This window comes from Blastococcus sp. KM273128 (assembly GCF_021698975.1).
Taxonomy (GTDB): domain Bacteria; phylum Actinomycetota; class Actinomycetes; order Mycobacteriales; family Geodermatophilaceae; genus Blastococcus.
In genome coordinates this window covers 1-111,403 of record NZ_SSXA01000001.1, presented here as the reverse complement: position 1 = coordinate 111,403, position 111,403 = coordinate 1, and the positions used below count along the sequence as shown (strand labels likewise).

Here is a 111,403-nt window from a genome sequence, read left to right as displayed (position 1 = left end):
CTCCAGGTGCGCGAGCTGGGCCACCTCCACCTTGGCGGCGAGCTGCCGGCCGATCGAGGCGCCGAGGGTCTCGTCGGGCAGCAGCGGCCCGCCCGGCAGCGCCCAGGCGCCGGCGAACGGCTCCTTGGCGCGCCGCCAGAGCATCACGTGCAGGCGCGCGCCCCGGACCTGCAGCACCACGGCGAGCGCCTGGTGCGGGAAGGCCGGCCGCTCGGGCGAGGACCACACGGACGTCACGGATCCCATGCTAGATTTGCCGGCAGAGGTTTTCGCCTGACAGTCCGAAACCCCACTCCTCCGGAGGTCCCCGGTGACCGCAACGCTCCCCGCCCCCACCGCTGCCCAGTGGACCCCGGAGCAGTGGCAGGACTGGCGCGACGAGGTCCGCCGGCTGGCCGCCGAGCGCGACGCCGTCGTCCTGGCGCACAACTACCAGGCCGCGCAGATCCAGGACGTCGCCGACCACGTCGGCGACTCCCTCGCCCTCTCCCGCATCGCCGCGGCCAGCACCGCGAGCACGATCGTCTTCGCCGGCGTCCACTTCATGGCCGAGACGGCGAAGATCCTCAGCCCCGGGAAGACCGTGCTGGTGCCCGACGCTGCCGCCGGCTGCTCGCTCGCCGACACGATCACCGCGGACCAGCTGCGCGCGTGGAAGGCCGAGCACCCCGGCGCCGCCGTCGTCTCCTACGTCAACACCACCGCCGAGGTGAAGGCCGAGACCGACATCTGCTGCACCTCGTCCAACGCCGTCGAGGTCGTCGAGTCCATCCCGGCCGACCGCGAGGTGCTCTTCCTCCCCGACCAGTTCCTCGGCGCGCACGTCCAGCGGGTCACCGGGCGGCAGAACATGCGCATCTGGATGGGCGAGTGCCACGTGCACGCCGGCATCTCCCCCACCGACCTGCGGCAGAGCATCGAGGACGCGCCCGACGCCGAGGTCCTGGTCCACCCCGAGTGCGGCTGCGCCACCAGCGCGCTGTGGATGGTCGGCCAGGGCGACCTGCCCTCGGACCGCGTCCACGTGCTCTCCACCGGCGCGATGCTCGACCAGGCCAAGCGGACGACGGCGAAGCGCGTGCTCGTCGCCACCGAGATCGGCATGCTGCACCAGCTGCGCCAGGCCAACCCCGCCGCGGCGTTCGAGGCGGTGAACCCGCGCGCCGAGTGCCCCTACATGAAGATGTCCACGCCGGAGAAGCTGCTGCGGGCGCTGCGCGAGGGCCGCGACGAGGTCACCGTCGACCCGGAGGTCGCCGCCCGCGCCCGCTCGGCCGTCGAGGCGATGATCGCGCTCGGCACCCCGTCGCTGGTCGGCGAGTGACCGTGGGGCCGCGCCGCACCGCGCCGGTGGCCCCCGCCGTCGTCCCCGCGCTGCCGCTGCCCGAGGCCGGCTGGCAGCGTGCCACCGACGTGGTCGTCGTCGGCAGCGGCGCGGCCGGGCTGATGACCGCGCTCACGCTCGCCGACGCGGGGCGCCGGGTCGTCGTCGTCACGAAGGGCGCGCTCGGCGCCGGCAGCACCCGCTGGGCGCAGGGCGGCCTGGCGGCCGTGCTGGGTGCCGACGACGACGCCGCGCTGCACCTGCAGGACACCCTCACCGCGGGCGCCGGGCTCTGCGACCCGGCCGCGGTGGCGACGCTGGTCGACGAGGCGCCGGCCGCAATCGCGCTGCTGCAGCACCTCGGCGCGCGCCTCGACCTGGCCGGCGACGGCCGGCCCGCGCTCACCCGCGAGGGCGGGCACAGCCGCGACCGGATCGTGCACGCCGGCGGGGACGCCAGCGGCGCCGAGGTCACCCGCACGCTGGTCGGGGCGCTCGCCGCGGCGGGCGTCGAGGTGCTGGAGCACACCGTCGCGCTGGACGCGCTGCACGCCGCCGACGGGAGCGTGGCCGGCCTGCGCGTCGCCCGGGTCGCCGACGGCGGGGCGCTCGTCGACCCCGGGGACCTGCTGGCGCACGCCGTCGTCCTGGCCACCGGCGGCTACGGGCAGGCGTACGCCGCCGCGACCAGTCCCGCCGGCACGACGGGTGACGGGCTGGCGCTGGCGCTGCGCGCCGGGGCCGAGGTCGCCGACGTCGAGATGGTGCAGTTCCACCCCACCGTGCTGTGGCAGGGGCCCGGCGCCGCGGGGCAGCAGGTGCTGATCTCCGAGGCGGTGCGCGGCGAGGGGGCGGTGCTGGTCGACCGCGCCGGGCGGCGGGTCATGGCCGGGGCGCACCCGCTGGCCGACCTCGCCCCCCGCGACGTCGTCTCGGCGACCGTCGCCGCGCACCTGGCGGCGACCGGCGAGGACTGCGTGTTCCTGGACGCGACCGGGCTCGGGGCGGAGTTCCTGGAGCGGCGCTTCCCCGGCATCGTCCGCGCCTGCCGCGACGCCGGGTTCGACCTGACGGCGGAGCCGGTGCCGGTCGCGCCGGGCGCGCACTACACCTGCGGCGGGGTGCTCGCCGACCTCGACGGGCGCACCGGCGTCCCCGGGCTGCTCGCCGTCGGCGAGGTCGCCTGCACCGGCGTGCACGGGGCGAACCGGCTGGCGTCCAACTCGATCACCGAGGGGCTGGTCGCCGCCCGGCGCTGCGCCGCGCTGCTGGACGCCACGCTCCCCGACGGGCCGCCCGCCGAGCCGGTGGCACCTCGGGCCGTCGCCACCGGGGCGGTCGACCCCGCGGCGCGCGCGGCGATCGGCGTCGCCACCAGTCGGCACGCGGGCGTGCTGCGCACCGCCGCCGGCCTCACCGAGCTCACCGGGCTGCTCGCCGCGACGCCCCGGACCGGCGTCCTCGACCTCGCCGCGTTCGAGGCGACGGCGGTGCACACCGTCGCCACCCTGCTGGCCGCCGCCGCGCTCGCGCGCCTGGAGAGCCGGGGCTGCCACCGGCGGGCCGACGCGCCGGGCAGCCGGCCGGAGTGGCAGGTGCGGCTGGCCCACCGCATCGACGGCACCGGCCACCTGCACACCCGCACCGTGCCGCTGACCGCGGCCGACCAGGACCAGGGAGCGGCATGACCGAGTGGTACCCGCTGCGGCCGGAGCTGGCCGACGTCCTCCGCGACGGCGGCCTCGACCCCGCGCTCGTCGAGCAGGTGATCCGCCGGGCCCTCGACGAGGACCTCGCGCTGGGGCCCGACGTCACCACCGCCGCCACCGTCCCGGCCGGCGCCCGCGCCACCGGCGACGTGGTGCCGCGCGCGCCGGGCGTGCTGGCCGGCGTCCCGGTGGCCGCGGCGGTCTTCGGCCTGGTGGGCGGGGAGGACGTCGAGGTCACGCTGCACGCGGCCGACGGCATGGCCGCCCGCACGAAGGCGCCGGTGCTCACCGTCGAGGGGCCCACCCGGGCGCTGCTGACGGCGGAGCGCACCGCGCTCAACCTGGTCGGCCACCTCTCGGGCATCGCCACGGCGACCCGCCGGTGGGTGGACGCCGTCGCGGGCACCGGCGCGGCGATCCGAGACACCCGCAAGACCATCCCCGGCCTGCGGGGGCTGGAGAAGTACGCCGTCCGCTGCGGCGGCGGGGTCAACCACCGGATGGCGCTCGGCGACGCGGCGCTGGTGAAGGACAACCACGTGGCCGCGGCAGGCGGCATCGCCGCCGCGGTGGAGGCGGTGCGGACGGCGGCGCCCGACGTCCCGCTGGAGGTCGAGTGCGACACCCTCGACCAGGTGCGCGAGGCGATCGCGGCGGGCGTGGAACTGGTGCTGCTCGACAACTTCTCCCTCGCGGACACCCGCACCGCCGTGACGCTGGTGCGGGGCACGGGAGTCCGACTGGAGGCCAGCGGCGGGTTGTCGCTCGAGCGGGCGGCCGAGGTCGCGGCGACCGGCGTCGACTACCTCGCCGTGGGGGCGCTCACGCACAGCGCCCCGGTGCTCGACCTCGGCTTTGACCTGCGCTGATCCGCCCGCTCCGGGGTGGTCCTCCTGCTCCGCGAGTCCTGCAGCACCCCGCGAGCACGAGCATCACCCCGGGAGCTGGTCGGGCTCCGGGTGACTGTCGAGGAACGTGGGGCCCGCGCGCCGAGTGCCGGCCGCTGGGTCAGGCGGTGCGGCGGTCCGGGTGCACCCAGCCGATCGCGGGTGCCACGTGCTCGACGACCGTCCGCAGCAGCCGCGCGTTGTACTCGACGCCCAGCATGTTGGGCACCGTGAGCAGCAGGCTGTCGGCCTCCCGGACGGCGGCGTCCTTGGCCAGCGCCTCGGCGAGCGCGTCGGGCTCACCGGTGTAGCTCTTCCCGAACCGGGCCCGCACCCCCTCGAGGATGCCGACCTGGTCCTCGCCCTCCCGGCCGCCGCCGAAGTACTGCCGGTCCTGGTCGGTGGTGATCGGCAGCACGCTGCGGCTCACCGACACCCGCGGCTCGCGCTCCCAGCCGGCGTCGGCCCAGGCGGCGCGGTACCGGGCGATCTGCTCGGCCTGCAGCTCGTCGAACGGAACCCCGGTGTCCTCGACCAGCAGGGTGGAGCTCATCAGGTTCAGCCCCTGCCGCGCGGTCCACTCCGCCGTCGCCCGGGTGCCCGAGCCCCACCAGATGCGGTCGGCGAGCCCCGGCGACTGCGGCTGGACCGCCAGCTTGCCGCTCGCGCCCCCGGTCATCCGCGGGTCGGCGTCGACCACCGGCTGCCCTGAGATCGCGGCCATGAACAGAGCGGTCTTCTGCCGCGCCAGGTCGGCGTCGGTGCTGCCCTCACCGGGCACGTAGCCGAAGGCCTCCGAGCCGCGCAGCGCCGTCTCCGGTGACCCCCGGCTCACCCCCAGCTGCAGCCGACCGTCGGCGAGCAGGTCGGTGGCCGCGGCCTCCTCGGCCATGTACAGCGGGTTCTCGTAGCGCATGTCGATGACGCCGGTGCCCAGCTCGATCCGCCGGGTGCGGGCCGCCATCGCCGCCAGCAGCGGGAACGGCGAGGCGAGCTGCCGGGCGAAGTGGTGCACCCGCACGTAGGCCCCGTCGAGGCCCATCTCCTCGGCGGCCTCCGCCAGCTCCACGCTCTGCACGAGGGCGTCCCGGCCGGTGCGCACCAGCGAGCCGGGGATGGGCTGCCAGTGGCCGAAGGACAGGAAGCCGATCCGCTTCTCCACGTCTGGTCCTTTCGTCGATGTCTGCTGCTGGAGCGCGTCGACGGCGGCTGGGATTCCCGCGGCGAATGGCAGGTCGCCCGCGCGGGCGCGACCGGTGGGGCGGGTGTGACGACCTGCGACGCAGTGTGACTGGTCGATCACGACTCTCCGTCAACGGGTTCCGTCACTTCTCGCCTGCGATGCGTGACGCTGTCCCGGTGAGCCTCCCCGCACCCGAGATGCCCCGCTCCCCGGGCACGCCCGGCGGTGGCGCCGGGCAGCGCTTGCGGGCGATCGACACGCTGCTCGCCGACCGGGGCCAGCTGTTCCAGGCCCTGTTCCTCGGCGCACCGATCGCCAAGGCCCTCGTCGACCTCGACGGTCACGTGCTGGTCGCCAACCCGCGGATGTGCGCCCTCACCGGCCGCACCGCGGAGAGCCTCTCCGGCCGGCACGTCGACCTGCTGGCCCACCCCGACGACCCGCCGGTGGGCGACCTCGGGCTGACGCCGGCGCCCGGGGAGCCCGACCTCGACCCGAACCTGCTGCTCGACGGCGAGCGCCGGCTGCGCCGCTCCGACGGCACCGAGCTGTGGGTGGTGCAGTCCCACGAGGTGGTGCGGCAGAACAACGGGACGCCGCAGTTCGTCGTCCTCTCCCTGGTCGACGTCACCGACCGCCGCCGGGCGGAGGAGGACGCCGTCCGCCGCGCGTTCATGGACCCGCTCACCGGCCTGCCCAACCGTCGCGCCCTCACCGACCGGCTCCGGCACGCGGTCGCGCTCTCCCGCCGCCGCGGCCTGCAGGTCGGCCTGGTGCACCTGAACATCGACCGCTTCCAGGCGGTCAACGACGCGCTCGGTCACGAGGCCGGCGACCTGCTGCTCAGCCAGTTCGCCGACCGGCTCCGGTGGAGCACCCGCGTCGAGGACACCGCGGTGCGCCTGGGCGCCGACGAGTTCCTGGTGGTCGCCGAGGACGTCGAGGACCTCGACGGGCTGCGCGCCCTGGCCGACCGCCTGCTCAGCGTGCTCGACGAGCCGTTCGTGGTGAACGACCGCGAGATCACCCTCTCGGCGAGCGTGGGCCTCACCCTCGGTGCCGACATGACCCCCGACGACCTGCTGCGCCAGGCGCAGAGCGCGCTGACCAAGGCCAAGGCCGACGGCCAGCGCGCCCGCATCGAGGTGCACGAGGGGGCGCTGTCGCGCAGCGACGTCGACGCCCTCCAGCTGGAGACCGAGCTGCGCCACGCTCTGGACAACGACGAGCTGCGGCTCTTCTACCAGCCGATCGTGCACCTGGCCGACGAGACGCTGCTCGGCTACGAGGCGCTGCTGCGGTGGCAGCACCCCACCCGCGGGCTGCTTCCGCCCGGCGCCTTCCTCGACGTCGCGGAGAACAACCGGCTCACCTCCAAGCTCGGCGCCTGGGTGCTGCGGCGCGCCTGCCTGGACGCCGCCACCTGGGCCGACGACCTGCGGGTGCACGTCAACATCTCCGCCCGGCACCTGGCCGAGGACGGGTTCAGCGAGCTGGTCGCCGCGGCCCTGGAGGAGTCCGGGCTGCCGCCGCAGCGGCTGGAGCTGGAGATCACCGAGTCGACGGCGCTGTTCGCCGCCGAGGCCACCCTGCACTCGGTCGCCGTCGTCACCGACCAGGGCGTCACCCTGGCGCTGGACGACTTCGGCACCGGCTACTCGGCGATCACCGCGCTGCACCGGCTGCCGATCCACACGGTGAAGATCGACCGGTCCTTCGTCGCCGACGTCGTCACCCAGCCCTCCACCGCGGCGCTGGTGCACGGCCTGCTGCAGCTCGGCCGCGGCATGGGCCTGCAGGTCATCGCCGAGGGCATCGAGGACCTCGACCAGGCCGCCTGGCTCCTCGACCACGGCTGCGCCATGGCGCAGGGCTACGCCTTCGGCCGCCCCGCGCCCCTGCCCAACCCGGCGGAGGTGCTCATCGGCGAGGTCACCCAGACCCCGGCCGAGGACGTCGCCGGCGAGCTGCTGCCCGAGCCGCCGGCCGCCGCGCCCACGCTCCCCCGGCAGCGGCCGCCGTCGTCCCCCGCTGCGCACGGCCTGGTCGACACCGGCCGGTTCGTCAACGGCTCGCTGTTCGACGAGCTCGCCGACCCCGACGACGACTAAGAGGACCCGGTCCCTCTCACCACTCGCAGGCTCGTGGCGAGCCTCCGGACCGGGCCGTTCCAGCACCTCACCTGCGGGGCAGGGCCAGGGGGACCGGGCGCTTGGCGGCGCGGCCGTCGCCGGAGGAGCGGCCGCGCAGCCGCCGGCCGATCCACGGCGCCACGAAGCCGCGCACCCAGGCGGCCTCCTCGGCCAGCGCCGCCCGCAGCTCGCGGGGCGGCTGCGGCGGTAGCGGGGTGCGCCAGTCCTCGCCGTCCGCACCGGGCAGCCCCAGCGCCGCGGCAGCGGCCAGCGCCATCCGCCGGTGCCCCTCGTCGGTGAGGTGGATGCGGTCGGTGTCCCACAGCCGGAAGTCCTGGATCCACGCCGCCCCCCACTGGTCCAGGACGGCGGCGCCGTGCCGCGCGGCGATCGACCACAGGTTCGCGTCGAAGACGGCGATCCGGCCGCGCAGCCGGCGCAGGATGGGGGTGTTCCGGGTGTCCGCGGTGGTGGCCAGCAGGACGTCGGCGCCCGCCGCGCGGAACCGGACGACGGCGGACTCCAGCTGCGCGGCCAGCGCGTCGGGGTCGGCGCCCGGGCGCATCAGGTCGTTGCCGCCGGCGACCAGGCTGACCAGGTCGGGCTCCGCCGCCAGGGCCACCGGCAACTGCTCGTCGAGCACCTGCGCCAGCAACCGGCCGCGGATCGCCAGGTTCGCGTACTCCAGGTCCGCGCCGGGTGCGGCGGCCGCGAGGTGCTCGGCCAGCCGGTCGGCCCAGCCGCGGTACTCGCCCGGGCGTTCGGGGTCGGGGTCGCTGAGCCCCTCGGTGAACGAGTCGCCGAGGGCGATGTAGCGGCGCCAGGGGGAACGCGACGAGCGGTCGAACTGCACGCGCCCACTCCAGCACGGCCACCCGCCCCGCCGTCGCGGGGGTCAGCCCCGGTAGGTCTCCAGCAGCCGCAGCCAGATCTCGCTGATCGTCGGGTAGGCCGGGACGGCGTGCCACAGCCGCGCGATCGGCACCTCGCCGACGACCGCGATCGTCGCCGCGTGCAGCAGCTCGGCGACCGCGGGCCCGACGAAGGTCACGCCCAGCAGCACCTCGCGCTCGGTGTCCACGACCGCGACCGCCGTCCCGGTGTACCCGTCGGCGAAGACGGCGGCGCCGGACACGCTCCCGAGCGGGTACTCCACGACGCGGTGCGGCAGCCCGGCGTCGGCGGCCTCGGCGGCGGTCCGCCCGACGCTGGCGACCTGCGGTGAGGTGAACACCACCGACGGCGTCGCGACGTCGTCGGCGGTGGCGACGAACGGCGACCACGCCGAGGTGTCGACCTCCTCCCCGCGGGCCCGCGCGACGATCGCCGCACCGGCCTGACGGGCCTCGTACTTGCCCATGTGGGTGAGCTGGCGGCGCCCGTTGACGTCGCCCACCCCGTACAGCCACGAGGAGCCCTCGACCCGCATCGTCGCGTCGACCGGGAGGTACTCCCCCGGCTCCAGGCCCACGGTCTCCGCGCCGATCTCGCCGGTGCGCGCCGAGCGGCCGGTCGCGACCAGCACCTCGTCGCCGCGCACCTCGCCGTCCGCCGTCGTCAGCACAACCTCGGTGCCGTCGCGGCGCGCCGCGGTCACCTCCGTGCCCAACCGCACGTCCACCCCCGCGTCCCGCAGGGCGGCGGCGACGGCGTCCCCGGCCTGCGGCTCGAGCCCGGGCAGCAGCCGGTCCCCGCGCTGCAGCAGCGCGACCTGCGAGCCCAGCGCCTGCCACGCCGTCGCCATCTCGCAGCCGACGTAGCCGCCGCCGAGCACCAGCAGGCGGGCCGGCGCCTCCTTGGCGCTGGTGGCCTCGCGCGGCCCCCACGGGTCGACGTCGGCCAGCCCCTCCACCGGCGGGAGGGCCGCCTGCGACCCGGTGCAGACGGCGACGGCGTGCCGCGCGGTCAGCCGGGTCGTCGTCCCGTCGTCCGCGGTCACGACGACGGTGCGCTCCCCGTCGAGCCGGCCGGCGCCGCGGAGCAGGTCGATGCCGGCGCCGTGCACCCACTCGACCTGCCCGGAGTCGTCCCAGTGCGAGGTGAAGGAGTCGCGGCGGGCGAGGGTGGCCGCCACGTCCTGCTCCCCGGTGACCGCCTGCGCCGCCCCGTCGACGGCGCGCGCCTCGGCGAGCACCTCGGTGCCGCGCAGCAGCGTCTTGCTCGGCATGCACGCCCAGTAGGAGCACTCGCCGCCCACCAGCTCGGGCTCCACCAGCACCGCCGACAGCCCCCCGCGGACGACGACGTCGGCGACGTTCTCGCCGGTCGAGCCCGCTCCCAGGACCACGACGTCGTACGTGCGCTCGGCTTCGGTCACCGGTCCATCCTGGGGGTGTGGTCGACTGGCCGCCATGCCGGTCGACCCCGCCGCCTTCGCCACGGCCCTGGCCCAGCACGCCGCCGGCGTCTGCCTGCTCACCGTCCGGGACGACATCGACGACGTCGGGACGACGGTCAGCTCGGTCATGAGCGTCTCGGCCGCACCCCCGCTGGTCGCCGTGGGGCTCGCCGCCGACGGCTACCCGGCCGAGGTGCTGGAGGAGGTCGGTTCCTGCGCGCTGACCGTCCTGGCCGCCGAGCACGCGATCGTCGCCTCGCGGTTCGCCTCCGCGGGGCGCCCCAGCGCCCGCCACCTGCTCGAGCAGGTGCCGTGGACGCGGGCGGCCGGCAGCGGCGCGATCGTGCTCTCCGGCGGGCTGGCCGCGCTGGACTGCCGGCTGGAGCGGCTGGTCGAGGCCGGCGACCACGTGCTCGCGCTGCTGGCGGTCGACGACGTGCCGGTGCTGGACCCCGCCGCCCGGCCGCTGCTGCGGCTGCGCGGCCGGTTCGTCGACGAGGCCGGGGGGGCCGCCGGCCGCGGCTGACCGACGTCGCCACGGCCCGCGTGTCACATCCGCGGGCCCGGCGGTGCTACACCGGCATGGACCTCGTACGGCACGGACGACCGGCACCGGCGGCCGTCATGGCATTCCCGGGAGCGGTGCACCGGGTCGGAGGGACGGGCGGCGTGCCGGCAGCAGCGACCCGCGGTGCGGTGCGGCCAGACCTCGAGCAGGTGTTCCGCCGGGAGTACCCGCGGGTCGTCGGGGTGGCCGCGCGGGTGCTGGGCTCCCGCGACGAGGCGGAGGACGTCGCCCAGGAGGTCTTCCTCTCCTTCGGCCGCTCGTCGGTGCCCGCCGCCGAGGCCGGCGGCTGGCTCTCCGTCGCGGCGGCGCACACCGCGCTCAACCTGATCCGCTCGGGCCGCCGCCGCACCTCCCGGGAGGAGACGGTCGCCGCCACGGCCGACGCCGTCACCCCCGACGTGGCCGACACCGTGCTCACCCTCGAGGACCGCAGCCGCGTCCGCGCCGCGCTGGCCCGGCTGCCCCGCAAGCAGGCGACCGCGCTGGTGCTGCGCCACAGCGGGCTGAGCTACGCCGAGGTCGCCACCGCGCTCGACCTGTCCCCCGGCAGCGTCGGCACCACCGTCCGACGCGCCGAATCCGCACTTCGCGAGGAGCTGAACCGCCATGCGTCACACGGATGAGGGCGTCCTGCGCCGGCTGGTCGACGAGCCGGCCGGGGTTCCCGACGCCGACCGCACCCACGTCGCGGGTTGCCCGACCTGCCTGCGGGTGCTCGACGACGCCCGGGCCGACGCGCAGCGCGTGGGCGCCGCGCTCGGCGGGCCGGGCGCCGTCGACACCGATGCCGCCTGGGCCCGGTTCTCCGCCGCCGGCTCCCCGGCCGTGGCCGCCGGCCGCCCGGCGCGCGCCGCGGCACGCAGCCGCTGGGGCGCAGCCGTCCGGCGCCCCGCGGTGGCCGCGCTCGGCGCGGTCGTGCTGGTGACCGGCGCCGGGGTGGCCGCCGCAAACGACTGGCTGCCGATCTTCCAGACCGAGCGGGTCGACCCGGTCGAGATCACCAGCACCGACCTGGTGCAGGTGCCCGACCTCTCGGCCTACGGCGACGTGGAGATCACCCAGCAGCCCGACCCGGAGCAGGTGCCCGACGCCGCCACCGCCGCGGAGCGCACCGGGCTGGAGGTCCCCGAGGTCGCCGAGCTGCCCGAGGGCGTGACCGGCGAGCCGGCCTACCAGGTCGCCGGTGTCGTGGGCGCCACCTTCACGTTCTCCGCGGACAAGGCCGCGCAGGCAGCGGCGGCCGAGGGGGAGGTCCTGCCGCCCCCTCCGCCCGGGATCGACGGGAGCACCCTGCGGTTCGAGGCCGGGCCCGGCGTGGCCGCGGTCTGGTCCCAGCCCACCGGCGTGCCGACGCTCGTCGTCGCCCGGGTGGGGGCACCGCAGGTCTTCTCCTCGGGCGTGCCCTTCGAGGCGGTCCGCGACCACCTGCTCTCGCTGCCCGGGCTGCCCGACGGCCTCGCCGACCAGCTGCGCGACCTCTCCACCGACGCCGCGACCCTGCCGCTGCCGGTGCCCGCGGAGCTGGTCACCAGCTCCACGGCCGACGTCGACGGGTCGGAGGCGACCGTCCTGACCTCCCGCAACGGGCTGTTCGCCGGCGTGGTCTGGGTCGAGGACGGCGTGATGACCGGGGTGGCCGGATCGCTGAGCGCGGACGAGCTTCTGTCGGTCGCCCGTGGCCTCGGCTGACGCCGCTACGGTCCGGGGCATGGCAACCGGCACGACGGCGGCGGGCACGGCGGGCGGTGTGCTCGGTGACCTGCCGCCGTCCCCGGCGGTCTGGTGCTCCGGGCTGCGCAAGCGGTACGGACGCCGGACCGCCGTCGACGACGTCTCCTTCAGCGTCGGCCGCGGCGAGGTCGTCGGCCTGCTCGGGCCCAACGGCGCCGGGAAGACCAGTGTCATCAAGATGCTGCTCGGGCTGGTGCGCCCGGACGCCGGTGAGGTGCTGCTGCTCGGCCGGCCGTCGTCGGACCCCCGCTCGCGCAGCGCCGTCGGCTACCTGCCCGAGCTGTTCCGCTACCAGCCGTGGCTGACCGCGAGCGAGGTGCTCGACCTGCACGTCAGGCTGTCGCGGGCGGACGTGCCCGCCGAGGAGCGCCGGGAGTGTCTGGCGCTGGTGGGCCTGGCCGAGCGGACCGGTGACCGGGTCGGCGGCTTCTCCAAGGGCATGCAGCAGCGGCTCGGGCTCGCCGTCGCGCTCGTCGCCCGCCCGGAGCTGGTCGTCCTCGACGAGCCGACCAGCGCGCTGGACCCGCTGGGCCGGGTGGACGTCCGCGACATCGTGCTGTCGCTGCGGGCGCGCGGCGTCGCCGTGCTGCTGAACTCGCACCTGATCGGCGAGGTCGAGCGGGTGTGCGACCGGGTCGTCATCCTCGACCGGGGCCGGGTGGCGGCCTCGGGCACGCTCACCGAGCTGCTCGGCCAGCACGAGGTGCGGCTGCGGCTCGGCGAGGTCGGCCCGCAGGTCGAGGAGCGGCTGCGCGCGACCGGCACGCTCACCCGCAGCGGCGACTGGTTCACCGTCGCGCTGGCCGCCGAGGACGACGGCGTCACCGTGCCGGACCTGGTGCGCGACCTGGTCGGCCTGGGGGTGCACGTGCACGCCGTCGAGCCGGTGCGGATCAGCCTGGAGGAGCGGCTGCTCGCCGTCCTCCGCCACGAGGAGGCGGCGCCGTGATCGTGCTGACGATCGCGGGGCTGACCCTGCGGGAGGCCGCCCGGCGCAAGGTCGTGTGGGCCCTGCTGGCGCTGACCGTGGTGCTGCTGGCGCTCAGCGGGTGGGGCTTCTCCCGGCTCATCGGCCTGGACACCGAGCTCGGCACGCTGACCAGCGGCGAGGCGCGCCTGGTGGCCTCGCTGCTGATCAACCTGATCATGTTCGGGTTCAGCCTGATCGCGGCGATCGGCACCGCCTTCCTCGCCGGGCCCACGCTCGCGGGCGAGGTCGAGTCGGGGCAGGCGCTGGCGGTGCTCGCCCGGCCGGTGCGCCGCTCGTCGGTGCTGCTGGGCAAGTGGCTGGGCCTGCTCACCTTCGGCTGCGGGTACGTGGCGCTGGCCGGTCTGGCGCAGCTGCTCGTCGTCCGCGGGGTGGTCGGGTACTGGCCGCCGTCCCCGGCCGCGGGTCTCGCGCTGCTGGCCGCCGAGACGATCGTGCTGCTCACCCTGGCCCTGCTGCTGTCCAGCGCCATCTCGCCGATGGCGTCGGGGATCGTCGCCGTCGGCCTGTTCGGCGCCACCTGGGTGGCCGGCGTGGTCGGGGGCATCGGCGGGGCGCTGGGCAACGAGGGCGTCGAGCGGGTGGGCAGCGTGTCGCGGGTGCTGCTACCCACCGACGGGTTGTGGCGCGGCGCCATGAACGCGTTCCAGGACCCGGTCGCGCTGGTCCAGATGGGCCCCGAGGGCGGCTTCCCCTTCCTCGCCGACGCGCCGCTCAGCCCCGCGTACCTGGCGTGGGCGGTGCTGTGGGTCGCCGTCGTCCTCGGACTGACCGCGCTCTCCTTCCAGCGCCGCGACATCTGATCCCGGGCGAAGGGCCGGCCGGCACCGCGCCGGTCGCGCTCTGCCCACGGGGTGGGGGCAGAGCACGATGTCCCGCCACCCCGACCGCACCGGGGAGCCGACCTGCGTGAACTGTGCGGGAACCGGGCCCTCCGGCGTCGTCGAGGGGCTGATCGGTGCACACCGACGGGCGGGCCGACGGGGCGGGCAGCCCGGCCGTCGGCCCCGAGGGCTAGCGTCGGCGGCGCTATGACTGCACTCCCCGCACCGTCCGAGTCCGCCCTCCGCCGCGCCCTGGTGCGCGCCGAGCGCGGGGTGGCCCTCGACGCCGTCGAGGCCGAGACCCTGCTGCACGCGCGCGGGCTGGCCGAGGGCGACCCGCTGGACCGGCTGCTCACCGCCGCCGCGCGGGTCCGCGACGCGGGGCTGGCCAGCGCCGGGCGGCCGGGCGTCGTCACCTACAGCCGCAAGGTGTTCATCCCGCTCACCCACCTGTGCCGCGACCGCTGCCACTACTGCACCTTCGTCACGACGCCGGGGCAGCTGCGCAAGGAGGGCAAGGCGCCCTACCTCTCCCCCGACGAGGTGCTCGACATCGCGCGGGCGGGGGCGGCCATGGGCTGCAAGGAGGCGCTGTTCACCCTCGGCGACCGGCCCGAGGACCGCTGGCCGGTCGCCGCCGAGTGGCTGGAGGCGCACGGCTTCGACTCCACCCTGGGCTACCTGCGCGCCATGGCGATCCGCGTGCTGGAGGAGACGGGGCTGCTCCCCCACCTCAACCCGGGCGTGCTGTCGTGGGAGGAGATCCAGCGGCTCAAGCCGGTGTCGGCGTCGATGGGGATGATGCTGGAGACGACGGCGACCCGGCTGTGGTCCGAGCCCGGCGGCCCGCACTTCGGCAGCCCGGACAAGGAGCCCGCCGTCCGGCTGCGGGTGCTGGAGGACGCCGGGCGCTCCGCCGTCCCGTTCACCACCGGCGTGCTGCTGGGCATCGGCGAGGACTACGCCGAGCGGGTCGATGCCGTCCTGCAGATCCGGGCCGCCGCGCAGCGGCACGGGCACGTGCAGGAGGTCATCGTCCAGAACTTCCGGGCCAAGCCGCGCACGGCCATGCAGGCGCACGACGACCTGGAGCTGCAGGAGTACGTCGCCGCCGTCGCCGTCACCCGGCTGCTGCTGGGGCCGAAGGCGCGGGTGCAGGCGCCGCCGAACCTGTCGGACTCCACCGAGCTCGGGCTGCTGCTGCGCGCCGGGGTGGACGACTGGGGCGGGGTCTCGCCGCTCACGCCCGACCACGTGAACCCCGAGCGGCCGTGGCCGAACATCGACAAGCTCGCCGCGCTCACCGCCGAGGCCGGGTTCGAGCTGCGCGAGCGGCTGGCCGCCCAGCCGCCGTACGTCCGGCAGCCCGAGCCGTGGCTCGACCCGCGGGTGCGGCCGCACGTGGAGGCGCTGGCCGGTCCGGACGGCCTGGCCGTCGAAGGCCGCATCCCGGCCGGCCTGCCGTGGCAGGAGCCCGACGAGGCGTGGACCTCCTCGGGCCGGGTCGACCTGCACGTCGAGGTGGACACCGTCGGGCGGACGTCGGACCGGCGCAGCGACTTCGACGCCGTCTACGGCGACTGGTCCGAGCTGCGCTCGCGCACCGCGGGCGCCCGGGACGGGCGCTCCACCGCGCTCACCGTGGGCGACCCCGAGGTGCACGCCGCGCTGTCCCGCGCGGAGACCGATCCGGCCGGGCTGACGGACGCCGAGTACCTGGCGCTGCTCGGCGCCGACGGGAACGACCTCGAGGCGCTCTGCGCCCTGGCCGACGCGGTCCGCCGGGACGTCAACGGCGACGACGTCACCTACGTGGTCAACCGGAACATCAACTTCACCAACGTCTGCTACACCGGTTGCCGGTTCTGCGCGTTCGCCCAGCGGCGCACCGACGCCGACGCCTACACGCTCTCGATGAGCCAGGTCGGCGACCGGGTCGACGAGGCGTGGGCCGCCGGGGCGACGGAGATCTGCATGCAGGGCGGCATCCACCCCGACCTGCCCGGCACCGCCTACCTCGACCTCGCCCGCGAGGTGAAGCAGCGGCAGCCGGGCATCCACCTGCACGCCTTCTCGCCCATGGAGATCGTGAACGGTGCCGCGCGCACCGGCCTGCCGTTCCGCGAGTTCCTGACCGGGCTCAAGGAGGCGGGCCTGGACTCGATCCCGGGCACGGCGGCGGAGATCCTCGACGACGACGTCCGCTGGGTGCTGACCAAGGGCAAGCTGCCGACGGCGACCTGGCTGGAGATCATCGGCACCGCGCACGAGGTCGGCATCCCGACGACGTCGACGATGATGTACGGCCACGTCGACACCCCGGCGCACTGGGTCGCCCACCTGCGCACCCTGGCCGCGCTGCAGGACCGCACCGGCGGGTTCAGCGAGTTCGTCCTGCTGCCCTTCGTGCACCACAACTCCCCGATCTACCTGGCCGGCGTCGCCCGGCCGGGGCCGACGGTGCGGGAGAACCGGGCGGTGCACGCGGTGGCCCGGCTGCTGCTGCACGGCCGGATCGGCAACATCCAGACCTCGTGGGTGAAGCTCGGCGACACCGGCACCCAGGCGGTGCTGCGCGGCGGCGCCAACGACCTCGGCGGCACGCTCATGGAGGAGACGATCAGCCGCATGGCCGGCAGCGAGAACGGCTCGCTGAAGACCATCGCCGAGCTCGAGGCGATGGCCGCCGCGATCGGCCGCCCCGCCCGCCAGCGGACCACCGAGTACGGCACGCCGTCGGCCGAGCGGATGGCCACCGCCCGCTCCGCGGAGGGGCGCCGCCGGCTCACGCTGTCGATCGCTGGAAACTGACCTAGTCCTGACAGCGGCGAGCCCGCGGCTCAATCATCGGTGGAGCGGGGAAACTAGGAAGCCGATCGCTACCCCGGGAGTCGCATGGCGAGGACTACAACACGGCCCATCGAGTCCAAAGTCCGTCACGCCATTGCGCCGTGACTTGAGTCCGCGCCAGGAACCAGTCGTCCGGCGGGACCGTCAATCGCGGACTCAGATATTGGATGTCCAATCCGGCCGCGGCTTCGAGACGGTCAACAAGGTCTGCGAACGTCTTCCAATGCGCACTCACCAGGCAGCCGACCAAGGCAGAGCCAGCGAGAGTCGCCACTCGTACAGAACGAACCCTGTACTTGCTGGGGTTTCTACTCAACCAGACTCCCCCTTCGTACTCGTCTCCACTACTGAAGAGCGCTCGACCGGGACCCTCGGCATGCACCACGGCAGACAGGTAGCTGTACAGGCCCATGCCATCGTCGATCGAGACCTTGAACATGGGCACCGCAGCGACGGCCTCCCCGACGGATTTCTTCACACCGGGGTCCTGACTCTTCGTCAACCCCCTGCCGTCGTCCTCCTTCAACACCCTGTCCAAGAAGCGAGCCAGCTGACCAACATCCTCTTGGTGTGTGTTTGAGGGTTTGCGCTGTTCGATCGCCTCTACGAGCGGCTTCATCACGCGAATAGCGAGTTCGGTGCGAGAGGTCTCTTCGAGAGCAGCCCGGATAGTGCTCGCGGCAAGAAAAGGATCGAAGCCCGTCGCCGCAGGGGAGGTCCACGCACTTGTGGCGGCTTGCAGGAAGCGCAGACTCTTCCAGGAGCCCAGGAGCCCGAGAACCAACGCTTGATCTCGGACCAGCGCGATGGCGTTGGAGTCGTCGCCGTTCGACGGGACGTAAACGACGCTCTCGGGCAGTTGCTGCAGAAGAGCACGCGCTTGGGCCAGTCCGAGGTTGACTCGGTAGGCCACCTCACGGAAAGGCTCCACCCGCGCGTCGAGTTTTTCCTCTCGGCACACGTCTTTGTACTCACGCTCATCGATATGCAAGGGAGCTCCTTGGTCATGGTGACCAGCCAAGTTTCGGACATCTGCCCATCATCTTGAGCCGGAGCGACCTGCGAGCCACGTCGCACAGCGTTGCGCGTTGAGGCCGCGACGTGCGCGGCCTGCGCGGGGGTCGGCTTGCGCCACGGTCTGCGTCCGCTTGCCGGCCGCTCTGATTCGCAGATGGCAGACGACTGCATCTTTGCGAACCCTTGTCGGCGCCCACGACTGGCTCAGCTTCGGGAAGATGCTGTCGACTCGCTTGCCCATCGCCTTTCGGCCGAGCGGATCGCCACCGCCCGCGCGGCAGGAGGCCGCGCCTAGCTCACCCTGCCGGTCACCCCGCGCTGAGCACGGCTGCCGAGCGGGACGGATGGATGACTGCCTCGACCGTCCCGCAGGCGGCGTCAAGCTGCCTTGACTGTCAACGTGATTTGACGAAACGTGAGTCCATGACGATCGTCACGGAACTCGAACGCCGCTGCACGCTGCCCGCTGCAGTCGCCCGGCTCGAGGAGCTGCGAATGCGGGATGCGGTGGCCGACCCCGACCAGCAAGGCCCAAACGCGCTGCCGACCTTGCGCCGAGAGGAGTCGCTGGAGCTCCTCACGCTCCAGGAACTGGTCGCACGCAAAAGCCGACTACGGGCGACAGTTGACGGTGCGCACGGCTCGGCCGGCCGGCGCCGCCTGGGCCGAGATTGGCGAGGCACTGGGCACCACCCGTCAGGCAGCGTGGGAGGCCCACCAGCGCTAGATCGACGGCCAAGCGGCCCAGTCGGGCACCGCGGGTGAGATCGTCTTCGACCCGGCCGACACCGAAGCCGCCCGGGCGCTGGCCGGCGAGCCCGACGGCGACTGACCGTCACGGCGGACAGGCGAGCCTGCTTGTCAGACGGGGGCCAGATCGACGCGGCAGTCGGCGATGTGATCACCCGGTAGCCGTACTCACCCCGCGCTGAGGTCGGCGAGCTCCACGACGGCCTCGACCACCTCGTCGCCCGCGAGCAGCACGAGGTCGTTGTGGTCGGCGCCGGGCACCTCCACCACCCGGTGCAGCGCTGCGGCGGCGTCGGCCACCGCCCGGCTCTGCGCCGGCGGGACGATCGAGTCCGCCTCGCCGTAGACGACCGTCGTCGGCACCTCGACCTCCCGGACCTGCTCGGCCACCGGGTAGCGGTCGCGCAGCAGCGCCCGCACCGGCAGGAACGGGTAGTGCTCGCTGCCCACCGCCGCGAGGTCGGTGAACGGCGAGCGGAGCACCAGCCCGGCCGGCGGGTGCTCCACCGCCAGCCCGGTCACGACCGCCGCGCCGAGGCTCTCCCCGAAGTAGACGAGCCGGTCGGCCGGCACCCCGCCGTCCCTGAGCAGGTACTCACGCGCCGCCCGCACGTCGAGCGCCAGCCCGGCCTCGTCCGGGGTGCCCGGGTTGCCGCCGTAGCCCCGGTAGTCGAAGAGCAGGACGGCGAGCCCCTCGTCGGCGAGAGCCCGGGCCAGCGGCGCCCGCATGCCGCGGTGACCGCCGTTGCCGCTGGCGACCAGCACGCCGGGGGCGTCCGCGGTCGGGCCGGGGACGAACCAGGCGCCCAGCCGCAGGCCGTCGTCGGTCTCGAGGACGACGTCCCGCGCACCCGGCACGGACTGCGCGGCCGGCGGGACGGGGCCGTCGTCGGGCAGGTAGACGAGATGGCGCTGGAACGCCCAGAGCAGGCCCACCAGCAGAGTGCACAGCAGGACGACGACGGCCGCACCCACCACCACCCTGCGCAGCACCTGGCGATGGTCCCGCCTGCCACGGCGCCGATCCAGCGCTAGCGTCCGGACATGGCTGAGGACCCGACCCCCGGCGGCACCGACCACTGGCACGCGCCGCTGCGCCACGTCCGCGCGGCCGACCTCTCGACCGACACCGGCCAGAGCAGCGGCATGACCCGCAAGGAGGCGGTGTCCGGGAAGAGCGTCGGCGCGGAGAAGGTCTGGATGGGCCAGGCGCACGTCGCGCCCGGCACCGCCTCGGCCAACCACCACCACGGCGACTCCGAGACCGGCATCTACGTCGTCTCCGGCCGGCCGGTGTTCGTCTTCGCCCGGGACGGCGAGGAGGTGCGGCTGACCCCCGAGCCCGGCGACTACGTCTTCGTGCCACCGTGGACACCGCACCGGGAGGAGAACCCGGGTGACGAGGAGGCGGTCGTCGTGCTGGCGCGCAGCAGCCAGGAGGCGGTCGTCGTCAACCTCCCGCCGGGGTCGCTCACCCAGCTCTGACCCGCACGGGCCGCCGGCGGCTAGCCTCGGGTCATGGGGTACTTCGGCACGCTCGTCTACAGCGAGGGACGCTGGCGCACGGGGCGGCCGACGGCGGTGCCGTTCCTGATGGTCGACGTGCACGACAGCGACATCGCGACCGTCGACTACCGCACGGCCGACGCCTCCGGTGGCCGCTTCTTCCTCGGGTACGAACCCCGCGTCTACTTCGACGAGCCCGATGCCTCCGCCCCTGTCGACGTCGACGCCGAGGCGGAGGGCTACGCCCGGTGGGTGCGCGACGCGGTGGGCACCGAGCTCGAGCCGGCCGAGGTGCGCCGGCTGATGGCCTCGCCCGGTGGCGTCCCGCCGACCGACGAAGTGGTCGAGCAGACCGTCGAGCGGCTGCTGACGGTATCCGGCCTGCCCCTCCCGGAGTGGCCGACGGACGACGACGCCCCACCTGGCTGACGCACTACTCCGGCGGGACTAGTAGTGGTATCTGACCTGGAGGACCACGAGGTCGTCGCCGCGGACGGTGTAGACGAGCCGGTGCTCCTGGTCGATGCGGCGTGACCAGCAGCCCGAGAGGTCACCGCGCAGGCGTTCGGGTTTCCCGGTGCCCGTGGCCGGGTCCCGAGCGGCCTCGGTGATCAGGCGGTTGATCCGCGCGAGCGTCTTCCGGTCGCCCACCCAGCTGGTGCAGTCCTCCCAGCCGTGGGTGGTGAAGACGATCCTCACTCGAGCAGCTCGTGAGGCTCCGCCTTCCCTTCGGCTACCTCCGCCAGGCTCTCCCGCAAGCGCTCTGCGTTCCTCGGCGACTGCAGGAGGTGGACCGTCTCCTTCAACGAGCGGTACTCGTCGGCCGAGACGAGGAATGCGGTACCGCGCTTCGACACGATCTCGACCGCGACCTGGTCGGCGTTGACCTCCTCGATCAGCGGGAACAGCCGTTGGCGGGCCTCGCTGGCGGTGACGGACATGAGACCCCCATCGGCATGCGGTACGAGAAACCGTACCGCTCCCACCTCGTCGGGTCGGTGGTGTGCGTCCGGGCAGCCGGGGTAACGGGCGGTGCGTGCGAGCGATCACCTACACCCGTCCTGGCGGCCCCGACGTCCTGGAGCTGGTCGACCGGCCGGTCCCCGAGCCCGGCCCCGGCGAGGTTCGGGTCCGCGTCGCCTTCTCCGGCGTCAACCCCACCGACTGGAAGTCCCGCAGCACCGCGCAGCCCGGCCCGGACGGGCAGGTGCCGAACCAGGACGGCTCCGGCACCGTCGACGCCGTCGGCCAGGGCGTGGAGCCTGCGATGCTCGGCCAGCGGGTGTGGATCTGGGAGGCCGCCTGGCAGCGCCCCTGGGGCACCGCCGCGGAGTTCACCGTCGTCCCCGCGCGGCACGTCGTCCTGCTGGGCGAGAACACGCCGTTCGAGCTGGGCGCGGCCCTCGGCATCCCGTTCCTCACCGCGCACCGCTGCCTGACGGTCGCCGAGTCCCTCCCCGACCGGCTCGGCGCCGGCGCGCTCACCGGCCGCACCGTCCTGGTGCAGGGCGGGGCCGGTGCGGTGGGCAACGCCGCCATCCAGCTCGCCCGCTGGGCCGACGCGACGGTCATCGCCACGGTGAGCAGCCCGCGCAAGGCGCAGCTGGCGGCCGCGGCCGGCGCCGACCACGTCGTCGACTACAGGCAGCAGGACGTCGTCGCCGAGGTGCGCAAGATCGCGCCGAAGGGCGTGGACGCGATCGTGGAGGTGTCCGCGGCCGTCAACGCCGCCGTCGACGCGCAGGTCATCGGCATGCACGGGGCGGTCGCCATGTACGCCGACGACGGCGGCGCCGAGGTGACCGTGCCGGTCCGCGCGCAGATGGGGCCCAACGCCCGCTGGCAGTTCGTGCTGGTCTACACCGAGCCCGAGCGTGCCAAGGTGCTCGGCATCGAGGACGTGGCCACCGCGGTCGCCGACGGTGCGGTCCGGGTTGGTGAGGACGCCGGCCTGCCGCTGCACGTGCACCCGCTCAACGAGACCGCCGCCGCCCACCAGGCGGTGCAGGACGGCGCCGTCGGCAAGGTGCTGATCGACGTCACGGCGTAGCGGGCGCCGGCGCCGCACCGGGATAGCGTGAGCCCGGTGACCGCTTCCCCCGCGCGCCCGCCGTCCCCGCTGGACCTGCTCGCCGACGGCTTCGTCGACAGCTACGCGGCGGCGCAGCCGGTGGTCGCCACCTACATCGGGGTACGGGGGCACGACGACCGGTGGCCCGACCTGAGCACCGACGGGCACGCCGCCCACGCGGAGCTGCTGCGCCGCACCCGGGCGCAGGCCGAGGCGCTGGAGCCGCTCGACCGGCGGGACGAGATCGCCCGCAGCGCCATGCTGGAGCGGCTGGGCGCGGAACTGGACCGCTACGACGCCGGCTACGCGCAGGCGGACCTGAACACGGTGGACAGCCCGCTGCAGGGCTTCCGCGAGGTGTTCGACCTGATGCCCACGGAGACCGACGAGGACTGGTCCGCCGTCGCCGTGCGGCTCGCCGCCATGCCCGCGGCCCTGCTCGGCTACGCCCGCGGCCTGGGCGACGCCGCCGATCGCGGCCGGGCCCCCGCCGCCCGGCAGGTGCGGCTGGCCGCGGAGCGGGCGCGGCAGTGGGCGGGCACCCCCGAGCGGCCGGGCTTCTTCACCCGGCTGGCGCGCGAGGCGCCGGTGGAGCCGCGGAGCGCGCTGGGCCGCGACCTGGCCGACGGCGCCGAGCGGGCGTCGGGCGCGCTGCTCGGGTTCGCCGGGCACCTTGAGCGGGTGCTGCTGCCGCTGGCGCCCGAGGCCGACGGCGTGGGCCGCGACCGCTACCTGGTCGAGTCGCGCTACCACACCGGTGCGCGGCTGGACCTCGACGAGACCTACGACTGGGGCTGGGCCGAGCTCGCCCGCATCGTCAGCGAGAAGGAGCGGGTCGCCGAGGAGATTGCACCCGGCGCGGGGGTGGCCGGCGCGATGGCGGCCCTCGACGCCGACCCCGCGCGGATCATCCGGGGCCGGGACGCGCTGCAGGCCTGGCTGCAGGAGACCGCCGACCGCGCGGTGGCCGCGCTCAACGGCGTGCACTTCGACATCCCCGAGCCGGTGCGCCGCATCGAGGGGCGCCTCACCCCGACCTCGGGCGAGGGCGTCTACTACACCGCCCCCAGCGAGGACTTCAGCCGTCCTGGCCGGATGTGGTGGTCGCTCCCCGAGGGCGTCGACGAGATGACCACCTGGCGGGAGACCACGACCGTCTTCCACGAGGGCGTGCCGGGCCACCACCTGCAGATCGGGCAGGCCGTGCACGACGCGGAGCGGCTCAACCGGTGGCAGCGGCTGCTGTGCTCGTGCTCGGGCAACGCCGAGGGCTGGGCGCTCTACGCCGAGCGGCTGATGGGCGAGCTCGGCTTCCTGGAGGACCCGGGCGACCGGCTGGGCATGCTCGACGCCCAGGAGCTGCGGGCCGCGCGCGTGGTGCTCGACATCGGGGTGCACCTGGACCTGCCGATCCCCGCGGGCGCCGCGACCGGCACGCGCTGGGACTACGACGTCGCGCTGGCCTTCCTGCGCCGGCACGTGAGCATGGCGGACGCGATGCGCGTGGACGAGCTGCACCGCTACCTCGGCTGGCCCGGGCAGGCGCCGGTCTACAAGGTCGGCGAGCGGGTCCTGCTCACCTGCCGCGAGGAGGCCCGGCGGCGGGCCGGCGACGCCTTCGACCTGGCGCAGTGGCACCGCGACGTCCTCGCCCTCGGCCAGCTCGGCCTGGACCCGCTGGCCGCGGAGCTCGCCCGCCGCTGACGCCGGGCCGCGCCGCACCCGTCAGCCGACGCCGAGGTCGCGGGCGATGAGCATCCGCTGCACCTCGCTGGTGCCCTCGCCGATCTCGAGGATCTTCGCGTCGCGGTAGAAGCGGCCCACCGGGAACTCGTTCATGAACCCGTAGCCGCCGTGCACCTGGGTGGCGTAGCGGGCGTTGTCCATGGCGACCTCGGAGCTGTACAGCTTCGCGATCGAGGCCTCGCGCTTGAACGGCTCGCCGCGCAGCATCTTCTCCGCCGCCCGGTAGTAGGCCAGCCGCGCGGTTGAGGCCCGCACCTCCATGTCGGCGATCATGAACTGCACCGCCTGGTTGCGGCCGATCGGCTGGCCGAACGCCTCCCGCTGCGCCGCGTACTTCACCGACTCGTCCACGCACCCCTGGGCCAGCCCCACCGACAGCGCGGAGATCGCGATCCGCCCCTCGTCGAGGATCGACAGGAACTGCGCGTAGCCGCGGCCGCGGGCCCCGACCAGGTTCTCCTCGGGCACGCGGCAGTCGTCGAAGGAGAGCTCGCGGGTGTCCGAGGCGTTCCAGCCGACCTTCGAGTACCGCTGGCCGACGGTGAAGCCCGGCGTCCCCGACGGCACGATGATCGCCGAGATCTCCTTGCCGCCGTCCGGCCGGGTACCGGTCACCGCGGTCACCGTCACCAGCGCCGTGAGGTCGGTGCCCGAGTTGGTGATGAATGCCTTGGAGCCGTTGATCACCCAGTGGCCGTCCTCCAGGCGCGCGGTGGTGCGGGTGGCGCCGGCGTCGGACCCGCCACCGGGCTCGGTCAGGCCGAACGCCCCGAGCGCCTCGCCGGTGCACAGCCGGGGCAGCCACTCCCGCTTCTGCTCCTCGGTGCCGAACCGGTAGATCGGCATGGCGCCGAGCGAGACGCCCGCCTCGACGGTGATCGCCATCGAGCTGTCGACCCGCGCCAGCTCCTCCAGCGCCACGCACAGGTCGAAGTAGGTGCCACCGGCGCCGCCGTACTCCTCCGGGAAGGGCAGGCCGAACAGCCCGATCTCCCCCATCTGCCGCACGATCTCCGTCGGGAACTCGTCGCGCTCGTAGAACTCGCCGATCTGCGGGGCGATCACCTCGTGGGCGAACTCCTGCACGGTCTTCCGCAGCGCCTCGGTCTCGTCGCTGAGCCGGTAGTCCAACATCAGTTCTCCTGCTGATCGGGAGCGTCGGCCGCCGGGGTCACCAGCGCCACCCGCTCGTCCAGCGCGACCGTCTGGCCCGCCGTCACACCGAGCTCGGTCACCGTCCCCGCGATCGGGGCGGTGAGCACGTGCTCCATCTTCATCGCCTCGACGACGAGCAGCGGGGTGCCCGCCTCGACCTCGTCGCCGACGGAGGCGCGCACGACCGTCACCGTGCCCGGCATGGGCGAGGTGACGGCGCCGTCGCCCCCGGCCTGCCCGGCCGAGCTCGCCAGCCGCTCGTGCTCCCGCAGCGCGGTCACGTGCCCGTCGGCGGCCAGCCACACCGTCCCCCCGGAGTGGACGACGGCGTAGGAGCTGGTCCGGTCGCCCACCGTCACCACCAGGCGGTCGCCGTCCACGACCGCCCGGGCGGGCACCGCGCCGTCGGCCACCTGCACCTCGGCCGCGGCCGCCCGGCCCCGGAGCCGCACCTCCACCGGCTCGCCGCCGGCGGCCTGCAGGCGGCGCACCGTCCACGCCGGTTCACCGAGCCGCCAGCCGTCGGGCACGTCCCAGCGGTCGACGACGGCGCCGGTCGGCTCGGACTCCACCAGCAGCGCCAGCGCCGCCGCCGCGTACACGGTGAACGGCACGGGCTCGGCGGTGGTGAGCGCCTCGCCGCGGCGCTCGATCAGCCCGGTGTCCAGCTTCCCCGTGACGACGTCGGGATCGGTGAGCAGCGCGCGCAGGAAGGCGGCGTTCGTCGTCACCCCGAGGACGGCGGTGCGCCCGAGCGCCCCCACCAGACGTGCCCGCGCGGTCTCCCGGTCCGGCGCCCAGGCGACGACCTTGGCCAGCATCGGGTCGTAGTCGGTGCCGACCACCGAGCCGACGGCCAGCGACGAGTCCACCCGGATGCCGGGGCCCTCGGCCTCGACGAGCCCGAGCACGGTGCCGGCCTGGGGCAGGAAGCCGCGGGCCGGGTCCTCGGCGTAGAGCCGGGCCTCGATGGCGTGCCCGTCGAGCGAGACGTCGCTCTGGTCGATCGGCAGCGGCTCCCCCGCGGCCACCCGCAGCTGGAGCTCCACGAGGTCCAGGCCGGTGACCATCTCGGTGACCGGGTGCTCGACCTGCAGCCGGGTGTTCATCTCCAGGAAGAAGAAGTCGCCCGGCCGGTCGGCGTCGACGATGAACTCCACCGTGCCCGCGCCGGTGTAGCCGACCGCCTTCGCCGCCTCCACCGCGGCGCGCCCCATGGACGCCCGCATGGAGGTGTCCAGCAGCGGCGAGGGAGCCTCCTCGATCACCTTCTGGTGCCGGCGCTGCAGGCTGCACTCTCGCTCGCCGAGGTGGATGACGGTGCCGTGCGCGTCGCCGAGCACCTGCACCTCGATGTGCCGGGAGTTGCCGACGTACCGCTCGACCAGCAGGGTGTCGTCGCCGAAGGAGCCGCTCGCCTCGCGCCGCGCCCCGGCGATCGCGTCCGGCAGCTCGTCCTTCGACCGCACCACCCGCATGCCCTTGCCGCCGCCGCCTGCGCTGGGCTTGAGCAGCACCGGGAACCCCACGGCGACGGCGGCGTCGGTGACCTCGGCGTCGCTCATGCCGGGCTCGGTGCGCCCCGGCACGACCGGCACCCCGGCGGCCATGACCGTCTGCTTGGCGCGGATCTTGTCGGCCATCGCCTCGATCGCGGCGACCGGCGGGCCGATGAAGACGATCCCCGCCGCCTCGCAGGCCCGGGCGAACTCCACGTTCTCCGAGAGGAACCCGTAGCCGGGGTGCACCGCCTGGGCGCCGGTGCGGGCCGCGGCGTCGAGCACCCGCTCGATGGAGAGGTAGCTCTGCGCGGCCGGGGCCGGCCCGATGGGGACGGCGACGTCGGCCAGGCGGGTGTGCAGCGCCCCGGCGTCGGCCTCGCTGTGCACCGCGACCGAGCGGATGCCCAGGGCGCGCAGCGTGCGGATGACCCGGACGGCGATCTCGCCGCGGTTGGCGACCAGGACGGTGTCGAACACCCCGCTCACCCCTCCCCGACCACGCGGCGGTTCGTACACAGAACGCCGCTGCGGTCACATGCGGAAGACGCCATAGCCGACCTCCTCGAGCGGTGCGTTGGCGCAGGCGGACAGGGCGAGCCCGAGCACGGTCCGGGTCTGCGCGGGGTCGATGACGCCGTCGTCCCACAGCCGGGCGGTGGCGTAGTACGGGTGGCCCTGCGACTCGTACTGCTCGCGGATCGGCGCCTTGAACGCCTCCTCCTCCTCGGCCGGCCACTCCTCGCCGCGGGCCTCGAACCCGTCACGGCGCACGGTGGCCAGCACGGAGGCGGCCTGCTCCCCGCCCATCACCGAGATGCGGGCGTTGGGCCAGGTGAAGAGGAACCGGGGCGAGTACGCCCGGCCGCACATCGAGTAGTTGCCCGCGCCGAACGAGCCGCCGATGACCACGGTGAGCTTCGGTACCCGCGCGCAGGCGACGGCGGTGACCATCTTGGCGCCGTGCTTGGCGATGCCGCCGGCCTCGTAGTCGCGGCCCACCATGAAGCCGGTGATGTTCTGCAGGAACAGCAGCGGGATCTTGCGGCGGTCGCAGAGCTCGATGAAGTGCGCGCCCTTGAGCGCGGACTCGGCGAACAGCACGCCGTTGTTGGCCACGATGCCGACCGGGTGCCCGTGCAACCGGGCGAAGCCGGTGACCAGCGTCTGCCCGTAGAGGGGCTTGAACTCCGCGAAGCGGGAGCCGTCGACCAGCCGGGCGACGACCTCGCGGACGTCGTAGGGCGTGCGCGGGTCCGGCGGCACGACCTCGTAGACCGACGCCGGGTCGTGCACCGGCTCCTCGACCGGCTCGACGTCCCACGGCCGCGGCTCGCGCGGGCCCAGCGTCGACACGATCTGGCGGACGATCTGCAGGGCGTGCGCGTCGTCGTCGGCGAGGTGGTCGGTGACCCCGCTGACCCGGCTGTGCAGGTCTCCCCCGCCCAGGTCCTCGGCGGTGACGACCTCGCCGGTCGCCGCCTTCACCAGCGGCGGCCCGCCGAGGAAGATCGTGCCCTGCTCGCGGACGATCACCGCCTCGTCGCTCATCGCGGGCACGTAGGCGCCACCGGCGGTGCAGGAGCCCAGGACGGCGGCGATCTGCGCGATCCCGGCCTTGGAGAGGTTGGCCTGGTTGAAGAAGATCCGGCCGAAGTGCTCGCGGTCGGGGAAGACCTCGTCCTGCATCGGCAGGAACGCCCCGCCGGAGTCGACCAGGTAGATGCAGGGCAGCCGGTTCTGCAGCGCCACCTCCTGGGCGCGCAGGTGCTTCTTGACCGTCATCGGGTAGTAGGTGCCGCCCTTGACGGTGGCGTCGTTGGCGACGACGACGCACTCGCGGCCGGAGACCCGGCCGATGCCGGTGATGATCCCGGCCGCCGGCGCATCCCCGTCGTACATGCCGTGGGCCGCCAGCGGCGAGAGCTCGAGGAACGGGCTGCCGGGGTCCAGCAGCGCATCGACCCGCTCGCGCGGCAGCAGCTTGCCGCGCGCGGTGTGCCGCTCACGGGCCCGCTCGCCACCGCCGAGCGCGACGCGCCGCAGCTGGCCGGCCAGGTCGGCGACGAGGTCGGCGTGCGCCGCGGCGTTGCGGGCAGCGCCGGCAGGGTCGGCCGGGGAGGCGTGGGAGAGCACCGGTGCGTCCACGTCGCAGAGGTTAACCACGGTTCACGGTCGGGGTCCACCCCTCCCGATCGAGGGGTTAACGCGAGTTCACCGCCGGGCTAGCATCCGTCGCATGACGACGGTCGGCACGGGGCTCGATCCGGGCTCCCCCGCCCAGGACAGCGCGCTCCACGCGGACGCCGCCCGCCCGTCGCGCCGGGAGCAGATCCTGCAGGCCGCCGCCCGGTTGTTCGCCGAGCGCGGCTCGCGAGCGGTCGGTGTCGACGACGTCGGGGCGGCGGTCGGGGTGACCGGGCCGGCGATCTACCGGCACTTCGCCAGCAAGGACGCGATGCTCGCCGAGATGCTGCTGCGGATCAGCGCCCGGCTCGCCGACGGGGGGCGGGAGCGGGTCGCGGCCGCCGGCAGCGACCCGGCCGACCAGCTGCGCGCGCTCATCGGCTTCCAGGTCGAGTTCGCCCTGGACAACCCGGCGCTGATCGTCGTGCACGACCGGGACCTCACCTCGCTGCCCGACGCCGAGGCGGCCCAGGTGCGGCGGCTGCAGCGCCGCTACGTCGAGGTGTGGGTGGCCGTGCTCGCGCGGGTGCACCCCGACGCGGAGGCGGCGGCCTGCCGCGCCCGCGCGCACGCCGTCTTCGGGCTGATCAACTCCACCCCGCACAGCGCCGGCCGGCTCGACCGGCCCGCGATGGCCGAACTGCTCGCCGCCATGGCCTGGGCGGCGGCCACCACCTGAAGAAGGACCCGGTCCCTCACCTGACGGGCGGCACCGGGAGCACGAGGCCGTCGGAGGCCGCCTCGTCCAGCGCCTGGGTGCTGCCGGCCCCGGCCCCGGACCACGCGCTCTCGACGACGGTGACGGTGGAGCCGGAGACCGCGCTCGCGTACTGCGCCGACCGCAGCCCCGGAGGCGCACCGTCGTAGCGCACCCCCTCGCGGAGCAGGTCGCTGACGTTCCCGCTGCCGTTGCGGTCGGTCAGCGCGCGCAGCTCGCGGGCGGTGGCGTCGTCGGCCATGGTGACCCGGGAGACCGAGACCACCACCGGCACGCCCTCCACCTGGGCCGAGTAGAGCCCCCGGGAGAGCCCGACGCAGTCGTTCGCGGCGAAGAAGCCGGCCACCTCCCCGTAGGAGTGCCCGACACAGGTGTCGTCGACCTGCACCGCCTCCACGGTGAAGGCGGTGCCGTCCACCTCGCGCACCTCGCCGGTCGTGGGGCCGGCCACGGAGGTCTCGGCCGGCTCGTCGCCCCCGGCGTCGTTCCCGGCCGGCTCGTCGCCGGACAGCAGCCAGACGCCGAGGACGCAGGCGACCAGCACCGCCACCGCAGCAGCAGCCAGCACGGCGATGCGGCGGCGGTCGGCCGGGCCCCGGTCGGCCGACCGACCCGAGGCGGTGGCGCCCCACGCCGGGGAGAGCGGCGGCCGGGCGGGCGGCTCGGCAGGCACTCCCCCGGCCGGCGGCTGATCGGCCGGCGGCCGGGGAGCCGGCGACGCGGCCGGGAGCACCGCCGTGCGCGGCCCGGCCGGCGGCTCGGCGTCGGGGCGCGCCGGCGTCGTCTCCTCGGCACGCGGCGGGGCCGGGGCCCCGTCGACCTCGACGGTGTCGCGCTGCCCGGTCGGTGCGGCGGCCGCGACGGCGGCGGCGTGCGCGGAGGCCACCGAGGCGGCGACCGCCCGGGCGACGGCCGTGGCGCTGAGCACCTCCCCCTCGCGTCCGTCGCCGCCCGCTCCGGGCTCGGGAGCGTCCGGCGTGGCGACCACCGGCGAGGCGGCCATCGCCGCCGGCGTCAGCAACTGGGGGCGGCGCAGCACGTAGGGCGAGTACGGGAAGGCCTCGCCGCCCAGCTCCTCGAGGGTGGGGCCGCGACCCGGCAGCTCCAGGGCCGCCAGGGCCGCCCGCACGTCGGCGGTGGTCCAGAGCCGGGGGTTGGCGACGCCGGCGTGCCGCGAAGCACGGGCGAAGGCCAGCAGCAGGGAGCGGGGGTCGAGCGTGGCCACCAGGTCGCCCTCGCCCAGGTCGCCGTCGGCCGGCACCAGCCCGGTGATCTCACCGACCAGCACCGTGAGCCGGGCGATCCGCCCGGGCTCCAAGCCGGCCCGGCGCAGCTTCAGGGCGGTGTCCATGCCGGCGGCCATCAGCCCGTCCAGCGGCGAGGAGCCGCCGCCGGCGAGGTGCAGCACCTGCTCGGGACCGGACCCGCCGGCGATCGTCCACGGCCCCTCGGGCCGGGCCGTCACCGCCCCGGACTGCCGGAGCACCTCGACGACGCGGATGACGGCGAGGCCCTCGGGCACCAGCAGCACGGCGTCGGACTGGCGGCGGCCGAGCGGCTGGTCGACCAGCGGGAGCGACGCCACGACCGCGGCGCGGACCGCGGGGCCGGTGTCCCACCGCGCGAGCTCGCCGAAGAACGCCCGCTCACCCGCCGTCTCCAGCGGCTCCGGGGTCAGGACCAGCACGTCGTCCTCCGGGCGGTCGGGTTCTGCGGTCGGGCCGGACCGGGGGGCCCGCAGCCGGCGACGACGCTACGTCATCGCCGACGACGGCTCCGTGGTGCGCGGAGCCGCGGTCTCAGGCCGCGATGGCCGTGCGGGCCGGCTCCTCCGCGGTGCGCCAGCGCACCAGCCAGGCGCTGCCGGCCAGCGCGTCGACCGCCGCCCACAGCGCCGCGAACGCCACCGCCACGGGCAGCACCGACCACCAGTTCCACGGCGGCAGCAGCCCCAGCTGCTGGAGCGGGAAGGCGGCGGCGTACACCGCCGCGGTCACCACCGGGCCGGCCAGCCAGCCGGGCACCCGCCGGTCCACGGCGACGTCGACCAGCACCGCGCCGACGACGAGCACCACCGGCAGCACCGACGGCGGGAAGTCCATCGCGACCAGCCCGAGCCACATGACGCCGCGGTAGCCGAGGTAGCCGACGGTGACCAGCGTCGCCGTCCAGCGCGCGCCGACCACCCGGCGGGCGAGGAGCAGCGCCAGCAGGCCGGCGCAGACGAGCCACGCCGGGTGCACCCACGAGGGCACCGGGAGCATGAACATCGCCGGGGACTGCCCCTGCGATGCCGCGAAGTCCAGCAGCGAGGGCTCGGCCGTCGTCCGCCCGGCGTCGTACGCCTCCAGCGAGAGCACGCCGTACTCCTGGTGCTGGTTCGGGAAGAGCACGTTCTCGACGAAGAACAGCCACAGCCCCAGGGAGACCAGGTCTCGGGTGCGCCCCGGCGCGGCGTACAGCCACCAGCCGCGGAGCGCGCCGGCCAGCATGATCGCCGTCCCCAGGTAGAGCAGCGCGTGGCTGGGGCTCCAGCTGGTGATGTCCAGGCCGTTGACCCGGTGGTTGACCAGGTCGACCGGGATGGCGACGAGGAACGTCGCGGTGCCGGCCTGCATCCAGCGCAGCGCGCGCCGGTCCACGCCGTAGCCGGTGTAGCTGTGGAACAGCACCAGGGCGACGACGACCGCGGTGCCCACGGTGTTGAGCAGGTGCGGGGGCGCGAGGTCGTCGCGCAGCCACTTGAAGTGCCAGGAGACGTCCCAGGAGGAGCCCAGCATCTTCAGCAGGAACGCCGCCAGCCACGCGGTGTAGATCCAGCGCAGCTCGGTCTGCCCGGTGGACCGCCCGGGCCGGCCCGGGGTCACGTAGGCCGCCCACAGCCACCGCACCAGGGCGATCGGGTGGGCCAGGCCGGCGCGGAGCGTGCCCGGCGCCGGGGGCACGGGGGTGGCGGCGGGTGCGGGTGCAGAGGACACGGGAGGGCTTCCTGACGGCGGGCGTTCGGGCGACCCTAACGGGCACGCGCACCGAAACCGAGCCGTCCGGGCCGTGCCCGTGACAGCGGCTGGGATGCGCGTCGACACGAGGGGTGATCGGGGCGGTCGTGGCGAGCGGTGCGTACTGTCGGGCGGCGTGGCGGAGAGCGCAGGGCACCTGGTCTGGATCGACTGCGAGATGACCGGGCTGGACCTCACCAAGGACAAGCTGATCGAGGTCGCGGTGCTGATCACCGACTCGGAGCTCAACGTCCTGGACACGGGCCTGGACCTCGTCATCTCCGCCGACGACGCCGACCTCGACGGCATGACCGACTTCGTGGCGGAGATGCACGCGAAGTCGGGGCTGACCGACGCCGTCCGCGCCGCCACGCTCACCGTCGCCGAGGCCGAGCAGCAGATCCTGGCCTACGTGAAGCGGTTCGTCCCCGAGCGGCGCTCCGCCCCGCTGTGCGGCAACTCGATCGGCACCGACCGCGGCTTCCTCGCCCGCGACATGCCCGAGCTCGACGACCACCTGCACTACCGGATGGTCGACGTCTCCTCGGTGAAGGAGCTGGCCCGCCGCTGGTTCCCTCGGGTGTACTTCGCCCAGCCGCCCAAGGGGCTGGCGCACCGGGCGCTGGCCGACATCATTGAGTCGGTGCGGGAGCTGGCCTACTACCGGCGCACGCTGTTCGTCCCGGCGCCGGGCCCCAGCGGCGACCAGGCCAAGCAGGCCGCCGAGCAGGTGGTCGGCTCGTTCGCCGGGCTGCTCGCGGCCGGGGACGCCGGCACCGCCTGAGCCCTGCGACTCCCCCGGCGGGTCCGCCGGCGGCCTCCGGTATCGTGGTCGCGTTCCCCCGGGCCGGTGCGCCCGGGCGGAGTCGCGGTGGGTGTAGCTCAGCTGGTAGAGCACCAGGTTGTGATCCTGGGTGTCGCGGGTTCGAGCCCCGTCACTCACCCCACGGGAGAGGCTCTGGTCGGTTCGCCGACCAGGGCCTCTCGTCGGTTCTGCCGGGCTGCCTCAGCCGGCGGCACGCTGCTCGACGTCGCCGTCCGGGCGGTCGTAGCGGGTGTAGGTCGCGGCCATCGACCCGGAGGGGTCGAGCCGGGCGAGCAGCGCGTCGCCGATGGCGGTGAGCTGGTCGATCTGCTCGTCGGTGAGCGCGTCGACGACGTGGTGGCGGACGGTGGCCACGTGGCCAGGGGCCGCGTCCTGCAGCTTCGTCCAGCCGGCTTCCGCGAGCCGGGCGTTGGTCGCCCGGCGGTCCTCGGGGCACGGAGAGCGCTCGACGAGACCGCGGGCCTCCATGCGGCTGACGACGTGTGAGAGGCGGGGCAGCGTGGCGTTGGTCTGCCGGGCCAGCTCGGTCATCCGCAGCGTTCGAGCGGGCGCCTCGGAGAGCATCGCCAGCACGTAGTACTCAAACTCGGTGATGTCGGCATCCCGCCGCAGCTGCGCATCGAGCACGCCCGGCAGCAGCTCCAAGACGCCACGCAGCCGGATCCAGGCGCGCAGCTGACGGCGGTCGAGCCAGGGGGTGCCCACGGTCACATCCTCGTCAGGAATTGTTGTTGCATCAAGTATGCTGATCCCCGTGAAGGTTGTCGCTTCAACGAACGTGGAGGACCGTCATGGCGCACGTCAGCATTCTCGGCACCGGCAACATGGGGCAGGCCATCGCCGGCCTGGTCGCCGGGGGCGGCAGCACCGTCGAGCTGCTCGGTGAGAACGACACCGCCACCCCCGTCACCGGTGACGTGGTGATCCTCGCCGTTCCCTACGGCGCGGTCGCGGACGTCGTCGCACAGCGCGGCGACCAGCTCGCCGGCAAGGTCGTCGTCGACATCACCAACCCGCTGGACTTCGAGACCTTCGACTCCCTCGTCGTCCCGGCCGACGGCTCGGCCGCCGCCGAGATCGCCGCGGCGCTGCCGCAGTCGCGCGTGCTGAAGGCGTTCAACACCACCTTCGCCGCCACCCTGGCGTCGGGCACCGTCGGCGGGCAGCAGCCCACCACCGTGCTGATCGCCGGCGACGACGACGACGCCAAGTCCCAGCTGGCCGGCATCATCACCGCCAGTGGGCTCCGCGCGGTCGACGCCGGTCCGCTGCGCCGCGCCCGGGAGCTCGAGGCGCTCGGCTTCCTGCAGCTCACCCTGGCCGCCGGCGAGCAGGTCGCCTGGACGGGCGGCTTCGCCGTCGTCTCCTGACACCCACCTCTCATCCATCCGCGCAGCTCGCCCCGTCGCCCAGGAGGCACCATGACGACGTCCCCCGTCCGCCTCAACCACGCCGTGCTCTTCGTCGCCGACCTCGACCGGTCGACCCGCTTCTACGGCGAGGTGTTCGGCATGCAGGTGGTCACCCGCGAGGAGCGGTTCGACGCCGCGTTCCTCCGGCTGCCCCGCTCGGGCAACCACCACGACCTCGGTCTGTTCGGCAGCGGTCCGGCTGGTGCCCCGCGCCGCCGGGGGGTCGGCCTCTACCACCTGGCCTGGCAGCTGGACACCATCGACGAGCTCGCCGAGTTCCGGCAGCGGCTGGTCGACGCCGGCGCCTACACCGGGGAGTCCAGCCACGGCGCGACCAAGAGCGTCTACGGCGCCGACCCCGACGGCAACGAGTTCGAGATCATGTGGATGCTGCCCCGCGCGGACTGGGGCGAGTACGAGCACTCCGCACCGGTCGACCGGCTGGACCTGGACGCCGAGGTCGCCCGCTGGTCGGGGGTCCGCACCGCCGGCCGGATCGTGACCGAGCACGACGAGGCCGGGGCATGACCGCGTCCACCGAGCCCACGGCGCTCTGGCGTGGCGCCGACTCCCCGGACGCGCCGCTGGTCGTGCTGCTGCACGGTCGCGGGTCCGACGAGCGCGACATCATCGGCCTCGCCGACCTCCTGCCGGCCGGGCCTGCCTATGCGGCGGTGCGGGCACCGATCGGCGAGGGCGGCGGCTACGCCTGGTTCGCCAACCGCGGCATCGGGCGGCCCGTCCCGGAGTCCCTCACCGCCACCGTCGCCTGGTTCCGCGCCTGGCTGGACAAGGTCGCCCCGCCCGAACGCCCCGTCGTGCTCGCCGGGTTCAGCGGCGGTGCGACCTTCGCCGGCGGCGTCGTCCTGGACGATCCCGCCCGGTTCGCCGGGCTGGCGACGCTGTACGCCACCCTGCCCTGGGATGCGGGCGTGCCGACGACGCCCGGCCGCCTCGCCGGTGTGCCCGTGCTCGTCACGCAGGGGGACGCCGACACGGTCATCCCCGTCGAGCTGCAGGCCCGCAGCTGGCAGTACCTGCACACCGCCTCCGGCGCGGAGCTGACCGCCCGGCGCTCCCCCGGGGGCCACGGCCTGACGCGCGACGACGCCGCAGCCCTCGCCACCTGGATCACCGACCGGATCAGCTGACCGCCCCTCCGGCCACCGACCACCACCACCGACAGGATCCGTCATGACCCTCCCCGCTCCCGCCCGCGACCTCTCCCTCCTCCTCGGCCGCATCGCCGTCGGCCTCGTGTTCGTCGCCCACGGCTGGCAGAAGCTGGGCACGTCCGGCATCGACGGCACCGCCGCCTTCTTCGACTCCGTCGGCGTGCCCGCCGCCTCGGCCGCCGCGTGGTTCGCCGCCCTCGTGGAACTCCTCGGTGGCGCTGCCCTGGTCGTCGGGCTGGCCGTCCCCGTCGCGGGGCTGCTGCTGCTGGTCGACATGGTCGGCGCGTTCGTGTTCGTCCACGCCGGTGCCGGGCTCTTCGTCGAGCAGGGCGGCTACGAGCTCGTCCTCGCTCTCGGGGCAGCTTCACTGGTGCTCGCCGCTGTCGGCGCGGGGCGATTCAGCGCCGACCACCTGCTCACCGGCCGCTCCCGCGCCGCCCAGCCCGCTGCGGCCTGACCCGGCGCCGCGCCCGCGGCACCGCCGGTTGGACCACACGCCCGACGTCCGGCACCCCAGCGGTGCCCCGGCCCCCATCTCCACCGAGGAGTCCGCATGACCACCCCCACCGCGGCCGCCGACGCCCGCATCCCGGCCGCCCATCCGTTCGCCGCGCACCTGCGCCGTGCCGCCGTCGCCGAGGCCGCCGCCGCGCACCGGCCGTGGACGCCGGCGGACGGGCCGATGCCCAGCCTCTACCTGTCCCACGGCGGCGGCCCGCTGCCGTTCGAGGACGACCAGTGGCTCCGACCGCTGCACGAGTGGGCCCGCGACCTGCCCAGGCCCCGGGCGATCCTCGTCGTGTCCGCGCACTGGGAATCGGCGCCGCTGTCGATCAGCGCCAGCCGGCCGGACGAGCTGGTCTACGACTTCGGCGGCTTCGACCCGCTGTACTACACGTTCCGCTACGACACCCCTGACGCCGGTGACCTCCCCCGCCAGGTCGCCACACTGCTGCCCGACACCCAGGAGGTGCACCAGCACGCCCGCCGTGGCCTGGACCACGGTGCGTGGGTGCCGCTGAAGATCATGTACCCGGCAGCCGACATACCGGTGCTGCAGCTGAGCCTGCCCACCGACGACCCCGACCGGCTGCTGGCACTCGGCGCGCGGCTGCGCCCGTTGCGCGAGCAGGGCGTCCTGGTCGTGGGCTCCGGGCACATGACGCACGGCCTGCCGTTCCTCACCCGGGAGATGTTCACCGAGAACGCGGTGCCCGGCTGGTCCGCCGACTTCGATGCCTGGGCCGCCGACGCGCTGGCCCGCGGCGCCGTCGACGAGCTGGCGCGGTTCCGCACCGCCGCCCCCGGCATGCCCTACGCCCACCCCACGGTGGAGCACTTCACCCCGCTCTTCGTCACTCTCGGCGCCGCCACCGACCCCACGGCACCCGTGGTCACGACGCTGGACGGCTACTCCGTCGGCTTCTCCCGGCGGTCCTTCCAGGCGGCCTGAGCACGACGACCCGAGGAACCGATGACCCCGCAGCCGCACCCGCTGGTGATCGGGTCGTCCACCTCCGGCGAGACCACCGCCGATCCCGCCACCGGCCGTCCGCCCAGGGGCGGTCGAGGCGGCCGGGCAGCCTCGGTCTCGACCGCCCGGCCTGGGCCGGTGGACGTGAGCTCCCGTGCGCCGGCCGTGCGTCTCAGGTGCCCTGCCGCAGGTCAGGTGCAACATGCGGCCGGCCGGACGGCTGCGGCTGTTCCAGCGGCGGTCGTCCCGGCGGAGCGTCCGGGCGCGGGAGCGCCCCGCGCGGCCCGCTCAGCGTTCCCTGAGCCGCTCGGTGAGACGAGCCAGGTCCTTGGTCATCGCGCTCGTCATGGCTCTCGCCATCAACGGCGCCGCGACCTTGCCGAACCCGCTCGGCGCGCCGCGGTTGCGGAGCCCCATCCGGGTCCCGCCCGGGGCCGGCTCCCACGTGTAGGTGGTCTCCATCGGGAAGGGCCCGTCCGCGGTGCGCATCACGAGCCGCGCGCCGGGCTGGAGCTCGACCACCTCGTAGGTGTAGCGCAGGCGCCGTCCCAGGAAGCGCGCCTCGAACTCGACCCGGGAACCGACGGCGACCGGCGGCGGCGTGCGCCACCGCACCGAGACGATGTTGGCGTACCACTCCGGCGCGTTGCCCGGATCCCCGGCGTAGGACGCCACCACCTCCAGCGGGTACGGGATGAGCGCCTCGACGGCCACGTCGACGTCCATGGGACCAGCATCCGCCCTGGCGCAGGCCCGCTGGACCGGTTCCGCCGCGCGCTCAGCTGCTGCGCCGCCGCGCAGTGAGCGCCAGCGCGAGGGCGGCGGCACCCGCGACCAGGCCGAGGCCGCCGACGACGAGCGCGGCGACGGCCAGCCCGGAGGCGTCGGCCGCCCCGTCGGCGGCCGTGGCGTCCGAGGCAGTCGCCGTGGTGGCGCCGTCGGCCTCCGGGGCGCCGTCCGTGCCGCTCCCGTGCGCGGCATCGCTCTGCCCGGTCAGCGAGAGCACGGGTGCGGGGCTCTGCGGCTCGTCCTGCCCCTCGACGGTCGGCTCGATCCAGGCCTGCTCCGTGCCGTCGTCGTAGGTCTGGATCGCCGGCAGGACCAGCTCCTCCACCTCGGGGATGGGGCCGGCGCTGATCGAGAAGGTCTGGTACTGGCCGGGGGCGATACCGGCACCAGGGTCGGCGGTCCAGGTGATCTCGCTGACCGCCTCGGTGACCTCGCTGCCGTGCACCTCGACCGGCGGGTCGACCGGCCCGGTGGTGGTGGTCGCGGTCCAGCCGGGCACCGGCTTCACGCTGACCGAGGCGAGCGGGGTCTCGGCGGGGATCTGGACCCGCAGCGAGACGGTCGAGGCGGTGTCGCTCTCGTTCGGCACCCGGAAGGTCAGCTCGCCGAAGCCCCCCGGAGCGGCGTCGCTGGAGGAGACCCGGACGTGCGCCGAAGCCGCTCCGGCGCCGGCGGCGAGGAGCACCACGGCGGCCAGGGAGGACGCGGCGAGCGCGCGGAGGGGGCGGATGGGCACGGCAGGCTCCTTCGTCGACCGCCGGCGCGGCACGCTGCCGGACCCGTGCGGTGGTCCGGTAGTCGCCCGCGCGACGCCTGCGGTTCCCGGCGCCGGCGGGAAGTGGCGGCGGTCACCGCGCCCACAGAACGCCCGGGCCCTCCCCCGCGGAGCGGCCGGGAACGCCGGGATGCGCTGGTGAACGAGCTGGACAGGCCGCTGACCAGGGCTCCAGGCAAGCCTTCTCGTGCTGGTGGGGTCGCGGCGGTGGAGCCAGCCCGGCCGTCCCTCTCCTCGGTGAGGGGAGGCTGATCTCCGCCCCGCGCGGCGTCGAGGGCGGCGGGCGTCACACGACGCGGGCGGCCCACCGGGGCGGGGCGCCCCCCGGCTCCGGGTGCAGCAGCGCCGCCAGCGTCTCGACGCCGTCGACCAGCCGCGGCCCCGGGCGCACCACGACCGCGTCGCCGTCGACGGCCCACACCGGCCGACCCGGCAGCGCGGCGGCGACGGCGGCCGCCTGCTCCACCGCGCCGGCGAGGCCGAAGCCGCACGGCGCGACCACGACCACGTCGGGGTCGGCCGCGGCGAAGGTCCTCCAGTCCACCGGCACCGACCGCTGCCCGGGCCGGCACGCCACCGGCTCACCGCCCGCGGCGGTCACCAGGTCGGGCACCCAGTGACCGGCGGGGAAGGGCGGGTCGACCCACTCCACCACGGCCACCCGGGGCCGCGGCCGCCCGGCCACGCGGGCGGCCACCGCCGCGAGCCGGGCGCGGAGCCCGGTCACCACCTCCTCCGCGCGCCCCGCGGCGCCGGTGCGGTCGCCGACGACGGTGATCGTCGCGAGCACCTCCTCCAGCGTGTGCGGGTCGAGCGTCACGACCTCGGCCCGGCACCCCAGGTGGGCCAGGGCGTCGCCGACGTGCCCCGCCGGGAGCGCGCAGACGCGGCACAGGTCCTGGGTCAGGACGACATCGGGCGCGAGGTCGGCGAGCGCACCGGCGTGCAAGGTGTAGAGGTCCTCCCCCGCCGCCACGCGACGGCGGACGGCCGCGTCGATCTCGCCCGGGCTCAGGCCGGCGGTGTCCAGCCCGCCGACGACGACCACCTTGTCCGTCCGCGCCGACGGCGGTTCGTCGCACTCGAAGGTGACCCCGACCAGCGACTCCGCCAGGCCGAGGGCGTAGACGATCTCCGTCGCCGACGGCAGCAGCGAGACGATCCGCACCCGGACACGGTACGGGGAGCGAGCGTCCCGACCGGGCGTGACCGACGACTCGCCGGTCAACCCTCACGTCAGGGACGAGTTGGCGGCAGAATGCTCCTGACACCGCGACGCTGCCGCCGGCGCACCGGCACCGACCGGCGCCAGGCCGGCCGGCGCGCGACAGCCGCGGTGCACCGACGCACCCGCTCCCCCGGCACCGACCCGGTGCTGCCCGCCCGCGCCCGCGACGGCGCACCCGAACGAGACGGATCCATGTCCTCAGCTGCTGCCCCTCTTGCGCCCCGCTCCCGCCGGCCCGCGTGGCTCTCCCCCGGGACCGCCCGCACCGAGGTCCTCGCCGGCCTCGTCGTCGCGCTGGCGCTCATCCCGGAGGCGATCAGCTTCTCCATCCTCGCCGGGGTCGACCCGCGGGTGGGGCTGTTCTCCTCCTTCGTGATGGCCGTGGTCATCGCCTTCACCGGTGGCCGCCCCGCGATGATCACCGCCGCCACCGGCGCGATCGCCCTCGTCGTCGCCCCGCTGGCCCTCGAGCACGGCGTCGAGTACCTGTTCGCCGCCGTCGTGCTGGGCGGGGTCTTCCAGGTGCTGCTCGCCGCGGCCGGCGTCGCCCGGCTGATGCGGTTCATCCCGCGCAGCGTCATGGTCGGCTTCGTCAACGCCCTGGCGATCCTGATCTTCGCCGCCCAGCTGCCGCACCTGGTCGACGTGCCGTGGCTGGTCTACCCGCTGGTCGCCGCGGGGCTGGCGATGATCTTCCTGCTGCCGCGGCTGACCACCGCCGTCCCCTCGCCGCTGGTCTCCATCGTGGTGCTCACCGGCCTGACCGTCGCCGCCGGCTGGGCGCTCCCCGACGTGGGCGACCAGGGCGAGCTTCCCGACAGCCTGCCGTTCCTCGGCATCCCGGCCGTCCCCTTCACCTGGGAGACGCTGACGATCATCGCGCCGTTCGCCCTCGGCGTGGCCCTCGTCGGGCTGATGGAGTCGCTGATGACGGCCAAGCTCGTCGACGACCTCACCGACACCCCCTCCGACAAGACCCGCGAGAGCTGGGGCCAGGGCGTCGCCAACGTCGCCTCCGGCCTCTTCGGCGGCATGGGCGGCTGCGCCATGATCGGCCAGACGATGATCAACGTGAAGTCCGGCGCCCGCACCCGGCTGTCGACCTTCCTCTCCGGCGTCTTCCTGCTGATCCTGGTCGTCGCCCTCGGTGACGTCGTCGCGATCATCCCGATGGCCGCACTGGTCGCGGTGATGGTCTTCGTGTCCATCGCCACCTTCGACTGGCACAGCCTGCGCACGATCCACCGCATGCCGCGCAGCGAGACCACCGTGATGCTGGTGACCGTCGCCGGCACGCTGATCACGCACAACCTCGCCATCGGCGTCGGCGTCGGCGTGCTCACCGCCTGCGTGCTCTTCGCCCGCCGGGTGGCGCACCTGGTCGAGGTCACCAGCGTCACCGATCCCGACGGCGGCACGCGGGTCTACTCGGTGCACGGCGCCCTGTTCTTCGCCTCCAGCAACGACCTCGTGTCCCAGTTCGACTACAACGGCGACCCGGACAACGTGGTCATCGACCTGTCGAACGCCCACGTCTGGGACGCCTCGACCGTGGCCGCGCTCGACGCGGTGGCGCACAAGTACGGGACTCGCGGCAAGAAGGTGGAGATCGTCGGCCTCAACGGGCACTCGGCGCTGCGCTACCAGCGGCACACCGACCAGCTCACCGGGGCACACTGATGCAGGTGACGCGCACCGGGCTGCTGCAGATCGGCCAGGTCGCCGAGCGCACCGGGCTCAGCCTGCGCACCATCCGCTGGTACGAGGAGGAGGGTCTCGTCGTCCCCACCTCGCGCACCGACGGCGGCTTCCGGCTCTACAGCGACGACGACGTCGCCCGCCTCGAGGTGATCAAGCGGATGAAACCGCTGGGCTTCGCGCTCGAGGAGATGCGCGAGCTGCTGGGCCTGCTCGCCGACCTCGACGCCGGCACCGGCGACCGGGCGCAGCTGCTCGACCGGCTACGCATGTTCCACGAGGCGGCCACCGCCCGGGTCACCGCGCTGCGCGAGCAGCTCGCCGTCGCCGAGGGATTCGCCGACGGCCTCGCCGGCCAGCTGGATGCCCGGGGCTGAGCAGGCCCGCCGTGGCGGCCGGCCCCTGGCCGGCCGCCACGGTGGTCACACCCTGGTGTTGCGCTTGGTCCACCCCCAGGCGGCGGTGGCCAGGAAGAGCACCACACCGATGATGAGGAGCCAGAACAGCCCCTCGACGACCGCTCCCACGACGGCGAGCACCAGCCACACGACCAGCAGCAGTCCGATCAACCCGAGCACGGGGCCTCCTCCCGCTCGGCGTGCGGGCCGCCCCGCACGCACATCCGACGTTTTCGTGGAGGGGTTCGCCTACCCGGTCGGTCGCGGCACCATGCGGGGCGACGACGCGCCGGGCCCGCCGAGGGGCGAGGATGGGCGGCGTGCGGGTGGCGGAGGGAGGTGGCGGCATGACCGGACCGGCGCCGTCCCCCCTCGGGGACCCGGCCGTGGCGCGGCGCCGCGCCCCCGGCGCCGCCGCTGGTGCGCACCCCGCCACGCCGCCGCCGACGGCCGGCCGCACCGGCTTCCTCCAGCGCGAGGCCACGATCGCGGGCCGGGCCCTCGTGATCGGCCTGGCCGCGCTCGGGCTCATCTGGCTGGTGCTCCAGGTGCAGTTTGTCGCCGCCGCGGTGATGCTCGGCATCGCCCAGGTCGCGATGCTGTGGCCGATCGCCAGCTGGCTGCGGCGGCACGGCGTCCCGGCAGTGCTCGCGGCGATCCTGTGCGTGATCGGCTACCTCGCCTTCTTCGTGAGCGTGCTGACCTTCCTGGTCCTGCAGCTGATCGAGGCATGGCCCGGGCTGGTCGCCGCCAGCGTCGACGCCGTCAACTCCACGACCGCGTGGGTGCAGGCGCGGACCGAGGATCTGAACAACGCGGGGCTCGAACAGGTGCTCCAGCAGCTGGAGTCCTCCGTGGGATCGGCGGCTTCCGGGCTCGGTGGCGCGGCCGCGCAGGGGCTGAACGCCGTCGGGAACATCACCACGGTTCTCCTCATCGCGCTGTTCTTCACCCTCTTCGCGCTCACCAGCGGCGACCGGCTGTGGCGGCAGTTCGTCCGTGCGTTGCCCGTGGAGCACCGGTCCCCCACCGACGCCGCCTTCCGCGCCGGTCTGCGCACGGCCGGGGCGTGGTTCTACGCCTCGACGGCGACAGGGCTGGTCGACGGCCTGCTCATCGGGTTCGGGCTGTGGCTGCTCGACGTCCCGCTCGCCCTCCCCATCGGCGCGCTCACCTTCCTGCTCGGCTACGTGCCGCTGGTGGGGGCGACGATCGCGGGCGCGGTGGCGGTGGCGGTGGCCGGCGTGACCAACGGCTGGAGCACGGCGCTGTGGGCGCTGGGCATCGTCCTCCTCGTGCAGCAGATCGAGGGCAACGTGCTCGCGCCGCTGCTGCTGTCGCGGGCGATCAGCTTCCACCCGCTCGTCGTGCTGCTGCTCACCACGGGCGCCGCCTCGGCCTTCGGCCTGCTGGGCCTCTTCGTCGCGGTGCCGGTCGCCGGTGTGCTCGCCGCCGCCGTGCAGGGCTGGCGGCGGCAGGTCGGCCGGCAGGCGGCGGAGCCACCGGACGACGACGGCACGTCGGTCGACGAGCCGGCCGACCCCCCGACCGACCGTGTCGACGGCGCCGGGCGCGCGCACGCCCATCCCGGGGCGCCGGCCTCCTGACCGGGACGGGTCGCGCGCTCGACCTGCCGGCCGGCGCGATCACCGCTAGGTTCCCCGATCATCGTCTCCGCCGGAGGTGGGCCCGTGCCCGATTCCATCCTGGTAGGCCTGGACGGCAGCGAGTCGAGCGGGCGCGCCGCGGACGCGGCGGCCGATGCCGCCCGCCGTCACCACCTGCGGCTCGTCGTCGCCTGCGTCGTCCCCTGGTCGCCCTACTCGTTCACCACCGCCGAGGAGAACGAACGCCGCCCGGTGGAGAAGGAGCAGGAGGCCACCGCAGCCCGCGAACGCGTCCTGGACCCGGTCGTCACCCGGCTCTCCCAGGCCGGCGACCTCGCGATCGAGGGGGTCGTCCGGCACGGGCACCCCGCCGAGACGCTGGTGCGGCTGGCCCGCGAGCACGACGCCGCCTGGATCACCGTCGGCCGCACCGGGCAGAGCCGGGTGCGCACCCTCCTCTTCGGCTCGACACCGAGCAGCCTCATCCAGCTGTCCCCGATCCCCGTCCTGGTGGTGCCGTGATGACCTCGCCGTCCGACTCCCTGCTGGCGGCCACCTTCGACGAGCGGGTCGACGGCTTCTTCGCGCCGATCTCCGACGTCATCACCACCGTCGTGTTCTTCGCCGTGCCGCTGGACTTCATCGACGAGGGCGTGGAGCTGCCGATCATCGTGGTCTGGCTGGTGATCGCCGGCCTCTTCTTCACGATCTACCTGCGCGGCTTCCAGTTCCGCGCCTTCCGGCACGCGATCCAGCTCATCCGCGGCCGGTACGACGACCCGCGGGACGCCGGCGAGGTGACCCACTTCCAGGCCTTGGCGACGGCGGTCTCGGGCACCGTCGGCCTGGGCAACATCGCGGGTGTCGGGGTGGCCATCACCCTCGGCGGGCCGGGCGCCACCTTCTGGATGATCGTCGCCGGCCTCCTCGGCATGTGCACCAAGGGCGTCGAGTGCACGCTCGGGGTGAAGTACCGCAACGTCTACCCCGACGGCCGGGTCTCGGGCGGTCCGATGTACTACCTGACGAAGGGACTGAAGGAGAAGAGCCCGCGGCTGGGGACCTTCGGCAAGGTGCTCGCCGTCCTGTTCTGCATCTTCACCCTCGGCGGCGCGGTCGGCGGCGGCAACATGTTCCAGGCCAACCAGGCGTTCAGCCAGGCGCAGTCGGTCACCGGCGGCGCCGACGGTCCCCTGGGCGGCGGTGCCGCGGGGGCGGTGTTCGGCCTGGTGCTCGCCGTGCTCGTCGGCGCGGTGATCATCGGCGGGATCCGCAGCATCGCCCGGGTCACCGACAAGCTGGTGCCGTTCATGGCGGTCTTCTACGTGGTCGCCTGCCTCACCGTGCTGTTCTCGAACGCCGGGCAGATCCCCGAGGCGTTCGCCAGCATCGTCACCGAGGCATTCAGCCCGGAGGCCGGCTACGGCGGCCTCGTCGGTGTCCTGATCCAGGGCTTCCGCCGGGCCGCGTTCAGCAACGAGGCCGGCCTCGGCTCGGCGGCGATCGCGCACTCGGCCGTGAAGACGGAGCACCCGGCCACCGAGGGCCACGTCGCCGTCCTCGAGCCGTTCATCGACACCGTCGTCATCTGCACGATGACCGCGCTGGCCATCGTCATCACCGGCACCTACCTCGACGATGCGAGCGACGCGGGCGTGCAGACGACGTCGGCGGCGTTCGAGACGGTCGTCTCCTGGTTCCCGGTGGTGCTGGCGATCGCCGTCGTCCTGTTCGCCTACTCGACGATGCTGGCCTGGAGCTACTACGGCCTGAAGGCCGCGACCTACCTGTTCGGCGAGTCGATGCTGGTCGACCGGACGTGGAAGCTGGTCTTCTGCCTCTTCGTCGTCATCGGGGCGTCGTCGACGCTGGACGCGGTGATCGGCTTCTCCGACAGCATGATCTTCCTGATGTCGCTGCCGAACATCATCGGGCTCTACATCCTGGCCCGGGTGGTGAAGCGGGAGATCAACGGCTACCGCGACCGGGTCGAGAACGGGGAGATCCTGCCGGTGGCCGACCGGAGCTGAGCGGGACGGGTCGAGCCGCTCCACCGACCGTTGCGCCGCGCTGCGGTGCGGCCTGTCGGTCGGTGGGGCGGCTCGACGTCGCTCGCCGTCGGGCTCACATGCTGCTGACGATCCGCCGCAGGTCCTCGGCGACCCGCGTCGCCTCCCGGGAGGCGCCGGCGACGGCGTCCTGCGCCTGCGCGGTCGCGGCGTTCTGCTCCTCGACGGCGGCGGCGATCGTGGTCTGCGCCTCCACGACCCCCTGGATCACCTGCTGGACGGAACCGAGCGCGGCGCCGGCGGCCTCCACGTCACCGCGGACGGACTCGACGACGCCCCGGATCCGCTCGGTGGCCTGCGCGGTCTCCGCCGCCAGGTCCTTGACCTCACCGGCGACGACGGCGAAGCCCTTGCCGGCCTCCCCCGCGCGCGCCGACTCGATGGTGGCGTTGAGCGCCAGCAGGTTGGTCTGGTCGGCGATGGCGGAGATGCTGCCGGCGATCTGGTCGATCTGGGCCATCGTCGTGGCCAGGCGCGCCACGGTCTCGGCGCTCTCCCGCGAGCCGTCGCTGGCCTGGGTGGCCGTGGTGGTCGCGTGGCTGGCCGCTGCCGCGATGTCGGCGATGGCCGAGCGCAGCGCCGCCATCACATCGGTCGCGGTGCCCACGTTCTCGTCCAGCCGCTGCCCCGCGCTGACCAGGTCGGCGAGCTGCTGCTCCAGGGTCGCTGCGCGTCGCTCCCGCTCGGCCAGCGCCGTGGCGGCCTCCTCGGCGGCGCGGGCCCGTTCGGCGGCGAGCTCGGTCTGCGCCTGGGCCTGCGCCGCGGCCTGGCCCTCGGCCCGGCGCGCCTCGGCCCGGCGGGCACGGTCGGCGTCCTCGGTGAACTTCCAGCCGTAGGCGAGGAAGGTCGCCTCGGCGAGCAGGAACACCGCGTGCAGGAGGGCGAAGAGCAGCGGGTGCTCCAGGGCCTGCGGCGTCGAGTACACCATCTCGGGCATGACCAGGCTCATCGTCCCGTGGTGGACGGCGACGAACGCCACGGCGAGCAGGAACGGCGCCCACGACTGGTACAGCGCGACCAGCGCGAGGAGGGCGTAGAACCAGATGTGCGCGTCGGTGAGCCCGCCGGTCACGTGGACGAGCGTGCCGGCGGAGAGCATCAGGCCGACCCCCACCGCGCCGGCCCGGCCCACCTGGCTGCGCAGCGCCTGGCCGAGGACGCACATCGCCACGATGGCGCCGAGCTCCACCCACAGCCACGGACCATGGGCGTGGTGCTGCCAGTAGCCGATCGCCAGCAGCACGGGCGGGTGGACGGCGAGGATGCCGGCGATGATCCGGTGGCGGGAGCGGAAGCTCGCCTCGTCCAGGCGCGCGCCGCGCGGGACGGAGGCCAGGAAGCCGGTGCGCGGTGGCGACGTCGGCACTGCGGGGGTGGAAGTCACGCCCCCCTCATCGGCATGTGGACGACAATGTTGAGCACAACGTGTAGCCGCTCCAGTCTCGTTCCACCAGCAGGGGTGGCCCGGTGCGGCCGGTCGCCGATCGGCCGGCCCCTCACTCCCGCTCCCGTCGGTGCCGCACCGGCGGGAACGGCGCGTGCACGTCGAAGTGGACCCCGACCATGCGGATGGTGAAGCACAGCGCAGCGGCGCCGATCGAGGCGGCCGGTCCGCGGGTGCCGAGCAGGTCTGCCACCACCACCGCCGTCGCCCCGATGAGCGCCGGCACGGCGTAGAGCCCGCTCGTGAGCACCGAGGGCACCTGCCGGATGAGCACGTCCCGCAGCGTGCCGCCACCGACGCCGGTGATCGTGCCGACGATGACCGCCTGCGCGGGGCCGAACCCCAGGTCGAGCGCCTTGAGGGCGCCGGTGACGGCGAAGAGGCTCAGGCCCGCGGCGTCGAGGACGTTGATCGCCCCGTTCAGCCGCTCCAGGTGGGGGCCGGCGAAGAAGGCGATGAGCCCACCGGCGGCGGCCACGGCCAGGTAGCGCCAGTCGACGAAGGTCGCCGGGGGCAGGGCGTCCAGGAAGACGTCCCGGATGGTGCCGCCCCCGAGCGCGGTGATCATGCCGAGGGTGACCACGCCGACGATGTCCAGCCGGGTGGTGCGCAGCGCGGTCAGCGCACCGTTCAGCGCGAAGGCGAAGGTCCCGACGAGGTCCAGCACCAGCAGGGCCGTCGTGGCCATCGATCCGCACCCTCCTGCCGCACCCGGAGCGCTCAGCTTCCCAGGCGGCTCCCGCGGGCGGTGAAGGCCTCCACGATCGACTGCCAGTGCTCGACGTGCGGGCCGGTGCGCGGGGCGTCGGGCTGCAGCGCGTACGTGAGCGCCTGGCCCCGCATCGAGGTGAGCAGCACCTGGTACACCGCCTCGGCCTGCGGGTGCCGCGCCACCTGCTCGCCGAACACCTCCATCGCCAGGGTGCGCAGCTGCGCGCCGAGGCGGCGCTCGTGCGGCAGCAGCGCGGCCCGCAGCTCCGGATCGGTCCGGGCCGCGCCCCACAGCTCCATGGCCGCGACGAACAGCTCACCGTGGAAGCGTGCCCAGATCAGCTCGACGCCGAGCCGGACGCGGGTGGCCGGCTCCGCCGGGAGGTCGGCCGCCGCCTGGCGCACGCTGGCGCTGAACTCCTCGTAGAGGTGGTCGACGGCGGCCAACACCAGGTCCGCCTTCGTCGTGAACTGGTGGGTCAGCGCGCCGCGGGACACGCCCGCCCGGCGCTGCACCTCCTGGGTCGTGGTGCGCGCGTAGCCGAGCTCGACCAGCGACCCCACGGTGGCGCGCACCAGCGCCTCGCGGGTGCTGGCGCGCCGCTCGGCCTGCGTCCGGCGCGCCGTCGGGGCGCTCAGGCCGTCACGGCAGCGCGCAGGCTGCCGGCCGGCACGGCCCGCTCCAGCAGGATCGCCGGCGGGCGGAACCGCTCGCCGTAGCGGTCGGCCAGCTCGTCGGCCCGGGCGACGAAGCCCGCCACCCCGCCGGCGTACTGGTCGACGTACTGCAGGACGCCGCCGTAGAGGGGCGGGAAACCGATGCCCATGATCGAGCCGATGTTCGCGTCCTCGACGGTGCGCAGCACCTGCTCCTCCAGGCAGCGCGCCGTCTCGACGGCCATCGCGAACAGCAGCCGCTCCTGCGCGTCCCGGAAGGGCACGGCGTCGGACGACGGGAACAGCTCGGTCAGCCCCGGCCACACCCGCTTCTCCGGCTCCCAGTCGAAGAAGCCCTTCCCGGCGGACTTGCCGGTGCGCCCCTGCTCGACCAGCGCCCGCAGCACGGCCACGCCCGGGTGGTCGTCCGTGGCGCCGGCCTTGGCCGCCTCGTCCCGGATCTTCAGCGGGAGAGTGAGCGTAACCTCGTCCAGCAGCGTGAGCGGCCCGGCCGGGAAGCCGGCCTGCAGCGCGGCCCGCTCCACGCTCATCGGCGCCAGCCCCTCGGCCAGCAGCGCGGCGCCCTCCATCACCAGCGTGCCGAACACCCGGCTGGTGAAGAAGCCGCGGCTGTCCTGGACGACGATCGGCGTCTTGCCGATCTGCCGGACGACGTCGTAGGCGCGGGCCAGCGCCTCGTCGGAGGTCCGCTCCCCCACGATCAGCTCGACCAGCGGCATCTTGTCCACCGGCGAGAAGAAGTGCATGCCCACGACGTCGGCCGGCCGCTGCACCCCCTCGGCGAGGCCGGTGATCGGCAGCGTGGAGGTGTTGGACGCCAGCAGCGCGCCGCCGACCGCGTGCGACTCCGCCTCCGACAGCACCCGGTGCTTGAGCGCGGTGTCCTCGAACACGGCCTCGACGACGACGTCGCAGCCGGCCAGGTCCGCGGCCTCGCCCGTGGGCGTGATGCGCGCGAGGAAGGCCTGCGCCGCCTCCTCCGACATCCGGCCGCGGGAGACCTGCTTGTCCACCAGCTTCGTGACGTGCGCCCTGCCCTTCTCGGCCGCTTCCACGCTGACGTCCTTGAGCACCACGTCGACGCCGGCCTTCGCGAACGCGTGCGCGATGCCGGCGCCCATCATCCCGGCGCCGAGGACGCCGACCTTGCGGGCCGCGTGCCGCTCCTCGACCGCCGGCCGCGACCCGCCGCCGTTGATCCGGTTCAGGTCGAACCACAGCGCCTGGATCATGTTGGTCGAGACCTGCCCGACGACCAGGTCGACGAAGTAGCGGCCCTCGACGGTGAACGCGGTGTCGACGTCCACCTGCAGGCTCTCCACCGCGGCGGAGAGGATCGCGTACGGCGCCGGGTAGGGCGCGCCCTTGAGCTGCTTGGTCAGGTTCGCCGGGAACGCCGGCAGGCTCGACGCCAGCGACGGCGACGACGGGGTGCCGCCGGGCACCTTGTAGCCCTTGGTGTCCCACGGCTGGGCGGCTTCGGGGTTCGCCAGCACCCACTGCTTCGCCTTGCCGACCAGCTCGTCAGCGCTCGCCAGCTCGTGCACCAGCCCGAGCTTCATCGCCTTCTCGGGGCGGACCTGCTGACCCTGCAGCAGCAGCTCGAGCAGCGCCGTCGTCAGTCCGAGCAGCCGCACGGAGCGGACGATCCCGCCACCGCCGGGCAGCAGGCCGAGGGTCACCTCGGGGAAGCCCAGCTTGACCTTCGGGTCGTCGAGGACGACGCGGTGGTGGGTCGCCAGCGCGATCTCCAGGCCGCCGCCCAGGGCCGCGCCGTTGATGGCGGCGGCGACCGGCAGGCCCAGGGTCTCCAGCCGGCGCAGCTGGCTCTTCACCAGCGTCACCTGGGCGAGGACCTGGTCGCGCGTCTCCGGCGTGGCCCGGATCAGGCTGCCCAGGTTGCCGCCGGCGAAGAAGGTGTTCTTCGCGCTGGTCAGGACGACGCCGCGGATCGTCTCCCGCTCGCGCTCGAGCCGGTCGACCGTCTCGCCCATCGACCGCACGTACGCGTCGTTCATGGTGTTCGCCGACGACGCCGGGTCGTCGAGGGTGAGGACGACGACGCCGTCGGCGTCCTGCTCCCAGCGGATGGTGCTGTCAGACACGTCGGACTCCTCAGACTCGCTCGACGACGGTGGCGATGCCCATCCCGCCGCCGACGCACAGGGTGGCCAGGCCGCGGCGCAGGTCGCGCCGCTCGAGCTCGTCGACGAGCGAGCCCAGGATCATCGCGCCGGTCGCGCCCAGCGGGTGGCCCATCGAGATGGCCCCGCCGTTGACGTTGACCTGCTCGTGGTCGAAGCCGGTGTCGGCCATGAAGCGCAGGACGACGGCGGCGAACGCCTCGTTCATCTCGACCAGGTCGATGTCGTCGACGGTGAGCCCGGCCTTCGCCAGGGCCTTGCGGGTGGCCGGCGCCGGGCCGGTCAGCATGATCACCGGGTCGGAGCCGGAGACGGCGGTGCTGACGATCCGCGCCCGCGGGGTGAGCCCGTTGCGGCTGCCCGCCTCCTCGGTGCCGACGACGACCAGCGCGGCGCCGTCGACGATGCCGCTGGAGTTGCCCGCGGTGTGCACGTGGTCGATGCGCTCGACCCAGTGGTACTGCTGCAGCGCCACCGCGTCGAAGCCGCCCATGTCGCCGATGCCGGCGAACGCCGAGGGCAACCCGGCCAGCGACTCGACGGTCGTGCCGGGCCGGACCAGTTCGTCGGTGTCGAGGACGACGGTGCCGTTCCTGTCGGTCACCGGGACGACGGAGCGCTCGAAGTACCCGTTGGACCAGGCCTTGGCGGCGCGGGCGTGCGACTCGGCGGCGTAGGCGTCGACGTCCTCCCGGCTCCAGCCGGCCAGGGTGGCGATCAGGTCGGCGCCGATGCCCTGCGGGACGAAGCCGGTGCGGGCGGCGGTCTCGGGGTCCATCGGCCAGGCACCGCCGTCGGAGCCCATCGGCACCCGCGACATCGACTCCACTCCGCCGGCGAGCACGAGGTCCTCGAAGCCGGAGCGCACCTTCTGCGCGGCCAGGTTGACCGCCTCCAGGCCGCTGGCGCAGAACCGGTTGATCTGCACGCCGGCCACCGTCTCGGGCAGGCCCGCGGCCAGCGCCGCCGTCCGGGCGATCACCGCGCCCTGCTCACCGACCGGCGAGACGACGCCGAGCACGATGTCGTCGACCAGCCCCGGGTCCAGGCCGGGGTTGCGCCGGCGGACCTCGTCGATCAGGCCGGTGGTCAGGCTGATCGGCTTGACCGAGTGCAGCCCCCCGGTCTTCTTGCCCTTGCCGCGCGGGGTGCGCACGGCGTCGTAGATGAACGCCTCGGTGCTCATGCGGGTCCTCTCGTGGTGAGGGGTGAGGGGCGGAATGTGCACATTTCGCCGGGAGGGTCAGACGCCGAGGGAGCGGCCGACGATCTCCTTCATGATCTCGGTCGTCCCGCCGTAGATCGTCTGGATGCGCGAGTCGAGGAATGCCTTCGCGACCGGGTACTCGAGCATGTAGCCGTAGCCACCGTGCAACTGCAGGCACCGGTCGACGACGCGCTTCTGCAGCTCCGTCGTCCACCACTTGGCCATCGCCGCGTCCTCGGCGGTGAACCGGCCGGCGTTGTGCTCGAGGATCGCCTTCTCCAGGTAGGTCTCGGCGATCGACACCTCGGTGTGCATCTCGGCGAGCTCGAACCGGGTGTTCTGGAACGTCCCGATCGGCTTGCCGAACGCGGTGCGCTCCTTGCAGTACCCGACGGTCAGGTCGAGCACGATGCGGGCCGAGGCGACGGCGCCCGCCGCGATGGAGAGCCGCTCCTGCGGCAGGTTCTCCATGAGGTGGAAGAAGCCGTGTCCCTCGGTGCCCAGCAGGTTGGCCGCGGGGACGCGCACGTCCTCGAAGAAGAGCTCGGCGGTGTCCTGCGCCTTGAGCCCGATCTTGTCCAGGTTGCGGCCGCGCTCGAAGCCCGGCATGCCCCGCTCGACGACCAGCAGCGAGAACCCGCGGGCGCCGGCCTCGGGGTCGGTGCGGGCGACGACGATGACCAGGTCGGCGTTGATGCCGTTGGTGATGAACGTCTTCGACCCGTTGAGCACCCACTCGTCACCGTCGCGGCGGGCCGTCGTCCGCAGGCCCTGCAGGTCCGAGCCCGCGCCCGGCTCCGTCATGGCGATCGCGGTGATGATCTCGCCGCTGACCAGCCCGGGCAGCCAGCGCTGCTTCTGCTCGGCGGTGGTGAGGGCGATCAGGTACGGGGCGACGACGTCGTTCTGCAGCGTGAAGCCCAGGCCGCTCGCCCCGACCCGGCTGACCTCGGCCGACAGGATCGCGTTGTACCGGAAGTCCTTGACCCCGCCGCCGCCGTACTCCTCGGGCACGTCCATGCCCAGCAGGCCGTGCTCGCCGGCCTTGAGCCAGACCGAGCGGTCGACGACGCCGGCGGCCTCCCACTCGTCGTGGTGCGGCGTGACCTCCTTGGCCAGGAAGTCCCGCAGCATCGCGCGGAACGACTCGTGCTCGGCCTCGTAGAGCGCTGACTGCACACCGACCTCCGGGAAAGCGCTGGTCCCCCGGCAGCCACCGCGCCGGGAACCCGAACATACAGACCGCTCGTTCTGTATCTTCGCGAGCCACGTCACACCGTCGTGTCGTCACCCGAGGAGCCCACCCGTGCAGGAGTACTCCAGCCCCACCGCCTTCGAGATCCCGTCGACCGCCGCGCTGCCCGATGCGGTCACCACCCACGCGCGCGAGCACCCCGACCGGGTCGCGCTGAGCCGCAACGTCGACGGCAGCTGGGTGCCGGTCACCAGCCGCGAGTTCGCCGAGCAGGTCGCCGCACTGGCCCGCGGCATGGTCGCGGCCGGGGTGGGGCCGGGCGACCGGGTCGGCATCCTCGGCCGCACCAGCTACGAGTGGACGCTGGCCGACTACGCCGTCTGGACCGCCGGCGCGGTCGGCGTCCCCATCTACGAGACCTCGTCCGCCGAGCAGGCCCAGTGGATCCTCTCGGACTCCGGCGCGGTCGCCGTCGTCGTCGAGACCGCTGCCCACCGGGCGCTGGTGGAGTCGGTGCGCGCCGACCTGCCCGACCTGCGCGAGGTCTGGACCATCGCCGCCGGCGACCTCGACGCCGTGGCGGGTCGGGCCGGCGAGGTACCGGAGGAGGTCCTGGCCGAACGGCGCGCGACGCTCTCCACCGACAGCCTCGCCACGATCATCTACACGTCGGGCACGACCGGGCGCCCCAAGGGCTGCGAGCTCACCCACGGCAACCTGCTCTACGTCGCCGAGCTCGCCCCCCGGGTGATCCCGGCGATGGTGGCCGACGGCGCCAGCTCGCTGCTGTTCCTGCCGCTGGCGCACGTCTTCGCGAGGATCATCGAGGTCGGCTGCATCCAGAACGGCGCCCGGCTCGGCCACACCGCCGACCTGACCTCGCTGCTGGCCGACCTGGGCACCTTCCGGCCGACCTTCCTCGTTGCCGTCCCGCGGGTCTTCGAGAAGGTCTACAACGGCGCCCGGCAGAAGGCGCACGCCGGCGGCAAGGGCGCGATCTTCGACCGTGCCGAGCGGGTCGCCGTCGCCTGGTCCAAGGGGCAGGACACCGGCGGCCCGTCGCTCGGGGTGACGCTGCAGCACGCGCTGTTCGACCGGCTGGTCTACGGGAAGCTGCGGGCGGCGATGGGCGGCCAGGTCGAGTACGCGCTCTCCGGGGGCGCCCCGCTGGGCGAGCGGCTCGGCCACTTCTTCCGCGGCATCGGCGTCACCATCCTCGAGGGCTACGGGCTCACCGAGACCGCCGGGCCGAGCACCGTCAGCGGCCCGGACGCCATGAAGGTGGGCACCGTGGGCCGCCCCGCCCCCGGCTCGGCGGTGCGGATCGACGACTCCGGCGAGATCCTCGTGCGCGGGCCGCAGGTGTTCCGCGGCTACTGGCACAACCCCGGGGCGACGGCGGAGTGCATGCACGACGGCTGGTTCCGCACCGGCGACATCGGGGTGCTCGATCCCGAGGGCTACGTGACCATCACCGGCCGGATCAAGGAGCTGATCGTCACCTCCGCCGGGAAGAACGTCTCGCCGGCGGTCCTGGAGGACAGGATCCGGGCCCACCCGCTGGTCAGCCAGTGCATCGTCGTCGGCGACAACCGGCCGTTCATCGGCGCGCTGATCACCCTGGACGCCGAGGCGCTGCCGGGGTGGCTGGAGGCGAAGGGCCGCCCCGTCGGCACGCCGCTGGCCGAGCTGGTGGACGACCCGGAGGTGCTCGCCGAGATCCAGGCGGCCGTCGACGCGGCGAACAGGCAGGTGTCGAAGGCGGAGTCGATCAGGTCCTTCGCCGTGCTGCCGGTCGAGTGGACGGTCGAGGGCGGTCAGCTCACCCCGTCGCTGAAGCTCAAGCGCTCGGTGGTCATGAAGGAGTTCGCGACGGAGGTCGAGAGGATCTACGCCACCTCCTGAGCAGGCTGCCGCGCGTGCCCCCGGTCCCCCCGGACCGGGGGCACGGGCGCGCCCGGGGGCGCTGCGGCCGGCGATACCGGAACGGGTGGGACCGTTGTGACGGGTGCGGCCGACACGTGCCCGGTGGTGGTGGCGCAACCGGCGGCGGGCTCGGACCCTGGGGCGCATGACCAGCGTCTACGCGTACGGCACGGCACACGCGGTCGTCATGGTCGGCTCCTTCGGGGCCGAGGGCCTCACGCCCCGGCAGATCGGCCCGGCCCACGCGACGATCGGCCGGGTGAACGGGCAGAGCCGCAAGGCGCTCTGCGGGGCGTTCGTCGCGGTCGACGAGCAGCTGCCCTGGCCGCCGGAGGGTTACGACGAGACCCAGCTCTGCCCGAACTGCGCCACCCTCGCCGCCCTCTGACCTCCGCGAGCTGCTACCCACCGGCGACCGAGGGGAGCACCTGCACCACGGCCCCGTCGCGGACCGCCGTCGCCAGGCCGCCCTGCCAGCGCACGTCCTCGCCGTCGACGTAGACGTTGACGAACCGCCGCACCGCGCCCGCCTCGTCCCGGATCCGCCGGCCGAGCACCGGGTGCTGCGCCGCCACCGCGTCGAGCACCGCGGCCAGCGTGGCGCCCTCCGGGTCGACCTGCAGGTGCCGCGTCCCGCCCGCGAGGTCGGCCAGCGACCCCGGCAGCACCACCTCCACGTGCACGCCGTCGCCGGTCACGGCAGCCGGGCCGCCCGCACCACGAGCACGTCGGGCAGGTGCTCGGCCACCAGGGTGAAGGTCTCCCCCTCGTCGGCGCTCGCGTAGACGCAGCCGTCGCGGGTGCCGAGGTACAGGCCGGTGCGCTCGTGGTCGTCGGTGCAGAAGGCGTCGCGCAGGACCGCGGTCCACGCGCCGTCGGGGAGCCCGGCGCCGACCTCGGTCCAGCTGCCGCCGGCGTCGCGGGTGCGGTGCACGCGGAGCCGGCCGTCCGGGGGCACGCGCTGGACGTCGGCGACCAGCGGGACCACCCAGGCGGTGCCCGGCGCGGTCGGCGAGGCGGCGATCGGGAAGCCGAAGTCGGCGGGCAACCCGTCGGCGATCGAGACCCACGACCCGCCGCCGTCGTCGGTGCGGAAGACGCCGAAGTGGTTCTGCGCGTACATGCGCGCGGGATCCCCGGCGTCGACCGCGACCTTGTGCACGCACTGCCCGTACTCCGGCGGCTCGGGCAGGAAGACGGCGCTGATGCCCTTGTTGCGCGGCGCCCACCCGGTGGCGCCGTCGTCGCTGGCGTAGACCCCGCCGGTGCTCATCGCGACGGTGACCCGGTCGGTGGCCGGGTCGGGCAGGACGGTGTGCACCGCACCGCCGCCGGCCCCGGGCTCCCAGGTGGGCCGGTGCGGATGGTCCCACAGCCCGCGCACCAGCGTGAAGCTGCAGCCGCCGTCGGTGCTGCGCCACAGCGACTGCGGCTCGCAGCCGGCCCACACCAGGTCGGGCCGGTCGGCGGTGTCCGGGCGCAGCTGCCACACGCGGCCGAGCGCGGCGCCGGTGTCCTCCGGGAAGCGGATGGCGCCGTGGTCGGTCTCCTGCCAGCTGCCGCCCAGGTCGTCCGACCAGGTGACCGACGGCCCCCAGTGCCCGTACTGCACCCCGGCCAGCACCCGGGGCACCGCGCGGCGGGTGTCGACGGAGACCGCCGCCACCTCCTGGGCCAGCAGGTGCGGCCCGTCCAGCGTCCAGGTGCGGCGGTCGTCGTCGCTGCGGGCCAGCCACAGCCCCTTGCGCGTCCCGATGGCCAGCAGATCGGTCATGGCACCCCTCCGTTCGGCGGTCCTCGGGGGTAGGACCGCCGCGGAGGCGGGATCTGAGCGGTCGCGCCTCAGATGCGCGTGGCGCCACCCTCGGGGTGCGGCTGGCGGCCGTCGGAGGCGACGTCGGGGGCGAGGCGCTGGGCCTCCGCGCGCAGCTGCTCGGCGGCGGTGCGGTCCTCGTCTGCGCGGGCGGCGCGCTGACGGGCCTCCTGCTCGGCGAGCGCGGCGCGCTCCTGCACCTCGGCGAGCTCGCGACGGGCGCGGGCCGCCTGCTCCTCGGCGAGCGCCTGCTCCTTCTCGGCGCGGGCGCCGCGGATCTCGGCCTCGCGCAGGTGGTCGCGGGCCTCCTCCCGCTGCTGGGCCCGCTTGCGGGCCCCCGAGGTCCGCGAGCGCCTGGTGAGCGCGAACGCCACCAACGCCAGCAGCACCAGCGCGACCACGACCAGCACGACGATCAACCACGGCTCCACGGCGATCCCCTCCTCGGATGCGCGGACGTGGTGCCCCCGGGGGGTGCCGCGGAAACGCCGGACCTACGCCAGGGCGCTGCCGGCGACCCACTCCTCCCACGGGACCGCCCAGTCGTAGATCGCGCCGTCGGCGGCCGACAGCGTCGGGCCGATCGAGTTCTCGATCTCCACGACGTCGCCCGGCTGCGAGAACTGGAAGAACCAGGCCGCGCGCTCGGTCGAGAGGTTGATGCAGCCGTGCGAGACGTTCTCGTTCCCCTGCTGGGCGACCGACCACGGTGCGGCGTGCACGAACTCGCCGTTGTCGTTGAGCCGGACCGCGTACTCGACCGGCGTCCGGTAGCCGTTCGGGCTGTCGACCGGGGTGCCGTAGGTGCTGGAGTCCATGACCCGGTCGCGGTTGAGCTCGGTGACCACGTGCGGGCCGTTGCGGCTCGGGAACTCGGGGCCACCGGCGCTCATCGGGAAGGTCTGCACCAGCTCGTCGCCGTCGTAGACGCGCATGGTGTGCGTCGCGGCGTCGGCGACCGACACGTGCCGCTCGCCGACGGAGAAGGAGATCGAGCGGTCCTTCTCGCCCCACACGCCGTCGCCGAAGTCGACGCCGTAGAGGTTCGCGTCCACGGTGACGTCGGTGTGCGCGGGCCAGTACGTCGACGGGCGGAAGTGCACCTCGGTGTCGCTGAACCAGCTCCACACGCCGTCGGTGGGGGTCGAGCTGGTGACGACGAGCTTGCTCTCGACGGCGGCCTTGTCGACCACCGGCTCGGAGAAGTAGACGCGGACGGGCATCCCGACGCCCACGGTCTGGCCGTCGAGCGGGCCGATGCCGGGGGTCACCACCGAGACCGGGTCCACCGTCGTGAACGACGACGTCGCCGTGGCCGGCTCCGCCGCATCGCCGGAGGCGGTCGCGGTGAGGGTGTAGCCGGTGCCGTAGGCCAGCGGGGTCTCCGGCGTCCAGAGCACCGTGCCGTCGCCGTCCGCGTCGTCCTCCACGGCGCCCGGCACGGGTGCCCCGGCCGCGTCGGTGACGGTGACCTCGTCCAGCTCGCCGCCGGTGACCGAGACCTCCAGCGGGACCACGGGCGAGACGTCCACCGCTCCGTCGGCGACCGCCAGCTCGACCGTCGCCGGCTCGGCCGCGGCGGTGGGCTCGTATGCTCCCCCGGCCTCCGACCCGCTGCAGCCGGCCAGCAGGGCCAGCGCCCCGGCGGCGAGCACCATGCCTGTGCGACGCACCTCGTCCTGCTCCTCTCCCCCTGCTCCCGCCCGGAACCGGACGGGGGCACTCCGCCCAGTGTCCACGCCGGGACGACAGCGGGGGTGGGATCCGCGGCACGGCACGCGGGCGGAGGCCCCTGGGACGTGGTGAAGAGCACCCGGCCCCGGCTCGGGCTGCGGGCCGGACGCTGGTATCGTCCTCTTTCGTGCCCGGCCGCCGGGCGCACCGCGCCATTAGCTCAATTGGCAGAGCAGCTGACTCTTAATCAGCGGGTTCGGGGTTCGAGTCCCTGATGGCGCACCACGCAGGTTCCTGATCAGCGGCGACGTCCACGGACGTCGCCGCTTCGTCGTTCCCGGGCCGTGCGACCCGCTCCGCGGCACCGCCCCACTGCAGGCCTCTGCCTCTGCTGTCGTGGTGCACCCAGAGGCAGAGTTCCGCGCAGGGGCACCGGCGCACACCCGGCCGCTGCCCCGGCGCACCCCCACGGGGAGGTCCGAGCCCGGCGCCCCGGGGGCGCCACGACCCCGAGTGGCCGGGCGCGGCACCGTAGGGTGCGCCGGTGACCTGGAAGCGCGCCGTGTTCGCGCTGTTCGCCGTCGCGGCGGGCACCAACGTCCCGACCCCGCTGCTGCTGGTCTACCAGGAGCGGCTCGACCTCTCCGCCGAGGTGCTGACGGCGCTGTTCGGCTGCTACGCGGCCGGGCTGGTGCCGGCGCTCCTGCTCGCCGGCCCGCTGTCGGACCGGCTGGGCCGCCGGCGGGTCGCGATCCCGGGCATCGTGCTCTCCGGCCTGGCCTCGCTCGCCTTCGCCGCGGCCGGCGGCTCGCTGCTCCTGCTCTTCGCCGCCCGCTTCGCGCAGGGCGTCGTCAGCGGCATCGTCTTCAGCGTCGGCAGCGCGTGGGTCGGCGAGCTGTCGAAGGCCTCCGGCGAGGGGGCCGGTGGGCGGCGCGCCGCCGTCGCCATGACCGCCGGGTTCTCCCTCGGGCCGCTGACCAGCGGGCTGCTCGGCCAGTACGCGCCGGCACCGACCGTGCTCCCCTACCTGGTGCACACCGTGCTCGTCGCGGGAGGCCTGGCCGTCGCGGTGCGGCTGCCCGAGACGGTCGACCTCCTCCCCGTCCGGCGCGACGGCGGCACGAGCACGCCGCCGGCCGCGCCCCTGGTCCGCCGCGGCGACGGGCGGCTGGTGCTCAGCGTGCTGGCCCCGGTGGCGGTCTGCGTCTACGCCTTCCCGTCGACGGTCATCAACGCCGTCCCGCTGCTGGTCGAGCTGCCCTCGGCCGGGGTCGCGGTCACCGGCGTGCTGGCCGGGGTGACGCTCGGCGCGGGCACCGTCGTCGCCGGGCTGCAGCGCCGCCTGGGCCCGTGGACCGCGGTCGTCGGCACCGGGGTCGGGACGCTGGGCTTCGGGTGCGCCGCCGCCTTCGCCGCCACCGGGGCGCTCCCCTGGCTCGTCCTCGCCGCCCCGCTGCTCGGCGCCGGAGGTGGCCTGTGCCTGGCCGCGGGCCTGACGCTGACGGCGCGGCTCGCCGCCCCGGGACGCCTCGGCGCGCTCACCTCGCTGTTCCTGTCCTTCGCCTACCTCGGCTTCGCCGCGCCGTTCGCGATCGCCGTGGCCGCCCGGGCGACGACGGCGACCCTGCCCCTGACCGCGGCCGCCGCGCTCGCCGCCCTGCTGGCGCTCCGGCTGGCGCCGGTGGCCCGCGCCGGGCGGCTGTAGGCGCACGCGACGGCGCCCCCTCCCCCGGGCGGGGAAGGGGGCGCCGGTACCGCGGGTCAGCCGGCGATGTCCGCCGCGAACTCGCCCTCGAACGCCTCCTCCAGGACGGTGGCCCCACCGGGCACGTCGGCCGGCTGCAGGATGAAGCTCTCCAGGCTCGGCGACTGGCCGACCTCGAAGCCGCGGATCGGGACGACGAGACCGCCGGTGTCGACCTCCTCCAGCTCGTTGAACGCGTTGAGCACGCCCTCGCGGGTCAGGTCACCGTTCTCGCACGCCTGGTCGAGCACCTGCTTCATCAGCTCGCTCATGCCGAAGCCGACGACGACGCCGAGGCTCGGGACGGCATCGGGGTAGGCCTCCTGGTACTGCTGGAGCAGCTCCGGGTGGGCGTCGAACGACGACACCGGGGAGGCCACGTACAGGTGGGTCTTCAGCCACTCGGCGGCCGGGCCCTCCAGCAGGCCCGGCGCGAAGACCGGGTTGCTGCCCAGGATGGGCACGTCCAGCCCCTGCGCGGCGGCGACCGTCGCGACCGAGGCCGTCTGCCCGGGGGCCACGGTCAGCGCGATGAGGTCGACCCCGGCGGAGTTGAACTGGGTGATCTGGGCGCTCATGTCCTGGTCGGTCGCCTTGATCTGCGCCTCGATCAACTCGAGGCCCCTGGCCTCGGCGACGGCCCGGGAGCCCTCCACGCCGTTGGCGCCGTACTCGCCCTCGAAGTAGATGTGGCCGACGGTGTCGCCCTCCTGGAGGAGCCCTTCCCGGAACAGGTAGTCGTAGCCGTTGGCGATCTCGACGTCGTAGGTGGCGCCCACGACACCCGTGCCCGGGATCTCGGTCAGCGTCTTGGACCAGGCCGAGGGGAAGTTGACGATCTGGTCGGACTCGTACTCCGGCGCCAGGGCGGTGTTGATGGGTGACCCGATCGTCTGCTGCATGGCCAGGACGTTGTCCTGCATGCCGCTGTACAGGGAGACGCCCTGCTGGGGGACGTAGCCGGTGTCCTGGACGTCGAGGGTGACGTCGTAGGTGTCGCAGACCTGGTTGTTCTCCCAGAACAGCGAGTTGGCGTTGGTGATGTCGTTGCCGAGCGCGGCGAAGACGCCGGTCAGGTCGGTCAGGACACCGAGGTTGATCGTCTCGCCCTCGATGCCGACGTCGGTCGCGACGTCCCCGCCGGCCGCTGCACCACCGCCGCCCGAGGACTCCGGGGCCTTGGTGCTGCAGCCGCTGGCGGCCAGGACGAAGGTGGCGGCCAGCATCGTGGCGCCGGCCGAACGCTTGCTGAGTCTCACGTGGTGCTCCCTTGTGCTGGTGGGTCGGACGGAGTGGGTTCGGTGGAACGACTGGGTGTGTCGGGTGGGCGCTGGGTCAGCCGCCCTCCCGGACGGCGGCCGAAGCGCCCGGAGATGCGGCGGGCGATGCCGGCGAGCCCGGCGGGCTCGAAGAGGATCACCAGGACGATGGCCGCGCCGAAGAGGAACCGGGCCGCCTCACCGGCCGCCAGGCCCTCACCACGGCCCACGAACGGGATCAGGTCGGCGTACCGCTGGAAGACCAGCGGCAGCGCGCTGACGAAGATCGCCCCGAGGACGGCTCCGTTCACCGAACCCAGCCCGCCGAGGACGATCATGGCGAGGTACAGGATGGAGAGCTCCAGGCCGAACGACTCGGGTGCGATGCTGCCGATCGAGAGCGCGTACATCACCCCGGCCAACCCGGCGTACATCGAGCTGACCAGGAAGATCCGCGCCTTGTAGCCCTGGACGTTGACGCCCATCACGGACGCCGCGACCTCGCTGTCCCGCTGGGTCTGCAGCGCACGACCCGGGCGGCCCTTCAGCAGGTTGCGGGCGAACAGGTAGGCCGCCAGCGCCAGGGCCAGGCCCAGGTACCAGAGCCGCTCCGCCTCCCGGAACGGGACACCCAGCACGAACAGGTCGGGGTTGCTGTTGGCGAAGGTGAAGCCGAACAGCGAGAAGTCCGGAGCCGCCCGCCCGTTGAAGCCGCCGGTGACCTCGGTCCAGCTGTTGAGCACGTGGATGCCGATGAAGACCAGCGCCAGCGACGCCACACCGAGGTAGATCCCGCGCAGCCGCGCCGCCAGGGGGCTGAACAGCAGCCCGGCCAGGCCGGCCAGGAGGACGCCCACGACCATGCCGACGATCGGCGGCAGGCCCAGACCCCCCAGCTCCGCGACGCCGAGCCCGCCCGGCTCACCCGAGACGTAGACGTAGCTGACCGCACCGACGGCGAGGAAGAAGGCGTGCGCCAGCGACAGCTGCCCGCTGTTGCCCACGAGCAGGTTCAGCCCGATCGCGCCGACGATCGCGCCGAAGGCGGCGAACCCCGTGCGCAGCCAGAACTCCTCGACGTACAGCGGCAGCGCGAGCAGCACGACGAGGAACGCGACGAGCAGGACGGGCTTGAGCAGGGCGCGCCGGTCGCGCGCCGGCCGGGAGGGCGTCACCCCCGAGCGGGACGCCCCCGGCGTCGCGACCGCGGTGGACTCAGACACGGGTCAGCTCCTTCGTCCCGAACAGGCCGGAGGGCCGGAACATGAGGACCGCGATCATCACGATGAACGGGACGACGGCGCTGAAGCCGCGGCCGAGGAACAGCAGCTGGTCCTGGTAGCCGGCCGCCATCGCCTCGGCGATGCCGATCAGCAGGCCACCCACCAGCGCACCGCCGGTCGAGTCCAGGCCCCCGAGGATCGCGGCCGGGAAGGCCCGCAGCGCCACGGCGTACGCGGTCGGGCTGACGCCCGGGGTGGGTGAGCCGACGAGGAAGAGCGCCGCCACGGCGGCGAGGACGCCGGCAACCACCCAGGCCAGCGCGGAGACCCGCCCCTGCCGGATGCCCATCAGCGCCGCCGTCTCGCCGTCCTCCGCCGAGGCCCGCATCGCGATGCCCCAGTTGGAGTACTTGAAGGCCACGAAGAAGAGGGCGATGAGGAGCGCGGCGACGATGAAGGCGATGAGCCGGTTCTGGCTGAGCCCGACGCTCCCGATCCGGAAGGACTCCCCGCCCCACGGGTGCGGCACGTTCAGGATGTCCGAGCCGATCCGCCGGATCAGTTCGGTCAGGATGATGATGTCGACGCCGATGGTGACGATCGCCAGGCTGATCACCGCGGCACCGCGGAGCCGGTTGATGATCAGGCGCTCGATGACGAACGCGGCCAGCGCGGTGATGAGGATGCCCACCACGACGGCCGGCAGGAACCCGATCGCGTCCGACAGCCGGGCGATGGAGTAGGCGCCCAGCAGCAGCAGCGAGCCGTGCGTGAAGCTCACCACCTCGCTGGACTTGAAGATGATCACGAAGCCCAGGGCGATCAGCGCGTACAGCGCCCCCAGGGAGATCCCGTTGAGGAGCAGGGAGAGGAACTGGGTCACGACGTCGCCCCAGGAGTGTCGGAGGAGTGGTGGTGGGCGGCGGCCTCGGAGGGGCTCTCCTCGTCGCCGGAACCCAGGTAGGCGCGGATGACCTCGGGGTCGTTCTGCACCTCCGCCGGGGTGCCGTCGGCGATCCGGCGGCCGAAGTCCAGGACGGTGACCCGGTCGGCCAGGGACATGACCATCCCCATGTCGTGCTCGACCAGCACGACGGAGATGCCCAGCGCCGACCGGATCTCGAGGATGGCGTCGGCCATCCGGTCGGTCTCCTCGGCGTTCATCCCGGCCACCGGCTCGTCGAGGAGGAGCAGGCGCGGCTCCGTGCAGAGCGCCCGCGCCACCTCCACCCGCTTCTGGTCGCCGTAGGAGAGGACACCGACGGGCGTGTGCAGCTTGCCGCCGAGGTCCATGAAGTCGGCGATCTCGGCGACGCGGGCGCCGTGGATCTTCCCTTCCCTGGTGGCCCGCGGAAGCCGCAGGCCGGCGGCGAGGAACCCGGCCTTCGTGAGGTGGTGGCGGCCGAGCATGAGGTTCTCGGCCACCGACTGGGTGCCGGAGAGGGCGATGTTCTGGAACGCGCGGGCCACGCCGATGCCGGCGATCTGGTACGGCCGCATCCGGTCCAGCCGGTGCTCACCGAAGCGGACCTGGCCCTCGGCGGCCTTGTAGACCCCGGAGAGGACGTTGAACATCGTCGACTTGCCCGCGCCGTTGGGCCCGATGATCGCGTGGATGCTGCCGGGCGCGACGGTGAAGGACACCTCCGACAGGGCCTTGATCGCCCCGAACCGGACGCTCACGCCGTCGACCTCGACGGGCGGGATGTCCGACCGGGTGCCCGATCCGGTCTCGGGTGGCCCGGCGGCGTGCGCACCGGCGGCGTGGGGGGCGCTCATGCCGTCCACCGGGAGAGCTTCTTGCCCGAGGGAACGCGCACCCGCCGCTCGTCGCCGCCGTCGTGCCCGAGGTACAGCCGCTGCACCTCGTCGGTCTCGGACAACTGCCGTGCGTTCCCGGACAGGGAGACCTCGCCGACGTCGAGCACGTACGCGAGGTCGGCGACCCCGAGCGCCATCGTCGCGTTCTGCTCCACCAGCAGCACCGAGGTGCCCTGCCGGTTGATCTCGGCGATGACCTCGCCGATCTGGCCGATGATGCGCGGCGCCAGGCCCAGGGAGGGCTCGTCGAGCAGGAGCAGCTTGGGGCTGGCCATCAGCGCCCGGCCGATGGCCAGCATCTGCTGCTCGCCGCCGGAGAGCAGCGCCCCCCGCTGGGAGCTCCGCTCCTTCAGCACCGGGAACAGGTCGTAGACCCGCTGCTGCGCCTGGGCCTTGGCCGACTTGTCCCGGTTGCCCATGCCGCCGGCCCGCAGGTTCTCCTCCACCGTCAGCCGACCGAAGATGCGCCGGCCCTCGGGTACCTGCACCAGGCCGAGCCGGACGGCCTGGGCGGGGTCCTTGGTCACCAGATCGGTGCCGTCGAAGCGGACGGTCCCCTGCTCCACCCGGCCCCGGTGCAGCCGCAGCGTGCCGGAGACGGTGCGCAGCAGCGTCGTCTTCCCGGCGCCGTTGCTGCCGAGGACGGCGACCACCTTGCCGTCGGGCACCTCCATGGAGACCCCGCGGACGGCCTGCACGGCGCCGCCGTAGGTGACGTGCAGCGACTCGATGCTCAGCACGGGGAGCACCTCCTTCCCGCGCCGCCGGACGGCGCCGGGGCGGGGCTCGCGCCCGCCTCGCGGCCGGTGAGTGATCTGGCACACATGGGCGGTGACTCTAGGGGGCAAAATCGTGATCGAGGTCACCCAAACGGTCACGGATCGATCACCTTGCTGCCGGAGGCGTCCGCGCCGCCGTCCCAGGAGGCACCTCCCCGGGCCCGCACGCCCACGTGCTGCCTTGACGCGACCTATGGCCAGCTAGGACCGGTGCGGGTCAGCACCCCCGCGGTCCGCGACCGGGCGGCGCCCCTCCTCGTCGACGTCCACCCGGATGGCGTCGAGCGCGGCAGCGGCCCGGCGGCGGGACTGGCAGGGGGTCTGCCCCACCGTCAGGACGTGGCCGAGGTGCGCCCGGCGGCAGGAGGCGGGCTCCGCCGCTTCGCCGACGTCGGCGAACACCTCCGCGACGAGCAGCCCGGGGATCTCCCCGACCTCGCGCAGCCCCGACACCGCACGGACCCGGCCGGTGGCGTGGGAACCGAGCAGCAGCTGGGTGCTGGCCGCGACCGCCGGCCGCCGCGCGGGGGCGGGCCGGTCCAGCAGGCGGGCGACGAGGAGGCCGGCGGTGTCCACCCCGCTGACCTGGTCCACGCAGGCGTGCGCCCCGGCGTCGGACGGCCGCGGCGCCAGTGCGACCAGCCGGGGACCGGGGGGCCCCAGCACGAACTCCAGGTGGAACGGTCCCAGGTCGTACCCGCAGGCGGCAGCACGGCCCCGACGAAGGCCGCGGCGTCGGGGGACGGCGGCCGGGCGGTGGCGGTGAGCAGCAGCCCGGCGGCGTGCGGCGGCGGCGTGGTGAGCAGCTCGCTCCAGGCGTGCACCGTCACGGCACCGCCGTCCACGTGCCCGTCGGCGGCGTACCGGGGCCCCGGCACGTGCTCGCCGACCACCAGGTGCGAGGCCGACGGCGTCCCCGGGCCGCAGCAGGCGCGGGCGGCGAGCACCCGCAGCTCGCCGTCGTCGAGCACCGGGCCGACCCGGGTGCCGGCGCCGTCCACCTCGACGGTGCACGGGTAGCCCACGGGTGAGACCGGCGCCGGCGCGTCGGCGCGGACGACCCCCCAGCGGCCGTCGGCGACGCCCGCCGCCGCCAGCGCCTCGCGCAGGGCCACCGCGTCGCCGGTCACGACCGGGGATGCGGGGTCGGGGCCGCGCAGCCCGAGCGCCCGGGCGGCGACGGCGGCCGGTCCGGCGGTGCCCGGCGCGCAGCCGGCGACGGCGGCCACCCGCCCCGGCAGGGAGCGCACCGCCGCGGCGATCGCGGCGGCGTCGCCGGTGTCGCAGCCCAGCCAGCGGTCCACCAGCCAGCCGACGTCCTCGCCGTGGGCGCGCCGATCCCGCGTGAGCACCGCGGTGCGCAGGCCCCGGGCGCGCGCCCGTTCGAGCACCGCCGCCCCCACGGCCTCCAGCCGCTCACCGGCGGCGAACTCCGGTCGTGCGGCGGTGAGGCGTCCCTGCACCTCGACGGAGACGAACCACGGCTCGGCGGCGCCGGAACCGTCGCCGGGCATGCGTGCGAGCACGATGCCTCCCCCCGTCGGCCGGTCGTCGCCCGGCGCACCGTACCGGCCCGTCGGCCGCGGCGGAACGGGTTCCGCCGCGCGGCACCGGGAAGCAGCGGCGCCGGCGGCCGGTTGTCGCTGCCGTGACCACAGCCGGGCCCCGACGAGACGTCGACGTCGTCGTCATCGGCGCCGGGCAGGCCGGCCTCTCCACGGCGTGGGCGCTGGCCCGCCAGGGGTTCGAGCGGGGCAGCGGCTTCGTCGTGCTCGACGGCGAGGAGGCCCCCGGCGGGGCCTGGCGGCACCGCTGGCCCTCCCTCACGCTGGGCACCACCCACCGGGTGCACGACCTGCCGGGCCTGCCGTTCCGGCCCGAGGACGCCGCGGCGCCCGCGGTGGAGTCCGTCCCCGCCTACTTCGCCGGGTACGAGCGGCGCTTCGACCTGCCCGTGCTGCGGCCGGTGCGGGTGACCGCCGTCGAGCGGACCGACGACGACCGCTTCGCCGTCGTCACCGACCGGGGCAGCTGGACCGCCCGCGCCGTCGTGAACGCCACCGGCACCTGGACCCGGCCGTTCGTCCCGCGCTACCCCGGGCAGGAGCTCTTCCGCGGGCGGCAGCTGCACACCGTGGACTACCGCACCGCGGAGGAGTTCCGCGGGCAGCACGTCGTCGTGGTCGGCGGCGGCGCCTCGGCGACCCAGCTGCTGGGCGAGATCTCCCGGGTGACCTCGACGACGTGGGTCACCCGCCGGCCGCCGGTCTGGCGCGAGGGCCCGTTCGACGAGGACGCCGGCCGCGCCGTCGTCGCCGAGGTGGAACGGGCCGTCCGGGAGGGCCGCCGGCCGGGCAGCGTCGTGGGGCTCACCGGTCTGCTCACGTCGGCGCCCTACGTGCGCGACGGCCTGGACCGCGGGGTCCTCGAGCGGCTGCCGGTGTTCGACCGGATCACCCCCGACGGCGTGGCCTGGGACGACGGCAGAAGCATCCGCGCCGACGTCATCCTCTGGGCCACCGGGTTCCGCGCGGCGGTCGGCCACCTCGCACCGCTGCGGCTGCGCGCACCCGGCGGCGGCTTCCGCGTCGAGGGCACGCAGGTCGTCGGGGAGCCGCGACTCCACCTGGTCGGGTACGGCCCGTCGGCGAGCACCATCGGCGCCAACCGGGCCGGTCAGGCCGCCGCGCGCGCCCTGCGGCGGGAGCTGCACCCCGGGATGCCCCTGCCCCGCACGGCCTGAGCTGCCGGGGAGCTTTCAGGGTCCGATCAGGGCGCTCCCCGATGTCCCCGGCGCGGCGCGGCCGACAGGCTGCTGGCCATGACGTCCCGACCGTTCCCCGGAGGCCCGCGATGATCGAGGCACAGGGCCTGACCAAGAAGTACGGCGACCGCACCGCCGTCGACGGCATCTCCTTCACCGTGCACCCGGGCCGGGTCACCGGCTTCCTCGGGCCCAACGGCGCCGGCAAGTCCACGACGATGCGCATGCTGCTCGGCCTGGACCGGCCCACCGCCGGCACCGTCACCGTGCGCGGGCGCAGCTACGCCGACTTCCCCGCGCCGCTGCGGCAGGTCGGCGCGCTCCTGGAGGCACGGGCCCTGCACCCCGGGCGCTCGGCCCGCGACCACCTGCGCTGGATGGCGGCGAGCAACGGCCTGCCGGTGCGCCGGGTGGACGAGGTGCTCGACCTGGTCGGGCTGACCGACGTCGCCGGGCAGCGGGTGGGCCGGTTCTCCCTGGGCATGGGCCAGCGTCTCGGCATCGCCGTCGCGATGCTGGGCGACCCGCCGGTCGTCGTCCTCGACGAGCCGGTCAACGGCCTGGACCCCGAGGGCATCCGCTGGGTGCGCACGCTGACCCGGCAGCTGGCCGCCGAGGGCCGCACCGTCTTCCTGTCCAGCCACCTGATGAGCGAGATGGCGCTCACCGCCGACCACCTGGTGGTCATCGGGCGGGGCCGGGTGCTGGCCGACTGCTCGATGCCCGACTTCATCGCCGAGCACGCCGCCTCCTACGTGCGGGTGCGCAGCCCGCAGCGGGCCGAGGTGGCCGAGCTGCTGCGCCGTGACGGCCTGGAGGTCACCGCCGTCGACGACGAGCTCCGGGTGCAGGGCCGCGACGCCGCCGCCATCGGCGAGCTCGTCGGCCGGCAGGGGCACCTGCTGCACGAGCTCACCCTCGTCAGCTCCTCCCTCGAGGACGCGTTCATGACCCTCACCGCCGCGAGCGTCGAGTACACCGCCCGCGACCGGACCCCCGCAGGAGCCACCCGATGACCGGAACCCTCAGCACCCCGGCGCCCGACACCGTCGACCTGGACCCGGACCGGCACGTGCCCGGCGTCCGCGACCCCGGCTTCGCGCAGACCCTCCGCGCGGAGTGGATCAAGTTCTGGACGGTGCGCTCGACGCCGTGGTCGATCGGCGCGCTGGTCACCCTCGGCGCCGGCCTGACCGTCCTGGTCTGCGCGGTCAGCGCCGCGGACCTGGCGACGGGCACGACCGGGGAGGCCGCCGGCTCGTTCATCACCTGGGGCATGACGGTCGCGCAGATCACCGCCATCGTGCTCGGCGCGCTGGTGGTCACCAGCGAGTACGGCACCGGGATGATCCGGGCGACGCTGACCGCGACCCCGCACCGCGGCCGGGTGCTGGCGGCCAAGGCCCTGGTGCTCACCGGCACGCTGTTCCTCGCCGGCACGGTCACCGCCGTCCTGGGGTACCTCGGCGGCAACTGGTTCCTCGAGCGGGAGGGCATCGGCCTGGCGCTCGGTGACGACGGCGTGCTGCGGTCGCTGCTCGGCAGCGGGCTCTACATGGCCGGCATCGGCCTGTTCGCCGCCGCCGTCGGGCTGCTCGTGCGGCACACCGCCGCGGCGCTGTCGATCGTGCTGGCGCTGCTGCTGGTGGTCGGCAACATGGTGATGCTGCTGCCGGGGGCCTGGGGCGAGTGGGCCACCAAGCTGATGCCGGGGAACGCGGGCTCCGTCGTCGCCACGCCGGTGTCGTTCAACCCGAACCTGCTCGAGCCGTGGACCGGCTTCGCGGTCTTCTGCGCCGAGGTGGCCGCCGTCGTCCTCGCCGGGTACCTGGTGCTGCGCCGCCGCGACGCCTGAACCCCACTGTGCCCCGGCCCCCGCGGCCGGGGCACAGTGGTGCGGTGACCACGCCCGACCCGGCCGCCGAGGGCCGCCGCCGCGCCGACGAGCTCCTGACCGCCCTGACCGCGGGCGACGACGCCGCCGCCGAGGCGCTGCTCGCCGGCCTCGACGAGATCCGCGACCTGGTGTTCGTGGGCGCGGGGCTCACCGTGATCGCCCGCGCCGAGGGCCGCGCCCTGCCGACGGCGCAGCGCGCGCAGGCCAGCACCCGCCAGCTCAAGCTCGGGGAGGTGCGCGACGCCAACCGCGACGACCCCGAGGGGCTGCGCACCTGGCTGCGGCGCTCGGCCGAGGAGGTGCTCTTCATCCGCTCGCTGCACGCCCGGCAGGGCTGAGCTCAGGCGCGGGGGGCGCGGGCGGCCGCCTGCGCCAGCGGGAGCACCGCCGCGAGCACGACGGCCGACGCGAGGACCGTCCAGGGCAGGCCGGCGGCACCGTAGGCGAGGCCGAGCAGCAGCGCCCCGGCGGCCGTGCCCGCGTCGAAGGAGGCGTTCCACAGCGCGCTCGCCGCCGTCGTGCCCCGCTCGCCGGCCCGGGCGAAGGCGCGCAGCAGCGTCAGGTTCTGCACCCCGCCGAAGCCGGCGCCGAACAGCGCCGCCCCGAGCAGCACCCAGCCGCTCCCCCACCACAGCCCCGCAGCGGTGACCGCGAGCCCCACCGCGGCGACCAGCACCGACAGCGGCAGCAGCAGCGCGGTGCCCAGGCGGTCGGCCAGCACGCCGGCCCGCCAGCGGCTCAGCGCGCCCGTCAGCCCCCACAGCAGCAGCGCCGCGGTGGCCAGCCGCCCGTCGGGGCGGTCGATGGGCAGGAAGGTCACGAAGCCGCCGCCGGCGGTGGTCACCACGAGCAGCACCGCGGACGGCGCCAGCGCGGCGCGCACCGCGGCCCGGGCGTTGCCGGCCGGGGCGGGCTCCTCGCGACCGCCGGCCGCCCGCAGCAGCGCGGGGAGGAACACCAGGCCCAGCACGGGTGTGGCCGCCAGCCAGGCCAGCACGCCGACGTGCCCGCCCAGCACGAGGGCCACGCCCGCGGGGACGGCGGCCATGTTGGGCAGCGCGATGGCCAACCCGTACAGGCCGATCGACTCGCCGCGCTGCTCCGGGGGCGCCACCCGCGCGGCGAGGGTCGCGCCGAGGACGGTGATGACGGCGAACCCGGCGCCACGCACCGCCGACAGCGCGGAGATCCAGCCGACGCCGTCGTCGAGCACGTAGAAGGGGGAGGGCACCCCCAGCGCGAGCAGCCCCGCCACGAACACCGGGCCGGCGCCGTAGCGGTTCGCGAGCGCGGGCACGACGGACTGGACCGCGATCGTCGTGAGGAGGAAGACCGCGGTGACCACCCCGGCCGTGCTCTCCGCGGCACCGCCGGCCACCGCGTACGCCGGCAGCGAGGCCAGCGTCAGGAAGTAGCTGGCGAACCCCAGGGCCGTGACGCCGACCAGCGACTGCACCCCGCGCGAGCGCCACAGGGCGGCCTGCACCTCCACCGTTCCCCCGCTCCGTCGTCCGTCCGCTCCCCGCAGCATGACCCGGCGGGCGGCGGCGTCCGCACCCGGGTAGGCAGGGCGCGTGGGTGTGCTGACCGTGGGCCACGGCTCCGACGACCGCGACGCCCTGGGCGCCCGGCTCGCCGGGGCCGGGGTGGACGTGCTGGTGGACGTGCGGCGGTTCCCAGGCAGCCGCGCCAACCCCGATGTGCGGCGGGAGGCGCTCGAGGAGTGGCTGCCCGAGGTGGGCATCGGCTACCGCTGGGAGGAGCGGCTCGGCGGCCGCCGACGGCTGCCGGACGCGGAGCCGGTGGCCGACGGCTGGTGGACCGTCGCGCAGTTCGCCGCCTACGCCGCGCACACCCGGACGGCGGAGTTCGCCGAGGCCCTCGACGAGGTGCTCGCCGCGGCATCGGGCGCGACGGTCGCGGTGATGTGCAGCGAGTACGTGTGGTGGCGCTGCCACCGGCGGCTGATCGCCGACGTCGCCGTCCTGGGCCGGGGCGTGGCGGTGGGGCACCTCATGCCCGACGGCCGGGTGACCCCGCACCGCCCCGCCGACGGCGCGACCCTCGGCGACGACGGCGAGGTCCGCTGGCCCGCCACCGCAGCGCCCTGACCGCGTCCTCCCTCACCGCGGCGCGTCCTCCCCCACCGCCCACCGCGAGGGAGGACACGCCACGATCAGGTCACCTGGTCATCGCGGGCCCAACCGGGAGCCGGCTCAGCCCATGTGCGGGTAGCGGTGGTCGGTCGGGGGCGCGAACGTCTCCTTGATCGACCGCGTCGAGGTCCACCGCATCAGGTTCTGCTTCGCGCCGGCCTTGTCGTTCGTGCCCGACGCCCGCCCGCCCCCGAACGGCTGCTGCCCGACGACGGCGCCGGTCGGCTTGTCGTTGACGTAGAAGTTGCCCGCCGCGTGCCGCAGGAACCGCTGGGCGTGCGCGATCGCGGCCCGGTCCTGCGCGATCACCGCACCGGTCAGCGCGTAGGGCGCCACCGACTCCATCTGCGTCAGCACCGCGTCGTAGTCGGCGTCGTCGTAGACGTGCACCGCGAGCACCGGCCCGAAGTACTCGGTGGTGAAGACCTCGTGCCCGGGGTCGGTGCCCTCGATGATCGTCGGCCGCACGAAGAAGCCCTCGCTGTCGTCGGCCTGCCCGCCGGCCACGATCGACAGCGCCGGGTCGTCGTCCACCCGGTCGAGGACGCCGGAGAGCTTCGAGAACGACTTCCGGTCGATGACCGCGCCCATGAAGTTCGAGAAGTCGGTGACGTCGCCCATCGGCAGCGACTCGGTCACCCCCACCAGGTCGTCGCGCAGCCGTCCCCACACCGACCGCGGCACGTACGCGCGCGACGCCGCCGAGCACTTCTGCCCCTGGTACTCGAACGCCCCGCGGACCAGCGCCGTCCGCAGCACGTCGACGTCGGCCGAGGGGTGCGCGACGACGAAGTCCTTGCCGCCGGTCTCCCCGACGATCCGCGGGTAGCCGCGGTAGGAGGCGATGTTCTCCCCCACGGTGCGCCAGAGGTGCTGGAACACCGGGGTGGACCCGGTGAAGTGGATGCCGGCCAGGTCCCGGTCGGCGAGGGCGACCTCGGAGACGGCGACGCCGTCGCCGGGGAGCATGTTGATGACGCCCGGCGGCAGGCCCGCCTCCTCCAGCAGCCGCATGAGGAAGTGCGCGGCGAACTGCTGGGTGGGCGCGGGCTTCCAGACGACGGTGTTGCCCATCAGCGCCGGCGCCGTCGGCAGGTTGCCGGCGATCGCGGTGAAGTTGAACGGCGTGATGGCGTAGACGAAGCCCTCGAGCGGGCGGTGGTCGGTGCGGTTCCAGGCGCCGGGTGAGGACTCCGGCTGCTCGGCGAGGATCTGCCGCGCGAAGTGCACGTTGAAGCGCCAGAAGTCGATCAGCTCGCAGGCGCTGTCGATCTCGGCCTGCTGCGCGGTCTTGCTCTGGCCGAGCATCGTGGCGGCGTTGAGCGTCTGCCGCCACGGCCCGGCCAGCAGGTCGGCGGCCTTGAGGAAGACCGCGGCGCGGTCGTCGAAGGAGAGCTCCTGCCACGCGGGCGCGGCCTCCTTCGCGCAGCGGACGGCGTCCTGCGCGTCGGCGTGCGTGCTGTGCGCGGCAGCGCCCAGGACGGCGGAGTGCCGGTGCGGCTGCACGACGTCGAACCGCTCGCCGGCGGCCATCCGCTGCCGCTCGCCGATCGTGGCGGTGAGCTCCACCGGCTCGGCGGCCAGTTCGGCGAGCCGCCGCTGCAGCTCGTCGCGCTCGGGGGTGCCCGGCGCGTAGGTGTGCACCGGCTCGTTGCGCGGGGACGGGACTCGGGTGACGGCGTCCATGACAGGACCTCTCGGGTTCAGGAGCGGGTGGCCAGGGAGCGGAGAAAGAAGGCGACGTTGGCCGGGCGCTCGGCCAGCCGGCGCATGAAGTAGCCGTACCAGTCGGCGCCGTAGGGCACGTAGGCGCGCACGCGGGTGCCGGCGGCGGCCAGCCGGCGCTGCTCGTCCGGGCGGATGCCATAGAGCATCTGCACCTCCCAGGAGTCGGCGGCCCGGGAGTGCTGGGCCGCGAGCTCGTGCGCCAGGGCGACCAGGCCCGGGTCGTGCGAGCCGACCATCGGGTACCCGGGCCCGCTCATGAGGATCTCCAGGCAGCGGCGGTAGGCGGCGTCGACGTCCCGCTTCCGCTGGTGGGCGACCTGCTCCGGCTCGTCGTAGGCGCCCTTGACCAGCCGCACCCGCGAGCCGCTCACCGCGAGCGCCTTGGCGTCGTCCTCGGTGCGGTGCAGCATCGACTGCAGGACGGCGCCGGTCGCGGGGTGGTCCTTGCGCAGCTCGGCGACGGCGGCGAGCGTGGAGTCGACCGTGCGGTGGTCCTCCATGTCGAGGGTGACCGTGGTCCCCGCCGCGGAGGCGGCCTCCACGACCGGGCGGACCAGCTCGAGCGCGACGTCGTGCCCGCCGTCGGGCAGCGCCTGGCCGAACGCCGACAGCTTCACCGACACCTCGGCGGCCGGCCCGAGCCCCAGCGGGGCCAGCGCCTCGAGCGCGGTGAGGTACGCGTCGCGCGTGCGGCGGGCCCGGGTCCGGTCGGTCACGTCCTCGCCGAGGTGGTCGAGGGTGACCGCGATGCCGTCGGCGGCGAGCGCGCGCACCGCGGCGATCGCGTCGCCCAGCGACTCCCCCGCGACGAACCGGTCGACCACCCGGCGGGTGGCGGGCGTACCGGTGACGGCTCTTCGCAGGGCGGGCCGGCGGGAGGCGGCCAGCAAGGTCTTCTGCAGCACCACGGGTCCTCCTCGGGCCGACGCCACGTGCTCCTCGAACGCTAGGCACCCGCCACCCCTCCGGGCCAGGGACAGATGTCGGGATCCTGCCCATCTGCTCTCATACAGCTGTACGAGACCCGGGAGGGGACGGCGGTGCGCGACGAGCTGCAGGAGCTGGTGGACGAGGTGTCGCGGGTGCTCGGCGCCCCGGCGACGCTGGAGGACGCCGGCTTCACGCTGCTGGCCTTCTGCGCGCACGACGACAGCGGGGCCGACCCGATGGACGCCGTCCGCACCCGGTCGATCCTCACCCGCAGCTCGACCCCCGAGACCCGGCGCTGGTTCGAGGACTTCGGCATCGCCGCGGCGACCCGGCCGATGCGGATCCCGGCCGACCCCGCGGCCGGGGTGCTCACCCGGCTGGTGCTGCCCATCCGCCACGAGGACCGCACCCACGGCTACCTGTGGCTGCTCGACGACGGGCGCACCGACCCCGACGACGACGCCGACCCGGCGCTGCGCCGCGCGCTGGACCTGGCCGCCGACGCCGGCCGCGCCCTGGCCGGACGGCCGGCCGACGACCTCGGCCCGGTGCTCGCCGACGCGCTCACCGGCCGCCCCGCGGCCCGCGCCCAGGCAGCCCTGCGACTCCGCGACCGGCTACCCGCCGGCGCCGCGCAGGTGCTCGTGGCGCTGCGCCCCGCCGGCGGCCCGCCGGCGCCGGCCCGGCCGCTGCCGGCGGCCGGTGCGGTGGCCACCGTCGTCGACGACGGGGTCGCCGTGCTCGTCCCGCTGCCGGCGCCCGCGGACCTGCGCCCCGCCGGCGCGCTCGCCGCCGCCTCCCTGGCCACCCTGCCCGCCGGCAGCACCGCCGGGGTCTCGTCGGCCAGGCTGGGCACCGACGACCTGGCCGGCCAGTGGGGGGAGGCGCGGGCCGCGGCCCGGGTCGCCGCGGTGGTCGACCGGTTCTTCCCCGTCGCCCGCTGGGGGGAGCTCGGCGGGTGGCGGGCGGCCACCGCCCTGCCCGGCCCCGACCCGGTGCTGGCCCCGCTGCTCGCCGACCCGGTGCTCACGACGACGGCGGAGACCTTCCTCGACTGCGCCGGCAGTGCCGGGCGGACGGCGGCGGCGCTGCACGTCCACCGGCAGACGCTGTACTACCGGCTGGGCCGCATCGCCGCGCTGACCGGCCTGGACCTCGCCGACGGCGACGCCCGCCTGCTCCTGCACACCGGCCTGCGCGCCGCCCGGCTGGCCGCGGCACCCCGGTTCGACCGCCCGTGACCGGCGACCGTCGCCTACCCTCTCCCTCGATGGCTGCGGGAGACATGGCTGCGCAGACGGACCCCCGCAGCGACGGTGACGTCCTGCGCGCCCTGCGCACCGGGACGGCCGAGGAGCACCGGCTCCTCGAGGAGACCCTCGACCTGCTCGACCCGGACCTCGACCGGGATCGGCTGGTGCACGTGCTGGGGCTGATGCACGGCTTCTGGACGGCGGCCGAGCGCGGGCTGGACGAGTGGGCCGCGTGCCACCCCGCCGACGCCGCGGCCGCCGACTGGGCGCGCCGCCGCCGGGCCGGGCTGTTCGCCGCGGACCTCGCGGCGCTGGGCGCCCCCGTCCCCGTGGCGGCACCCGGGCTGCCCGCCGTGGCCGGGACCGACGAGGCGCTGGGCCGGCTCTACGTGCTCGAGGGCTCCACCCTCGGCGGCACGTTCATCGACCGCCACCTGGCCACGCTGCCCCTGCTGGCCGGCGTCCGGCTGCGCGCGTTCTCGCCCTACGACGCCGACACCGGCGCGATGTGGGCCGCCTACCGGCGGGTCGTCCGCGCGCACGTGGCCGCGGGCGGGGACGCCGCCCGGGTGGTCGCCGCGGCGCGCGGCACCTTCCACGAGCTCTCCGAGTGGTGCCGGCCCGCCGCGCGGGCCCAGGCGGTCGGGGCGTGACCGGGGTCCAGCACGAGATCGAGTTCCTGGCGCCGGGCGAGCCGGTCGACCTCACCAACTGCGAGCGCGAGCCGATCCACGTCCCGGGCAGCATCCAGCCGCGTGGCGTGCTGATCGCCGTCCGCGACCCCGACTGGGTCGTCCAGCAGGTGTCGGAGAACCTCGCCGACCTCACCGGCGTGGACTGGCGGCAGGCGGTGGGCCGCCCGCTGGCCGAGGTCATCGGGGTGGCGCCGGCCGATGCGGTCGTCCGCTCGGCGAGCGCCTTCGGCGACCTCCGCGAGCGCAACCCGGTCGAGATCACCCTCGACGTCGCCGGCGAACCGGTGCCCGTCGACGCCCTCCTGCACCGCACCGTGATCGACCCCGGGCCGGCGCACGAGGTGGACGGCGAGCCCGTCGCCGCCCCCGAGGAGTCGGCGCCGGTCACCACCCTGGTCGTCGAGCTGGAGCCGGCGCGCGGGCCGCGGCCGTTCTCCTTCCCGAACACCTACCAGGCGGTGCGCAGCACGGTCGCCGCGCTGGACCGGGCCGGCAGCCTCCAGGAGCTCTACGACATCACCGCCCGGGCCGTGCGCACGCTGACCGGCTTCGACCGGGTGATGGTCTACCGCTACGACGCCGACTACAACGGCGAGGTGGTGGCCGAGGCGAAGGCCGCGCACCTGAACCCCTTCCTCGGCCTGCACTACCCGGCCTCGGACATCCCCGCCCAGGCGCGGGCGCTGTACGAGAAGAACTGGATCCGGCTGATCTCCGACGTCGGCTACGCGCCCGTGCCCATCCAGCCGGTGCACCACCCGGCCAGCGGCCGCCCGCTCGACCTGACCTACTCCGCCCTGCGCAGCGTCTCCCCCATCCACGTGGAGTACCTGCACAACATGGGCGTGCGGTCCTCGATGTCGATCTCCCTGCTGCGCGGCGACAAGCTGTGGGGGCTCATCGCCTGCCACCACTACGACGGCCCGCACGCACCCCCGTACGCCACCCGCGCCGCGGCCGAGTTCCTCGGCTCCACGCTGTCGGTGCGGCTGATCGACCGGGCGCAGGAGGAGGAGTTCGCGCGGGCGCTCCGCGCGCGGTCCACGCTGGCCTGGCTGACCGCCGCCGCGCTGGACGAGGACCGCCCGATCACCGAGACGCTGCTCGGCTCGCACAGCCTGCTGGACCTGCTCGACGCCGACGGCGTCTCGATGTGCCTCCAGGGCTCCCGCGGCTCCGCCGGCGCCGCGCTCCCGCCGGAACTGGCCGACGCGATCGCGGCCTGGGCCGCATCCCGCGGCGAGGACGTGGTCGCCACCGACGCGCTGGCCACGGTCGCGCCCGGGCTCGGCGCGGTCGACCCGGCGTGCGGCGTGCTGGTGCTGCCGCTGCCGGAGGGCCAGTACGTGCTCTGGTACCGCGGCGAGGCCGTGCGGCACATCGACTGGGGCGGCGACCCGCACAACAAGGCGATCGCCGAGCGGGAGGGCGACGACGTCCGGCTCAGCCCGCGCAAGTCCTTCGAGCGCTGGCGGGAGACCGTCCGCGGCCGGTCCGAACCGTGGACGGTGCAGGAGACCGGTGGAGCGACCGAGCTGAGGACGCACCTGCTGGAGGCGCTGTACGCCCGGTCCCGCAGCATCGTCCGCGCCGCCGAGACCCTGCAGCGCAGCCTGCTGACCGACCCGCCGGAGCCCGACCACCTGGAGGTGGCGGTGCGCTACGTGCCGGCGGCGCGCGAGGCGCAGGTGGGCGGCGACTGGTACGACGTCTTCGAGCAGCCCGACGGTTCCACGGTGCTGGTCATCGGTGACGTCGTCGGCCACGACACCCAGGCGGCGGCCACCATGTCCCAGCTGCGCGGCCTGCTGCGCGGCATCGCCTGGGACAGCACGGCCGGCCCGGCCGAGGTGCTCTCCCGGCTCGACGCCGCGATCGAGGGGCTGGGGCTCGGCGCCATGGCGACGGTGCTCGTCGGCCGCCTCGACCGCCCGGCGGGCCCGGCCGGCGAGGGCACCCGGCTGCGCTGGGCCTCCGCCGGGCACCTGCCGCCGCTGCTCGTCGCGCCCGACGGCTCCCAGCGGCTGCTGGTGCCCGACCGCCCCGGCCTGCTGCTCGGCGTGGACCCGTCGCTGCCCCGTACCGAGCACGAGGTGGCCGTCCTCGACGGCTCGACGCTGCTGCTCTACACCGACGGGCTGGTGGAGCGCCGCGACCAGGTGTTCGACGACGGCGTCGACCTGCTCGGCCGCGCGCTCGCCGAGCTGCGCCACCTGCCGGTGGCCGGGATGTCCGACGCGCTCATCGACCGGTTGCTGCCCGAGGGCGGCGAGGACGACGTCGCTCTCCTCGCCGTCCGGCTCCAGCCGCCGGGCGGCTGAACCCGCCCGTCAGCCGGCGCCCGGGGCGCTGAACCGGGGGGTCAGCCCGTCGTCGGGTGGGCCGCCCCGGCCCGGCAGCGGGCGCTCGTCCTCGGCCGCACGGACCACCGCGATCGTCTCCAGCGGGTCCGGCGCCTCCCGGCGGGCGCCCCGCTCCAGCGCGGCGAGCAGCCGCTCCTCGTCGGGCGCGAGGTCACCGGGGCCGAGCCGCCCGCCCGGGCTGCCCGCGTCGGAGCCCGACGCCATCGCGGTGTCGGGCGTCGGGTCGTCCGGGGCGCTCATGCGGCAGTTCCTCATGGTCGGTCAGCGGGGGAAGTTCGGCTCGAGCCGGGGGACGATCTGCATCTCGGGGACGAACGCCGCCGGGTGCAGGAGCAGCAGCGTGCGGATCGCCTCGGCGACCGCGGACGGCGGCATCATCAGGTGCCCGGGGATGCCCCACTGCTCCATCATCGGGGTGTCCATCGCGGCGGGGATGACGCTCTGCACCCGGCACGGGAACGGCCGCTCGCTGCCGTCCTCCAGCCGCTCGGCCTTCTCCCGCAGCTCCCGCTGGATGCAGCGGGTCGCGTTGAGGAAGCCGGCCTTGGAGCCGTTGTAGGCGATCGCCCCGCTGCCCGAGGTGATCGCCGACAGCGAGACCACGTGCACGACGTCGGCGGTGCGCCCCTCGGGCAGGTGCTGCACCCGCTTCATGAACTCGCTGGTGAGGAAGACCGGCCCCTCGCAGTTGACCGCCTGCACCCGCTGGTAGTCGGCGAGGTCGATGTCGGTGATGTAGCCGGGCCGGTCGATGCCGGCCACGTTGACCAGCACGTCGAACGCGTCCCCGTGCCGCTCGAACAGGTCGGCGACGACGGCGCGCCGGCTTTCGTCCCGGGTCACGTCCAGGGCGGCGACCTCGGCGGAGCCGCCGGCGCCGGTCACCCGGGACAGCGTCTCCTGGCTGCCCGCCGCGTCGATGTCGGCGATCACCACGTGGGCACCGCCCTCGGCCAGGGCGAGCGCGGTGGCCCGGCCCAGTCCGCTGGCCCCGCCGGTCACGAGCGCGACCCGGCCCTTCAGCGACGCCTCCACAGCTGCTCCTCCGTCGTCGGTGCGTACCCCCGTCGCGGACAGCCTCGCCGAAAGCCGCCGGGGCCGCAGGTCGGGGCGTCAGCGGCGGGTGGACCAGACATCGGCGAGGGTGACCGTGGTCAGCCCGCGCTCGGCGATGAGCTCGAGCAGCTGCCCGTACACGGCGGTCACGGTGGGGTGGTTGGCGTGGCCGACGACGATGGTCCGCGCGCTGAACCAGCGCCGGGCCGCGGCCAGGAGCTCCTCGCCGGTGAGCACCCGGTTGTCCTCGAAGGTGCCGTTCCACAGGGCGATCGTCGGGTGCCCCAGGTCGGCGGCGATGCGGTCGGTGCGCTCGTCGCGGGCGCCGAAGGGCGGCCGGAAGAAGGGCGTCTGCACCCCGAACGTCGAGCGCAGGAAGTCGCGGTTGCGCCGGATCTCCTCGGCCACCTCGGCGTCGCCCAGCGTGGTGAGGTCGGGGTGGGACCAGGTGTGGTTGCCCAGGGCCACCTGCCCGGAGTCGACCAGCGGGCGCAGCAGCGCAGCGTTCTGCTCCCAGGCGCGGTACCGGCCGTTGGGAAGAAGGTCAGGCGGGTGCCGCTGTCGGCGGCGAACCGCGCGAACGCCGCGACCACCTCGCTGCTGGTGCCGTCGTCGATGGTGAGCGCCAGCAGATCCCCCTCCCCCGGCAGCGCGTCGACCACGCCGGCGGGCGGCTCCTGCGGCTCCACCCCGGGGACGCCGCGGTGCACCGGCTTCCAGCGCGCGGCGGGGTCGCCGGCCGGCCCGGGCGCCGTCGCGGGGCCGCCGGGCGCCACGGCGGGCTCGCCGAGCGCGGCCGCGCCGCGTGCCACCGCCGTGCCCGCCACCCCGGCGGCGAGGGCGAGCAGGAACCGTCGACGGTCCATGCGCCGCAGGCTAGCGGTGCAGCCCCGCCTCCTCGATCAGCCGCGCCTGCTCCCGGCACCACGGCGACCACGCGTCGCCCTCGGTCTCCTGCCGGCGGCGGAACGCGGCCCAGTCCAGCAGCTCCCACTCGCCCACCTCGGTGGGCTCCGGCGCGGGCGAGCCGGTGAAGCGCCCGATGTAGACGGGGCACACCTCGTTCTCGACGACCCCGCGGAACTCCGCCCGGTAGCGGTAGCCCGGGAGCGCCGGCCGGACGTCGGTCACACCGAGCCCCAGCTCGAAGCGGGCGCGGCGGGCGATCGCGTCGCCGTCGTCCTCGCCGGGGCCGGGGTGGCCGCAGACGGTGTTGGTCCACATGCCGGGGAAGGTCGCCTTGCCCTCGGCCCGGCGGGTGACCAGCAGCCGGCCGTCGTCGGCGAAGAGGTAGGCCGAGAACGCGCGGTGCAGCGGCGTCTCGCCGTGGTGCACCTCCGGCTTGGGCATCGTGCCGATCGCACGGCCGTCGTCGTCGACCAGCACGATGAGCTCCATGGGCGACATTGTCACCCTCCGGGCGACACCGCGGCCAATGGCCGTCCCCGTCCTGCGAATGGCTCCAACTCGGATGGGCACAGTGCCGAGGTGGACAGCTTCCGGCGAGACGGCCTGACCTTCGACGTACGGGACGCCGGGCCGGCCGACGGCGAGCCCGTCGTCCTGCTGCACGGCTTCCCCCAGGACTCCACCGCCTGGGACCGGGTCGCGCCCGCCCTGCACCAGCGCGGGCTGCGCACCCTGGCGCCGGACCAGCGGGGCTACTCCCCCTCGGCCCGCCCGCGCGGCCGCGCGCACTACCGGCTGCGGGAGACGGCGGACGACGTCCTCGCCCTGCTGGACGCGGCCGGGCTGGGGTCGGCGCACGTGGTCGGGCACGACTGGGGCGGCATCGTGGCCTGGGCGCTGGGCGCGTGGCACCCGGAGCGCGTCCGCACGCTCACGGCGCTCTCCGTGCCGCACCCGGCCGCGATGGCGCGGGCGGCGGCGACCAGCGACCAGGCGCTGCGCTCGGCCTACGTGGGGCTGTTCCAGCTGCCCGTGCTGCCCGAGCGGCTGCTGCTCGCCGGGAACGGGGCCGTGCTGCGCCGGGTGCTGCGCCGCGGCGGGCTGCCCGACGACGCCGTCGAACGCTACGTCCGGCGGATGCGCGAGCCGGGCGCGCTGACCGCGGCGCTGGCCTGGTACCGCGCCCTGCCGTGGAGCGGGCGCGACCCGGTGGGCACGGTGCGGGTGCCCACCCTGCACGTGTGGAGCACCGGCGACGCCTTCCTCGGCCGCGCCGCCACCGAGGGCACCGCCCGCTTCGTCGACGCGCCCTACCGGTTGGAGGTCCTCGACGACGTGACCCACTGGATCCCCGAGCTCGCCGCGGCGCGGACCGCCGAGCTGGTCACGGCCCACGTCCGCGGCTGAGCCCGGGCATTGCGAGACTGCACGCCATGAGTGGGACGACGTCGCCGCTGACCCGCGCCGAGCGGCTCGACCGGCTGCCCTTCACCCGTGCGCACGGCCGCCTGCTCGGCGGCTCCGGGCTGGGCTGGGCGCTCGACGCCATGGACGTCGGGCTGGTCTCGTTCGTCATCGCCGCGCTGATCGCGCAGGAGCAGTGGGGCGTCACCGCGACCGAGGGGTCGTGGATCGCCTCGATCGGGTTCGTCGGCATGGCGCTGGGCGCCACCCTCGGCGGGCTGCTCGCCGACCGCATCGGCCGCCGCCAGGTCTTCGCACTGACGCTGCTCGTCTTCGGGCTGGCCACCGGCGCCGCGGCGCTGTCCTGGTCGCTGGGCGCGCTGCTGGTCTTCCGGTTCGTCATCGGCCTGGGCCTGGGTGCCGAGCTGCCGGTCGCCTCCACCCTGGTCAGCGAGTACGCGCCGGCCCGCCTGCGCGGCCGGGTGGTCGTCGCGCTCGAGGCCTTCTGGGCGGTCGGCTGGACGCTGGCCGCGCTGATCGGCTACCTCGTCGTCCCCGGGAGCGACGACGGCTGGCGGTGGGCCCTCGCGCTGGGCGCGGTGCCGGCGGTGTACGCCGTGGTCGTCCGGTGGGGGCTGCCCGAGTCCGTGCGCTTCCTCGAGCTGCGCGGCCGCACCGACGAGGCCGAGGCGGCCGTCCGGCGCTTCGAGAGCGCCGCCGGCATCGCGGCGGTGCCGTCCCCTCCGCCCTCCCCCGCACCGGCGAGCCGCCCCGGAGACCTGTGGACCGCCGCCCTGCGCGGGCGGACGGCGGCGCTCTGGGCGGTCTGGTTCTGCATCAACTTCTCCTACTACGGCGCCTTCATCTGGCTGCCCGCGCTGCTGTTCGACTCCGGCCTCGAACTGGTCCGGTCCTTCGAGTACACGCTGTGGATCACCCTCGCCCAGCTCCCCGGCTACGCGGTCGCCGCCTGGCTGGTCGAGGCGTGGGGACGGCGACCCACGCTGGCGCTGTTCCTGCTGGGGTCAGCGGTCGGCGCGGGGCTGTTCGCGACCGCGGGCACGCCGACGACCGTGCTGCTCACCGGCATGGTGCTGTCGTTCTGCAACCTCGGCGCGTGGGGCGCGCTCTACGCGCTCACCCCGGAGGTGTACCCGACCGCGCTGCGGGCCACCGGTGCCGGCGCCGCGGCCGGTTTCGGCCGGCTCGCCTCCATCGCCGCCCCGCTCTGCGTGCCGTTCCTCGTGGACGGCGGGGGCACCGGGCTGGTCTTCGCGACCTTCGCCGTCTTCTTCGTCGTGGCCGCGATCGCGGCCCTGGCGCTGCCCGAGCTGCGGGGCCGGTCGCTCGACGCGGACGCCTCGCGCGCGCAGACCCCGTCGGCGCTGCGCGGCTGAGCCCGGCCCTGCCGGTTGGCCGGGGGCCGGGCGGGTAGCGGCAGGGGCATGCCTGAGCTCTCCCCCGGACAGCTGCGCGGCCGCACGATCGCCGTCACCGGCGCCAGCGGCAACGTCGGCACCGCCCTGCTGCGCCGGCTGACCGCGCCGTCGGCCGGCGTCGCCGAGGTCCGCGGGCTGGCCCGCCGGCGCCCGCCGTCGACCGCGCCCTACGACGGCGTCCGCTGGCACCTGGCCGACCTCGGCGAGGCCGCGAGCGAGCGGGAGGTCGCCGAGTTCGTGGAGGGCGCCGACGCCGTCGTCCACCTCGCCTGGGCGCTGCAGCCGGGCCGGCAGCCCGACCGGTTGCGCCAGGTGAACGTCGAGGGCACCCGCCGGGTGGCCCGCGCCGCGGCTGCCGCCGGCGTCGACCAGTTCGTGCACATGAGCTCCATCGGCGCCTACGCCGGGGGCGCGCGTGGCGTCCGGGTGACCGAGGACTGGCCGACCACCGGCATCCCCAGCGCGCAGTACAGCCGCGACAAGTCGCAGGCCGAGAGCGTGGTGCGCGACGTCTTCGGCCGGCACCGCGCCACGACCCTCACCGTCGTCCGCCCCACCCTGGTGCTGCAGCCGCAGGCCGCCAGCGAGATCGGCCGCTACTTCCTGGGCCCGCTGCTCTTCGGGGCCGCCCGCGCGCTGCCCGGCGCGGTGGCCCGGCTGCTGCCGCTGCCCCTGCCGGCGCTCGCCGTCGCCTTCGTGCACGCCGACGACGTCGCCGACGCCCTCGAGCGGATGCTCGACCGCCGCGCCCCCGGCCCGTTCAACCTGGCGGCCGAGCCGCTGCTGGACGCCGACGCGCTGGCGAAGGCCCTCGGCTCCCGCCGGGTGCCCACCCCCGCGATCGCCCTGCGCGCCGGGCTGCAGGCCGCCTTCACCGCGCACCTCGTGCCCACCGAGCCCGGGTGGCTGGACATCGGCACGCAGGTGCCCGCGCTGGACACCGCCCGCGCCCGCAAGCTGCTCGACTGGGCCCCGTTCCACGCCGGCGACGACGTGCTCCGGCAGTTCGTCGCCGCCCTGGGCAGCGGCGCGGGCGGGCCCGGTGCGCTGCTGCGCCCGGCGGGCGGGCCGGGGATCGACCAAGCCGGCGACGCGGCCAACGCGCTGGGCCCGCGGGCGAACTGACCTCAGCCGGGGAGGCTGCCCAGCAGCGTGCGGGTCATCGCGTTGCGGGTGTCGAGCAGCTCGTCCAGGGCCGCGGTGAGGTCGTCCGCGGAGACGGCCAGCGCCCCGCCGTCCGGGGTCCGTGCCGCGGCGACCAGCGCCGCCCGGCGGAGCAGCTCCTTGAGGAACGAGGCCGTCACGCCCTCGGTGCGGGCCAGCACGTCGTCCAGGCCGCTGGTGTCCACGTCCAGGTCGCCGCGGTAGAGCTCGAACAGCGCCCGGCGGGCCGCGGCGTCGGGCAGGTCCAGCGCCACCGCCTGGTCCACCCGGCCCGGCCGGGCGGCCAGCGCCGGCTCCAGCAGGTCCGCGCGGTTGGTGGTCAGCACGAAGACGACGTCGGCGTCCTCGGCCAGCCCGTCCATCTCGTTGAGCAGCTGGAACAGCAGCGGGTGCTGGCCGGGGTGCACGCCCCTGTCCTCGGCGATGAGGTCGACGTCCTCCACCACGAGCATGGCCGGCTGCAGCGCCCGCGCCACCGAGCACGCCTCGGCGATGAGGTGCAGCGCGTTGCCGGTGAGCTGGATGACCGTGGTGCCGTGCAGGCTGCTCACCAGGTAGCGGACGGTGTGGGTCTTCCCGACGCCGGGCGGGCCGTAGAGCAGCACCCCGCGCTTGAGGTGCTGCCCGGCGGCCAGCAGCCGCTCCTTGTGCCGGGCGACGTCGACGACCTGCCGCTGGATCTCCGCCAGGGTGGACGGCGCGAGGACCAGCTGGTCGGCCCGCAGCTCCGGGCGGCGGTGGAACTGCAGCAGCGTCTGGCCGTGCCCGAAGACCTCCTGGCCGAAGGAGAGGACCTGCCCGCGGAACACGTTGTGCTCGACGCTCGCCGCGCGGATCTCGGCCGCGGCGCCGGCCACCCCGGCCAGGTCGGTGCCCACCAGCTGCACCGAGACCTGCGCCATCCCCATCTCCGGTGACGCGCCGCGCAGCAGCAGCGCGGCGCGGCCGCCGTCCGGCTCGGTGACCAGGTAGATCGCGCAGCGCTGGCAGGCGCGCACCTCGCCGTCGGGGCCGCAGGCGAGGTTGACCGTGGCCGGGTTGCCGGGACGCGGGCCGTGCGGGTGCTCGCCCGCCGACCCGAGCAGGTCGCCGAGGCCGAAGTGCATGTGCTGGAACCCGGCGACGCCGACCAGCTCGTGCACGCGCCCCGGCAGCGACAGCCAGGCGTCGACGCCGGCCTGGACGTTCACGTGCTCGTAGCCGGGCCAGGTCTCCTCGACCACGTCCAGCCCCTCGGCGGCGTCGCCGAGGTGCGCGGCCAGCACCTGGGACAGCTGCGGCCGTTCCCCCGCCCGCGCCGCGCCGACCAGCGCCCGCACGCCGCGGCGGGCCAGCCGGCCGACGTCGGCCAGCTCCGGGCGCAGCCCGTCGGGCGTCGCGGCCGGCGGCGCGGTCAGTGGCTGGTAGGAGCCGCTGTAGCTGATCCGGGTGCGTCGCACGGGCCCTCCTGGAGCGTGGGTGGAGGCCGGACGCTACCGGGTACCGCGCGGTTCCCGAACTCGTTTCAGCTGCGGCTGGTCCAGGCGCCGACGTCGCGGCCGGTGCGCGCGAACACCTCCGACGCCCGCTCGGCCCGTAGCGCGACCAGCAGCGCCTCGCCCTCGGCGAGGGTGGTGCCCGGGTCGTCCTCGGCGACCAGCCGGGCCGTGGCGGTGGCCCGCCGCCCCTCGACCGAGACCAGCTGACCGGTCACCAGGAGCGGGACGCCCAGGTGCACCGGCCGCCGGTAGGTGACCGTCAGCGTCGCCGTCAGGCCGCCGTGCCCGGCCCCGCGCGCCGAGCGGGCGAGCACGTGGTCCAGCAGCGTGGCCACGACCCCGCCGTGCACCAGCCCCGGCGGGCCCTCGAGCTTCTTCCCGACGGTCACGCGGCTGACGCACCGGCCCTCGTCCGGGAAGTCGACGACCTCCATCGGCGGGGCCACCGGGCTGCCCGGCCCGTACACCGGGCTGTACCAGCGCTGCCCGCTGTCCGGGTCGTCCACCGAGGCGATCTCGTGCACCTCGCGCAGGTCCGTCGACAGCAGCGCGGTCAGCTCCCGCGCCGCGCCGGTGGCCTCGGCGAGCCGGTCCAGCGGCACCTCGGTGCGGACGGCGGCGTCGACCAGCTCACGCAGCGCCTCCCCGAGCTCGCCGACCGCCGCGCGACGGACCTCCCGCGCCTCTTCCGTCAGGTGGCCCTCCTGCAGGGGCCCGCCGCGAGCCTGCGAGTGGTGGCGGGCAGGAGGGTCCTCACGCACGCGGCATGCCGGCCTCGCGCAGCAGGGCGCCGCCCACGATGACCCGCTGCACCTCGCTGGTGCCCTCGTAGAGCCGGAACAGCCGGGCGTCGCGGTAGAAGCGCTCGACCGGCGTCGTCCGCAAGTAGCCCATGCCGCCGTGCACCTGCACGGCCTTGTCGACAGCGCGCCCCACCATCTCGGTGCAGAACAGCTTCGCCGACGACGGGCCGACGGAGGTGTCCTCGCCGGAGTCGTAGCGGGCCGCGACGTCGCGCACCATGCTGCGGCCCGCGAGCAGCTCGGCGTGCATGTCGGCGAGCATCGCCTGCACCAGCTGGAAGCGGCCGATCGGCGCCCCGCCCTGCTTGGCGGTGGCGGCGTAGGCGACCGACTCGTCGAGCACCCGCTGCGCCATGCCGACGCACAGCGCCGCGATGTGCAGCCGGCCGCGGGACAGCACGGTGAGCGCCTTGGCGTAGCCGCGGCCCTCCTCGCCGATGAGGGCGTCGGCGGGCACCCGGACGTCGTCGAAGTACACCTCGGAGGTCCAGGCGCCGGCCTGGCCCATCTTCTTGTCCTTGGGCCCGACGGTGACCCCCGGCGTCGTCGTCTCCACCACGAAGCTGGAGATGCCGCGTCCGCCCTTTTCCGCGGGGTCGGTGCGGGCGAAGACGACGAACAGGTCGGCGATCGGCGCGTTGGTGATGTAGCGCTTGCTGCCGTTGATGACCCACCCGTCGCCGTCGCGGCGGGCGCTGGTGCGCAGCGCGGAGGGGTCGGAGCCGGCCTCGGCCTCGGTCAGCGCGAAGGAGCCGATCAGCTCGCCGGCGGACAGGCGCGGCAGGTACTTCTTCTTCTGCTCGTCGCTGCCGAACTTGGCGATGACCTGGCCGGAGATGCCGTTGTTGGTGCCGAACAGCGAGCGGAAGGCCGGCGTCGTGTAGCCGAACTCCATGGCCAGCTCGACGTCCTCGGCCATGGTGACGCCCAGCCCGCCGTGGTCCTCGGGCAGCGCGTAGCCGAACAGCCCCATCTCGGCGGCCTGCGCGCGCAGGTCGTCGGGGATGCGGTCCTCGTCCTCGATCTGCTCCTCGCGGGGCACCACCGATCCGCGGATCAGCTGGCGAACGGCGTCCTTGACCTGGCGGAAGTCCTCAGCATCCACGGGGACATGGTGACGCGTGCCGCCGCCCGCTGTCGCGCCGGGGTCCACCCCACGCCGAGCCATGCGGACTCGTGGCCACCAGCCGGCGATGGCCACGAGTGCGCATGATCCGCGAGAGCACGGTGCCGAGGTCTTCGCTCAGGCGAGGGCGTCCAGGCGGGCCATGTCCTCGGCCGAGAGCGTCAGTCGCGCCGCACCCAGGTTCTCGGTGAGGTGGTCCACCGACTTGGTGCCCGGGATCGGCAGCATGACCGGCGACTTCTGGAGCAGCCAGGCCAGCGCCACCTGGGACGGCGTGGCGTCGAGCTCGCGGGCGATGTCCGCGACCGGGCTGTCGGGCGAGGCGAGGTCACCGGTGGCGATGGGGAACCACGGGATGAATGCGATGCCGTGCTCCGTGGCGTGGTCCAGGACGTCCTGGCTCTGCCGGTTGGTGAGGTTGTAGAGGTTCTGCACGCTGACGATCTCGGTGATCGCGCGGGCGGCCTCGAGCTCCTCGACCGACACCTCCGAGACGCCGATGTGGCGCACCTTGCCCTGCTCCTTGAGCTCGACGAAAGCGCCCAGCTGGTCGGCCAGCGGCACCTCGGGGTCGATGCGGTGCAGCTGGATGAGGTCGATCCGCTCGACCTTCAGGTGCCGCAGCGAGAGCTCGACCTGCTGCTTGAGGTAGGCCGGGCGCCCGACCGGCGTCCAGACGTCCGGGCCCTGCCGGGTCAGCCCGGCCTTGGTCGCGATGACCAGGCCCTCCGGGTAGGGGTGCAGCGCCTCGGCGATGATCTGCTCGCTGACCTCGGGGCCGTAGGAGTCGGCGGTGTCGATGAAGTCGACGCCCTGCTCGACGGCGGCCTGCACCACGCGGACGGCGGCGGCGCGATCGGCCGGCTCGCCCCACACCCCCGGGCCGGGCAGCTGCATGGCGCCGTAGCCGAGACGGTGCACGGGGAGGTCCCCGCCGATCGTGAACGTGTCGCTCAGTTCTGCAGTGGTCATGCCACCGGCCAGCGCGACGGCGGGCGCGCGTGTTCCCGCGCCGGCGTGTTCGATGGGCACCGTGAGCGAGCGGACGGGCGAGGTGGTCGTGCTGCGGCACGGGCAGACGGAGTGGAGCCGCACCGGCCAGCACACCGGGGCCACCGACCTGCCCCTGCTGCCCGAGGGCGAGGAGCAGGCCCGCGCCCTGCGGGAGGTCCTGGGGCGGCGGCGGTTCACCGAGGTGCGGGTGAGCCCGCTGCAACGGGCGCGGCGCACCGCCGAGCTGGCCGGGCTCCCCCCGACCGCCGTCGACGGGGACCTGGTCGAGCTCGACTACGGCGGCTACGAGGGCCGCACGACCGCCGAGATCAGCGAGGAGCTGGGCCGGCAGTGGTCGATCTGGCGGGACGGCACGGTCGACGCCGACGTCCGAGGTGAGTCGCTCGCCGACGTCGGCGCGCGCGTCGACCGGGTGCTGGCCCGGGTGCGCGACCGGCTGCCCGACGGCGACGTCGCCCTCGTCGCCCACGGGCACGTGCTGCGGGTGCTGACGGCGCGGTGGCTCGGGCTGGCTCCCGAGGCCGGCGCCCTGTTCGCGCTGCCGGCCGGGAGGTACGGCGTCCTCGGGCACGAGCACGGCCGACCCGTGCTCACCGGCTGGGCGCTGGGGTAGGACGCGACCTCAGCGCGCGCGGGCCACCGGCTGCCAGCGGCCCTCCAGCTCCTCGGCGGGGGGCTCGGGGCGCACCGGCCGGCCGAACAACCAGCCCTGGCCCAGGTCGGCCCCCAGCGCCGCCACCTCCTCGGCGAGCTCCTCGGTCTCGATGCCCTCGGCGACGACCACCGCGCCCAGCTGGTGGGCCAGGTCGGTGACCGCCTTCAGCACCGCGCGGGCGCCGTCGTCGGGCAGCTCCTGCACCAGCCCCTTGTCCAGCTTGACCACCTCGGGCCGGACGGCGGCCAGCAGCGACAGGCTCGACCAGCCGGTGCCGACGTCGTCGAGCGCGACCCGCCAGCCCAGCGAGCGGTAGTGCTCGAGCACCGACACCAGGTGCCCCCGGTCGGCGATCGCGTGCGACTCCGCGACCTCGAAGACCAGCTGCTGGGGGTCGATCCCGGCGTCGTGGGCGACCCGCTCGGTGCTCGCCAGGCAGACCTGGGGCCGGTAGATCGAGGTGGGGTTGAAGTTCACGAACAGGTCGTGGCTGCCCAGCCACGGCACCGCGCCGGCGATGGCGGACTCCCGGCCGATGCGGTCCAGGCGGTGCAGCCAGCCCGCCGACTCGGCGACGAAGAACAGGTCCCCGCCGCCGACCTCGCGGCCGTCGACGAGCCCGCGCAGCAGTGCCTCGTGGGCGACGACCGACCGATCGGCCAGGGAGACGATCGGCTGGTAGACCGACCAGAACTCCGCCTCGGCCAGGACGCCCACCTCCACGGTGACCCCGCGCCGGGCCAGCTCGACGGCGAGCGTCGGGGCGGTGAGCAGCCGGGCGGTGAGCGCCACGCCGTCGTCCGGCGGGTCGGTGACCACCCGCACGGCCTCGGTCTCGGCGCCGGTCAGCTCACGGGCCAGCTTCTGGAAGAGCCGCTCCAGGCCGCGGCCACCCCGGTCGTCGAGGACGTCGACCACCTGGGGCGCGGAGTCCACGGTGAGGCCCAGCGCCTTGGCGGTGCGGGTGACGTGCGGCAGCACGTGCCCGATCGTGGTCGCCAGCAGCGCGCGGCTCGCCCGGCCGGGCACCTCCCAGTTCTGGCGGCACCCGCAGACGCCGCCGCAGATGGTTCCCACGCAGGACAGGGTGACTGACATCGCGGGACCCGCGGGACAGGCGCGCGGCGGTATCCGACGCTCTTCCGGGGTACTCGCAGGGGAGTTCCAGCACTTCCACAACTTGAATGTCTAAGGTTTGCCCCATGGCCGCTCTCACCACCGCTGAAGCCGCCCGTCCGAGTCGTGGCGGCCGCCCGCGCGACCCCAGCCGGGACGGGGTGATCCGCGCCGCCATCCTCCGGCTGCTCGCCGACGTGGGCTACGGCGCGCTGACCATGGACGCGGTCGCCGCCGAGGCCGGCGTCGGCAAGGCGACGATCTACCGCCGCTGGCGCACCAAGCAGGACCTGGTCGTCGACACCATCTCCGACCTGAACCGCGACGAGGCGCCCAGCCCGGACACCGGCTCGCTCGAGGGCGACCTGCGCGTGATCATGCACACCCTCGTCGGCGTGGTGAACGGCCCGACCGGCGCGGCGACGCTCTCGCTGCTCTCCACCGTGCCGCGCCACCCGGCGCTCGCCGAGGCCTTCGAGAAGGGCCCGCTGGCGGTCTGGCGGCAGTCCTTCGAGCAGGTGTGGGAGAACGCCGAGGCGCGCGGCGAGGTGCGGCCCGGTTTCCGCTCGTCCGTGGCCGCCGAGTCGATCAGCGCGCTCATGGTGCAGCGCTGGCTGCTCACCCACCGCCCGGTCGACGAGGCCTACGCCGACGAGGTGCTGCAGACCGTCGTCATGCCGCTGGTGCGCAGCCAGGCCTGAGACCGCTCACCAGCCGAGGGAGCCGGGCCCGCCCTTGACCGGCCCGGCGATCTCGTCGGTGATCCAGCCGCCGTAGAAGCCGCCCGGCTGCGGCCGCGCCTGCTCGCCGTCGACCAGCGCGCGGTCGACCTTGCCCGGGTAGAAGGCGATCGCCGAGCGCAGGTGCTCGTAACCGGGGGCCGGGTCCTCGTAGGACCACCCGATCTCCGGGATGCGCCGGCCGTCGACGACGGCGTCCCAGTAGGTCGCCGCACCCTTCCACTCGCACACCGAGCGACCCGGGGCCCGCTCGAGCAGGTCGACGGCGACGTCCTCGCGCGGCACGTAGTACACCGGCGGGTGGCTGGTCTCGCAGACCCGCACCGCCCGCCGGGTGTCGGCCAGCACCCGGCCGGCCACCTCGACGACGACGTGGCGGTCGCTCACCAGCGCCGACGGGGGGCGCGGGTAGTCCCAGACCGACTCCTGGCCCGGGCCGACCGGATCGCGGCGCACCGGATCAGCGGGCGCGGCGGCCCTTGTCGACCACGACCATGCGGCGGCCGAGCACCTCGACCTCGTCCTTGCGCCGGTTCCGCACCTTCTGGACGACGACCAGCGTGACCAGCAGGCCGACGGCGCCGATCGTGGCCTGGCCCGCCGGGGTCTGCAGGAAGCGCTGCACGGCGTCCCGCCCCTGCGCCTTCAGGCGGGTCGGGCTGCTCCGGTAGGCGATCTGGTCCAGGGTGGCGGCCAGCGACTCGCGGGCCGCATCGATCTCGAGCTGGATCTGTCGTGGGTCGCGGGGCACGGCGACAGCCTGCCAGACGTGCCGCAGGTCAGCGCGGCGACGGGCCTCCCCGGCCACCCGCCCGGGTGCTCCTAGACTCCGGGACCACGCGGGAGTGGTGTAACGGCAGCCACGCCAGACTTAGGATCTGGTGCCTTCGGGCGTGGGGGTTCGACTCCCCCCTCCCGCACTCGGACGGCCGGCGCGGCGGTCACCCGACCGGGTGACGGCGGGTGCGGTGCCCACCGCGCGGCCGCAGGCTCCCCGGGTGAACGCGTGGCTGCTGCGAGCGCCCTGGTGGCAGGTCGGCATCGCGATGGGGGTGCTCCTGGCCCCGTTCGCCGTGCTCGTGCTCGGGCTGACCGGCGACCGCAGCTGGACCGCCGCCGTCCTCCTGGGCGTGGGCGCCGCGGTGGTCTGCGCACCGATGCTCGGCTTCGTCACCGCGCACACCGTCCGCGACGCGATGGCGGCCGTCGAGGAGGTGCCCGAGGACCAGCGCGCCGCGGTGGAACGCGCGGCCCGCCGGGGCGCGGTGCCCGAGGACGACGCCCTCCGGGAGGCCGCGCTGCACCTCGTCGAGGACCGGCTGCTCACCGTCCACGCGACCCGCACCCGCGCGCTCGCCCTGCCCGCCGTCCTGGCCGTGGTCGCCGCCTTCCTCGCGGTGGCGCAGTCACCGTGGTGGTGGCTCGGCGTGGCGGTGGCGGCGGCGCTGGCCGTGCTGGTGCTCGTCGCGCCCGGCCGGCTCGAGCGGCGCGCGGCGCTGCTCCGCCGGGCCGGTTGAGCGCCGGTCAACCCAGGACGACGCGCAGGTCGAGCTCGGCCGACGGGGTGCCCGGGTCGTCGTCGTCCACGACGGCGAGCAGGTGCACCACGCCGTCCTCCATCCCGCGGAGCGCCAGGCCCTCCACCTTGTGCACGTGCCCGTCCACCTCCGGGACGGGCGCGACCGCCTGCACGTGTCGCCGTCCAGCAGCGCGACCGCGGTGGCGACCACCGGCCCGTCGTCGACCGCGTTCGGGGTGTCCTCGGCCGCCGCGCTCAGCAGCACCCGGCCGTCCGGGAGGGCGACCGCGTCGGTGACCGCGAGCCCCACGCCCGCGACCTCGCCCAGCTCGTACCGCCGGGGCCGGCTCACGGGGACGGCGGCGGGCTCGGCGCGACCGATGACCACGGCGACGAGGTCGCGCAGCGGCACGTCGACGCTCGCCGAAAGGACGCCGGCAGCGAGGTTGCCCCGGTACACCGGGCCCAGCTCCGCCGCGCACCACGGGCTGCCCGCCGTCCAGGCGTACCAGCACCGCCCGCATGCGCCGGGGCGTCGAGCCCGATCCCAGCAGCAGCACCGCCGGCTCCCCGTCCACCTCGGCCGGGCAGGCCACCTCCAGGTTGGGCTTGAGGTGCTTGGTGCCCGCGGCCTCGCTGAAGGTGCGCAGACCCTCGACCGGCGGCAGCACCGCCACGGCGACCACCTCGCCGGGCCGGCGCCAGGCGGCGACCGTCGAGTCGTCCTGGACGACCAGCCAGCCGTCCCCGAGCGGATCCACGCCCGAGGCGGCGGTCACCGGGGTGTCGTCGGCGAACCGCAACGTCCGGGCCCCGTCCACAAAGACCTGGACCGGCCCGGGATGCCCCGCCCGGGGGCAGCCCACGCGCGGGGGCAGCCCACGCGCGGCTCAGCGGTAGCCGGTCCGCCCGCGCCGCGACCCGTCACCCGGCCGGGTGGCGTGCGGGCACCGCCCCTGCACCGCGGCGCCGGAGCAGCCGATGGGACCTCATGCCCTCGACCGCGACCTGGCTCCCGGCCGCCCTGGTGCGCGCCGCCGTCGTCCACCCCGCCGCCGCCACGCCCGCCCGTGGCCGGCACCGGGCCCCGGAGCCGGGCACCCCGGTCCCGACGCGGGAGGGCGAGCGCCCGGGCCGGCACGCCGAGCCCGACGAGCAGGACTCCCTCGCCTGGCTGGGCTCCTCGCTGCGCCGGGACTGACCCGGGCGCCGGCTCAGCGGGGCGTCAGCACCTCGGCCAGGACCGGCACCAGCGCGGCGAACGCCTGGCCGCGGTGGCTGCGCGCGTCCTTCTCCGCCGGCTCCAGCTGCGCGGAGGTCAGCTCGAGCCCCTCCGGGACGAACACGGGGTCGTAGCCGAAGCCGTTGCTCCCCCGCTTCTCGTGGACCACGCGCCCGCGCCACTGCCGCTCCAGCACCCGCTCGGTGCCGTCGGGAGTGACCAGCGCCGCCGCGCACACGAACGCCGCACCCCGCCGCTCGTCGGGCACGTCGGCGAGCTGGCCGAGCAGCAGCGCGGTGTTGGCGTCGTCGTCACCGTGCCGGCCCGACCACCGGGCCGAGAGCACCCCGGGCATGCCGTTCAGCGCGTCGACCGCGAGCCCGGAGTCGTCGGCCACCGCCGGCAGGCCGGTGTACCGCACCGCCTCCCGCGCCTTGAGCAGCGCGTTGTCCGCGAAGGTCGCGCCGGTCTCCGGCGCCTCGGGGTACTCGTCGACGTCGCGCAGGCCGATGACCTCGACGCCGGGGACAGCGGTGGCCAGCAGGCGACGGAGCTCGGCGAGCTTGCCCGCGTTGCGGGTGGCCAGCAGCAGCTGCGTCATGCCGACAACGCCACCTGCTGGACCCGGGTCAGCTCCGCGCAGCCGGCGACCGCGAGGTCGAGCAGCGCGTCGAGGGTGGGCCGGTCGAAGACCGCGCCCTCCGCGGTGCCCTGCACCTCGACGAAGCCGCCGTCCCCGGTGCAGACCACGTTCATGTCGGTGCCGGCGCGCACGTCCTCCTCGTAGGCGAGGTCCAGCCGCGGCTCGCCGTCGATGACGCCGACGCTGACGGCGGCGACGGACTGCACCAGCGGTTCCTTCTTCGCCAGCTTCCCGCGCTCGCCGAGCCAGGAGACGGCGTCGGCCAGCGCGACGTAGGCGCCGGTGATGGCGGCCGTCCGGGTGCCGCCGTCGGCCTGGAGGACGTCGCAGTCGATGGCGACGCTGTTCTCGCCGAGCGCGCCCAGGTCGATCGAGGCGCGCAGCGAGCGGCCGATGAGCCGGCTGATCTCGTGCGTGCGGCCGCCGATCCGTCCCTTGACCGACTCGCGGTCGCTGCGGGTGTGCGTGGCACGCGGCAGCATCGAGTACTCGGCGGTGACCCAGCCCAGGCCCGAGCCCTTGCGCCACCGCGGCACGCCCTCGGTCACGCTGGCCGCGCAGAGCACGCGGGTGCGGCCGAACTCCACCAGCACCGATCCCTCGGCGTGGTCGAGCCAGTTGCGGGTGATGGTCACCGGACGGAGCTGGTCGGCGCTACGGCCGTCGGCGCGGGTCACGTCCGCCGACAGTAGTGAACGCCGCCGACGACCTCCGGACGAGCCGGGACCGCCGCCGGCGCTAACCTCGCCGGACATGGCCGCACCCACCACCGACGATGCGCGCCGGCGACGGTGGGAGAGCACCACCGGCTGGATCCTGACCACCGCCGCGCTGCTGTTCCTGACCGCCTACGCCTGGCCGATCATCGACCCCGATCTCGCCGCGCCGTGGCCGACGGTGCTGGCCTGGGTCACCGCGGCCGCCTGGGCCTGGTTCGCGATCGACTACGGCGCCCGGCTGTGGTTGTCCGATCACCGCGGCCGGTTCGTGCGGAGCCATCCGTTCGACCTGGCCGTCATCGTCCTGCCGCTGCTGCGCCCCCTGCGGCTCCTCCGGCTCGTCACCCTGCTCTCCGCGCTCAACCGGCACGCCGGGAGCTCGTTGCGCGGCCGGGTCGCGGTCTACGTCGTCGGGGCCACGGCCCTGCTCATGTTCGTGGCCGCGCTCGCCGTGCTGGACGCCGAACGCGGGCAACCCGAGGGGAACATCGACACCTTCGGCGACGCGCTGTGGTGGTCGTTCGCCACCGTGACGACCGTCGGGTACGGCGATCGCTTCCCGGTCACCACGCAGGGCCGCGCGATCGCCGCCGGGCTGATGCTGACGGGCATCGCGCTGCTCGGCGTGATCACCGCGACGTTCGCCTCCTGGCTGGTGGAGCGGGTGCAGGAGGTCGGGGAGGAGTCGGAGGCGGTCACCCGGCGCGACCTGCAGGCGCTGACGGCGGAGGTCGCGCAGCTGCGCGCGGCCCTGCTCCGGGGGCCGGCCGCCCCGGACGCCGTCCCCTCTGCCGGCACCGGGAACGGTCCGGCACGCGACCGGAGCCCGTGACGGGCAGGATCGGCGCCATGAGATCGGAGCTGCGATCCGTCCGCACCGGCGGCGTCCCCGTCGTCGTCGACCTCACCGACGACTGCGCCGAGTTCGTGCAGCAGGAGGGCGACGGGCTGCTGCACGTCTTCGTCCCGCACGCGACCGCCGGCCTGGCGATCCTGGAGACCGGTTCGGGCAGCGACGACGACCTGCTGGCCCAGCTGGAGGAGTTACTCCCCCGCGACGACCGCTGGCGCCACCGGCACGGCAGCCCCGGGCACGGCCGGGACCACGTGCTGCCGGCGTTCGTGCCGCCGCACGCCAGCGTGCCGGTGCTGGAGGGCCGGCTGATGCTGGGCACGTGGCAGCGCATCTGCCTGGTCGACACCAACACCGACAACCACCAGCGGCAGGTGCGCTTCTCCTTCCTGCCCGGCTGACCGCCCCCTTGCGACCACTCCCCCGGGACACGGCAGGATGCGCGGCATGACCGAGACCGACGCCGCCCCCGTCCGCCTGGCCCCCGGCGACCCGGCGCCGGACTTCACGCTGCCCGACGCCGACGGCACCCCGGTGTCGCTGTCGTCCTACCGCGGCCGGCGCGTCATCGTCTACTGCTACCCGGCCGCGATGACCCCTGGCTGCACCACCCAGGCCGTCGACTTCACCGCCGCGGCCGGCGACCTCGCCGAGGCGGGGCTGGAGATCATCGGCATCTCCCCCGACCCGGTAGAGAAGCTCGCCCGCTTCCGCGAGAAGGAGGACCTGCGCATCACGCTCGTCTCCGACCCGGACAAGCAGGTGATGCAGGCCTACGGCGCGTACGGCACGAAGAAGCTGTACGGCAAGGAGGTCGTCGGGGTGATCCGGTCGACGTTCGTCATCGACGCGGAGGGCCGCGTCGAGCGCGCCTCCTACAACGTCAAGGCCACCGGGCACGTGGCCAAGCTGCGCCGAGACCTCGGCCTCGAGTGACCCCCTAGGCACGCCACGTGCCCGGCCGCGGCTGGCACTGCGGCGGGCAGGGGTACCCCGGGTCCCACGGGAAGCCGCCGTCCCGGTGCGCCCAGGTGAGCTGGTAGGCGGGCACGGAGAACTCGTCGGGGCGCTGGTAGAAGCGGTTGGCGGTGAACAGGACGTCGCCCGGGTTGGGCAGCTCCTCGACCACCAGCGGCTCGCGCTCGCCGTGGACGATCACCTCCCCGGGCACGAGGTCCCGCCCGGCGAGCACCAGGCCGGCGACGTGGTCCAGCACGGCACAGGTCGACTCCCGCCCGGCCCCCACGACGACCAGCTCGGGGTGCCCCACGCCGAACAGCCCGACGGTGTAGCCGAACGGCGGCTCGTCGGCCTCCTCGCCGCGCATCACGTACTGCACGGCGACCCGGTGCGCGCGGATCGTCTGCGCCAGCCGGCTGTCCTCCTGGTCGAGCCAGGCGATCGTCTGGGGGTCGGTCGTCATGCCGCACAGCCGACCACCGACCACCGACAGCCGGTGCGCCCGAGCGGTGGGCTGTGGACGGGCGGGCCGCCTGGGGACGCGGCCGATGAGTTCCCGTCGCCCGGGCGGTCGGAAGGGCATCGACCGCCCCGGAGGGACACCGTGCACCAACTGCTGAAGGTCCAGAACTTCACCGTCTCGAGCGACGGCTTCGGCGCCGGCGAGGGCCAGAGCCTGGAGCGGCCGTTCGGCTCCGCCGACCCGCTGGAGCTGATGGGCTGGGCGGTCGCGACGGCGAGCTTCCCGAACCGCACCGAGCCCGGCGGCAGCCGTGGTCTCGACGACTACTTCACCCGGGACTTCGCGCACGGCATCGGCGCGGAGATCATGGGCCGGAACAAGTTCGGTCCCCAGCGCGGTCCGTGGCAGGACCACGAGTGGCAGGGCTGGTGGGGGCCCGAGCCGCCGTTCCACACGCCGGTGTTCGTGCTCACCCACCACCCGCGGCCGTCGTTCACCCTGGCGGACACGACCTTCTCCTTCGTCGACGGCGACCCGGCCGACGTGCTGGAGCAGGCGCGCGCGGCGGCCGGTGACCGGCACGTCCGGCTGGGGGGCGGGGCCACCACCGTCCGGGAGTTCCTGGACGCCGACCTCGTCGACACGCTGCACGTCGCGGTGGCGCCCGTGGAACTCGGCTCCGGCTCGCGGCTGTGGCACTCCCCCGACGAGCTGCTCGACCGGTTCTACCGCGAGGTGGTGCCCAGCCCGAGCGGCGTCGTCCACCACCTCTACTGGCGCCGCTGAGGAGTCAGCTCCCGTCGATGCCGAAGACGCTGGCGATGAGGGCGTCGATCACCGTGGTCGCCGCCTTGAGGTCCGGCGCCCGGGCGGCGAGCACCTCGGAGTAGAGGAAGGACTCCCCCAGCCGTACCACCGCCAGCGCGAGCAGCGGTACGGGGACCTGCGGCACCAGGCCGTGCTCGTCGACGTCCCGCTGGAACAGCTCGGTGTAGGCCTCGACCACCCGGGGCTGCACGCGGCCCTGCGGGTCGGTGAGCACCCGGATCGCGGTCGTCGGCTCCTCGTCGAGCAGGCGGCGGACGGGGCCGGCGGTGCTGAGGGCGTAGCGGAAGTCCTCGCTCACGGCCAGCGAGCGCAGCCGGTCCCCCGGCCCGACGTCGGCCGCGCGGGCATCGTGCTCCCGCTCGATGGCGGCCAGCGTGCGCCGGCCGAGGAAGGCCAGCGCGTCACCGAGGATGGCGTCGCGGTTGCCGGCCCGGCGGAACAGCGTCGCCCGCGAGATGCCGAGCTCGGCCGCCAGGGTGCCGGTGTCCAGCCGGCGGCCGCTCATCAGCGTCCGCGCCGCGTGCCGCACGATCTCCTCGGGGGCGCCCGTCACGGGGGCAGCGTAGGGCAGGCGCCGGCCACCGAAGCCGCGGTCGGCTGCCCCCGGTCCTCGTACCGTGGCGGGATGAGCAGGCCGAGCCCTCCTCTGCCCTGGCCGGCGGTGCCCCCGGCGCACGGCACCGTCGTGCTCCGCGAGTTCGTCGACGCCGACGTCGCCGTGGGTCTCGACCTGTCCACCGACCCCTACGTCCCGCTCGTCAGCACCCTGCCCCCGCACGCCACGGAGGACCGGGCGCGGGAGTGGGTGGAGCAGAACCGGGCACGGTGGCCGACGGGGAAGGGGTTCTCCTTCGCGATCGCCGACGCCGGCAGCGGGCAGGGTCTGGGGCAGATCGGCCTGTGGCTCGACGAGCTGCCCCACGGCCGGGCCTCGGCGGGCTACTTCGTCGCGCCGGCCGCCCGTGGCCGCGGGCGCGCGGCCGACGCGCTCACCGCGGCGACCGCCTTCGCCTGGACCATCCCCGGCCTGGCCCGGGTGCAGCTGCACATCGAGCCGTGGAACACCGCCTCGGTGCGCACGGCGGAGCGCGCCGGTTACCAGCGGGAGGGGCTGCTGCGCCGGTACATGGAGATCGGCGGGCGCCGCCGCGACATGCTGCTGTTCGCCGCGCTGCGGCCGGGCTGAGGCGGCACCGCGGCCACCGCGGCCTCAGCCCTCGGCGGCGGCCTCGCGGGCGCGCTTGCGCCGCTTGCCCTCGTGCATGGCCTGCACGCGGGCCACCGGGATCGTGTGGCCCTCGGCGACCAGGTCGGCCGGCAGCTCCTGCGGCTCCGGCAGCAGGGCGGCCCAGTCGGGCAGCGGCGCGGCCGTGGTGACGGTGGCGTCGCCCGGCCGGACCGCGTCGAGGTCGGCCCAGTCCACGGGCGCCGACACGGGCAGCCCCGGCCGCACCCGCGGGCTGTAGGCGGCGACGACGGTGCCGGTGCCCGACCGGGTGGAGTCCACGAACACCCGGCCCCCGCGCTCCTCCTTGAGGAACGCCGTCGTCGCGACGGCGGGGTCCAGCTGCGCCGTCCGCTGCGCCAGCGCCCGCGTCGCCGCCGCGACGTCCTCCACCGGTGCGCCGCGGACGGGGACGACGACGTGCAGCCCGGAGGAGCCGCTGGTCTTCACCGCGGCGGCGAGCCCGGCGTCGGCCAGCGCCCGGCGGGCGAGCCGCGCGACGGCGACGACGTCGGAGAAGTCGGCCCCGTCGGGCGGGTCGAGGTCGAGGACCAGCCCGGTGGGCTCGTGCGTGCCGGCCGGGAGGAACGGGACGTGGAACTCGACCGCGCGCTGGTTGGCCAGCCACAGCAGGGTGCGCCGGTCGTCGCAGAGCACCTGGTGCACCTCGCGGTGCGCCGACTCGGCCCACACCGGCACGGTGCGCACCCAGGAGGGCGCGCCCTTGCTCACGTTGCGCTGCATGAACGGCGCCTGGCCCGGCCGCACCCGCACCACCGAGAGCGGCCGGCCGGCCAGCAGCGGGACCATCCGGTCGGCGACGGCGTCGAGGTGGTCGACGAGCGCCCGCTTGGGAACCCCCAGCCCGTCACCGAGCGGCGAATCGAGGCTGCTCAGCGGCACGCCGTCCCGCTCTTCCATGGGGTCACCGTTCCGCGATCGCGGCGATCCGGCAACCGGCTCAGACCTCGTAGACGGCTCCGGGGCTGACCAGCTCGGTCTCGCTGAACACCGAGCTCGCCGCGAACAGCTGGCCGATGTGGTCCACCCACGACGGGATGTGGGTGAGCAGCAGCCGCCCGACCCCCGCGTCGGCGGCGTGCTGCGCGGCCTGCCGCCCGGTGAGGTGCAGGCCCGGGGGCTGGTCGGGGACGTTGTCCGGGTGGGCGGCCTCGGCGAGGAGCACGTCGGCGCCGCGGGCCAGCTCGGCCACGCGGTCGCAGGGGCCGGTGTCACCGGTGTAGACCAGCGACCGGCCACCAGCGGTGAGCCGGACGGCGTAGGTCTCGACCGGGTGCGCCGTGCGGGCGAGCTCGACGTCGAAGGGCCCGATGCGCAGCGCCCCGGGGCCCACGGGCACGAAGTCGAAGACGTCGGTCAGGCCGTCGCCGTCCAGGTCGTAGGCGGCCGCGAGACGCCGCTCGGCCCCCACCGGCGCGTACAGCGGCACCAGCGGCCCGCGGGAGCGGCCGGAGTAGCGGTGCCAGACGACGAACGGGGCGACGTCGAGGCAGTGGTCGGCGTGCAGGTGCGAGAGGAACACCGCGTCCACCGACGCCGGGTCCGCGTACCGCTGCAGCGCACCGAAGGAGCCGTTGCCGAGGTCCAGCACCAGCCGGAAGCCGTCGTGCTCCACGAGGTAGCAGGACGCGGGCGAGTCGGGGCCCGGGCCGCTGCCGCAGCACCCCACGACGGTCAGCTTCACGCGGCACCCGCCCGCCCGGCGGTGAGCACCGCACCGACCTCCGGCCCGAGGAAGCGGCGGCCCAGGCGGGCGAACGGCTCGGGGTCGCCGGTCGCGAGGAAGGCGTGCGTCGGCGGCGGGGCGTCGGGGTCGCGGAGCAGGTCGGTGCGGGTGAGCACCCGGTAGACGTCCTTGGCGGTCTCCTCGGCGCTGGAGACCAGGGTGACGCCGTCGCCGAGCACCACCGACAGCACGCCGGTCAGCAGCGGGTAGTGCGTGCAACCCAGGACGACGGTGTCGACACCGGCAGCCATGAGCGGGTCGAGGTAGGACTGCGCCAGGCCCAGCAACTGCCGGCCGCTGGTGATGCCGCGCTCGACGAAGTCGACGAAGCTCGGGCAGGCCGCGGAGGTCACCGTGACCTGCGGGGCCGCGGCGAACGCGTCGTCGTACGCGCCGCTGGTGACGGTCGCCTGGGTGCCGATGACGCCGATCCGGCCGTTGCGGGTGGCGGCGATCGCCCGGCGGACCGCGGGCAGCACCACCTCGACGACCGGCACGTCGTAGCGCTCCCGCGCGTCGCGCAGCGAGGCCGCGCTCGCGGAGTTGCACGCGACGACGAGCATCTTGACGCCGCTGGCGACCAGCTCGTCCATGACCGCGAGCGAGTGCCGGCGGACCTCGGCGATCGGCAGCGGGCCGTAGGGGCCGTTCGCGGTGTCGCCGATGTAGCGGACGGCCTCGCCCGGCAGCTGGTCCAGCACCGCTCGGGCGACGGTGAGCCCACCGACGCCCGAGTCGAAGATGCCGATCGGCGCGTCGGCTCCTGGCTGCGTCCCCATGTCGCCGATCAGGCTAGCCCGCACCGGTGACACGTCCTGCCCCTAGGCCCAGAGCTGGCCCTCCAGCGCGGAGGCCGCCTCCTCCAGCGTGCCCGCGTAGGCGCCGGTGGAGAGGTACTTCCAGCCGCCGTCGCAGACGATGAAGCAGATGTCGGCCCGGCGCCCGGCCGCGACCTCCTTGTCGGCGATGCCCAGGGCCGCGTGCAGGATCGCGCCGGTGGAGATGCCGGCGAAGATGCCCTCGCGCTCCACCAGCTGGCGGGTGCGGTGGATGGCGTCGTCGGGCCCCACGGAGAACCGGGAGTCCAGCAGCTCGGCGTCGTAGAGCTCGGGGATGAACCCCTCGTCGATGTTGCGCAGGCCGTAGACCAGCTCGCCGTACCGCGGCTCGGCGGCGATCACCTGCACGCCGGGCTTGTGCTCGCGGAAGTAGCGGGAGCACCCCATCAGCGTGCCGGTCGTGCCCAGCCCGGCGACGAAGTGGGTGATCGACGGCAGGTCGGCGAGGATCTCCGGCGCCGTCCCCTCGTAGTGCGCCTGCGCGTTCGCCGGGTTGCCGTACTGGTAGAGCATCACCCAGTCGTCGTGCTGGGCGGCGAGCTCCTTGGCGACGGCGACGGCCTGGTTGGAGCCACCCGCGGCCGGTGAGGAGATGATCTGCGCCCCGTACATCTCCAGCAGCTGCCGGCGCTCCACCGAGGTGTTCTCCGGCATGACGCAGACCAGCCGGTAGCCGCGCTGGCGGGCCACCATGGCCAGCGAGATGCCGGTGTTGCCGCTGGTCGGCTCGAGGATGGTCGAGCCCGGGCGCAGCAGCCCCTCCTTCTCCGCCGCCTCGATCATCCTGATCGCGGCGCGGTCCTTGATGGAGCCGGTGGGGTTGTGGTCCTCGAGCTTGGCCCACAGCCGGACGTCGGGGGTCGGCGAGAGGTTGGGCAGCCCGACGAGCGGGGTGCCGCCGAGGGAGTCGACGAGGGAGGCGAAGCGGGCCATCGGGTGAGCTCTTCCGGGACGGGGACGAGGAGGCGGGAGCGGCGTGCCGCTCAGCAGCCGCCCGCGACCGCCGGGAGGATGGTGACCGAGTCGCCGTCCTTCACCTCGGTGTCGAGGGCACCGGTGAAGCGCACGTCCTCGTCGTTCACGTAGACGTTGACGAAGCGGTGCAGCTTGCCCTCCTCGGTCACGAGGCGGTCCTTGAGGCCCGAGTGCTTGCTGTCGAGGTCGTCGATGAGCGCGCCCAGGGTGCTCCCGCTGCCCTCGACGGTCTTGTTGCCGCCGGTGTGGGTGCGCAGGATGGTCGGGATCCGGACCTCGATGGCCATGGCGTGCTTCTCCTCGGTGCGTGGGATGTCGGGGGTGCTGCGCTGGCAGCCGTGGTGCGTCTGTGCGGGCAACGCCCGGTGCCCGCCGTCGATTCCGGACGGCGGCTGCAGTCAGCCGTTCAGTCGTAGACGACGGTCGTCGGCGAGTGCCCGAACAGGTAGGACTCGACGATCTCGACCTCCTCCTCCGACACCTCCCCGTCGACGATGCGGTAGCTGCGGAACTCGACGTCGTCACCGGACAGGCCGGTCCCGGGACCGTGGTGCCGCGTGGAGACCAGCACGTAGTGCGTGCGGGGGTCCGCCGCCGGCCCCGACGCGTACCCGATGTCGGTGCGCGAGGGGTAGGCCTCGGTGGCGGTGTGCGAGTGGTAGACGACGACCGGCCACTCGTCGCGGTCGTCCATCTCGCGGTACAGCGCCAGCAGGTCGGCGCTGTCGAACTCGTAGAACGTCGGCGACCGCGCCGCGTTCAGCATCGGCACGAAGCGCTCGGGACGCTCGGTCCCCTCCGGTCCGGCGACGACGCCGCAGGCCTCGTCCGGGTGGTCCTTCCGGGCGTGGGCCACGATGGCGTCGTAGGTCGCGCGGTCGATGCGCAGCACGCCGGCCAGTCTAGGCGGCCCCGCGGAACCGCACGCGGGTCGCCCCCGGGATCCCCACGGGCGGGTGACCGGCAGGTGGCCGCGGGGAGACGAGCCGGGACCGATACGGTCGGCGTCGTGTGGGTCCCGTTGCTCCTGACCGCCGGCGTCGTGCTGCTGGCCCTGCCGGCGCTGGTGATGGGCGCGAGGGGGCTGTTCCGGCACCGCGGCTACAGCGCGGTCCACCCCGGCGACCGCGGCCCCGTCGTGGTCATCGTGCTCGTCCGCGCGGTGCTGCTGCTCCTGCTGCTCGCCACCTCGGGGCTGGTGCTGGTCTCCACCGTCGGCGCGGTGCTGGCCGACGTCGAGCTGCACGGGATGGTCTACGTGCTCTTCGTCCTGGCCCTGCTGCTCGCGGCCCTGGTGCTGCTCACCTTCGGCCGGCGCGACCCGCGACGAGCGCGTCCACGAGCGACCCCTGCAGCGCGGTGAGCCAGTAGTAGACGGCGAGCTGGTGGTCGCCCTCGTCCACGATCTCCTCCGACGGCTCGGTGTCCTCGCCGATGTCCAGCCGCGTGCCCAGCGCCAGCCGCAGGTCGTTGCTCGTGCGCAGCCAGGCGCCGGCCTGGTCCCCGTCCAGCCGCACCTCTCCCCCGTCGGCCGGCAGCGTGGCGCGGACCGTGGCCAGGTCGTCGGCCTTGCCCCCGCGCAGCGCCTGCTCGGTGAGCCCGCGGTAGTCCTCGGCGAGCGCCGGGTCGCTGCGGTGCCCCGCGGGGAACAGCCGCTCGATCACCGGGTCGCCGCTGCTGTCGGCGCGGTCGGCGGCCAGCAGCTGCTCCAGCTGGTCGAGCAGCAGCCCGAGGATGCGGGCCTCCGCCGGGTCCAGCCGCGCGACCAGGAGCCCCCCGCGGGCGGCGCGGAACGGCTTCACGAGTCCCTCTGGTAGCTGGCCCACAACCCGTAGGCGTGCAGCCGGCTGGTGTCGTGCTCCATCCGCTCGCGCGGCCCGGAGCTGACGATCGCCTTCCCCTCGTGGTGCACCTGGAGCATCAGCGTGGTCGCCGTCGGCTCGTCGTAGCCGAACAGCTCCTGCAGCACGAAGGTCACGTAGGTCATCAGGTTGACCGGGTCGTTCCAGACGATGGTCACCCACGGCCGGTCGAGGTCGCCGTGCTCCTCGACGGTCGTCTCGGGGGCCCGGGTCGGGGCGAGCGGTCCGGCCACGACGCCCAGCTTAGGACGTCGCCCGGCCCGCCGATCAGGCTCCGCCTACGCTCCGGAGCCATGCCGACGGCTCCCGCGCTGCTCACCGATCGCTACGAGCTGACCATGCTCGCCGCCGCGCTCGCCGACGGCACGGCCGGGCGGGACTGCGTCTTCGAGGTGTTCGCCCGTCGGCTGCCGCACGGCCGTCGCTACGGCGTGCTGGCGGGCACCGGCCGGCTGCTCGAGGCGCTGCCGCACTTCCGCTTCGGCGACGCGGAGCTGGCCACCCTGCGCGACCAGGGGCTGACCGACCGGCGGCTGCTGGACTGGCTGGCCGACTTCCGGTTCAGCGGCGACGTCGACGGCTACGCCGAGGGCGAGCTGTTCTTCCCGGGCTCGCCGGTGCTGACCGTGCGCGCCCCCTTCGGCGAGGGCGTGCTGCTGGAGACCCTCGCCCTGTCGGTGCTGAACCACGACTCGGCGATCGCCTCGGCGGCGGCGCGGATGGTGGCCGCCGCCTGCGAGCGGCCCTGCATCGAGATGGGGTCGCGGCGCACCCACGAGCGGGCCGCCGTGGCCGCCGCGCGCGCCGCGCACCTCGTGGGCTTCGCGGCGAGCTCCAACCTGGAGGCCGGCCGGCGCTACGGCGTCCCCACCACCGGCACCAGCGCGCACGCCTTCACGCTGCTGCACGACGACGAGCGCGCGGCCTTCCGCGCGCAGGTGGAGACCCTCGGCACCGGCACCACGCTGCTCGTCGACACCTACGACGTCGAGCAGGGCATCCGGACGGCGATCGAGGTGGCCGGCCCGGAGCTGGGCGCCATCCGGCTGGACTCCGGCGACCTGCCGACCCTGGCCACCCGGGCCCGGGAGCTCCTCGACGAGCTGGGCGCCACGGGCACCCGCGTCATCGTCACCAGCGACCTCGACGAGTACGCCATCGCCGGTCTCATGGCAGCACCGGTCGACGGCTACGGGGTGGGCACCTCGCTGGTCACCGGCTCGGGCGCGCCCACGGCCGGGATGGTCTACAAGCTGGTGGAGCGGGACGGCGTCCCCGTGGCCAAGCGCTCGGAGGGCAAGAACTCGGTGGGCGGGCGCAAGCACGCCGTCCGGCGCCACGGTGACGACGGCACCGCGACCGCCGAGGTGGTGAGCAGCGCGCCGGTCGAGCCGCGCCCGGGCGACCGCGACCTGGTCGTCCCGCTGGTGCGCGACGGTGCCCTGTGCGAGGACGTCCCCCCGCCCGAGGCGCTGCGGCGGGCCCGCGAGCACCACGCACGGGTCCGGGAGGCGCTGCCCGCCGAGGCGTGGGCGCTCTCCCGCGGCGAGCCGGTGCTCGAGACGCTGACCGCGTGAGCGACGGCCCCGCCGGCGGGCTCTCGGGGCACACTGCAGGGATGACGCGCGCGCTGATCGTCGTGGACGTGCAGAACGACTTCTGCGAGGGCGGCAGCCTGGCCGTCGCCGGTGGCGCCGCGGTGGCGGCCGCGATCACCGAGCACGTCCGGACGGCGGGCTACGACCACGTCGTCGCCACCCGCGACCACCACGTCGACCCCGGGTCGCACTTCGCCGAGACTCCGGACTTCCTCGAGACCTGGCCGGCGCACTGCGTCGTCGGCACCGGCGGGGTGGAGCTGCACCCGGCGCTGGACCGCGGCCCGCTCGAGGCGGTGTTCGACAAGGGCGAGTACGCCGCCGCCTACTCCGGGTTCGAAGGGGCCGCCGACGGCGTCGGGCTGGCCGACTGGCTGCGCGGCCGCGGGGTGGACGCCGTCGACGTGGTCGGCATCGCGACCGACCACTGCGTGCGGGCCACCGCCCTGGACGCCGTCGCGGCGGGATTCAGCACGCGGGTGCTGCTGCCCATGACCGCGGGCGTCTCCGAGGGCACGGTGGCGGCCGCCCTGGACCAGCTGCGGACGGCGGGGGTGCAGCTCGAGGGCGCCGACCACCAGGCCGGCTGATCGTCAGGGTGCGGCGTCGAGGACCTCGTCGCGGGTGAAGCCGAGCACCTGCAGCACCGCGTCGAGGTAGGGCTGGTTCAGCGCCGTGTGCGCCTGCTCGCGCACGAACGGCTTGGCGTTGAACGCGATGCCCAGCCCCGCGGTGCTCAGCATGTCGAGGTCGTTGGCCCCGTCGCCGACGGCCACCGTCTGGTCCAGCGGGATGCCGTACTGCTCGGCGAAGCGGACGAGCGCGCGCGCCTTGCCGGGGCGGTCGACGATCTCCCCGACCAGCCCGCCGGTGAGCCGCCCGTCCTCCACCTCGAGGGTGTTCGCCGCGGCGAAGTCCAGCCCGAGGCTGTCGGCGAGCGGGCCGGTGATCTGGGTGAAGCCGCCGCTGACGATGCCGCACCGGAAGCCGAGGCGCTGCAGGGTGCGGATGAGGGTGCGCGCGCCCGGGGTGAGCACCAGGTGCTCGCGGACTTCGTCGAGCACCGTCTCGGGCAGCCCGGCGAGCACGGCGACCCGCGCCCGCAGCGACTCGGCGAAGTCCAGCTCCCCGTTCATCGCCGCCGCGGTGATGCGGGCGACCTCCGCCGCCCGCCCGGCCCGCGCGGCCAGCTCGTCGATGACCTCCCCGCGCACGAGGGTGGAGTCGACGTCCAGGACGATCAGCCGCTTGCTGCGCCGGGCGATCCCCACCTGCTCGACGGCGATGTCGGCGCCGGTCTCGGCCGCCACGGAGGCCAGCGCGGTGCGCAGGGCGGTGGCCTCGGCCCCGGAGACGGTGAGCTCGAAGCTGGTGACCGGGAAGTCGGAGAGCCGCCGGATGGCGTCGATGTTGCCGCCGACCCCGGTGACGGCCCGCGCGGCGCCGGCCACCGCCTCCGGGGGCACCGGCCGGCCCAGGACGATGACGTGGTGCGGGCGCCCGCCCGGGAGCGGCGCGTCGGGGCCGCTGGCTGACTCGACCGCCACCCGGACGCCGACGGCCCGCTCGACGTCGTCGGCCACGGCACGCAGCTGGGCCAGCAGCTCCCGCTCCCCCGTCGCCGCGGGGCCAGCGGTCCCCCGCGCGCCGACCACCACGCCCAGCACCAGGTGCCCGTGCACCACGACCTGCTCGACGTCGAGGACCTCGACCGCCGGGCGCCCGTCCCCGCGGGCGGCCAGCGCCGCGAACAGGTGGGCGGTCACCCCCGGGCGGTCCGCCCCGGTGACGGTGAGCAGGGCCCGCGGCGCGGTCGCGTCGGGGGCCGGCAGCAGGTCGGGGGGCGGCTCGTGCGGCACGCCGTCATCGTGCCGCACGGCCGCGGCGCGCCCAGCCCCCACCCGGGACGACGACGCCCCGCCGGCCCGGAGGCCGACGGGGCGTCGGTGTCGTGCTGGGACGGCCACCCTCGGGGTGACCCCCGATCAGGTCGGGTCGGGGTCCTTCGGGCCCTGGCGCGGACCGGTGCCCTCGAGGACCTCGCTGACGCCGCCGTAGGGCTCGTGCCGCTTGCCGACGTGCGCCTCGGCCTGCAGCCGCTCGATGAGGTGCGGGTAGTGGGCCTCGAACGCCGGGCGCTCCGAGCGGATCCGGGGGATCTCCACGAAGTTGTGCCGCGGCGGCGGGGACGACGTCGCCCACTCCAGGCTGTTGCCGTGGCCCCACGGGTCGTCCCGCAGCGCGAGCTCGCCGTACTTCCACGACTTGACCACGTTGTAGAGGAACGGGATCACCGAGGCACCGAGGATGAACGAGCCGATCGTCGAGACCGTGTTCAGCACGGTGAACGTGTCGCTCTCCAGGTAGTCCACGTACCGGCGCGGCATGCCCTCGTTGCCCAGCCAGTGCTGCACCAGGAACGTGGCGTGGAAGCCGATGAACGTCAGCCAGAACTGCAGCTTCCCCAGCCGCTCGTCCATCATCCGGCCGCACATCTTGGGGAACCAGAAGTAGATGCCGGCGTAGGCGGCGAACACCACGGTGCCGAAGACGACGTAGTGGAAGTGGGCGACGACGAAGTAGCTGTCGTTCACGTGCCAGTCCAGCGGCGGGCTGGCCAGGAGGACGCCGGTCAGACCACCGAGGAGGAAGGTGATCATGAAGCCGATCGAGAACAGCATCGGCGTCTCGAAGGTCATCTGACCCCGCCACATGGTGCCGATCCAGTTGAAGAACTTGATCCCGGTCGGCACCGCGATGAGGTAGGTCAGGAAGGCGAAGAACGGCAGCAGCACCGCGCCGGTGGCGTACATGTGGTGCGCCCAGACGGCGAGGGAGAGCGCGCCGATCGCGATGGTCGCGAAGACCATGCCCTTGTAGCCGAAGAGCGGCTTGCGCGCGAAGACCGGGATGACTTCGGTGACGATGCCGAAGAAGGGCAGCGCGATGATGTAGACCTCGGGGTGCCCGAAGAACCAGAACAGGTGCTGCCACAGCATCGGGCCGCCGTTCTCGTCCGAGTAGACGAGGGAGCCCAGGTTGCGGTCGGCCAGCATCGCCGCGATCGCGGCGGTCAGGATCGGGAACGCGAAGAGGACCAGCACGCTGGTGACCAGCGTGTTCCAGACGAAGATCGGCATCCGGAACAGCGTCATGCCCGGCGCGCGGAGGCAGACGATCGTGGTGATGAAGTTGACTGCGCCGAGGATCGTGCCCAGACCGCTGACCGCCAGGCCGGCGAACCACATGTTCGCGCCGGCGCCGGGCGAGTTGACGACGTTCGACAGCGGCGCGTAGGCGTACCAGCCGAAGTCGGCCGCGCCACCGGGCGTGAGGAAGCCGCCCACGGCGATCAGGCTGCCGAAGAGGTACAGCCAGTAGGAGAAGGCGTTCAGCCGCGGGAAGGCGACGTCCGGCGCACCGATCTGCAGCGGCATGATCAGGTTCGAGAACGCGAAGAACAGCGGCGTCGCGAACATCAGCAGCATGATCGTGCCGTGCATCGTGAGCAGCTGGTTGTACTGCTCCGGCGACAGGAACTGCAGCCCCGGCCGCGCCAGCTCGCCTCGCATCAGCAGCGCCATGAGGCCACCGCCGATGAAGAAGACGAACGACGTGGTCAGGTACATCAGACCGATGGTCTTGTGGTCGGTGGTCCGCAGCAGGTTGCTGAGCCGCGAGCCCTTTTCGACCACGTGAGCCGGGCTGGGCCGGCTCACGATGGGCGCCGGTGCAATCGTCACGGCTCGCAGCTTAGACCGTGCGACCCGGCCGCTCAGGTCCGGCAGGCCAGGCGCGCCGGGCGATCAGCGTCCGCGCAGGTAGGTGGCCACTTCCACCGAGATGGTGACCGGGACGGCGGCCGGTAAGCGGGCCACGGAGGACGCCAGCTCGGCCGGGGTCAGGTGCCGGGCGTGCGGCCCCATCCCCACGAGCGTGGTCACCGCCGCGTGGTCCAGCAGCAGGGTCCGGCGGTACCGCTCGGCGCCGGCCCGGACCAGGTGCGGCT

General features: G+C 74.7%; 115 protein-coding genes, 3 tRNA genes and 3 pseudogenes (1 of these 121 cut by a window edge). 55 read left to right on the top strand and 66 right to left on the bottom strand.

Annotated features, from left to right (window positions below):
• Positions 1-237 carry the beginning of an NUDIX domain-containing protein gene (locus tag E9529_RS00595; protein ID WP_308195238.1) on the bottom strand. It extends 468 nt beyond the left edge of the window, so the window shows 237 of its 705 coding nt (coding positions 1-237); the start codon lies at positions 235-237; its stop codon lies beyond the left edge, outside the window.
• Between the two features lie 73 nt (positions 238-310).
• Here E9529_RS00595 and nadA point away from each other — a divergent pair, with 73 nt between their 5' ends.
• The 3 genes from nadA to nadC are packed head-to-tail and all read left to right on the top strand — an operon-like array spanning position 311 to position 3,902.
• A complete protein-coding gene (gene nadA, locus E9529_RS00590) occupies positions 311-1,324 on the top strand; it encodes a quinolinate synthase NadA (RefSeq protein WP_236829189.1) in 1,014 nt (337 codons plus the stop codon).
• A complete protein-coding gene (locus E9529_RS00585) occupies positions 1,321-3,012 on the top strand; it encodes an L-aspartate oxidase (RefSeq protein WP_236829188.1) in 1,692 nt (563 codons plus the stop codon). Before nadA ends, E9529_RS00585 begins: the two co-directional genes overlap by 4 nt.
• Entirely contained in the window at positions 3,009-3,902 is an 894-nt protein-coding gene (gene nadC / locus E9529_RS00580) for a carboxylating nicotinate-nucleotide diphosphorylase (RefSeq protein ID WP_236829187.1), read from the top strand. Before E9529_RS00585 ends, nadC begins: the two co-directional genes overlap by 4 nt.
• Before the next feature lie 139 nt (positions 3,903-4,041).
• On the opposite strand, the gene E9529_RS00575 is transcribed toward nadC, so the two are convergent.
• Positions 4,042-5,082 carry an LLM class flavin-dependent oxidoreductase gene (locus E9529_RS00575; protein ID WP_236829186.1) on the bottom strand — a complete coding sequence of 347 codons (1,041 nt, stop codon included), beginning with the start codon at positions 5,080-5,082 and terminating at the stop codon, positions 4,042-4,044.
• Between the two features lie 197 nt (positions 5,083-5,279).
• Between E9529_RS00575 and E9529_RS00570 the strand changes: the two genes are divergently transcribed.
• Complete coding sequence (locus E9529_RS00570) at positions 5,280-7,214, top strand: bifunctional diguanylate cyclase/phosphodiesterase (protein WP_236829185.1); 1,935 nt, start codon at positions 5,280-5,282, stop codon at positions 7,212-7,214.
• 67 nt (positions 7,215-7,281) lie between these two features.
• Here the strand turns inward: E9529_RS00570 and E9529_RS00565 are convergent, their stop codons facing one another.
• Together E9529_RS00565 and E9529_RS00560 are read right to left on the bottom strand one after the other, a co-directional pair.
• Entirely contained in the window at positions 7,282-8,088 is an 807-nt protein-coding gene (locus tag E9529_RS00565) for an SGNH/GDSL hydrolase family protein (protein WP_236829184.1), read from the bottom strand.
• A 42-nt stretch (positions 8,089-8,130) separates the two neighbouring features.
• Positions 8,131-9,552: an NAD(P)/FAD-dependent oxidoreductase gene (locus E9529_RS00560; RefSeq protein ID WP_236829183.1), complete on the bottom strand. Its 1,422-nt coding sequence runs from the start codon at positions 9,550-9,552 to the stop codon at positions 8,131-8,133.
• A 34-nt stretch (positions 9,553-9,586) separates the two neighbouring features.
• On the opposite strand from E9529_RS00560, the gene E9529_RS00555 reads away from it, so the two are divergent.
• The 6 genes from E9529_RS00555 to E9529_RS00530 all read left to right on the top strand — a co-directional run bounded on the left by E9529_RS00555 (position 9,587) and on the right by E9529_RS00530 (position 16,495).
• The gene (locus E9529_RS00555; protein ID WP_236829182.1) at positions 9,587-10,099 is read left to right on the top strand and encodes a flavin reductase family protein; all 513 of its coding nucleotides are present in this window, start codon (positions 9,587-9,589) and stop codon (positions 10,097-10,099) included.
• Between the two features lie 143 nt (positions 10,100-10,242).
• Positions 10,243-10,764, top strand: a complete 522-nt coding sequence (locus tag E9529_RS00550) for a sigma-70 family RNA polymerase sigma factor (protein ID WP_236829181.1) — start codon at positions 10,243-10,245, stop codon at positions 10,762-10,764.
• On the top strand, positions 10,748-11,830 hold the full coding sequence (locus E9529_RS00545) for a hypothetical protein (RefSeq protein ID WP_236829180.1): 1,083 nt from the start codon (positions 10,748-10,750) through the stop codon (positions 11,828-11,830). The genes E9529_RS00550 and E9529_RS00545 overlap by 17 nt, the downstream gene beginning before the upstream one ends.
• Positions 11,831-11,849: 19 nt before the next feature.
• Positions 11,850-12,821, top strand: a complete 972-nt coding sequence (locus E9529_RS00540; protein ID WP_236829179.1) for an ABC transporter ATP-binding protein — start codon at positions 11,850-11,852, stop codon at positions 12,819-12,821.
• Entirely contained in the window at positions 12,818-13,663 is an 846-nt protein-coding gene (locus E9529_RS00535; protein ID WP_236829178.1) for an ABC transporter permease subunit, read from the top strand. The genes E9529_RS00540 and E9529_RS00535 overlap by 4 nt, the downstream gene beginning before the upstream one ends.
• Before the next feature lie 228 nt (positions 13,664-13,891).
• Positions 13,892-16,495: a bifunctional FO biosynthesis protein CofGH gene (locus tag E9529_RS00530; protein ID WP_236829177.1), complete on the top strand. Its 2,604-nt coding sequence runs from the start codon at positions 13,892-13,894 to the stop codon at positions 16,493-16,495.
• 94 nt (positions 16,496-16,589) lie between these two features.
• Here E9529_RS00530 and E9529_RS00525 read toward each other — a convergent pair whose 3' ends face one another.
• Positions 16,590-17,525, bottom strand: coding sequence for a hypothetical protein (locus E9529_RS00525; protein WP_236829176.1), 936 nt, complete (start codon positions 17,523-17,525; stop codon positions 16,590-16,592).
• Positions 17,526-18,469: 944 nt separating this feature from the next.
• Positions 18,470-19,294: an alpha/beta fold hydrolase gene (locus E9529_RS00520; protein ID WP_236829175.1), complete on the bottom strand. Its 825-nt coding sequence runs from the start codon at positions 19,292-19,294 to the stop codon at positions 18,470-18,472.
• 51 nt (positions 19,295-19,345) lie between these two features.
• Between E9529_RS00520 and E9529_RS00515 the strand changes: the two genes are divergently transcribed.
• Entirely contained in the window at positions 19,346-19,786 is a 441-nt protein-coding gene (locus E9529_RS00515; protein ID WP_236829174.1) for a cupin domain-containing protein, read from the top strand.
• A gap of 33 nt (positions 19,787-19,819) precedes the next feature.
• Positions 19,820-20,236 (top strand): hypothetical protein, encoded by a 417-nt coding sequence (locus tag E9529_RS00510; RefSeq protein ID WP_236829173.1) that lies wholly within the window; start codon positions 19,820-19,822, stop codon positions 20,234-20,236.
• An 18-nt stretch (positions 20,237-20,254) separates the two neighbouring features.
• Here E9529_RS00510 and E9529_RS00505 read toward each other — a convergent pair whose 3' ends face one another.
• Positions 20,255-20,506 carry a Txe/YoeB family addiction module toxin gene (locus E9529_RS00505; RefSeq protein ID WP_236829172.1) on the bottom strand — a complete coding sequence of 84 codons (252 nt, stop codon included), beginning with the start codon at positions 20,504-20,506 and terminating at the stop codon, positions 20,255-20,257.
• Complete coding sequence (locus E9529_RS00500; protein WP_304505536.1) at positions 20,503-20,748, bottom strand: type II toxin-antitoxin system Phd/YefM family antitoxin; 246 nt, start codon at positions 20,746-20,748, stop codon at positions 20,503-20,505. The genes E9529_RS00505 and E9529_RS00500 overlap by 4 nt, the downstream gene beginning before the upstream one ends.
• Positions 20,749-20,843: 95 nt before the next feature.
• On the opposite strand from E9529_RS00500, the gene E9529_RS00495 reads away from it, so the two are divergent.
• Complete coding sequence (locus E9529_RS00495; RefSeq protein ID WP_236829171.1) at positions 20,844-21,857, top strand: NADPH:quinone reductase; 1,014 nt, start codon at positions 20,844-20,846, stop codon at positions 21,855-21,857.
• Positions 21,858-21,893: 36 nt separating this feature from the next.
• Positions 21,894-23,582, top strand: coding sequence for a DUF885 domain-containing protein (locus E9529_RS00490; protein WP_236829170.1), 1,689 nt, complete (start codon positions 21,894-21,896; stop codon positions 23,580-23,582).
• Between the two features lie 21 nt (positions 23,583-23,603).
• Here E9529_RS00490 and E9529_RS00485 read toward each other — a convergent pair whose 3' ends face one another.
• Genes E9529_RS00485 through E9529_RS00475 form a run of 3 tightly spaced genes read right to left on the bottom strand, consistent with a single transcriptional unit; the run spans position 23,604 to position 28,426 of the window.
• Positions 23,604-24,758, bottom strand: coding sequence for an acyl-CoA dehydrogenase family protein (locus tag E9529_RS00485; RefSeq protein WP_236829169.1), 1,155 nt, complete (start codon positions 24,756-24,758; stop codon positions 23,604-23,606).
• Entirely contained in the window at positions 24,758-26,758 is a 2,001-nt protein-coding gene (locus E9529_RS00480; RefSeq protein ID WP_236829168.1) for an acetyl/propionyl/methylcrotonyl-CoA carboxylase subunit alpha, read from the bottom strand. The genes E9529_RS00485 and E9529_RS00480 overlap by 1 nt, the downstream gene beginning before the upstream one ends.
• 54 nt (positions 26,759-26,812) lie before the next feature.
• Positions 26,813-28,426 carry a carboxyl transferase domain-containing protein gene (locus E9529_RS00475; RefSeq protein ID WP_236829167.1) on the bottom strand — a complete coding sequence of 538 codons (1,614 nt, stop codon included), beginning with the start codon at positions 28,424-28,426 and terminating at the stop codon, positions 26,813-26,815.
• Between the two features lie 91 nt (positions 28,427-28,517).
• On the opposite strand from E9529_RS00475, the gene E9529_RS00470 reads away from it, so the two are divergent.
• The gene (locus E9529_RS00470; protein ID WP_236829166.1) at positions 28,518-29,144 is read left to right on the top strand and encodes a TetR/AcrR family transcriptional regulator; all 627 of its coding nucleotides are present in this window, start codon (positions 28,518-28,520) and stop codon (positions 29,142-29,144) included.
• 16 nt (positions 29,145-29,160) lie between these two features.
• Here the strand turns inward: E9529_RS00470 and E9529_RS00465 are convergent, their stop codons facing one another.
• Together E9529_RS00465 and E9529_RS00460 are read right to left on the bottom strand one after the other, a co-directional pair.
• Positions 29,161-30,870, bottom strand: coding sequence for a hypothetical protein (locus tag E9529_RS00465; RefSeq protein ID WP_236829165.1), 1,710 nt, complete (start codon positions 30,868-30,870; stop codon positions 29,161-29,163).
• Between the two features lie 112 nt (positions 30,871-30,982).
• Positions 30,983-32,161, bottom strand: coding sequence for a hypothetical protein (locus tag E9529_RS00460; RefSeq protein ID WP_236829164.1), 1,179 nt, complete (start codon positions 32,159-32,161; stop codon positions 30,983-30,985).
• Positions 32,162-32,318: 157 nt separating this feature from the next.
• Here E9529_RS00460 and orn point away from each other — a divergent pair, with 157 nt between their 5' ends.
• Together orn and E9529_RS00450 are read left to right on the top strand one after the other, a co-directional pair.
• On the top strand, positions 32,319-32,966 hold the full coding sequence (orn, locus tag E9529_RS00455; protein ID WP_236829163.1) for an oligoribonuclease: 648 nt from the start codon (positions 32,319-32,321) through the stop codon (positions 32,964-32,966).
• Between the two features lie 87 nt (positions 32,967-33,053).
• Positions 33,054-33,129, top strand: a tRNA-His gene (locus E9529_RS00450).
• Positions 33,130-33,188: 59 nt separating this feature from the next.
• Here the strand turns inward: E9529_RS00450 and E9529_RS00445 are convergent.
• Positions 33,189-33,713 carry a MarR family winged helix-turn-helix transcriptional regulator gene (locus E9529_RS00445; protein WP_236829162.1) on the bottom strand — a complete coding sequence of 175 codons (525 nt, stop codon included), beginning with the start codon at positions 33,711-33,713 and terminating at the stop codon, positions 33,189-33,191.
• Between the two features lie 86 nt (positions 33,714-33,799).
• Between E9529_RS00445 and E9529_RS00440 the strand changes: the two genes are divergently transcribed.
• The 5 genes from E9529_RS00440 (at position 33,800) to E9529_RS00420 (ending at position 37,048) form a co-directional block, all read left to right on the top strand.
• A complete protein-coding gene (locus E9529_RS00440; RefSeq protein WP_236829161.1) occupies positions 33,800-34,378 on the top strand; it encodes an NADPH-dependent F420 reductase in 579 nt (192 codons plus the stop codon).
• Between the two features lie 51 nt (positions 34,379-34,429).
• On the top strand, positions 34,430-34,948 hold the full coding sequence (locus tag E9529_RS00435) for a VOC family protein (RefSeq protein ID WP_236829160.1): 519 nt from the start codon (positions 34,430-34,432) through the stop codon (positions 34,946-34,948).
• Positions 34,945-35,571: an alpha/beta hydrolase gene (locus E9529_RS00430; RefSeq protein ID WP_236829159.1), complete on the top strand. Its 627-nt coding sequence runs from the start codon at positions 34,945-34,947 to the stop codon at positions 35,569-35,571. Before E9529_RS00435 ends, E9529_RS00430 begins: the two co-directional genes overlap by 4 nt.
• Before the next feature lie 43 nt (positions 35,572-35,614).
• Positions 35,615-36,052 (top strand): DoxX family protein, encoded by a 438-nt coding sequence (locus tag E9529_RS00425; RefSeq protein WP_236829158.1) that lies wholly within the window; start codon positions 35,615-35,617, stop codon positions 36,050-36,052.
• A gap of 96 nt (positions 36,053-36,148) precedes the next feature.
• Positions 36,149-37,048: a dioxygenase gene (locus E9529_RS00420; RefSeq protein WP_236829157.1), complete on the top strand. Its 900-nt coding sequence runs from the start codon at positions 36,149-36,151 to the stop codon at positions 37,046-37,048.
• A 309-nt stretch (positions 37,049-37,357) separates the two neighbouring features.
• On the opposite strand, the gene E9529_RS00415 is transcribed toward E9529_RS00420, so the two are convergent.
• The 3 genes from E9529_RS00415 to E9529_RS00405 form a co-directional block, all read right to left on the bottom strand.
• Positions 37,358-37,795: an SRPBCC family protein gene (locus E9529_RS00415; RefSeq protein ID WP_236829156.1), complete on the bottom strand. Its 438-nt coding sequence runs from the start codon at positions 37,793-37,795 to the stop codon at positions 37,358-37,360.
• A gap of 52 nt (positions 37,796-37,847) precedes the next feature.
• Positions 37,848-38,594, bottom strand: a complete 747-nt coding sequence (locus E9529_RS00410) for a YcnI family protein (RefSeq protein WP_236829155.1) — start codon at positions 38,592-38,594, stop codon at positions 37,848-37,850.
• A 325-nt stretch (positions 38,595-38,919) separates the two neighbouring features.
• Positions 38,920-39,801, bottom strand: a complete 882-nt coding sequence (locus E9529_RS00405; protein WP_236829154.1) for an ABC transporter substrate-binding protein — start codon at positions 39,799-39,801, stop codon at positions 38,920-38,922.
• A 252-nt stretch (positions 39,802-40,053) separates the two neighbouring features.
• Between E9529_RS00405 and E9529_RS00400 the strand changes: the two genes are divergently transcribed.
• A complete protein-coding gene (locus tag E9529_RS00400; protein WP_236829153.1) occupies positions 40,054-41,541 on the top strand; it encodes a SulP family inorganic anion transporter in 1,488 nt (495 codons plus the stop codon).
• A 5-nt stretch (positions 41,542-41,546) separates the two neighbouring features.
• Positions 41,547-41,936 carry a MerR family transcriptional regulator gene (locus E9529_RS00395; protein WP_236829152.1) on the top strand — a complete coding sequence of 130 codons (390 nt, stop codon included), beginning with the start codon at positions 41,547-41,549 and terminating at the stop codon, positions 41,934-41,936.
• A gap of 45 nt (positions 41,937-41,981) precedes the next feature.
• Here the strand turns inward: E9529_RS00395 and E9529_RS00390 are convergent, their stop codons facing one another.
• Positions 41,982-42,137 (bottom strand): hypothetical protein, encoded by a 156-nt coding sequence (locus E9529_RS00390; RefSeq protein ID WP_236829151.1) that lies wholly within the window; start codon positions 42,135-42,137, stop codon positions 41,982-41,984.
• A 167-nt stretch (positions 42,138-42,304) separates the two neighbouring features.
• Between E9529_RS00390 and E9529_RS00385 the strand changes: the two genes are divergently transcribed.
• The 3 genes from E9529_RS00385 (at position 42,305) to E9529_RS00375 (ending at position 45,594) form a co-directional block, all read left to right on the top strand.
• Positions 42,305-43,564: an AI-2E family transporter gene (locus E9529_RS00385; protein WP_236829150.1), complete on the top strand. Its 1,260-nt coding sequence runs from the start codon at positions 42,305-42,307 to the stop codon at positions 43,562-43,564.
• A gap of 84 nt (positions 43,565-43,648) precedes the next feature.
• A complete protein-coding gene (locus tag E9529_RS00380) occupies positions 43,649-44,086 on the top strand; it encodes a universal stress protein (RefSeq protein WP_236829149.1) in 438 nt (145 codons plus the stop codon).
• On the top strand, positions 44,086-45,594 hold the full coding sequence (locus E9529_RS00375) for a sodium:alanine symporter family protein (RefSeq protein ID WP_236829148.1): 1,509 nt from the start codon (positions 44,086-44,088) through the stop codon (positions 45,592-45,594). The genes E9529_RS00380 and E9529_RS00375 overlap by 1 nt, the downstream gene beginning before the upstream one ends.
• Before the next feature lie 94 nt (positions 45,595-45,688).
• Here E9529_RS00375 and E9529_RS22325 read toward each other — a convergent pair whose 3' ends face one another.
• The 6 genes from E9529_RS22325 to E9529_RS00345 form a co-directional block, all read right to left on the bottom strand.
• Positions 45,689-47,017: a methyl-accepting chemotaxis protein gene (locus E9529_RS22325; protein WP_308195237.1), complete on the bottom strand. Its 1,329-nt coding sequence runs from the start codon at positions 47,015-47,017 to the stop codon at positions 45,689-45,691.
• A 112-nt stretch (positions 47,018-47,129) separates the two neighbouring features.
• Positions 47,130-47,765 (bottom strand): trimeric intracellular cation channel family protein, encoded by a 636-nt coding sequence (locus tag E9529_RS00365; protein ID WP_236829147.1) that lies wholly within the window; start codon positions 47,763-47,765, stop codon positions 47,130-47,132.
• A gap of 32 nt (positions 47,766-47,797) precedes the next feature.
• On the bottom strand, positions 47,798-48,364 hold the full coding sequence (locus E9529_RS00360) for a TetR/AcrR family transcriptional regulator (RefSeq protein WP_236829146.1): 567 nt from the start codon (positions 48,362-48,364) through the stop codon (positions 47,798-47,800).
• Positions 48,365-48,423: 59 nt separating this feature from the next.
• Positions 48,424-50,571: a 3-hydroxyacyl-CoA dehydrogenase NAD-binding domain-containing protein gene (locus E9529_RS22510; RefSeq protein ID WP_236829145.1), complete on the bottom strand. Its 2,148-nt coding sequence runs from the start codon at positions 50,569-50,571 to the stop codon at positions 48,424-48,426.
• 10 nt (positions 50,572-50,581) lie between these two features.
• Positions 50,582-51,796 carry an acetyl-CoA C-acetyltransferase gene (locus E9529_RS00350; protein ID WP_236829144.1) on the bottom strand — a complete coding sequence of 405 codons (1,215 nt, stop codon included), beginning with the start codon at positions 51,794-51,796 and terminating at the stop codon, positions 50,582-50,584.
• Positions 51,797-51,853: 57 nt separating this feature from the next.
• Complete coding sequence (locus E9529_RS00345; RefSeq protein WP_308195236.1) at positions 51,854-52,996, bottom strand: acyl-CoA dehydrogenase family protein; 1,143 nt, start codon at positions 52,994-52,996, stop codon at positions 51,854-51,856.
• 127 nt (positions 52,997-53,123) lie between these two features.
• Here E9529_RS00345 and E9529_RS00340 point away from each other — a divergent pair, with 127 nt between their 5' ends.
• Together E9529_RS00340 and E9529_RS00335 are read left to right on the top strand one after the other, a co-directional pair.
• Positions 53,124-54,917, top strand: a complete 1,794-nt coding sequence (locus tag E9529_RS00340) for an AMP-dependent synthetase/ligase (RefSeq protein ID WP_308195235.1) — start codon at positions 53,124-53,126, stop codon at positions 54,915-54,917.
• Positions 54,918-55,083: 166 nt separating this feature from the next.
• Positions 55,084-55,326 carry a hypothetical protein gene (locus E9529_RS00335; protein ID WP_236829143.1) on the top strand — a complete coding sequence of 81 codons (243 nt, stop codon included), beginning with the start codon at positions 55,084-55,086 and terminating at the stop codon, positions 55,324-55,326.
• Between the two features lie 13 nt (positions 55,327-55,339).
• Here E9529_RS00335 and E9529_RS00330 read toward each other — a convergent pair whose 3' ends face one another.
• The 4 genes from E9529_RS00330 to E9529_RS00315 all read right to left on the bottom strand — a co-directional run bounded on the left by E9529_RS00330 (position 55,340) and on the right by E9529_RS00315 (position 58,424).
• Positions 55,340-55,636, bottom strand: a complete 297-nt coding sequence (locus E9529_RS00330) for a ubiquitin-like small modifier protein 1 (protein WP_236829142.1) — start codon at positions 55,634-55,636, stop codon at positions 55,340-55,342.
• The gene (locus tag E9529_RS00325) at positions 55,633-56,712 is read right to left on the bottom strand and encodes a sialidase family protein (RefSeq protein ID WP_236829141.1); all 1,080 of its coding nucleotides are present in this window, start codon (positions 56,710-56,712) and stop codon (positions 55,633-55,635) included. Before E9529_RS00325 ends, E9529_RS00330 begins: the two co-directional genes overlap by 4 nt.
• A 68-nt stretch (positions 56,713-56,780) precedes the next feature.
• The gene (locus E9529_RS00320) at positions 56,781-57,182 is read right to left on the bottom strand and encodes a hypothetical protein (RefSeq protein WP_236829140.1); all 402 of its coding nucleotides are present in this window, start codon (positions 57,180-57,182) and stop codon (positions 56,781-56,783) included.
• Positions 57,183-57,245: 63 nt separating this feature from the next.
• A complete protein-coding gene (locus E9529_RS00315) occupies positions 57,246-58,424 on the bottom strand; it encodes an Ig-like domain-containing protein (protein WP_236829139.1) in 1,179 nt (392 codons plus the stop codon).
• A 210-nt stretch (positions 58,425-58,634) separates the two neighbouring features.
• Here E9529_RS00315 and E9529_RS00310 point away from each other — a divergent pair.
• Both E9529_RS00310 and E9529_RS00305 read left to right on the top strand, forming a co-directional pair.
• A tRNA-Lys gene (locus E9529_RS00310) sits at positions 58,635-58,710 on the top strand.
• 259 nt (positions 58,711-58,969) lie between these two features.
• On the top strand, positions 58,970-60,130 hold the full coding sequence (locus tag E9529_RS00305; RefSeq protein ID WP_236829138.1) for an MFS transporter: 1,161 nt from the start codon (positions 58,970-58,972) through the stop codon (positions 60,128-60,130).
• Positions 60,131-60,186: 56 nt separating this feature from the next.
• On the opposite strand, the gene E9529_RS00300 is transcribed toward E9529_RS00305, so the two are convergent.
• From E9529_RS00300 to E9529_RS00275, 7 genes are all read right to left on the bottom strand, one after another.
• Complete coding sequence (locus E9529_RS00300; protein ID WP_236829137.1) at positions 60,187-61,428, bottom strand: ABC transporter substrate-binding protein; 1,242 nt, start codon at positions 61,426-61,428, stop codon at positions 60,187-60,189.
• The gene (locus tag E9529_RS00295; protein ID WP_236829136.1) at positions 61,425-62,651 is read right to left on the bottom strand and encodes a branched-chain amino acid ABC transporter permease; all 1,227 of its coding nucleotides are present in this window, start codon (positions 62,649-62,651) and stop codon (positions 61,425-61,427) included. The genes E9529_RS00300 and E9529_RS00295 overlap by 4 nt, the downstream gene beginning before the upstream one ends.
• Positions 62,644-63,534 carry a branched-chain amino acid ABC transporter permease gene (locus tag E9529_RS00290; RefSeq protein WP_236829135.1) on the bottom strand — a complete coding sequence of 297 codons (891 nt, stop codon included), beginning with the start codon at positions 63,532-63,534 and terminating at the stop codon, positions 62,644-62,646. Before E9529_RS00290 ends, E9529_RS00295 begins: the two co-directional genes overlap by 8 nt.
• On the bottom strand, positions 63,531-64,430 hold the full coding sequence (locus tag E9529_RS00285) for an ABC transporter ATP-binding protein (RefSeq protein WP_236829134.1): 900 nt from the start codon (positions 64,428-64,430) through the stop codon (positions 63,531-63,533). Before E9529_RS00285 ends, E9529_RS00290 begins: the two co-directional genes overlap by 4 nt.
• The gene (locus tag E9529_RS00280) at positions 64,427-65,212 is read right to left on the bottom strand and encodes an ABC transporter ATP-binding protein (RefSeq protein ID WP_374201285.1); all 786 of its coding nucleotides are present in this window, start codon (positions 65,210-65,212) and stop codon (positions 64,427-64,429) included. The genes E9529_RS00285 and E9529_RS00280 overlap by 4 nt, the downstream gene beginning before the upstream one ends.
• 240 nt (positions 65,213-65,452) lie before the next feature.
• Positions 65,453-65,668, bottom strand: a complete 216-nt coding sequence (locus E9529_RS22915; protein WP_374201289.1) for a hypothetical protein — start codon at positions 65,666-65,668, stop codon at positions 65,453-65,455.
• Complete coding sequence (locus E9529_RS00275) at positions 65,584-66,777, bottom strand: hypothetical protein (protein ID WP_236829132.1); 1,194 nt, start codon at positions 66,775-66,777, stop codon at positions 65,584-65,586. Before E9529_RS00275 ends, E9529_RS22915 begins: the two co-directional genes overlap by 85 nt.
• Positions 66,778-66,899: 122 nt before the next feature.
• Here E9529_RS00275 and E9529_RS00270 point away from each other — a divergent pair, with 122 nt between their 5' ends.
• From E9529_RS00270 to E9529_RS00255, 4 genes are all read left to right on the top strand, one after another.
• Positions 66,900-67,994, top strand: a complete 1,095-nt coding sequence (locus tag E9529_RS00270; RefSeq protein ID WP_236829131.1) for an NAD(P)-binding domain-containing protein — start codon at positions 66,900-66,902, stop codon at positions 67,992-67,994.
• 110 nt (positions 67,995-68,104) lie between these two features.
• Entirely contained in the window at positions 68,105-69,031 is a 927-nt protein-coding gene (locus tag E9529_RS00265; protein WP_236829130.1) for an ABC transporter ATP-binding protein, read from the top strand.
• The gene (locus tag E9529_RS00260; protein ID WP_236829129.1) at positions 69,028-69,870 is read left to right on the top strand and encodes an ABC transporter permease subunit; all 843 of its coding nucleotides are present in this window, start codon (positions 69,028-69,030) and stop codon (positions 69,868-69,870) included. The genes E9529_RS00265 and E9529_RS00260 overlap by 4 nt, the downstream gene beginning before the upstream one ends.
• A gap of 44 nt (positions 69,871-69,914) precedes the next feature.
• Entirely contained in the window at positions 69,915-70,250 is a 336-nt protein-coding gene (locus tag E9529_RS00255) for a hypothetical protein (RefSeq protein ID WP_236829128.1), read from the top strand.
• 2 nt (positions 70,251-70,252) lie between these two features.
• Here E9529_RS00255 and E9529_RS00250 read toward each other — a convergent pair whose 3' ends face one another.
• On the bottom strand, positions 70,253-71,404 hold the full coding sequence (locus E9529_RS00250; RefSeq protein WP_236829127.1) for an MFS transporter: 1,152 nt from the start codon (positions 71,402-71,404) through the stop codon (positions 70,253-70,255).
• Between the two features lie 82 nt (positions 71,405-71,486).
• Between E9529_RS00250 and E9529_RS00245 the strand changes: the two genes are divergently transcribed.
• Positions 71,487-72,023 (top strand): DUF488 family protein, encoded by a 537-nt coding sequence (locus E9529_RS00245; RefSeq protein ID WP_236829126.1) that lies wholly within the window; start codon positions 71,487-71,489, stop codon positions 72,021-72,023.
• A gap of 105 nt (positions 72,024-72,128) precedes the next feature.
• On the opposite strand, the gene pruA is transcribed toward E9529_RS00245, so the two are convergent.
• Positions 72,129-73,754, bottom strand: coding sequence for an L-glutamate gamma-semialdehyde dehydrogenase (gene pruA, locus E9529_RS00240; protein ID WP_236829125.1), 1,626 nt, complete (start codon positions 73,752-73,754; stop codon positions 72,129-72,131).
• Between the two features lie 17 nt (positions 73,755-73,771).
• A complete protein-coding gene (locus tag E9529_RS00235; protein ID WP_236829124.1) occupies positions 73,772-74,704 on the bottom strand; it encodes a proline dehydrogenase family protein in 933 nt (310 codons plus the stop codon).
• A gap of 132 nt (positions 74,705-74,836) precedes the next feature.
• Here E9529_RS00235 and E9529_RS00230 point away from each other — a divergent pair, with 132 nt between their 5' ends.
• From E9529_RS00230 to E9529_RS00220, 3 genes are read left to right on the top strand one after another with little or no spacing between them, the layout of a single operon-like run.
• Positions 74,837-75,967, top strand: a complete 1,131-nt coding sequence (locus E9529_RS00230; protein WP_236829123.1) for a CdaR family transcriptional regulator — start codon at positions 74,837-74,839, stop codon at positions 75,965-75,967.
• A 44-nt stretch (positions 75,968-76,011) separates the two neighbouring features.
• Positions 76,012-76,632, top strand: a complete 621-nt coding sequence (locus E9529_RS00225; protein WP_236829122.1) for a biliverdin-producing heme oxygenase — start codon at positions 76,012-76,014, stop codon at positions 76,630-76,632.
• Complete coding sequence (locus tag E9529_RS00220; protein ID WP_236829121.1) at positions 76,629-78,995, top strand: SpoIIE family protein phosphatase; 2,367 nt, start codon at positions 76,629-76,631, stop codon at positions 78,993-78,995. The genes E9529_RS00225 and E9529_RS00220 overlap by 4 nt, the downstream gene beginning before the upstream one ends.
• Before the next feature lie 9 nt (positions 78,996-79,004).
• Here E9529_RS00220 and E9529_RS00215 read toward each other — a convergent pair whose 3' ends face one another.
• From E9529_RS00215 to idi, 4 genes are all read right to left on the bottom strand, one after another.
• The gene (locus E9529_RS00215) at positions 79,005-79,277 is read right to left on the bottom strand and encodes a hypothetical protein (protein WP_236829120.1); all 273 of its coding nucleotides are present in this window, start codon (positions 79,275-79,277) and stop codon (positions 79,005-79,007) included.
• Between the two features lie 21 nt (positions 79,278-79,298).
• Positions 79,299-80,072: an SDR family NAD(P)-dependent oxidoreductase gene (locus E9529_RS00210; protein ID WP_236829119.1), complete on the bottom strand. Its 774-nt coding sequence runs from the start codon at positions 80,070-80,072 to the stop codon at positions 79,299-79,301.
• 78 nt (positions 80,073-80,150) lie between these two features.
• On the bottom strand, positions 80,151-80,813 hold the full coding sequence (locus E9529_RS21730) for a polysaccharide deacetylase family protein (protein WP_255707720.1): 663 nt from the start codon (positions 80,811-80,813) through the stop codon (positions 80,151-80,153).
• A gap of 156 nt (positions 80,814-80,969) precedes the next feature.
• Positions 80,970-81,491 carry an isopentenyl-diphosphate Delta-isomerase gene (idi, locus tag E9529_RS00200; RefSeq protein WP_236829117.1) on the bottom strand — a complete coding sequence of 174 codons (522 nt, stop codon included), beginning with the start codon at positions 81,489-81,491 and terminating at the stop codon, positions 80,970-80,972.
• Positions 81,492-81,581: 90 nt separating this feature from the next.
• Here idi and E9529_RS00195 point away from each other — a divergent pair, with 90 nt between their 5' ends.
• The 3 genes from E9529_RS00195 to E9529_RS00185 are packed head-to-tail and all read left to right on the top strand — an operon-like array spanning position 81,582 to position 84,970.
• On the top strand, positions 81,582-82,409 hold the full coding sequence (locus tag E9529_RS00195) for an alpha/beta fold hydrolase (RefSeq protein ID WP_236829116.1): 828 nt from the start codon (positions 81,582-81,584) through the stop codon (positions 82,407-82,409).
• A 26-nt stretch (positions 82,410-82,435) separates the two neighbouring features.
• On the top strand, positions 82,436-83,803 hold the full coding sequence (locus E9529_RS00190; RefSeq protein WP_236829115.1) for an MFS transporter: 1,368 nt from the start codon (positions 82,436-82,438) through the stop codon (positions 83,801-83,803).
• 48 nt (positions 83,804-83,851) lie between these two features.
• Positions 83,852-84,970, top strand: a complete 1,119-nt coding sequence (locus E9529_RS00185; RefSeq protein ID WP_236829114.1) for an NAD-dependent epimerase/dehydratase family protein — start codon at positions 83,852-83,854, stop codon at positions 84,968-84,970.
• A gap of 2 nt (positions 84,971-84,972) precedes the next feature.
• Here E9529_RS00185 and E9529_RS22505 read toward each other — a convergent pair whose 3' ends face one another.
• The 4 genes from E9529_RS22505 to E9529_RS00165 form a co-directional block, all read right to left on the bottom strand.
• Complete coding sequence (locus tag E9529_RS22505; RefSeq protein WP_236829113.1) at positions 84,973-86,448, bottom strand: ATP-binding protein; 1,476 nt, start codon at positions 86,446-86,448, stop codon at positions 84,973-84,975.
• Positions 86,449-86,513: 65 nt separating this feature from the next.
• Positions 86,514-87,248 (bottom strand): PaaI family thioesterase, encoded by a 735-nt coding sequence (locus E9529_RS22500; RefSeq protein ID WP_236829112.1) that lies wholly within the window; start codon positions 87,246-87,248, stop codon positions 86,514-86,516.
• Positions 87,241-88,395: an acyl-CoA dehydrogenase family protein gene (locus tag E9529_RS00170; protein ID WP_236829111.1), complete on the bottom strand. Its 1,155-nt coding sequence runs from the start codon at positions 88,393-88,395 to the stop codon at positions 87,241-87,243. Before E9529_RS00170 ends, E9529_RS22500 begins: the two co-directional genes overlap by 8 nt.
• 138 nt (positions 88,396-88,533) lie before the next feature.
• On the bottom strand, positions 88,534-89,448 hold the full coding sequence (locus E9529_RS00165) for an aldo/keto reductase (protein WP_236829110.1): 915 nt from the start codon (positions 89,446-89,448) through the stop codon (positions 88,534-88,536).
• Between the two features lies 1 nt (position 89,449).
• Here E9529_RS00165 and E9529_RS00160 point away from each other — a divergent pair, with 1 nt between their 5' ends.
• Positions 89,450-90,043, top strand: a complete 594-nt coding sequence (locus E9529_RS00160) for a histidine phosphatase family protein (RefSeq protein ID WP_236829109.1) — start codon at positions 89,450-89,452, stop codon at positions 90,041-90,043.
• A 9-nt stretch (positions 90,044-90,052) separates the two neighbouring features.
• Here the strand turns inward: E9529_RS00160 and E9529_RS00155 are convergent, their stop codons facing one another.
• The gene (locus tag E9529_RS00155) at positions 90,053-91,162 is read right to left on the bottom strand and encodes an EAL domain-containing protein (protein ID WP_236829108.1); all 1,110 of its coding nucleotides are present in this window, start codon (positions 91,160-91,162) and stop codon (positions 90,053-90,055) included.
• A 125-nt stretch (positions 91,163-91,287) separates the two neighbouring features.
• Between E9529_RS00155 and E9529_RS00150 the strand changes: the two genes are divergently transcribed.
• Positions 91,288-91,902: a TetR/AcrR family transcriptional regulator gene (locus E9529_RS00150; protein WP_236829107.1), complete on the top strand. Its 615-nt coding sequence runs from the start codon at positions 91,288-91,290 to the stop codon at positions 91,900-91,902.
• 6 nt (positions 91,903-91,908) lie between these two features.
• Here the strand turns inward: E9529_RS00150 and E9529_RS00145 are convergent, their stop codons facing one another.
• Together E9529_RS00145 and E9529_RS00140 are read right to left on the bottom strand one after the other, a co-directional pair.
• Positions 91,909-92,397, bottom strand: a complete 489-nt coding sequence (locus tag E9529_RS00145; protein WP_236829106.1) for a DUF427 domain-containing protein — start codon at positions 92,395-92,397, stop codon at positions 91,909-91,911.
• Positions 92,398-92,401: 4 nt separating this feature from the next.
• A complete protein-coding gene (locus E9529_RS00140; RefSeq protein WP_236829105.1) occupies positions 92,402-92,692 on the bottom strand; it encodes a DUF3618 domain-containing protein in 291 nt (96 codons plus the stop codon).
• An 88-nt stretch (positions 92,693-92,780) separates the two neighbouring features.
• Here E9529_RS00140 and E9529_RS00135 point away from each other — a divergent pair.
• Both E9529_RS00135 and E9529_RS00130 read left to right on the top strand, forming a co-directional pair.
• Positions 92,781-92,861: transfer RNA gene (locus tag E9529_RS00135), tRNA-Leu, on the top strand.
• 78 nt (positions 92,862-92,939) lie between these two features.
• A complete protein-coding gene (locus E9529_RS00130; protein WP_236829104.1) occupies positions 92,940-93,458 on the top strand; it encodes a hypothetical protein in 519 nt (172 codons plus the stop codon).
• Between the two features lie 7 nt (positions 93,459-93,465).
• On the opposite strand, the pseudogene E9529_RS22910 reads toward E9529_RS00130, so the two are convergent.
• Both E9529_RS22910 and E9529_RS22905 read right to left on the bottom strand, forming a co-directional pair.
• Positions 93,466-93,872 (bottom strand): annotated as a pseudogene (locus E9529_RS22910) (hypothetical protein).
• Positions 93,873-93,960: 88 nt separating this feature from the next.
• Positions 93,961-94,239, bottom strand: a pseudogene (locus E9529_RS22905) (hypothetical protein); the annotation flags it as partial.
• Between the two features lie 212 nt (positions 94,240-94,451).
• Here E9529_RS22905 and E9529_RS00120 point away from each other — a divergent pair.
• A complete protein-coding gene (locus E9529_RS00120; protein WP_236829102.1) occupies positions 94,452-94,661 on the top strand; it encodes a hypothetical protein in 210 nt (69 codons plus the stop codon).
• 13 nt (positions 94,662-94,674) lie between these two features.
• Here E9529_RS00120 and rdgB read toward each other — a convergent pair whose 3' ends face one another.
• Together rdgB and rph are read right to left on the bottom strand one after the other, a co-directional pair.
• Positions 94,675-95,283 carry an RdgB/HAM1 family non-canonical purine NTP pyrophosphatase gene (rdgB, locus tag E9529_RS00115; protein WP_236829101.1) on the bottom strand — a complete coding sequence of 203 codons (609 nt, stop codon included), beginning with the start codon at positions 95,281-95,283 and terminating at the stop codon, positions 94,675-94,677.
• Positions 95,280-96,002 carry a ribonuclease PH gene (rph, locus tag E9529_RS00110; protein WP_236829100.1) on the bottom strand — a complete coding sequence of 241 codons (723 nt, stop codon included), beginning with the start codon at positions 96,000-96,002 and terminating at the stop codon, positions 95,280-95,282. Before rph ends, rdgB begins: the two co-directional genes overlap by 4 nt.
• A gap of 76 nt (positions 96,003-96,078) precedes the next feature.
• Between rph and E9529_RS00105 the strand changes: the two genes are divergently transcribed.
• The 3 genes from E9529_RS00105 to bcp are packed head-to-tail and all read left to right on the top strand — an operon-like array spanning position 96,079 to position 97,833.
• Positions 96,079-96,876, top strand: coding sequence for a potassium channel family protein (locus tag E9529_RS00105; protein ID WP_236829099.1), 798 nt, complete (start codon positions 96,079-96,081; stop codon positions 96,874-96,876).
• Between the two features lie 17 nt (positions 96,877-96,893).
• Positions 96,894-97,298 (top strand): YjbQ family protein, encoded by a 405-nt coding sequence (locus E9529_RS00100; RefSeq protein ID WP_236829098.1) that lies wholly within the window; start codon positions 96,894-96,896, stop codon positions 97,296-97,298.
• 46 nt (positions 97,299-97,344) lie between these two features.
• The gene (gene bcp, locus E9529_RS00095) at positions 97,345-97,833 is read left to right on the top strand and encodes a thioredoxin-dependent thiol peroxidase (protein ID WP_236829097.1); all 489 of its coding nucleotides are present in this window, start codon (positions 97,345-97,347) and stop codon (positions 97,831-97,833) included.
• A gap of 4 nt (positions 97,834-97,837) precedes the next feature.
• Here bcp and E9529_RS00090 read toward each other — a convergent pair whose 3' ends face one another.
• Positions 97,838-98,320 (bottom strand): DUF4262 domain-containing protein, encoded by a 483-nt coding sequence (locus E9529_RS00090; RefSeq protein WP_236829096.1) that lies wholly within the window; start codon positions 98,318-98,320, stop codon positions 97,838-97,840.
• Between the two features lie 141 nt (positions 98,321-98,461).
• On the opposite strand from E9529_RS00090, the gene E9529_RS00085 reads away from it, so the two are divergent.
• A complete protein-coding gene (locus tag E9529_RS00085; protein WP_236829095.1) occupies positions 98,462-99,106 on the top strand; it encodes a dihydrofolate reductase family protein in 645 nt (214 codons plus the stop codon).
• A gap of 4 nt (positions 99,107-99,110) precedes the next feature.
• On the opposite strand, the gene E9529_RS00080 is transcribed toward E9529_RS00085, so the two are convergent.
• Positions 99,111-99,701 (bottom strand): QsdR family transcriptional regulator, encoded by a 591-nt coding sequence (locus tag E9529_RS00080; protein WP_236829094.1) that lies wholly within the window; start codon positions 99,699-99,701, stop codon positions 99,111-99,113.
• Between the two features lie 72 nt (positions 99,702-99,773).
• On the opposite strand from E9529_RS00080, the gene E9529_RS00075 reads away from it, so the two are divergent.
• On the top strand, positions 99,774-100,334 hold the full coding sequence (locus tag E9529_RS00075) for a GNAT family N-acetyltransferase (protein WP_236829093.1): 561 nt from the start codon (positions 99,774-99,776) through the stop codon (positions 100,332-100,334).
• A gap of 24 nt (positions 100,335-100,358) precedes the next feature.
• On the opposite strand, the gene E9529_RS00070 is transcribed toward E9529_RS00075, so the two are convergent.
• From E9529_RS00070 to E9529_RS00045, 6 genes are read right to left on the bottom strand one after another with little or no spacing between them, the layout of a single operon-like run.
• Positions 100,359-101,294, bottom strand: a complete 936-nt coding sequence (locus E9529_RS00070) for a DNA polymerase domain-containing protein (RefSeq protein WP_236829092.1) — start codon at positions 101,292-101,294, stop codon at positions 100,359-100,361.
• Positions 101,295-101,334: 40 nt separating this feature from the next.
• Positions 101,335-102,078, bottom strand: coding sequence for an MBL fold metallo-hydrolase (locus E9529_RS00065; RefSeq protein ID WP_236829091.1), 744 nt, complete (start codon positions 102,076-102,078; stop codon positions 101,335-101,337).
• Positions 102,075-102,899: a glutamate racemase gene (gene murI / locus E9529_RS00060; protein WP_236829090.1), complete on the bottom strand. Its 825-nt coding sequence runs from the start codon at positions 102,897-102,899 to the stop codon at positions 102,075-102,077. Before murI ends, E9529_RS00065 begins: the two co-directional genes overlap by 4 nt.
• 42 nt (positions 102,900-102,941) lie before the next feature.
• Entirely contained in the window at positions 102,942-103,892 is a 951-nt protein-coding gene (locus tag E9529_RS00055; protein WP_236829089.1) for a PLP-dependent cysteine synthase family protein, read from the bottom strand.
• 50 nt (positions 103,893-103,942) lie between these two features.
• The gene (locus E9529_RS00050) at positions 103,943-104,293 is read right to left on the bottom strand and encodes a MoaD/ThiS family protein (protein WP_374201284.1); all 351 of its coding nucleotides are present in this window, start codon (positions 104,291-104,293) and stop codon (positions 103,943-103,945) included.
• 47 nt (positions 104,294-104,340) lie between these two features.
• Complete coding sequence (locus tag E9529_RS00045; RefSeq protein ID WP_236829088.1) at positions 104,341-104,826, bottom strand: Mov34/MPN/PAD-1 family protein; 486 nt, start codon at positions 104,824-104,826, stop codon at positions 104,341-104,343.
• A 117-nt stretch (positions 104,827-104,943) separates the two neighbouring features.
• Here E9529_RS00045 and E9529_RS00040 point away from each other — a divergent pair, with 117 nt between their 5' ends.
• Complete coding sequence (locus E9529_RS00040; RefSeq protein ID WP_236829087.1) at positions 104,944-105,297, top strand: hypothetical protein; 354 nt, start codon at positions 104,944-104,946, stop codon at positions 105,295-105,297.
• Here the strand turns inward: E9529_RS00040 and E9529_RS00035 are convergent.
• Positions 105,236-105,736, bottom strand: coding sequence for a DUF2017 family protein (locus E9529_RS00035; RefSeq protein WP_236829086.1), 501 nt, complete (start codon positions 105,734-105,736; stop codon positions 105,236-105,238). The two genes, E9529_RS00040 and E9529_RS00035, sit on opposite strands and share 62 nt — an antisense overlap.
• Positions 105,733-106,029 (bottom strand): ATP-dependent Clp protease adapter ClpS, encoded by a 297-nt coding sequence (gene clpS / locus E9529_RS00030; protein WP_236829085.1) that lies wholly within the window; start codon positions 106,027-106,029, stop codon positions 105,733-105,735. The genes E9529_RS00035 and clpS overlap by 4 nt, the downstream gene beginning before the upstream one ends.
• A 60-nt stretch (positions 106,030-106,089) precedes the next feature.
• On the opposite strand from clpS, the gene E9529_RS00025 reads away from it, so the two are divergent.
• Together E9529_RS00025 and E9529_RS00020 are read left to right on the top strand one after the other, a co-directional pair.
• On the top strand, positions 106,090-107,373 hold the full coding sequence (locus tag E9529_RS00025) for a nicotinate phosphoribosyltransferase (RefSeq protein ID WP_236829084.1): 1,284 nt from the start codon (positions 106,090-106,092) through the stop codon (positions 107,371-107,373).
• On the top strand, positions 107,370-107,984 hold the full coding sequence (locus E9529_RS00020) for an isochorismatase family protein (RefSeq protein ID WP_308195234.1): 615 nt from the start codon (positions 107,370-107,372) through the stop codon (positions 107,982-107,984). Before E9529_RS00025 ends, E9529_RS00020 begins: the two co-directional genes overlap by 4 nt.
• Before the next feature lie 3 nt (positions 107,985-107,987).
• Here the strand turns inward: E9529_RS00020 and serB are convergent, their stop codons facing one another.
• The 3 genes and pseudogenes from serB to E9529_RS00005 all read right to left on the bottom strand — a co-directional run.
• On the bottom strand, positions 107,988-109,253 hold the full coding sequence (gene serB / locus E9529_RS00015; RefSeq protein WP_236829083.1) for a phosphoserine phosphatase SerB: 1,266 nt from the start codon (positions 109,251-109,253) through the stop codon (positions 107,988-107,990).
• A 126-nt stretch (positions 109,254-109,379) separates the two neighbouring features.
• Positions 109,380-111,137, bottom strand: coding sequence for a cytochrome c oxidase subunit I (ctaD, locus tag E9529_RS00010; protein WP_236829082.1), 1,758 nt, complete (start codon positions 111,135-111,137; stop codon positions 109,380-109,382).
• A 63-nt stretch (positions 111,138-111,200) separates the two neighbouring features.
• Positions 111,201-111,403 (bottom strand): annotated as a pseudogene (locus tag E9529_RS00005) (23S rRNA methyltransferase); the annotation flags it as partial.

Bases quoted from the DNA above. Each gene is read 5' to 3' on its own strand.
- nadC (WP_236829187.1), top strand. From the start codon at position 3,009: ATGACCGAGTGGTACCCGCTGCGGCCGGAGCTGGCCGACGTCCTCCGC.
- E9529_RS00555 (WP_236829182.1), top strand. From the start codon at position 9,587: ATGCCGGTCGACCCCGCCGCCTTCGCCACGGCCCTGGCCCAGCACGCC.
- E9529_RS00545 (WP_236829180.1), top strand. From the start codon at position 10,748: ATGCGTCACACGGATGAGGGCGTCCTGCGCCGGCTGGTCGACGAGCCG.
- E9529_RS00540 (WP_236829179.1), top strand. From the start codon at position 11,850: ATGGCAACCGGCACGACGGCGGCGGGCACGGCGGGCGGTGTGCTCGGT.
- E9529_RS00530 (WP_236829177.1), top strand. From the start codon at position 13,892: ATGACTGCACTCCCCGCACCGTCCGAGTCCGCCCTCCGCCGCGCCCTG.
- E9529_RS00515 (WP_236829174.1), top strand. From the start codon at position 19,346: ATGGCTGAGGACCCGACCCCCGGCGGCACCGACCACTGGCACGCGCCG.
- E9529_RS00510 (WP_236829173.1), top strand. From the start codon at position 19,820: ATGGGGTACTTCGGCACGCTCGTCTACAGCGAGGGACGCTGGCGCACG.
- E9529_RS00500 (WP_304505536.1), bottom strand. From the start codon at position 20,748: ATGTCCGTCACCGCCAGCGAGGCCCGCCAACGGCTGTTCCCGCTGATC.
- E9529_RS00485 (WP_236829169.1), bottom strand. From the start codon at position 24,758: ATGTTGGACTACCGGCTCAGCGACGAGACCGAGGCGCTGCGGAAGACC.
- E9529_RS00470 (WP_236829166.1), top strand. From the start codon at position 28,518: ATGACGACGGTCGGCACGGGGCTCGATCCGGGCTCCCCCGCCCAGGAC.
- E9529_RS00440 (WP_236829161.1), top strand. From the start codon at position 33,800: ATGGCGCACGTCAGCATTCTCGGCACCGGCAACATGGGGCAGGCCATC.
- E9529_RS00435 (WP_236829160.1), top strand. From the start codon at position 34,430: ATGACGACGTCCCCCGTCCGCCTCAACCACGCCGTGCTCTTCGTCGCC.
- E9529_RS00430 (WP_236829159.1), top strand. From the start codon at position 34,945: ATGACCGCGTCCACCGAGCCCACGGCGCTCTGGCGTGGCGCCGACTCC.
- E9529_RS00425 (WP_236829158.1), top strand. From the start codon at position 35,615: ATGACCCTCCCCGCTCCCGCCCGCGACCTCTCCCTCCTCCTCGGCCGC.
- E9529_RS00420 (WP_236829157.1), top strand. From the start codon at position 36,149: ATGACCACCCCCACCGCGGCCGCCGACGCCCGCATCCCGGCCGCCCAT.
- E9529_RS00415 (WP_236829156.1), bottom strand. From the start codon at position 37,795: ATGGACGTCGACGTGGCCGTCGAGGCGCTCATCCCGTACCCGCTGGAG.
- E9529_RS00400 (WP_236829153.1), top strand. From the start codon at position 40,054: ATGTCCTCAGCTGCTGCCCCTCTTGCGCCCCGCTCCCGCCGGCCCGCG.
- E9529_RS00385 (WP_236829150.1), top strand. From the start codon at position 42,305: ATGACCGGACCGGCGCCGTCCCCCCTCGGGGACCCGGCCGTGGCGCGG.
- E9529_RS00375 (WP_236829148.1), top strand. From the start codon at position 44,086: ATGACCTCGCCGTCCGACTCCCTGCTGGCGGCCACCTTCGACGAGCGG.
- E9529_RS00365 (WP_236829147.1), bottom strand. From the start codon at position 47,765: ATGGCCACGACGGCCCTGCTGGTGCTGGACCTCGTCGGGACCTTCGCC.
- E9529_RS00350 (WP_236829144.1), bottom strand. From the start codon at position 51,796: ATGAGCACCGAGGCGTTCATCTACGACGCCGTGCGCACCCCGCGCGGC.
- E9529_RS00335 (WP_236829143.1), top strand. From the start codon at position 55,084: ATGACCAGCGTCTACGCGTACGGCACGGCACACGCGGTCGTCATGGTC.
- E9529_RS00325 (WP_236829141.1), bottom strand. From the start codon at position 56,712: ATGACCGATCTGCTGGCCATCGGGACGCGCAAGGGGCTGTGGCTGGCC.
- E9529_RS00285 (WP_236829134.1), bottom strand. From the start codon at position 64,430: ATGAGCGCCCCCCACGCCGCCGGTGCGCACGCCGCCGGGCCACCCGAG.
- E9529_RS00265 (WP_236829130.1), top strand. From the start codon at position 68,105: ATGATCGAGGCACAGGGCCTGACCAAGAAGTACGGCGACCGCACCGCC.
- E9529_RS00260 (WP_236829129.1), top strand. From the start codon at position 69,028: ATGACCGGAACCCTCAGCACCCCGGCGCCCGACACCGTCGACCTGGAC.
- pruA (WP_236829125.1), bottom strand. From the start codon at position 73,754: ATGGACGCCGTCACCCGAGTCCCGTCCCCGCGCAACGAGCCGGTGCAC.
- E9529_RS00225 (WP_236829122.1), top strand. From the start codon at position 76,012: ATGGCTGCGCAGACGGACCCCCGCAGCGACGGTGACGTCCTGCGCGCC.
- E9529_RS00215 (WP_236829120.1), bottom strand. From the start codon at position 79,277: ATGAGCGCCCCGGACGACCCGACGCCCGACACCGCGATGGCGTCGGGC.
- idi (WP_236829117.1), bottom strand. From the start codon at position 81,491: ATGGAGCTCATCGTGCTGGTCGACGACGACGGCCGTGCGATCGGCACG.
- E9529_RS00190 (WP_236829115.1), top strand. From the start codon at position 82,436: ATGAGTGGGACGACGTCGCCGCTGACCCGCGCCGAGCGGCTCGACCGG.
- E9529_RS00185 (WP_236829114.1), top strand. From the start codon at position 83,852: ATGCCTGAGCTCTCCCCCGGACAGCTGCGCGGCCGCACGATCGCCGTC.
- E9529_RS00150 (WP_236829107.1), top strand. From the start codon at position 91,288: ATGGCCGCTCTCACCACCGCTGAAGCCGCCCGTCCGAGTCGTGGCGGC.
- E9529_RS00120 (WP_236829102.1), top strand. From the start codon at position 94,452: ATGCCCTCGACCGCGACCTGGCTCCCGGCCGCCCTGGTGCGCGCCGCC.
- rdgB (WP_236829101.1), bottom strand. From the start codon at position 95,283: ATGACGCAGCTGCTGCTGGCCACCCGCAACGCGGGCAAGCTCGCCGAG.
- E9529_RS00105 (WP_236829099.1), top strand. From the start codon at position 96,079: ATGGCCGCACCCACCACCGACGATGCGCGCCGGCGACGGTGGGAGAGC.
- E9529_RS00100 (WP_236829098.1), top strand. From the start codon at position 96,894: ATGAGATCGGAGCTGCGATCCGTCCGCACCGGCGGCGTCCCCGTCGTC.
- bcp (WP_236829097.1), top strand. From the start codon at position 97,345: ATGACCGAGACCGACGCCGCCCCCGTCCGCCTGGCCCCCGGCGACCCG.
- E9529_RS00090 (WP_236829096.1), bottom strand. From the start codon at position 98,320: ATGACGACCGACCCCCAGACGATCGCCTGGCTCGACCAGGAGGACAGC.
- E9529_RS00075 (WP_236829093.1), top strand. From the start codon at position 99,774: ATGAGCAGGCCGAGCCCTCCTCTGCCCTGGCCGGCGGTGCCCCCGGCG.
- E9529_RS00070 (WP_236829092.1), bottom strand. From the start codon at position 101,294: ATGGAAGAGCGGGACGGCGTGCCGCTGAGCAGCCTCGATTCGCCGCTC.
- murI (WP_236829090.1), bottom strand. From the start codon at position 102,899: ATGGGGACGCAGCCAGGAGCCGACGCGCCGATCGGCATCTTCGACTCG.
- E9529_RS00055 (WP_236829089.1), bottom strand. From the start codon at position 103,892: ATGGCCCGCTTCGCCTCCCTCGTCGACTCCCTCGGCGGCACCCCGCTC.
- E9529_RS00025 (WP_236829084.1), top strand. From the start codon at position 106,090: ATGCCGACGGCTCCCGCGCTGCTCACCGATCGCTACGAGCTGACCATG.